Source organism: Halomonas sp. DP8Y7-3 (genome assembly GCF_019801675.1).
GTDB classification, from domain to species: Bacteria; Pseudomonadota; Gammaproteobacteria; order Pseudomonadales; family Halomonadaceae; genus Halomonas; species Halomonas litopenaei_A.
In genome coordinates this window covers 1-112,649 of record NZ_JAHVIO010000011.1, presented here as the reverse complement: position 1 = coordinate 112,649, position 112,649 = coordinate 1, and the positions used below count along the sequence as shown (strand labels likewise).

Sequence of the window (112,649 nt, the reverse complement as noted above, 5' to 3'; positions counted from 1 at the left end):
TCACCGAAGGCAGCACCGGACAGGATCGCCACCGCCAGCATGGACGGGTCGGCTCCCAACATCACCCCCGCCGGGTACAGCACCGGTGACAGCCCAATGACGGTGCCGGTACTCGTCCCCGTACCGAGAGCAAATACCATGGCCATGGCGAAGGCAATCAGGGTAAAGGTGGCCCCCTCTGCACCAATGGACGCGCCTAGCCACATCAAACCATCGATCAAGCCACCCGCGGCCATCAACTTGCCGAATACACCGGCCAGCAGCCACAGCGCGATAATCGCCGTTGCGGTGGAGTTGCCCATTCCCTTGAGCAGACTGTCGCAGTAAGCGGTGCGCTGTCGACAGAGAAACAGACCGACGCCCATGGCCACCCAGGCGCAGGCCCAGAACGGCTTGGTCCCGGCACGCTCGAATACCGACAGATAGACCAGCCCCACCACCAGCAGGATTAGTGGTGCCAGGGCGCCGAGGGTGCCCCCGCGGAAGGATAAGGATGGAGTCGTAGTGGATGTTGTCATTATTAGAATCCTCAGGAAGGGTAGCGCGGTTGTCACGCTCGTGAAGAAAAAGCACTGCAGTAGGGTGAAAACCAGCGGCGCCAACTTCTACGCTGAGCCTCACCACCGCTCATCGCAGACACTCCCATGTCACCGCTTGCTGCGACTCGTTGTTCCGAATGTACCTCCGGACCGAAGATGGCCGGACTCTTCATCGTAAGGAGCCAAGAGCACAACGAAAAAACCACGAGGAGTGTCAAAGTGATGCTCCGAGACACTTTCTCAAGGTGCCCACATCAACTTGCTCGCGATGACATCCCATCACGATTGTCTCGGAGCTTCTGTGCACTCACCGGGCTGGCCAGGGGCAGACCTCAGCCCCTGTAATCTGCAAAGTCGAAGGCATCGGGATAGCCGAACAGCGCGACGGCGCCGCCGGTGTGCAGGAAGACCACGTTCTCGTCTTGCTTGAAGTGGCCCTGGCGGATCAGGTCGATCAGCCCGGCCATGCCCTTGCCGGAGTAAACCGGGTCCAGCAGGATGCCTTCGTGACGGGCCAGCAGGGTGACCGCCTCGATCATGCTGTCGGTGGGCACTCCGTAGCCCTCGCCCACGTAGTTGCAGTTGGCAACCACCTGCTCGCGGCTGACCACGCCGGAAAGGCCCAGCTTGGCCTCGGTTTTCTGGGCCAGGGCGAAGACGTTGGCCTCCTGCTTGTCCTTGGGCGCGCGCACACCGATGCCGAGCACCGGGATACCGGCGTTGCAAGCGGCCAGGCCGGTCACCAGGCCCGCCTGGGTGCCGGCGCTGCCGGTGGCATGCACCAGGTGGTCGATGCGCAGGCCCATGTCGTTGGCCTGGGCCAGCAGCTCCAGGGCGGCATTGACGTAGCCCAGGGCGCCGATCTCGTTGGAGCCGCCGCCAGGGATGATGTAAGGCCTCTTGCCCTCGCTCTTCAGGCGATCGGCCAGGCCTTCCATCTCGGCGGCCATGTCGGCACCGCCCGGGCGCTTCTCGACGCTGGCGCCGTGGAGCTGATCGAGGAAGACGTTGCCGTTGTGGTTGTAGTTGGGGTCTTCGCTGCCGGTGCGGTCTTCCAGCAGGATGTGACAGCCAAGGCCAAGCTTGCAGGCGGCGGCCACGGTCTGTCGGGCGTGGTTGGACTGGGTGGCACCCTGGGTAATGATGGTATCGGCGCCCTTTTCCAGGGCATCGGCCATCAGGAACTCGAGCTTGCGCGTCTTGTTGCCGCCGGAGGACAGGCCGGTGCAGTCGTCACGTTTGATCCAAAGGCGCGGGCCGCCCAACAGCTTACTCAGGTTGTCCATCGGCTCCAGCGGGGTGGGCATATGGCCGAGACGGACACGGGGAAAACGGGACAGGTGCATACGGGCCTCCAGGCGAGTCATTATTGGCATTGGCGTGCTCTCGTTATGACGTTCTTCCATGAAATGACAGACACAAGGCCCGTCAGAGAACGTGTCATCTCACCTTAAAGGCCGCCCACGACCTGCCACCAATGCCAAGTTGCTCGTCAGCTGTTAAATTTTTGCATAGCCACGACTCCTGCCTGGCCGGCAGCTACAACAACAGACAAAAACACCAATGAAGATCGAGTGGATAGAGGATTTTCTCGAGCTTATCGAGGCAGGGACTTTCTCCCAGGCGGCGGAACGACGCCACGTCACCCAACCGGCGTTTTCGCGACGCATCAGACAACTCGAGGAGTGGCTGGGAGTCGCACTGATCGATAGGCGCTCCCCACGGCTGGAGCTGACTGCCCATGCGCGTACCTACGAGCCTCAGCTCAGAGAGTGGCTGGCCCGCCTCTATGCCATGCGCAGTCGTCTTCGAAGCGATGCCCGCCAGGGACCCAGGGCCATCCTGACCACCCAGCACACCCTGACCGTCAGCTATCTGCCGCGGCTGTTGCGTCACTTACGCCATCACGCGCCTGAGGTCGGACTGCAGATCACCTCGTCCGACCGCAGCGTATGCATTCGCGACTTTGAGCAGGGCAAGGCCGACCTGCTGCTGTGTTCCGAGCTCGAGGGGGCGCCCCTGTTCGACGACAGCACCACCATCGAACGTCTCGCGCTGGGTGCTGAGCGGCTGCTGCCGGTGTGCGCCCCGGACCACCATGGTGGCCCACTGCACCCGCTGGAGCAGGGACAACGACTGCCGCTGATCGGCTACGACACCGACAGCTTTCTGGGCCAGGCGCTGGCGACCCCCTACCTGCTGGATGCCCAGCGCCGCTACGAGATCGAGCTGGTGTGCGAGACCGCCTTTACCATCGGTATCCGCCAGCTCGCCCTGGCGGGACTGGGTATCGGCTGGCTTCCCCACGGACTGATCGAAGAAGACCTGGAAAGCGGCAAGCTGGTATCGCTACTGGATACGTTAGGTGGGCCCCGGCTGGTGGTGGCCTGCTATCGGCATCGGGACGAGCAGAGGGCCGCGGCACCGCTGTGGCATCTGCTGGAGGAGCGGCCACCGGCGGTATAGCGTTGTCATCAGGACCTGCGGATGGCCTATCCCCCCTGGGGAGCGGCAGACAGGGTGAGTTCGATGGCGTCGTGACGCCAGTACTCATCGTCGCAGTCGATGGCTCGGCCGTTCTGGTCATGATTGATGCGGGAAATGCGCTGGGCGGGACTGCCTCGCACGGCGTTCAGCGCATCGGCGCCGGCGCTGGACAGCACGCAGGTGCCAAGCTCATAGCTGACCCGGCCAACCCGGATGCCGTACTCGCGCCGGTAAAGCTCGGTCAGCGACTCCCGCGCCAGATCGAACTCGAGAATCTGTGGAAAACAGCTTGGCAGTAGATGATGCTCGACGTAGAGCACCCGACGCTCGTCCACTAGCCGGGCACGACAGATTCGATAGACCGGCGCGTGTTCGGCAATACCCAAACGCCGAGCGACCACTGCGGGGGCCATGACCTCTTCGGCACTCAGCAGCAGGGTGCGGGCACTGCGCTGCTGGGAGCGCACCATCTCGTGAAATGGCAGGCAGGCCAGCAAGTCATAGCGAAGCCGTGGCGGCGACACGAACCAGCCGCGCCGATTCTCGCGATAGACCCGACCTTCTGCCTCCAGTGCATTGAGCGCTTCGCGCAACGTGATACGCGTTGTCCCGAAGCGGGTCATCAACTCGCGCTCGCTGGGAAGCCGGCGCCCCTTCTCACTTCGAGCCTCAGCCAGCACCGGTTTGAGGCGCTCTTGCAGCGATCGATCCATGCACATACCGATGTTTAATAAGAGAAAAAATGACGCTCGCCGATCTACACCTATCCTTCTGGTATAGACCAATTGAGCCATACGCCACAGTCTAGTGACTTCACCATGACATCGTGGTGACACTCTTGCCGTCGTAGTGTCTGCCGAAGGCTTCATCGCCAACCAAGGATTGAGACAAGACTGCCATCACACTGACACGGCGCTGTCATGAAGGCTCCTTAGGGTTAGGCACAACGGAAACTGATCTAGACCAGAAACGCACACCGGTTTCCGTCGCCTTCACGCCCCCTGACCCGGAGACCCTCCCGTGATCGTCACTTCTCTGCGTTACCCGACCCTGACCGCCCTGGCCTGCGTTGGCCTGATGTCCACCGCTGCCCAAGCCAGCTCCGCCGAGCTTGAGTCTCTGATCGAGGCCGCCAAGCAGGAAGGCCGCGTCGACAGCGTCGGCATGCCCGACACCTGGGCCAACTGGAAGGACACCTGGGCTGACCTGGACAGCGTCTACGGCCTGGCACACAGCGACACCGACATGAGTTCCGCCGAGGAAGTCGCCAAGTTCAAGGCTGAGGGTGAGAATGCCACCGCCGACATCGGCGATGTCGGCTTCGCCTTCGGTCCCATCGCCGTGCAGCAGGGCGTGACCCAGCCCTACAAGCCCAGCACCTGGGACCAGATCCCTGACTGGGCCAAGGACGAGGATGGTCACTGGATGCTCGGCTACACCGGCACCATCGCCCTGATGATCAACAAGAACCTGGTCGACGAAGACCAGCGTCCGGGCTCCTTCGCTGATCTACGTGAAGGTGACTACTCAGTGTCGGTGGGCGCGGTAGGCCAGGCCTCCCAGGCCAACAATGCGGTACTGGCCGCCGCCTACGCGGCAGGCGGTGACGAAGGCAACCTGGCGCCGGGACTCGAGCTGTTCGCTGAGCTGGCCGAGCAGGGCCGCCTGTCGCTGGCTGACGTGTCCATCGCCAACCTGGAGAAGGGCGAAGTGGAAGTGGCCCTGCTGTGGGACTTCAACGCCTTGAACTATCGTGACCAGATCGACCGTGACGCCTTCGAGGTGGTGATTCCGTCCGACGCCTCTGTCACTTCAGGCTACGCCACCATCATCAATGTACACGCCCAGCATCCCAATGCGGCCAAGCTGGCCCGTGAATACATCCTGTCCGATGAAGGCCAGTTCAACCTGGCCGAGGGCTACGCTCGCCCGATCCGCGCCGAGCACCTGACCCTGCCCGACGAGATCGCCGCCAAGCTGCTACCCAACGAACAGTACGCCAGCGCCCGCCCGATTCAGGACTTCGCCGCCTGGGAACAGAGCGCCAAGGTGCTGCCGCGCCAGTGGCAGTCGGACGTTTTAATCCACCAGCAGTAATCACGCCAATTACCTCCCCTGGGCATCGGGCGACAGCGCCAACCAGCGCTGCTCTCGGTGCCCGCGGTACGAAAGCGTTGCTTGGGCCACCCTGATGGTGGCCAGGAGTCATCATGCAAAACCCTGTCATTCTGGTCGTGCTGGACGGCCTCAATCACGACGTCGGGCGCCATGCCATGGGCCATCTGAGCGCTCTGGTGGAGGCCGGACGCGGCACTACTACCAGCCTCGACTGCGAGCTTCCCGCCATGTCTCGCCCGCTCTACGAGTGCCTGCTGACGGGAGATCGTCCCGTCGACTCCGGCGTCGTGCATAACGCTATCGTGCGCCGCTCACACGGTGTCAGCCTGTTTGACCTGGCTCACGCCCAGGGGCGCACCACTGCCGCCGCGGCCTATCACTGGGTCAGCGAACTCTACGTCAAGGCGCCCTTCGAGCGGACCCGCGACCGCTATCTCGACGATCCTCACGCGGCCATCCAGCGCGGTATCTTCTATTGGCAGGACCACTACCCGGACGACCACCTGTTCAGCGATGCCGAAGCGCTCAGGCAGAGGCACGCACCTGACTTCCTGCTGGTTCACAGCATGAACATCGATGATAGCGGCCACCGTCACGGCGGCGACTCGCCCCAGTACCGCAATGCCGCGCGTCACGCCGACATTGCCCTGGCCGACTACCTTCCCCGCTGGCTGGCCGATGGTTACCAGGTGATGGTGACCGCCGACCACGGCATGAACGCCGATCGTTCACACTCAGGGTTGCTGGCCGAGGAGCGCCGGGTGCCGCTGTGGCTGTTCGGTGACGCCTTTGCCAACCCCGCAGGTCTGCATATCCAACAGACTCACCTGTGCGGCACCCTGGCCAGCGCCATGGGGCTAACCCACGACAAGCCCTTTCACCCGGAGCTGCTTGCGATGACGGCGCAAGGCACGGCCCCGGCACCGTCCCGAGAGAACCTCTCATGACATTGCGCCTGCCGGCCTGGCTGTGGCTACTGCCCTTCGCCATCGTGTTTTGCGCCTTCCAGCTGGCGCCCATGGTCTGGGTCGCCATCAGCGCCTTCAACGTCAATGGCGACTGGGGGTTGGGCCATTTCCAGGAAATCGCCCAGTCCGCGTTCTTTCGCCAAGCCATCTGGAAGAGCCTGACCATCTCGTTGGTATCAAGCGCCATGGGTCTGATCATCGCCACCGTCACCTGTCACGCGCTCATGCGTTCCGGACCGCGACTGCGCCGCGCGATGATCGCCTTCACCAACATGACCTCCAACTTCGCCGGGGTGCCCCTGGCCTTCGCCTTTATCATCCTGCTGGGGGCCAACGGCGTGCTGACCTTGGCACTTCAACAACTCGGCATCATCGAGGACGTGCGCCTCTACTCCACCGGCGGATTGATCGTCATCTATACCTGGTTCCAGATACCGCTCGGCATCCTGCTGCTGTTCCCGGCCTTTTCAGGCCTCAAGGCCGAGTGGCGTGATGCGGCCCACCTGTTGGGCGCCGGACGCATCGCCTATTGGCAGCGGATCGGCCTGCCGGTGCTATGGCCGGCTCTGGCGGGCACCTTCACGGTGCTGTTCGCCAACGCCATGGGCGCCTATGCCACCGTCTATGCGCTGGTCAACACCAGCTACAACCTGATGACGATACGCATCGCCAACCTGGTCGCGGGAGACCTGTTCCTTGAACCCAACCTGGCCAGTGCCCTGGCGCTGGTACTGGTGGTGCTGCTGGTACTGGTCACCCTGGTGCAACAGTGGCTGTTGAGAAGGAGTGCACAGCATGGCTCACGCTGACACCATGCCCGCTCGCCCGACCGCCGCGTCGCTGTCGGCAACCTTTAATCCCTACTCCTGGGTCGTCGGCGGGGTCTTTGCGGTGCTGGCTCTGCCCTTGGTAGCCACACTGGGCTACGCCCTGGCCACACGCTGGGGCGCGACCCTGACGCCAGACGGCCTGACCCTGGCCTGGTTCATCGAGCTGTGGACCACCCCTCGCTTTCTGGCGGCCTTTGCGCGCTCGCTGTTTATCGCCGTGGCGGCTCTGGCGCTGTCTCTGGCGCTGGTACTGCCGGTCGCCCTGTTGGCCCATACCCGCTATCCGCGACTCGATCGCTGGATGAACACGCTGATCTTGATGCCGTTTGCGGTGCCGCCAGTCGTCTCCTCGGTGGGCTTGCTGCAACTCTACGCCGGTGGGCCGCTGGCGCTGGTGGGAACACCCTGGATCCTGATTCCTACCTATTTCACCATCGTCCTGCCGTTCATGTATCGCGCCATTGCCAACAGCCTGAGGGCGGTGGACGTGCAAAGCCTGATGGACGCCGCGCAGCTACTCGGCGCTGGCCCCGTGAAGGCGTTTTTTCTGGTGGTTCTGCCCAACCTGAGAGGTGGCGTGCAGATCGCCGTCTTCCTGTCGTTCTCCTTCCTGGTGGGCGAATTCGTGTTTGCCAACATGCTGGTGGGCACCCGCTTCGAGACACTGCAGGTCTACCTCAACAACATGCGCGGCGCCAGCGGCCACTTCACCAGCGCTCTGGTGATCACCCTGTTCGTCTTCACCCTGATCCTGACCTGGCTGGGCAATCGCCAGGCGGAACACACTATTACGGAGGCCGCACGATGATGGCTGCCACCACTCGCCCCCCCTCGTCAGCGACCACGCCCAAGGCATCACAGGCGGCCTATCGCCAGCAGCCGGCCATCGCGTCAGGCGCCACGGCCGCGAGCGCCTCCCGCCACACCGACCATGCGTCCAGCGGCAACGCGATTTCGCTCAAGGGGCTGGCCAAGCGTTTTGGCGACACCGATGTCTTTGCCAATATCGATGCCGATATCGCCCACGGTGAATTCATCACCCTGCTGGGCCCATCCGGCTGCGGCAAGTCGACCCTGTTGCGGGCGATCGCCGGCCTCACCTCCCTGAATGCGGGCCAAATCCTGGTGGGCGATATCGACATCACTCACCTCCCCCCTCAGCGCCGTGGCGTCGGCATGGTGTTTCAGCACTACGCCCTGTTTCCCAACATGAAGGTGGCTGACAACGTCGCCTTCGGCCTGCGCATGCAGAAGGTACCCAGCGACGAGCGCGCGCGCCGCGTGGACGAGGTGTTACGCCTGGTCGAGATGCAGGACCAGGCCCACAAGTTCCCTCATCAACTGTCTGGCGGTCAGTGCCAGCGGGTAGCGCTGGCAAGGTCTCTGGTGGTCGAGCCCAGGGTGCTGCTGATGGATGAGCCCCTGTCCGCGCTGGACGCCCGCATTCGCAAGCACCTGCGCGATCAGATCCGGGAAATTCAGACATCGCTGGGCCTGACGACCCTGTTCGTGACCCATGATCAGGAGGAAGCCATGCTGATGTCCGACCGGGTGTTCCTGATGCACCAGGGACGCATCCTGCAACAGGACAGCGCCGAGGCCATCTACACCCGTCCACGGGATGAGAACGCTGCCGGCTTCATGGGCCACTACTGTCTGCTTGATGCCGTCGAGGCCGCTCCGCTGCTCGGCTATCGCAGCAAAGCTGGCCGCGTTGCCCTGCGCCCTGAAGCGCTCTACCTGAGCGTGGCGGGCATGCCCCTGGGCGGCGAGCACCCCGAGCGGGTAGGACCTGGCGTGCACGGGGTAGTGCGTCGACACCGACTGCTCGGTAACATCGTGCGCTACGACATCGACTGTGCCGGCGTCAGCCTGACCGTCGATACCCTCAATCGCTCCGCTCGCACCTTGCTGCCGCAAGGCCAGCAGGTGACGGTCCACGTCGATCTCGACGAGGTTCAGGAGCTGGATACATGAATGACCCGACGAGCCCTTGCCCCATGACCACCGATGCCTCCCGTGTGGCGACATCCGAGACGCCTGACGCGCCCATCACTCTGGCCCTGTTCGACCTGGACGATACGCTGCTCGACGGCGACATCACGCGCCTGTGGAGCCAATGGCTGATCGAGCTTGGCTGGATCGACGACGGAGAGGAATATCATGCCGCCTTTGCCGAGCATATGGCGGCCTACGCCGCTGGCACGCTCGACATGGAAGCCCATCTGGCACTGTTGCTGACGCCCCTGACGGGTCGCCGCGAGGCCGAGGTCAGGGAGCAGGTGGACGCCTTTCTCGCGGCCGAGGTGGTACCGCGACTGTTCGCCCAGGGACACGAACGGCTTGCCTGGCACCGCGACCAGGGCCACCGTGTGGTCATTATCTCTGCCTCACCGATCCATGTGGTTGGCCCTGTAGCCGAACGTCTGGGCGCCCACCATGCCCTGGCCACGCGTCTGGAGATCGACGCCGAGGGTCGATATACCGGCCGCGCCCAAGGCATTCGCACCTTCCGTGAAGGCAAGCTTGCGGCTCTGGAAGCCTGGCTCGACGAGCGTACGCCAGCCCTCAGCTACGGCTACTCGGACTCACGTAACGACTTGCCGCTGCTGGAGTTTGTCGACCGCCCCTTCGCCATCAACCCGGATCCGACGCTTGACGCCGCCGCACAGGTCCGCGGCTGGCCGGTGCAGTGGTGGCGGCAGCAAGGCTAAGCGTGGACAAGGCCAGGCGTGGAGTCAGCGGGTGGAAGAGGCTAGGCTGTCACCTACCTTTTGACGTGAAACGAGCCCCCTGAATGACATCCTCCGCCACCATCGCCCTGCTGGGCACCGGCATCATGGGCCTGCCCATGGGCCGCCACCTGATTCGTGCAGGCTATGACCTGCGCGCCTGGAACCGCAGCATCGACAAGGCCGCCCCGCTGGGCGAGCTTGGCGCCACCCTGGTCGAGACGCCCGCCGAGGCGGTACAGGGTGCTCAGGCGGTGGTGATGATGGTGAGCTCAGGCCCGGTGTGCGAGACGCTGTTGTTCGGCGACGAGGGCATCGCCCGTCAACTTGCTCACGGCAGCCTGATCATCGTGATGTCGACCATCGCTCGCAGCGAAGCGGTCGCCTTGGCAGAGCGCTGTCGCGAGCTTGGCCTCGGCTGGGTGGACGCGCCGGTGTCAGGCGGCGAACGTGGCGCTCAGGAAGGCTCGCTGTCGATCATGGCCGGCGCACTGGACGCCGACTATGAACGGGCGAAGCCGATTCTTCAGGCCATGGGCCACCCTCTTCACATCGGCCCCGTCGGCAGTGGCGCCCTGGCCAAGCTGGTCAACCAGCTGACCGTGGCCAGTACCATCGCCGCCGTCTCCGAGGCACTGGTACTGGCGGAGGCCGGCGGCGCCGACCCGGCCAAGGTCCGCCAGGCCATGCTGGGTGGCTTCGCCTACTCGCGTATCCTCGAGCAGCACGGCCAGCGCATGCTGGATGGCGACTTTGCGCCGGGCGGCCCAGCCAAGCACCAGCTCAAGGATACCCACGCCGCCTGCGATGTTGCCCAGGAGCTCGGCCTCGATCTGCCGCTGCTCGCGTTGACCGATCGCCTGTTCAACGACCTGGTCGACGCCGGCGGCGCCGACCTCGACCACAGCGCGCTGCTGCTCGAGATCAAGCGACGCAACGGTATGGATGCCGGTGAACTCGAGCGTTGATGCCAGACGTCAGCGCCGACACTACCGGAACTACAACCTGAGCCCTGGGGCAATGACATCGAGAAACGCCTGGATACGCGCCGACAGGGCGGTGTTGCGGTAGTAGACGGCCTGCACCTGCTCCCGTGGACCACCATGGCGCATCGCCTCGGGTAGCAGGACCTCAAGCTGCCCGCTGGCGATATCATCACCGACCATGAAGTTGGACAGGCAGGCAATGCCCTCTCCGGCGAGGCACAGACGCCGCATCACTTCGCCACTGGAGGTGGACATCGATGGGCTGATCTCGTCATCCATTCCCTCCACCGGCCACCGATTCAAGCTACTGGGAGCGAGAAACCCGATCAGTTGATGCTGTTCGAGCTCCGTCACCGACGTGGGCCTGCCGGCGCGCGCGAGATAGCCAGGGCTTGCCACCAGGTGCAGGCGCGAGCGCCCCAGCAACCGCGCGTGCAGGGTGGAGTCCGCCAGGGCGCCAATCCGAATGGCCACATCGGCACGCTGTTCCAGCAGGTTGATGATGTCATCGCTGGCAGACAGCTCCAGCTCGATACCGGGATAGCGGCGCCGAAACTCCCCGACCAACGGCACCAGTTGATGCAGCACGAAGGGGCTGGCGGAGTCCACCCGCAGTCGGCCAGCAGGCTCTCCCCGTCGCAGCGCCAGCGACTCCTCTGCCGCGTTCAAGCGCTCTAGTCCTTCGCGTACCTCGGCGACAAAGCGGCTGCCCTCATCCGTCAGCGCCACACTGCGCGTCGTACGGTTCAGCAGGGGCACATCAAGCCGCTGCTCCAGCCGCTGGACCGCTCTCGATATACGTGCCACCGGCACGTCCAGGCGAGTGGAGGCGGCACTGAAACCACCGCTATCCACCACCGCCAGCAATAGCTCCAAGTCCTCCGAGCGAGTCTTCATGAGGCCCCTCCTCGTCCATGGAGGCTCACCCTCCTGTTGCCCGCAGCAAAAGCCGCAGCGACTTTCTCGATAACCACAAAGGTGTTTCTCATATAGGCACGTTTATCGAAAAAGTGTCCTCCGCCAGACTGCACGCCGTCAAGTCGTCCCCCGGCGACGCCATCTCACAGGAGAGATACGATGCCTATTGCTCTGCTGGCGCTAACGCTTAGCGCCTTTGCCATCGGCACCACCGAGTTCGTGATTGTCGGCCTGGTGCCCACCATTGCTCAGGACCTTGCAGTGAGCCTGCCCTCTGCCGGACTGCTGGTCAGTCTGTACGCCGTCGGCGTGGCGGTCGGCGCCCCCGTGCTGACGGCACTGACCGGGCGCTTCAACCGCAAGTGGGTGCTGCTCGGCCTGATGACCCTGTTCATTGCCGGCAATCTGCTGGCCTGGCAGGCGCCCAGCTACGGCTCGTTGATCACCGCACGGGTGCTCACCGGCCTGGCCCACGGGGTGTTCTTCTCGATCGGTTCTACCATCGCCACCAGCCTGGTCGCCAAGGACAAGGAGGCCAGTGCCATTGCCATCATGTTTACCGGCCTCACCGTGGCGCTGGTGACGGGGGTACCGCTGGGCACCTGGATCGGCCAGACCTTTGGCTGGCGAGCCACCTTCCTGGTGGTATCGGGACTGGGCCTGATTGCCCTGTTGGGTAGCGCCCTGCTGATCCCCAGCAACCTCAAGCGGGCGGCGCCGGCGACCCTAGGCCAGCAGTTCAAGGTGCTTACCCATCCGCGTCTGCTGCTGGTCTATGCGATCACCATCCTGGGCTACGGCGGCACCTTTACTGCCTTCACCTTTCTCGCACCGATTCTGGAGCAGGCCACCGGTTTCGCTCCCTCCATGGTCAGCCTGATCATGCTGGTCTACGGTGTCTCGGTGGCGTTCGGCAACATTTACGGTGGCAAGCTGGCAGACCAGATGGGGCCGATCCGGGCCTTGACGCTGATCTTCATCGGTTTGGCCGCGGTGCTGCTGGTGCTCAACGTGACCGCCGTCCACCCGCTAGCCGCCGTGCTGACGATTCTGGTCTGGGGCGCCTTTGCCTTTGGCAACGTGCCAGGCCTGCAGGTCTACGTGGTGCAACTGGCAGAGCGCTACGTGCCGGAAGCGGTCGATGTCGCTTCCGGACTCAACATCGCGGCGTTCAACATCGGCATTGCCCTGGGCTCTGTCGTCGGCGGCCAGGTCGTCGAACACCTGGCACTGACAGACACCGCCTGGATCGGCGCGCTGATCGTGGTGGCTGCCCTGGCACTGACCCACCTGTCCGGCCGACTCGACCAGCGTCGTGCAGCACGCCTGGCCAATGCCTGAGCGCCGGACAAGCATTTCGTCTGCTAATTTTTCTTCCGCCCCCTTGAACTGACGACGTTGCCACCGCATGTCCAAAGATGAACATTGGCACGACGTTGCGACGGCCAAGGCCGCCGCTCAAGGAACTGCATCCCCGGGATCACGACAGTGCCCGGGGCCGCTCTCGACAACCAAGGAGCCAAGATGTCAACGCTTATCCCTAACCCCGGCCTCGGTACCTTCCGCCTGACGGGCGACACCCTGCGCCACGCAGTGACCACCGCCCTGAAGCTCGGTTACCGTCACCTGGATACGGCTCAGTTCTATGGCAACGAGGCCGAAGTCGGCTCGGCCATCGCAGCAAGCTCGGTTCCGCGCAGCGAGATCTTTCTGACCACCAAGGTGTGGTGGGATCGTCTGGAGCCAGTGGCGCTCAAGGCCAGCGTCGAGGAAAGCCTGTCCAAGCTCGGCACAGACTATGTGGATCTCCTGCTGATCCACTGGCCCTCGCCGGACGATGAAGTGCCGATGCGTGATTACCTGACCGCGCTGAAAGACGTCAAGGATGCAGGCAAGGCCCGCCATATCGGCGTCTCCAACTTCACCAAGGCGCAGATCGACCAGGCGGTGGATATTCTCGGCAAGGGTGAAATTCTGACCAATCAGATCGAGGTTCACCCCTTCCTGCAAAACCGCGAGCTGGTTGCCCACTGCGAAAAACACGGCATCACCCCCACCGCCTTCATGCCGTTGGCAGTCGGCAAGGTGCTCGAGGACGACACGCTGAAGGCCATCGCCGAAAAGCACGATGCCAACCCGGCACAGGTGGCCATCGCCTGGCTGCATCAGCTCGGCATTCCGACCTTCCCCTCCTCCACCAAGGAGAAGAACCTGAAGAGCAACCTGGAGGCGCTCAAGCTGGAGCTGTCCGAGGAAGAGATGGACGCCATTGCCAAGCTCGACCGCGGCGAGCGCGTCGCCAACCCGGACTTCGCGCCCAAGTGGGATCAGTAAGGCGCCGCGGCTCCAGTGGCTGAATAACGCACTGGGCCGCTACCCGCCAAGGGTTGCTGGCCCATCGGTCCCGGCACGGCCTGAGGCAGGAGCGTAACGCCCCAGGTGGCGGCGCCACGAGCAGACACCTGCTCGTGGCGCCGTTTTTGCAGGCCTCCGCCTTGCCTCTCCGCCTTTCCTTTCAGCTCACCTTCTCAGCTCACCTTCTCAGCTCACCTTCTCAGCTCGCCTTCTCAGCTCGCCCTCACTGCCCCTTTTTCAGCAGCCTCAAGAAAGCGGATCACGTCGCCCTGAAAGTGGCTCAGATGCCGTTTGATCCGTTCATCCGACCAGTCCCACCACGCCAGACGCTCGAGTCGATCGGCGACGCCAGGGTCGTCGAAGCGTGGGCGCAGCACTCGGGCGGGATTGCCCACCACGATGTGGTAAGCCGGCACGTCCTTGGTCACTACACTGCCCGCGCCCACAATGGCGCCGTTGCCGATGGTGACTCCGGGCAACACGATGGCACCGTGGCCGATCCAGACGTCGTGGCCGATGTTGACGCGGTCCGCTTCGCGCCAGGCGAAGACCTCGGGGTCGACGGCCTCGTCGCTGAAGCCAAACTTGCCGGGACGATAGCTGAAGTGGTGCAGGGTAGGCCGCCACCAAGGGTGATTGCTGGGGTTGATGCGCACGCTGGCCGCGATCGAACTGAACTTGCCCACGCGGGTAAACATGACATCGCCATCCCGCTCGATGTAGCTGTAGTCCCCCAGGCTTACGTGGTTGAACACGCAGCGACTGCCCACCTCGGTGAAACGGCCAAGCTGGCTGGCGTGAAGCCGCGCATCATCGGCCACGTTGGGCGCCTCGCTCAGCCGCGTCGAGGCGGGCTGATCCACGGATCGGGCAGGCGCCGAAGAGGTGTCGGGGGAATGGGATTCAGAGTGCATGTGGTGTTGTCCTCTCAGCAGACCGCATCGAGTCGGTGCCAATCTTCCAGCGTCTCGCCATCTCTGGCAAAACGTACCTTGGGCGGCAACGCTACTGGCTCCGCCAGGCGTTCTGCATCCAGCTCGTGGCTGATGTGGGTGAGATAGGCCCTGGGGGGATCGAGCCGAGTAATGATCTCCAGGGCCTGGGTAATATTGTTGTGGTTGCGCGTCTCGCGCTGGCTCGCCGGGTGGCAGGCATCCAACACCACGATGTCGGGCCCCCATTCCCGCAAGAAGCGCTCGGTGGCACCGGGCAAACCGCAGGTATCGGTCAGGTAGGCCAGCCGCGTGCCGCCGTCATCCAGGCAATACCCCAAGGTGGGCTTGCTGTGATTGAGCGGCACCGGCGTGACCGTCATCCCGTCCAGACCCAGCGCCTTGAACGGCTTGAGCCCTGGCTGAAAATCGAGAATGCCGCTGTTGCGATAGAGATCCGCGCAACCGTTGGGATCCTTGGGCCCATACACCGGTATATCGGCGCCGGTCCCCCAACGCAGATGGAACAGGCCCTGAACGTGGTCGGCGTGATAGTGGGTGATGAAAAACGCCGCCGGGCGCTCCAGTTCACAACTGTGAGCCAGATCCATACGCCCGGCATCGAGCAGATAGCGCCTGCCATCGACCCTGACTTCGGCACAGCAGGGACCGCGCTGATGGCTCGAGAACACACGTGCCCTGGTGCAGGCACGGCAGTCGCAGCCAAAGCGAGGCACCTGGGCACTGTCGCCGGTGCCGGTGAAGCGAAACTCCATGGTGATCTCCTGACATCAGGGGCTCAGGCAAAGCCGGTATGGTCTCGAGCCGTCACGACCAGACCGCGCATCGGGGGCAGCACGCGCAGCGGTCTGCGCTCGCCTCGGTCTGGCAGCCGACAGGCTCAGCGGCACGCCGTATCCACCAGGGCTTCCAGCGCCCCCACGCTGACCGCCAGCGCACCACCGTTATCCAGGCGGGCAACGGTCGGATAGTCACGTTCAAGCTCCGCCTCCACCTCGGCATGGCGAGCCAGACGCGCCTCGATCTGCTCGCGGCACTCGCGCCCGCGCTTGACGAGGCGCTGTCTCAGCACCTCGCCAGGAGCGGTCACCACCACCGGCAGCAGCTGGTCGCCGAAGCGCTCCCGGGCCTGGCACAGCGCTCGACGACTACCGTTGAGCAGCACCGTTGCTCCCGACTCGAGCCAGCACTCGACCTCGATGCCCACGCCGTAGTGCAGCCCATGGGCCTGCCAATCCAGGCAGAACAGGCCTCGCCCGCGCCGGGCCAGGAATTCGGCCTCGGACAGCGCCAACGAATCTTCGCCAAGACCACTGGCCCGAGTGATGTAGCGATGGGCCACCAGCAGGTCCGGGCGCTGCTGGCGGAGGGCAACCAGCAGGCTGTCCTTGCCCACGCCACTGGCCCCGATCAGATACACCAGCATCAGTGCACCTGCCTGCCGGCGCTCCACACCCGAGCGACCAGCGGGTGTCCGTCGATCTCGCGTACTCGCAACAGGTCGGCGCGCAGTCCTTGGGCGATGCGCCCGCGGTCATCAAGCCCCACCGCCTCGGCAGGGTGCCTACAGGCCGTCGCCACCGCTCGCGGTAGGTCGTAACCACCTTCCATCGCAGCGATGCGAAAGACGGCATCGAGCAGGGCTGCCGGATAGTAATCGGAGGACAACACATCCAGCACGCCCATGCGCACCAGCTCAGCGGCGGCAATGTTGCCGGAGTGGGAGCCACCACGCACCACGTTGGGCGCCCCCATCATCACCGCCATCCCATGCCGGTGAGACGCTTCCGCGGCTTCACGGGTGGTGGGGAACTCCGCCACCCGGGTGCCATACTCCAGGCTCTCGGCCACGTGGGCGACGGTGGCATCGTCATGGCTGGCCAGCGCCAGCCCACGCTCACGGCACAGCGATGCGATGGCACGGCGGTGGGAGCTCGAGTAGACGGCACTGTTGGCCAGCTGCTTTTCGATAAAGGCTTCAAGGCTGGCGTCGTCCAGGCCGTACTTGCCCTGGTAGTAGATGCGATAGGCGTCGAGACTGGCGAACTGGCGCTGGCCCGGCGAATGATCCATCAGCGAGACCAGCCCCAGCAGCGGCGAGTCCATGAAGCCTTCAAAGCGCGTCAGGGTGTCCGGGTGACACACCTCACAACGCAGGTGCAGGCGGTGGTCGACCCTTGCCATGCCATTGTCATTGATCGCCGCCAGCGACCCCACCATCTCGTCCAGAGCCTCGTGGCGCATGCTTTGCTCATCGACATCACCGATGGATACCGCGTCGAACACCGTGGTGATGCCGCTGGCGGCCATCTGCGCGTCATGGGCCAGCGCCGCCTGACGACCAGGCCAGCTCACCTTGGGCCGGGGCTGAAAGTACTTTTCCATATTGTCGGTATGCAGCTCGATCATGCCGGGCATCACGATATCCCCGTCACAGTCGATCGCCCCGGGGAGCGATACCGGGCCACGCTCGATGGCCTTGATGATGCCATCCTTGATGACGAGACTGCCGCTGATCACCTCGTCGTCGAGCACCAGGCGCGCATTGGTCAGGATCTGATCTTGGCTCATGCGGAAAACTCCCCATCGTTATCGTCGCGACGCCCAGCGCCACCGACCAGCATGTGACCTTCCAGTTCGAGCAAGCGATCGGCCACCCGCTCGCGGACTTCCTCATCGTGGAAGATGCCCAGCATGGCACTGCCACGGGCCTTGGCCTCCTCGATCAGCGTCACCACCACCTCTCGGTTGGCGGCGTCCAGCGATGCGGTGGGCTCGTCGAGCAGCAGCAACGGATGCTCGGCAATAAAGCCACGGGCAATGTTGACGCGCTGCTGTTCGCCGCCGGAGAAGGTACCTGGCGCCAGGTCCCACAGGCGTTCCGGCAGGTTGAGCCGCGCCAGCATGGCCTCGGCGCGGTGGCGTGCTTCCTGCTCGTCGCAGCCCCGAACCAGCAGCGGCTCCATCACCACTTCCCGCGCCGACACGCGGGGTACCACCCGAAGAAACTGGCTGACATAGCCGATCACATCGCGCCGCAGCAGATGCCACGCATGGGCGGGCAGGCCAGCGAGCTCAAGTTCGCCATCATCGAAGTGCAGGGTCAGGCTGCCGCCACTGATGCGGTAGTTGCCGTTCACCATCTTCAACAGGGTGCTCTTGCCGATACCGCTGCGGCCGGCCAGCACCAGACACTCGCCGGGGGACAGGTCCAGCTCGAGTCCACGCATCACGGGCAGTGCCTGGCCGCCCTGGGCGTGCAGCACAAAGGTCTTGTCGAGCCGTCGGGCAGTAAGAAAAGGGGACGTCATCGTCAACTCCTGAGAAACCATCATGGCGTCAGCACCGAGGACACCAGCAGCTGGGTGTAGGGATGCTGTGGATCATCGAGGATCTGGTCGGTCAGCCCGGCCTCCACCACCCGGCCCCGACGCATCACCATCAACCGGTGGGCCAGCAAGCGCGCCACGGCCAGATCGTGAGTCACCAGGATCACCGACAGGCCGAGCTCTCGGGTCAGGGTACGCAGCATGTCCAGCAAGCGAGCCTGGACCGATACATCGAGCCCTCCTGTGGGCTCGTCCATGAACACCAGGCGCGGCTGGGTCACCAGGGTGCGCGCGATCTGCAGGCGTTGCTGCATCCCCCCGGAAAAGGTCTGGGGGGCATCGTCGATACGCTCGGGGTCGAGTTCGACCCGGCTCATCCAGTCCTGGCCGGCGGCACGCAGCTCGCCATAGTGGCGCTGGCCCATGGCCATCAGGCGCTCGCCAACGTTGGCGCCAGCAGAGACCCCCAGGCGCAGGCCATCACGCGGGTTCTGGTGAACCAGGCCCCACTCCATGCGCAGCAGTGCCCTTCTGCGCGCCTCGCTGATGGCGTACAGGTCGAGCTCGGCATCGCTGCCCATCTCGCCCGCCACTCCTGCGCAGCCCTGTTCAGCCGGGTGATAGATCACCTGCCCCTGGTCCGGCTTTTCCAGGCCGGACAGCACGCGCAGCAACGTCGACTTGCCCGAGCCGGACTCGCCGACGATCCCCAGCACCTCCCCCTGGTGCAGGGTGAAGTCGATCTCTTCGCAGCCCTTGCCAGGGCCGTAGAGGCGCTGAATACCGCGAGCCTTCAGCAGCGCGGGCCGTTCAAGCTGTGGACGCTTCATGCCATGTCCTCGCGGCGAGTGTTGCAATAGTCAGTGTCAGAGCACACGAACATGCGCCCTCCCTGGTCATCGGTGATGACCTCGTCCAGGTAGCTGTCGGTCGCGCCACAGATGGCACAGGGCTGCTCCCAGGCCTGGATCTCGAAGGGATGATCCTCGAAGTCGAGGCTCTCCACCCGGGTATGCGGGGGAATCGCATACAAGCGCTTCTCGCGCCCGGCACCGAATAGCATCAGTGCCTCACTCATGTGCAGCTTGGGGTTGTCGAACTTGGGAATCGGCGAGGGATCCATCACATAGCGGCCATCCACCTTGACCGGATAGGCATAGGTGGTGGCGATATGGCCGTGGTGAGCAATGTCCTCGTACAGCTTGACGTGCATCACCCCGTACTCTTCCAGGGCATGCATGACGCGGGTCTCCTCCTCGCTGGGCTCAATGAAGCGCAGCGGCTCAGGGATAGGCACCTGGAAGATCAGGATCTGGTCCGCCCGCAGGGTCTTCTCGGGAATCCGGTGACGGGTCTGGATGACACTGGCCTCGCCGGTGGCCGTGGTCGTCTCGACGCCGGCTACGCGCTCGAAGAAGGCGCGGATGCTGACCGCATTGGTGGTATCGTCCGCCCCCTGGTCGATCACCTTGAGGGTGTCGTCGGCCCCCAGCACGCTAGCCGTCAGCTGCATGCCACCGGTGCCCCAACCGTAGGGCATCGGCATCTCGCGACCGCCGAAGGGCACCTGGTAACCCGGAATTGCCACGGCCTTGAGCAGTGCACGCCGAATCATGCGCTTGGTCTGCTCATCCAGATAGGCAAAGTTGTAGCCGCTGGCCTCGCCTTGGGCGGCGTCCGCGATACTGCTGTTGGCGATCATTGGGCGCACTCCTTGGAAGCGGTGGGCGCTGTGGCAGTGTCTGCGGCGGTGTCAGCACCGCTCGCCTGCGCGTGCCGGGTGTCGCCTTGGGTGCGCTCTGCGTGTTCGCGGCGCAACCGGCGAATCAGGTCCAGCTCGGATTGGAAGTCGACGTAATGGGGCAGCTTGAGGTGTGACACAAAGCCCGATGCCTCGACGCTGTCGGCGTGGGCCAGCACGAACTCGGCCTGCTGGGCGGGGCTCTGAATCGGCTCACCCAGCTCCTCGGCACGCAGTGCCCGGTCGACCAGTGCCATGGCCATGGTCTTGCGCTCGTTGCGGCCGAAGGCCAGGCCGTAGCCTCGGGTGAACTGCGGGGCGCTGTCGCCATTGCCCGCGAACTGGTTGATCATCTGGCATTCGCTCATGACGATCTCGCCAACGCAGATCGGTGCGTCAAAACCCTCGACCTCGATCTCCACCTCCACCGTCCCCTGGCGAATCTCGCCGGCAAAGGGGTGGTTGCGGCCATACCCCCGCTGAGTGGAGTAGCCCAGCGCCAACAGATACCCTTCGTCGCCGCGAGCCAGCATCTGCAGGCGTGTCGCACGATCCACCGGAAAGTCGGGGGGATCACGGGTGATGTCATAGGGCTCGCTGCCATCATCCTGCTCCCGCTCGATCAGCCCCTCCTGGTTCAAGCAGTCGAGAATCTGAGGGCAGGCCTCAAGGTCTTGATCCGCCTGTTCCGGTTCTGCCACGTCACGGTCACCACCCGCCAGCAGCATGAAATCCAGCAGGCGGTGGGTGTAGTCATAGGTCGGCCCCAGCACCTGACCGCCGGGCACATCCTTGAAGGTGGCGCTGATGCGCCGTTCGATGCACATGTCGCTGGTATTCACCGGGCGGGTCTCGGCCAGTCGCGGCAGCGTGGTGCGGTAGGCACGCAGCAGAAACACGGCTTCCACGGTGTCACCGCTGGCCTGCTTGAAGGCCAGCGCTGCAAGCTCCGGGTCGTACAACGAGGCCTCGGCCATGATGCGATCCACCGCGAGACCCAGCTGGTCTTGAACCTGAGCCACGGCCAGCTCGGCCTGCTGACGGTCACCCCGACGGCGATCTGCCATCCAGCGATGGGCATTGGCGATGGCCTTCTCGCCTCCTTTGACGGCAACGTACATCAGGCAATCTCCTCACGGGCAGATGACAGCCCAGGCTGCTCCAGTCCAGGGCCGCTAAGGCGGGTGCTACGGGCAATGGCGGTAAGTTGCGTGCCACAGGTAATAAAGGCATCCAGGCCTCGCGGGAAACGACCACGATTGGCGTGCAGCACGCGCATCAGTGGGCGTACCTGATCGGGATCCCCCAGTCCCAGGCGACGCTCGCCGGGCACGCCTGGCCCACAAAGCTGCCAGTCACCTTGGCTCTCGATGGTCTCGACCATCACGATCAGCGTAGTGCTGCGATCCGGCCAGGCATCGGAGCCCAAGGCAAATTCCTCGACCTGGGTGAGCGTCGTCGGCGTCACCAGCGCGAAGTCAGCGTTGGCCGGGTCCGGTGTGACCCGGGCGCCGGTATGAAAGGCCAGGGCTGCCGCGAGGCCTGCCCCGGAAAGCGTGGCATCGATCCAGACTCGGGTTTCCAGATCACACAGGGCCAGCAGCGTCCCCCAGGCGGCCGGCGAAATCGCTGCTCCCGGCGGCAGCGACGGCAACGCCATGCTGGTCAAGGTGCCCGGCTCCGACATGCACCCCAGCAAGCGCCGAAAGCGCTGCTGGGCGTCGTGCACAGCATCGGACAGGCCTGGCCAGTCGTGTGGTCTGACGCTTTCCTCGCGTGGTGCTGTCATGTTCATTCGCCCCTTACCATGGTGAAGAAGTCGACGCGCGTGGCAGCAGACTGGCGCGACGCCTGTTCGCGTTGCTGTGATAGTTCTTGCGCCAGCGGCGCCATCAGTTCGCTGTCGATGCGCCGGGCCCAGTGGTCGTGTCGCGCACAGGCATCGACCAGCGCGATCAGTTCAGCGTGGGCCTTGTCTCGGCCGCGGACCCAGCCATGTCCCAGCGAGCCGTCGTCCAGGGCCACGCTGGCTCTGGTCAATGTCATCTCACCCAGGTTGAAGGCGGAGCCACTGCCGCCCATGCGCCCGCGTACCATGGCCATGCCGGTTTCTGGTCCGCGCACACAGCGATGTCTCGCCTGGATGCCCAGTGACTGCCAGCCTTGGGCAAGGCGTTCGAAGGGCGTCAACGCCAGCAGGCGGTGACGTTGCATTGGGGTCATGGTCGACGTCATGAGAGAGCCTCGTCGTCTTGAAACTGCGGACGTTCGTCCGTCGGAAAGTCGAAGTGGTAGGCAACACGATCGGCGCGAGCGCGACTGACGGAGATTTCGACCAGCCGCCCCTCCTCGTCGACGTTGTCACTGGTCAGCACCATCAGTGGAGCCTGCCGCGGGCAGCGCAGCAGCCGACTGTCAGCGTCATCGGCCTGGACAGCTTCCAGCCGCACCCTTGAGCGGCTCAGCCGCAGCCCATAGTGTTGATCCAGCAGTGCCCGGGTAGAGCCACCGCGATAGCGGTCTTGCCAACCGGGCACCCGTCGCGGGTCGAACCAGTGGCGCAAGCGCAGCAGCGGCGCTTCATCCACGTAGCGCACCGTGTCGACACACAGCAGGCTGTCCCCCGGGGCGCAGCCGAAGCGCTGTGCAATGGCTTCCGGGGGCACCACCATCGCCTGGGTCAGGCAGCAGGTCTCGGTCGCCAGGCCCAGCTCAGCCAGGTTGTGCGTCACCTTGCTGGCGGCATTCACCGCATAGTCCAGGCGGCGATCCACCACCTGGGTGCCACGCCCCTGATGGCGTGTCACCATTCCAGCAGCCACCAGTTCGTCCAGCGCCCGACGCACGGTGTGACGGTTGACGCCGAAGCGTCGTGCCAGTGCCGCTTCGCTGGGCAGCAGGTCGCCGGCGCGATAGCTCCCGCGCACTTCCCTGGACAACACATCGGCAAGCATGCGGTAGCGCGGCAGCCCTGCGGCTTCGGCAACTTGTCTAGACATCTTCACTCCAAAAAAAGAAGGCGATGTAGCACAACCGTGTGGAGCTGATAGTGGTCGTGGCGCAAGCTGCCAAGACCGCGATCAGATAAAGCGTTTACGCACCAGCTGTGATGCCATGTCCAGGGAGGTCACGGCGACGATGATGACCAGCATGATGGTGGCGGTTTCGGCATACTGAAATCCGCGCATGGTTTCCCACAGCGCCACGCCAATGCCACCGCCGCCTACCATCCCGAGCACCGTGGCCGAACGAATGTTGGACTCGAAGCGATACAGGCTGACCGAGATCCACAGCGGCAATACCTGCGGGATCAGACCAAAGATGATCTCCTCGATACGCCCGGCACCGGTCACCCGTATGCCCTCCATCGGGCCCGCTTCAGCGGCTTCCACCGCCTCGGAGAACAGCTTGGCGAGAACGCCGGTGGTGTGCACGAACAGCGCCAGGGTGCCGGCAAAGGGCCCCAGCCCTACGGCCACCACAAACAGCATGGCAAATACCAGCTCGTTGATGGCACGGGTGGCATCCATCAGTCGGCGCACCGGCTGGTATACCCACCAGGGCACCAGGTTCTCGGAGCACAAGAGGCTCGCTGGAATCGCCACCAGAATGGCCAGCAGGGTGCCCCATACCGCGATCTGAATCGTCACCAGCATCTGCTCAATGTAGTGATCCAGGTTGCCCAGCGCAGGCGGGAAGAAGTCGCCGGCCAACGTTGCCATGTTGCTGGCATTGGTAAACAGCAAGCTGGGCTGCATCTCGACGCCCTGCCAGGACCAGGCCAATACCGCCAGGCCCAGACCCCATAGCGCCAACGTGGTCCAGCTGCGCTTGGGCGGCATGCTGATACCGGATAATTGGGTTTGAGTGCTCATGCGCTCTCCACAGAGGGCTTAAGTCATGCGCTGTCACGAACGGCGCTGAAACCGAGGCCGGGCCGCCGACAGACGGCCCGGCGAACCATCAACCTGCGTTGGCGGCGGCGTCTTCGGGCATTGCCTCGGCCGCCTGGATGGCCTTCATGCGCGTATCGAGGTCATCGAGTTGGCCATCGATCTCGGCCAGACGGGCCTCGCGGTCCCCTTCACTCAGGCTGTCATCCTTGGCCACTTCAGAACGCTCCTTGAACAGGGCCAACTGACGGATCGGCAGCAGCTGATCATTGCTGGAAGCGACAAATTCGGCCCATTGCAGCGGCTCGAGGATGGCCTGCTCGTCGGCATCGTCGCCATAGCTCATGAAGAACTCACGCAGGGTGTCCTTGGTGGCCTCATCCAGATCGCTACGCCACACCAGCGGATCGGACGGGATCAGCGGCGACTTCCAGATCACCCGCAGCTGCTCGGCCTTGTCGGGCGCCGTCACTTCCAGACGCTGCATGCCTTCGGTGTTGAAGGTGGCCACGTCGACCTGCTTGTTGGCCACGGCCAGTGCGTTGGTCTCATGACTGGAATTGAGCGTGCGCTTGAAGGCGGTAGCGGCGTCGACGCCATTCTTGGCAAAGACGTAGTAGCCCGGTACCAGGAAGCCGGAGGTGGAATTGGGATCACCGTTGCCGAACACCAGATCGGAGGCATTGGACAGCACGTCGTCGACGTCATGCAGGTCGCTATCCTGGTGGGCGATCATCAAGCTCCAGTAGCCGGGGGAGCCGTCAGCGGCCACGGTCTGGGCGAAGATCTCGCCTCCTGCACGGTCCACCGCCTCCATGGCCGCCTTGTTGCCGTACCAGGCCAGGTCAATCTGGCCAAATCGCATGGCCTGGATCACCGCAGCGTAGTCAGTGGCGAAGAACGGCTCGACCTCCATCCCTACCTGCTCGGACATGTCCTCGAGGAAGGGGTCCCACAGCGGTGCCAGGTTCTGGCTCGCTTCGGTGGAGATAATGCCGAACTTGAGGGTATCGGCGGCCGCCAGCTGAGTGACGGCAGCAAGACCAAGACCTGCCATCAGCGGCAGCGACAGGCGGCGAACATTAGCAAAAAGCATGGGTATCTCCTGGGGGGGTGCAGGGGGTGTTCTAGATGAGAGGTGATGCAGTCGTTGTCGGTATCACGTTGGATTGCCGTCAGCCGTCCGAACTAGACATGCGCCGCCACCGCGGGCTGGGCATGGGCCGGCTCTCGGGTCGGCGATGGCAGGTCGGGCTGGGCGCCGGAACGAAGCTCATCGAGCCCGGCGTTTTCGTACAGGGTGCTGAGGCGCGCATCGGTCAGCTCAGTAGTCTTGCCGTCGAAATACAGCCGACCATCCTTGAGCGCGATGGCGCGATGACAGTAACGCCGGGCGATGTCGACTTGATGCAGGGTGATGACGACCGTACGACCGTCCTCGGCATGAATTCGCTGAAGAATCTCCATCACTTCACGGGCACTTCGCGGATCCAGCGATGCAATGGGCTCGTCGGCGAGAATCACGTCGGCGTCCTGCATCAATACCCGCGCGATCGCCACGCGCTGCTGCTGGCCACCGGAGAGCGTATTGGCGCGCTGATAGGCCATGCCCTCCAGGCCGACCCGGGCGAGGCACTCAAGCGCCCGCTGCTTCTCTTCCTGACTGAAGCGCCCGCTGAGCGCGCGCAGGCGAGGCATGCGCCCCAGCTGCCCGATCAGCACATTGGTCAGCACACTCAGGCGATTGACCAGGTTGAACTGCTGGAAGATGTAGCCAACACGGCAGCGCTGGCCACGACTGGCACGCTTGATCCGGCCACTGGCCTGTACCTCACGGCCCAGCAGGCTCACCCGACCGCCGGTATGTCGGTTACAGCAGGTCAATCCGACCAGGTGGCGCATCAATGTCGACTTGCCGGAACCGGAGGGACCGATCAGGGCAACGATGTCGCCTGGGGTGATCTCGAAACTGACGTCCTCGAGCACTTGGCGATGGCCGAACGTCTTGTTGAGTCGCTCGACGACGATGGTGGGGATGGACATGATGCCTCTCCTCTTGGAATGGCATCAGTCTGCAGGCGGCAGGTTAAGGCATGTTGTCTAGACAATGTCATTGATGTGACAAATTCACCCGGACGCATCGACGTCAGCCCAGGCCTTTTCAGACAATTATTTTAAAAAACAGGACATTAAATATTGGCGTCACTGTGCTGTAACGCAAATGCCACCGCACAGCCATATTCCGCTCGAGCGCTGTCCGTGTTCGCTTGAGGCGACGACTCACGGCGGTGCAGCGATGAGCTGGCGTGCTGTTCAGGCGATCGGATACCCGCCGAAGGTGGCCTGACAGGAGCAAGGGATACCCGGGATAGCGCCAGGCCATGGGCATGATTGGCAGGTTCAAAGGGAAAGTTCTGGCAACCGCGACCAGACTGACAGACAGCGCACCTGAAAGAGGCAGCGTCCCTGTGAAAGGTAACGTCCCTGTAAAAGGTAACGTCCCTGTGAAAGGTAACGTCCCTATGCGAGACAGCCTATGCAGCATCTGAGCCTGGAACCCAGCGCGCTGGAAGTCACCGACCTGGCCACCATGCATCGTTTCTTCGAACAGGTGCTGGAACTGCGGCCATTGGTGGTGAGCGCCACAGGCGTCACTCTGGAGCTAGGCGGTGGGGACACGACTCACGTGCTGATGCTGCTTGCCAGCACGACGCCGACCCCACCGCGCACCATTAATCTGGAGGTCAGTGCAGCGGACTTTCCCAGGCTGCGCCAGCGCCTGGAGCAATGCGGAGACGCCTGCGGGTGGGTGAGAAGCTGGGATGCGCCCGACAGCGCCTCGCCCCAATGCGCCTTCCGAGTCGTGCTGTGCCGGCTTCCGGAAGGCCATTGGCTGAGGCTGACCGCCATCGACCCCAGCGCGTGCCGGCATGTCACCTTAGCCCGCACCCAGCGCGATACTCCGCGCCGGTGATCCGTCAGTCGAACCCCTCATCCAGCGCCTCATCATCGTCCTGTAACAGGCGTTTGCGGCGCTCATCACGCTGCTTCTGCACCCGATTGTTGCGATAGCGTCGCGCCACGGCCACAGCCAGCGCCACAACCAGCATGAGCAGCAACGTCAGGCCTTGCCACGGCCGCGGTGACTCCAGGGTCGAGCCGAGCACGAAGATCATGATGAAACCCAGCGCCTGACTACTGATGGCCAGCGCGCGCAGAGGGTCGAAGGTCTTGGGTGAGGGCATCACGCATCCTGATAAATGAGGGACTGGCGGCCTGACGCAAGATGACAGCGCCCGACGAGCGCAGTAGCCTTGCCGAATCGGGTTCGCCCAGTGTACCTGCTCGCTATCGACTTTTCGTGCCCTCGCGTTGATCAACGGAGCCTTCCCCGCCATGGATGCCATCGCCATTGGTCCGGTGCTAGTGAGCCTGCCCCGGCTCTACGCACTCGCCATCACCCTGCTGCTGCTCGCGGCCAGCGCCTTTCTGCTGGGGCTTCCACGCCGCCGTCATGGTCGCTGGTTCAACGGCCTGATGCTGGCCTGGTTGCTCGGTGCTCGTCTCGGCCATGTGGTGATGCATTGGGAGGCGTATCGGGACGACTGGCTCGATATCGTGAGCCTGTGGCTGCCTGGCTATAGTGCCGTGTGGGGGCTGGCTGCCGCGGCCCTCTGGACCCTGTGGGCGCTGCGTGATCGCATGGCCGCCCTGCTGGGCGCTCAAGGCCTGACCCTGCTGGCGACACTTGGCTGGCTGGCGCTGGTCAGCTGGGCCCCGCTGTCCGCCAGCCCTGCTCCGCAGCAGGTGCCAGAGCTGACCCTGGAAGATGTCGACGGAGCGCCTATCGCCTTGCGTACGCTGACGGGCGACGCTGCCGGCAAGCCCATGATTATCAACCTATGGGCGACCTGGTGCCCCCCATGCCGGCGGGAGATGCCGCTGCTGGCCGAGATCGATCAGCGCGATGATGTCACCGTGATCATGGCCAATCAGGGCGAGCCGCTCCTTCAGGTCACCCGCTATCTGGATCAGGCCGACCTCGACTTCCGCTACGCGCTGCTCGACCCGCGTCAACAGCTGCTGGCCGCAAGCCAATCCCCTGGCTTGCCGACGACCCTGCTGTTCAGTGCCGATGGCAAGCTCCTCGAACGCCATGTGGGGGAGCTGACGCTGCCCCTGCTGGATGACTGGCTGAATCGCTGAGCAGCTGCCACGCTCTTCTTATACTGCAGGTGAAACGCACCCGCAGTCTCAGGACCGAGGCGGCCACCCCGCCTCGGCCCGCCCATCTTCTGTCGCCTTCTTCACGTCGCCTGCAACATCGCCGCTTTGCTCCCCCGCGTCGCGGTATCGGCCTGCGACGACTCTGCAAAGTCATCCCCGGCGCGACAATCGCGCTTAAGCCAGACTGAAGATTGCTGTAAGATACCGCGCCCTGTCGGCGGCGGGCCCGGCCCGCGACCACGAACCGTAACGACGCATCTCCCGAGGCATCATGAGCGACTTCTCTCCCGGCCAGCGCTGGATCAGCGACGGCGAGGCCGAACTCGGCCTGGGCACTATCCTGAATTGCGACGCGCGCAGCGTCACCGTGCTCTTCGGCGCCAGCCAGGAAACCCGCACCTACAGTACCCGTCTCGCGCCCTTGACCCGCGTCGCCTTCGGCAGCGGCGACCGCATCCAGTCTGCCGAGGGCTGGCAGATGACGGTGGACGATACCAAGGAAATCGATGGACTGATCGTCTACATCGGCGAGGACGACGCTGGCGAGCTGTGCGAGCTGCCGGAGGCCCGTCTGGCCGACAGCATGCAGTTCGACCAGGCCCGTGACCGCCTGCTGACCGGCCAGGTCGATCGCAACGACTGGTTCGACCTGCGTTTTCGTACCCTGCACCACCACCACCGGGTGGAGCAGAATCCGGCACTCGGCCTGGCCGGGCCGCGCATCGACCTGATTCCGCATCAGCTCTACATTGCCGACGAGATCTCCTCCCGCCAGGCGCCACGCGTGCTGCTGGCCGATGAGGTGGGGCTGGGCAAGACCATCGAGGCTGGGCTGATTCTGCACCGCCTGCTGCTGACTGGCCGGGTCGAGCGCGCGCTGATCCTGGTGCCGGCGAGCCTGACCCATCAGTGGCTGGTGGAGCTGCTGCGCCGCTTCTCGCTATCGGTGACCCTGCTCGACGAACAGCAGAGCCAGGCCCACGGTGACAGCAATCCCTTCGATGCTGGCCAGCTGGTACTGGCAAGCCAGGATTGGCTGTTTGCCAACCCTCACCGCCAGAGCCAGGCGGAAGCCTGCCAGTGGGACCTGTTGATCGTCGACGAAGCACATCACCTTGAGTGGCATGACCAGGACCAACAGGACGAGGGGAGCGAGCCGGAGGTCGGCCCGGGCTACGCCTGCGTCGAGCGTCTGGCCGATGCCACCGAGGGCGTGCTGCTGCTGACCGCTACTCCGGAGCAAATGGGACTGGCCAGCCACTTCGCACGCCTCCGGCTGTTGGACCGTGACCGCTATTCCGATCTCGACGCCTTCCGCGCCGAAGAACAAGGCTATGTCGCCGTGGCCCAAGCCATCGACGCACTTGCCGGCAGCTCGGAGCACGCCCTGGATGCCAGTGCCCGCGACGCGATCGGGGCCGTCGCCGATGACAGCGACAGCCAGGCCCTGCTGGCGACGCTATCCAACCCCGAAAGCAGCAGCGAACAGCGCGAGCTGGCGAGCGCCCAGCTACGTGACCAACTGCTCGACCGGCACGGCACGGGGCGGGTGATGTTCCGCAACAGCCGCCGCCATGTGGGTGGATTCCCCGAGCGCCGCCTGCACGTGGATAAGCTTGAGCTGCCGTCCTCCTACCGTCGCGTGCTGCGCCGCCTTGGCCGCGATGAAGACTATCTGGACGAGCTGCTGATCGAGACCGGGCTCGATCATCCCGAAGTAATGATCTACCTGGATGGCATGTACAGCGCACTGAGCGAGGATCCGCTCAACGCAGAGCCCTGGTGGCAGTTCGACCCACGCGTGACCTGGCTGCTGGAACGCCTGACCGAGATGGGCGATGACAAGGTGCTGGTGATTGCCCATGATCGCGAAACCGCGCAGGGGCTGTCCGATGGCCTGCGAGTGCTCGGCGGTGTCCAGGCTCCGGTGTTTCACGAGGATCTGTCGTTGGTGGAGCGCGACCGCGCCGCCGCCGCCTTTGCCGACGATGAAGACGGCTGCCAGGTGCTGGTCTGCTCTGAAATAGGCTCCGAAGGCCGCAACTTCCAGTTCTGCCGTCACCTGGTGATGTTCGACCTGCCACTGCACCCGGATCAGCTCGAACAGCGCATCGGTCGCCTCGACCGTATTGGCCAGCGCCACGCCATCGAGATTCATGTCCCCGTGTTCGAGGGTAGCCCCGGCGAGAAGCTGCTGCGCTGGTACCAGGAGGGCATGGATGCCTTCAGCGCGCCCCACGGACTTGGCAATGAGCTGTTCGATGCCTTCGGCGATGACCTGGCCGAAAGCCTGCTGGATGACGAGGCTCTGGACGACGTCATCACTGAGACACGCGCGCTGTTCGACGCCAAGCTGGCAGAGCGTGATGCGGGCCGCAACCGCTTGCTGGAGCTCAACGCCTGTCGCCCGGAGCGGGTCGAAGCCGTGCGCGAAGCGATTGTCGAGCTCGATGAAGACCGTGCGTTGCCGCGCTACCTCGATCAGGCGCTGGACATCTTCGGCGTCGACAGCAAGGAACTGGGCAACGATCTGACGCTGCTGACCCCCGGGCCTCATATGCTGGATGGCCTACCTGGGCTGGTGAAGGGGGAAGAAGGCTTTACCGTGACCACTTCCCGCTCGCGGGCTCTGGCCAGGGACGACGTCCAGCGACTGTCGTGGGAGCACCCTCTGGTGCGCGAAATGATGGGGCGCATTCTCGACGGCGCCATGGGCAACACCGCACTGGCACTGCTCAAGCACCCGGCGATTCCGGCGGGCAGGCTGATGGCGGAGCTGGTCTTCCGCACCCACTGCCCGGCCCCCAAGCGACTGCACCTCAACCGCTTCCTGCCCCCCACCGCCGTGCGGGTGCTGCTTGACGAATCAGGCGCCAACCTGACCGACAAGGTGTCCTTCACGGGTCTGTCGAAGAACCTGAAGAAGGTCAAGAAAGCCGTGGCTCGAGACCTGATCAAGAGCCGCCACGACCAGCTGAGAGACCTGCTCGACAGCGCCGAAGCCGAGGCCCAGCGCGAGCTGCCGACGATCGTCGAAGCCGCCCAGGTACGCATGCGTCAGCGTCTGGACAACGAGCTGACGCGACTGGAAGCCCTGGCACGACGCAATCCATCGGTGCGCGAGGATGAAATCACCGCCCTGCGTGAGGAACGTCAGGCGTTGGATCAGGCCATCGAAGGCACCCGGTTAAGGCTCGACGCGGTACGCGTGATTGTGACCATCGACGACGATACCCGCTGACCCGGCGGGCACCACAGCGCTCGAGAATGCACCAGCGCCTCCCTGGCGGCCTGCCAGGGCCGCCGGGCCCCTCACCGCGTGGTCGGGGCCTGGTGGTATCAGGCGAGGATATCCTCCAGCGCTTGATCCAAGGTCGGGTAACGAAAGGTGAAGCCCTCCTCCTCAAAGCGCTGAGGCACCATCCGTGCGCCCGTCAGCAGCAGCCTGGACATCTCTCCGAGTAACGTCTCAAGCACCAGCGCCGGAACCGGAAAGGGCGTTGGGCGCTTGAGATGCCGACCGATGGCCCGGATAAACTCACGATTGGTCACCGGCTGCGGCGCACTGCCATTGAAGGGACCCGACAGATGGGGCTTTTCGATCAACCACAGCAGCATCTCCACCAAGTCCTCGCGGTGGATCCACGGCATGTATTGATCCCCCTTGCCCAGCCGTCCGCCCAGCCCGAGCTTGAAGGGCGGCAGTAGCTTCTTGAGCATGCCCCCACCCTGATCCAGCACCAGGCCAGTTCGCAGGATGGCCAGGCGTACCCCATAGGCCTCTACCCCCCTTGCCGCATCCTCCCAGCGCTGGCACAAGCGATGGACGAATTCATCATGGGGTGTCGTCTGCTCGGTCACTGGCGCAGCGTCATCGCCCCCGCCCTGATCACCGTAGTAGCCCATGGCCGAGCCACTGACCAGTACCTGCGGAGCGCTTGCGGTCTGGGACAGTTGCTCGCACAACATCACCAGCTCCTTGGTGGCGTTCACCCGAGAGTCAATGAGCCGCTCTTTCTGGCTATCGCTCCAGCGCTTGTCCGCAATCGGCTCACCGGCCAGATTGACCAGCGCAGCAGGGGGCTTGTCGACGAAGTCCAAGGCACTGCTGCGCACATCGACGCCCTCTGGCAAGGCCTTGGCCGCCTTGGCTGGCGCGCGCGACACCACCTGCACCCGATGGCCATTGTCGACCAGCCGGCGACATAGACGTTGCCCGACAAAGCCACTGCCACCCGTGATCAATACTCTCATGGACACCTCTCGTTGATCCCTCAAAGATGTGCGATCAGCGCTGACGGCTGCGCACCTGCGCTTCTCATCAGCCTAGACGTTGCGCTCACGGCTGGTCGAGAAGTTTATTTGACTCAAGTTGTACATCATTTGTACGCTTAGGTCATATCACAACACGCCGAGCTTGGGAGTCGGACATGATGCGACGACAAGTTGCCATCATTGGAGCAGGCATCAGCGGGCTAGCCTGTGCCAATCGGCTGACAGCACTGGGTCACCGCGCCGTCCTTTTCGACAAGGGACGCGGTCCAGGTGGCCGTGCAGGTTCCAGGCGACAAGGTGAACAGTCTCTGGACCTAGGCGCTCAGCACTTCACGGCGCGACATCCCGACTTCCAGGCCGCTGTCGACACTTGGCGTGAGGCTGACATCGTGGCCCCTTGGCCCAGCATGCTGTACTGCGTCGACCATGAGCGCCAATGGCGCTCGCATCAGGACGACGAATCACGCTACTGCGGCACCCCACGCATGAGCGCCCTGACTCGACACCTGGCGACGGGGGAAGAGCTGATCCCCTCCATCCGCATCACCCAATTGCACGAACGCTTAGATGGCTGGTGGCTGGAGGATCACCATCAGGATCTCCATGGCCCCTTCGATCACGTGGTCGTGACCGCGCCGGCTCCCCAGGCAACGCCGCTGCTGCGACCTCATGATCCGGCGCTGGCCGCCGCATGCTCGGAGATCGACATGCAGCCCTGCTGGAGTGCCTGGGTCACGTTCGACGCACCGCTAACCCTTCCCGGGGTGGACCCAGGCTGGCCGGTGGCCCGTTTCGACGAAGGCCCCATACGCCTGGCGATTCGCCACAACACCAAACCCGGCAGAGATGAAGCGGCAGAAACCGTGGTACTACTGGCCACCCAGAGCTGGAGCCAACAGCATCTCGAAGATGACGCATCATCGATCGCCCAGCGACTGCTCGACGCCTTCACCGATAGACTGCCAGCGGCAACCACACTGCCCGATAGCACCCTGGGGGGTGCCCATCGCTGGCGCTACGCCAACGCAGTCAATTGCCTCGGTGAGGAAGACCACCGCATCGGCGACAGCGGCCTGGTACTGGCCGGTGATGGCTGCCGAGGCGGGCGCATCGAAGATGCCTGGCTATCCGGCAGCCATGCCGCCGAACGCCTCGTGTCGCTGGTGGGCGCGCCATGAACGTCTGGCGAACCGAAGCGGGATACCGCAACATTTTCGGCACGCTGCTCACCGGCAGATACCACGCGATCATCGCTTTTTAACAGGAATCCGTTCATGTCATACGCCCTGATTCTTCTCGCACACGGATCCAGCGACCCCAAGTGGCGAGCCCCGTTCGAGCAATTCCGCGATGCGCTGGTGCCACGTCTGGGAACGCCCATCCGGCTGGCCTACATGGAGCTGTGCGAGCCATCCCTGGAAGCCACCGTGGCGGAGCTGAGCGAGGGCGGCATTCACCAGATCGAAGTACTGCCGTTGTTCTTCGCCGCTGGCCGCCATCTGCGCAAGGATGTGCCCGCGCAGATCGACGCCCTGAAGGCGGAGCACGACCAGCTGTCGCTGACACTGCTTCCACCGGTTGGCGAACACCCGGCCTTCGTCGAAGCGCTGGCCAGTGCGGTCGCGGATCAGGTCGGGGAATCGCTCGACGCGGACCAGTAACACATGCAAACAGCGTGAGCGAAAAGCAGTAAAGCTGTTGTACACTTTGTACCGTCTGTACAGCTCGGCACTGGCTGTACCGTCGATTTGATCCAGCAGGTTCAAAGGACACGGCGCTTTCGCGCTTTTACTTCGCAACAGGACACGCATCGAGGCCCCCATGAGTCATACGGCGCCCCCCACCGAATCTCCTCTCTACCCCATCCGCGAAGTCTCGCGGTTAACCGGGGTCAATTCGGTGACCCTGCGCGCCTGGGAGCGACGGTATGGGTTGATAGAACCCCGTCGCACGCCCAAGGGGCACCGCTTGTACGCCCGCGAGGACATTGAGCGGGTCGAGCGCATCCTGCAATGGCTGAATCGCGGCGTGCCCGTCAGTCAGGTCAAGGACCTGCTGGCGCAACCCGAGCCGGCCGAACCTGCCCCCACCGCGGCAGGCGACTGGCCAAGTCAACGCCGGCAGGTACTGAGTGCGGTCGACGCGTTGGACATGGACCACCTGGACAGCCTCTATCAGCAGGCACTGGCGCTGTATCCGGTCGGTACCTGCCTGACCGAGCTATGGCAGCCGGTGATCCTGGAACTCGAAGAGCGCTGGGAGGGACAGCTGGGTGCCGCGCTGCAGCGACGCACACTGGAGAGCTTCCTGCGCACCCGTATCGGCATTCGGCTGTTTCACGCCAACCGAATCGCCCGCGGCCCCACCCTGCTGCTGGATACCTTGCCTGACGATGATGGCGCGCTATGGACGCTGATGATGGCGCTGGCCGCCAGCGAGAGGGGCTATCGCATTGTGCTGATGGATGATCCTCTCCCCTTCACCGACTTGCCCCTGGCTCTCGAGCGCCTGCGTCCTGGCGCAGTGGTGCTGTGCAGTGGCAAGGCAGAGCGTGCAGACGTGGTGCGCCGACTGCTGCCGCGCCTGGCCGAGCAGCTCGATACCACGCTGGCATTGTGTGGTCCCGTTGCGCGCATCAGGGCCGCTGAATTGCAGGATAGCGAGATTGAGGTGCTGGGTGACGACATTCCCATGGCGCTTGATCGTCTGAGGCCGCTGATCCGCCAGCACTGATCCAACAGTACTGGTCCATCAACACCGGATCATCCATACCGATCCATCAGAGGGCGCCCCTTTGTAGGCGAGAAGCGCCGCCCAACGCTTCTCGCCAGACCTCCTCGCTAGTGCTCCAACGTCCGGCCAGCCATCGTCTGCCGACGCCCAACCCTCCATGACCGATCCTTCAACACGAGGAGGCCACTCCATGCCTGTCACCCTGGTCTGGTTCCGAACGGACCTGAGAGTCCACGACAATACCGCCCTGTTCCATGCCAGCCAGCGGGGTCCCGTCATCGCGGTATTTCTTCACGCCCAGGAGCAATGGCGCGAACACGGACATGGAGACAACAAGCTCGACTTCATCGCGCGCGGTGTCGAAGCACTGGGAGAATCCCTGGCACAGCGCAATATCCCGCTGATCCAGCTCGACACGCCCACCTTCAAGGAAGCGCCCGAGGCGCTGATGCGCCTGGCCGACGAGCTCGGCGCAGATGCGCTGTACTTCAATCGCGAGTACCCGCTGGACGAATGGCAACGTGACCAGGCGGTACTGGAGGCTGGCGACAACAGCGACCTGGAGGTGCGTGCCTTCCGCGATGCAGTGGCCTTCAGCCCAGGCGAGCTGCTCACCGGCAAGGGCGACTACTATGGCGTGTTTACCCCCTTCTCGAAAGCCTGGCACAAGGCCATCAGCAGCGAACGCCTCGAGGTGCTGGACGCGCCTGCCAAGCAATCACCGGTGGAAGTGTCAGCAACAGCCCGTCAGCGCACTCGCTACGATGACAAGGCGGTCGATGGCCGCCGGTGGCCGGCAGGAGAAGAGGCTGCCGCGGACCGTCTATCGGCCTTCCTGAGCGGATCCATCAGCAGCCCTGGAAAACGCTACAAGGAGGACCGCGACTTCCCGGCCAAGCGAGGCACCAGCGAGCTGTCTCCTTACCTGGCCATGGGCATGATCTCCTGGCGCCAGTGCATGCAGGCCGTCATCTCGATCAATGACGGCAGCCTGAGCGATGGCGACAAGGGCCTGACGACCTGGGTCAGCGAGCTGATCTGGCGCGAGTTCTACCAGCATGTGGCCGTGGGCTTCCCCAGGGTCTGTCGATACCGCGCCTTCCAACGTCATACAGAAGCCCTTGAGTGGCGCGACGCCGACGATGATTTCGCCGCCTGGTGTGAAGGGCGTACCGGCTACCCTCTGGTCGACGCCGCCATGCGCCAGCTGGTCTCGACCGGGTGGATGCACAACCGATTGCGCATGGTGACCGCCATGTTTCTCACCAAGCACCTGCTGATCGACTGGCGCCGCGGCGAGCGCTTCTTCCTCGAACACCTGGTCGACGGGGAGTTTGCGGCCAACAACGGAGGCTGGCAGTGGGCTGCTTCGACGGGCACCGATGCCGCCCCGTACTTCCGCATCTTCAACCCCACGACACAATCCGAACGCTTCGACCCCGACGGCAACTTCATTGCCCACTGGCTGCCGGAGCTGGCTGACCTCCCGGCACGCCAGCGCCACGCCCCATCCTCGGACCTCCTCAGCAGCAACGACTATCCTCGACCGATTGTCGAGCACAAGGCGGCTCGCGAACGAGCGCTCGAGGCCTTCAAGTCATTGTCCAAGGATGACTAGGGCAGACGCGAGCACCGACAGGGAGACCACGATGATCGACGACCCGCAGCTGGCAGCCTTCTGCGACACCTTCAGTAAGCTGGACAAAACCTGTACAGAAAAGCTATACAGTATATATTCTGATGACATCGTGTTCATCGACCCGCTCCACCGGGTCAACGGCATCAACAACCTGAAGGCTGATTTCGATGCCATGTATGCCAACGTGATCACGTGCCAGTTCGACTTCAGGCATGGTGTGCGTGAGAGACAACATGGATTCGTGACCTGGACCATGACACTGCAGCATCGGCGCCTGGCACGGGGGAAACCCATCGCCGTGGAGGGCTGCTCGGCGCTGATCTTTGCCTCCGGCGAAGGCGGCAAGGTGATTCGCCATCAGGACTATTTCGACGCCGGAGCACTGCTGTACGAACGCCTGCCCCTAGTGGGAATGCTGGTTCGCCGAATCAAGCGTATCGCGGCAGGTTGAAACCCTGACCAGCCATCCCACGTAGCTGGCAGTCAGCAGCATCTGGTACCAGCAACAGTGAGGATGACATGGCTCGCGACCCCAACCCACAGCGCATATGGCTCACCGGTGCCACTTCAGGCATCGGCGAAGCGCTGGCACAGCGCCTGCTGGACGATGGCCACCGGGTGGCACTGACCTCCCGCAGCCGCTCAGGCCTTGAAACGTTGGCCGGCCAGCGCGACAACGCACTGCTGGTGCCCGCTGACGTCACCGACCTGCAGGCGATGAAGGACGCAGCAGCCGTCATCGCTGATGCCTTCGATGGCCTCGACATGGTGATCTTCAATGCCGGCACCTGCGTCTACCTGGACGGCGGTCGCGTCGATACCTCGCTGGTAAGAGACAATTTCGATCCCAACTTCTTTGGCACCATTCACGCACTGGAAGCGGCGCTGCCGCTGCTGCATCAGGCCCGCGACCAAGGTTCACGCCCGCTGATCGCCGTCACCTCCAGCGCCTCGGCCTATCTTCCCCTGCCCAGGGCCGAAGCCTACGGCGCCTCCAAGGCGGCGCTCACCTACTTCTGCGAATCATTGCGCCTCGACCTGGCCCATCAGCAGATTGATGTCAGCGTCATTCACCCTGGCTTCGTCAAGACCCCACTGACCGAGCGCAACGACTTCCCCATGCCCATGGCCGTGACCCCGGAAAAGGCCGCGAAGGCCATTCTCGAGGGACTCTCGGCGCGCCGCCGAGACATTCACTTCCCTCGCCGCTTTACCTACCTGGTCAAGCTGCTGGGCGTCATGCCCCTGCGCCTGAGGGTCGCGATCGGCAAGCGGCTGGTGCGACGCGAACACGATACCGAGATGTCTTCACAGCAGGAGAACGACGGATGACCCGACCTGAACCCGGGCCACACGCACAACGTATTGCAGTGATTGGTGGCGGCATCAGCGGGCTATCAGCGGCCCGCTACCTGAGTGCCCGTCACCAGGTCACCCTGTTTGAAGCAGCGGACCGCCTGGGCGGCCACACGGCTACCGTCGATGTCGAGGTGGACGGTCAAGACTACGCCATCGACACCGGGTTCATCGTCTTTAACGACAGGACCTACCCGCACTTCCAGCGCCTGCTCGATCATCTCGACGTTGCCTACCAGCCCACCGAAATGAGCTTTTCGGTGCATCGCACTGACGTCGACTTCGAATACAACGGCCACACCTTGGCCTCGCTTTTCGCCCAGCGCCGAAACCTGCTGCGACCCTCGTTCTACCGGTTGCTGGGACAGATAGTGCGCTTCAACCGCCAGGCGATTCATGACCTTGCCAACCATGACGCAAATGCAGATCCTGACCCGCTGCTGCTGCCGCTAGGCGACTACCTGGACCGCGAAGGCTTTAGTGAAGACTTCCAGCGCCACTACTTGCTGCCCATGGGCGGCGCGATCTGGTCCGCCAGCCTGGCCGACATTCGCGCTTTCTCGACGCGCTTCTTCCTGCGCTTCTTTCATCACCATGGGCTGCTATCGATCAACGACAGGCCTCAGTGGTTCACCATCAAGGGCGGCTCCCGCACCTATATTGACCGCCTGACTGCGCCCTACGCCGACAGCATCCGGCTGGCCACTCCCGTCCGTGGCATTCGCCGGGAAGCCGATGCCGTCGTCATCCGCACGCACAGCGGCGAAGAGCGCTTCGACCAGCTGGTCCTGGCCTGTCATGCGGACCAGGCCCTGGCACTACTGGAGGATCCGAGCCCGGCGGAGCGCGAGATACTTTCCGCCCTGCCCTATGCCGACAACGAGGTCGTGCTGCACACCGACACTCGGCTGCTGCCACGCCGGTCACGCGCCTGGGCCAGCTGGAATTACCGTCTTGATGGCCGCGCCGACAGCGCGAACGTCTCGGTTACCTACGCCATGAACATCCTGCAACGACTTGAGGCGCCGCATACCTTTTGTGTGACCCTCAATGACAGCGACAGCATCGCCGCCGACAAGGTACTTGGACGCTTCACCTACGCACACCCTCAGTTCACCCAGGCAGGTGCACTGGCCCAGAGTCGCCACGCCGAGATTTCCGGCACCAAGGGTCGTACCCACTTCTGCGGAGCTTACTGGCGTCATGGGTTCCATGAAGATGGCGTCTGGAGCGCCTTGCGGGTGGCCCAGGCGCTGGGCTGTGACGAGCTCGACCATGAGCGACTCAGGGAGGCGACGACATGATCACGACGCCGCGCTCGCGCATCTATCGTGGCACCCTGCGTCATCGCCGCTTTCTGCCTCGCCAGCACTCCTTCGACTATCGCGTGTGGATGGCGTTGCTGGACCTGGATGAGCTCCCCGCACTGTTCGATGGTGTGCCCGGTTTCAGTGCCAGGCGGCCCGCACTGGCACGTTTCCGCCGGGAAGACTACCTGCCCGCCCGAGGCCAGCAACTGTCACTGGCAGAGGCAGCCAGAGAAGAGGTGCGCGAGCGTCTTGGAGCCGCCCCAGAGGGACGCGTCACCCTGCTGACGCAACTGTCGTCGCCCTGGGTCAGCTTCAATCCCATATCGCTCTACTACCTCTATCACCCTGCCGACGAGACAGGAGAGGAACGGCTCGGCGCGGTGCTGGGAGAGGTCACCAATACCCCCTGGAGAGAGCGAACCCGATACGCCAGCGCAGTGGATGGCAGCCGCCACACGCATCGCGCGGCGTTCGACAAGGACCTTCACGTTTCGCCCTTCCTGCCCATGGGCATGACCTATCACTGGCGCTTCAACAGTCCCGGAGAGGCGCTGTTCATGCACATGGAAACCTGGCGAGACGAGCAGCGCCATTTTGATGCCACGCTCACCCTGGAGGGCCAGCCTGCTACGCGCGGTGCCCTCATGTCGACGCTGGCACGCCAGCCCTGGATGGCCACCAAGACACTGGCCGCCATCCATTGGGAGGCGCTCAAGCTGTGGCTCAAGGGCGTTCCCTTGCACGATCATCCGCCCCCCGCAGAGGGTGCCACGCCTCAGCCAAGGGAGAGTCAGTCATGACCTTGACCACACGCCAGTCCAGCGCCAGCGACACTGCACCGCCGCCCCCGTCAAGCGGCTCTCGGTTAGCCCAAGGAGTCCAGGACATGACCACCCTGAGAACACAGCACCACGCTATCGCCAGCAGCGAAGAAGGCAGACTATCGCGTTGGCTGAAGCCTCGCGTGCTGGGCCACTTGGCCAAGCTCAAGCACGGCCACATCACGCTCATCGATGGTCACGAACGCCACCTTCTCGGCGAGGACGGCGAGCTGTCCGTTACTCTGGTGGTGCGTCACAGTCGCGCCTGGAAGCGTATGGCCATGGGCGGCTCGGTGGGTGCTGCGGAAGCGTACATGGAAGGCGATTGGGACGTTGACGATCTGGTCGGCTTGATTCGCCTGTTCGCCCTCAACATCGATCAGGTCAATGACGACGTGGAAAGGGGGGTCGCCAGCCTTGGCCGACTCCTGCTGTCGGGGCTGCTGCGACTGCAGCGCAACAGCCGCAAGGGCGCCAAGCGCAACATCGCGGCGCACTACGACATCGGCAACAACCTGTTCGAGACGTTCCTCGACCGCGAGCACTGGATGTATTCCAGCGCCGTCTTCCCAAGCCCGGATGCCAGCCTGGAGGAAGCCTCGACCCACAAGCTGGACGTCATGCTCGACAAGCTGGATGTGCAGCCCCATCACCACCTTCTCGAGATTGGTACCGGCTGGGGCGGGCTGGCCATTCATGCCGCCAAAACCCGCGGCTGCCGCGTCACCACGACCACGATCTCCGAGGAACAGTATCAGCATACGGCGCGTCGACTGGCCGAAGAGGGGTTGGACGACCAGGTCACGCTGTTGAAACAGGACTACCGGGAACTGAGCGGTCGCTATGACCGGATCGTCTCGGTGGAAATGATCGAGGCCGTCGGCGCCGACTACCTGCCGCTGTACCTGAAGACACTCGATACGTTGCTCGCCCCACGCGGGCTGGTGCTATTGCAAGCCATTACCGTGCGGGACCAGCGCTACGAGGCAGCGCGCAAAGAGATGGACTTCATCAAGCGCTATATCTTTCCGGGGGGGTTCCTGCCTTCACCGACCGTGCTGCTCACCCAGCTGACGCGACACACGTCCCTGAACCTGATCGATCTGGATGATATCGGCATGCACTATGCTCGCACCCTGCGCGAGTGGCGCCACCGCTTTGAAGCCAATCTGGATCGTGTCGCACGGCTGGGCTATGACGAGCGCTTCATTCGCATGTGGCGCTACTACCTATGCTACTGCGAAGCCGCCTTCCTGGAGCGCACCATCAGCACCTGTCACCTGCTGCTGGCCAAGCCCGATGCGCGCCCTCCGACCCGGCTCGGAAGGCCGTAATCTTGGCCCGCTCTCGGACAACCTGGCCTTGGCTTGCGCTCAATGCGGCTGGCTTCCAGCTGGGTTGGCTGGCCTGCGTCATCGGCGGTGCGGGCGTGGGCGGCATCGTCGGCGGCGTGGTGCTCGCGGCTCATCTCCTTTGCATGGCGCGCCCTGGGGAGTGGCGCTGGCTGGTTATCTTCGGGCTGATGGGGCTTGCCATCGACGGTAGCCTGGCGCTGCTGGGGGGCTATCGCTTTGCGCCTGAAGACGTCCGGGTGGGACCACTGGCGCTGTGGCTTTTGTGGCTGTGGCCTCTTTTCGCCATGCTGATTCATCACTCGCTCTACTGGCTGTGGGCGCGTCCCTGGCTGGCAGTGCTGGGAGGAGCCATCAGTGCCCCGCTGTCCTATTTCGGCGGCGCCAAGCTGGCAGGGGTAGCGCTAGCCCCGTGGCTACTGCCGAGCCAGGCCGTCATCTGGGCGCTGATCTGCCTGACGGTCAGCCTGGCGGCGGCCCGTGGATACCTCACGCCACCGCCTGGCGAGAACCGCTCTCCAGCGGCTGACTGACGCTCTCGCGCCATAGCGCCTCCAGCTCATGGGCCGGCATGGGTCGCGCGTAGAAGTAGCCCTGGACCTCATCACATCCGACCTGCCGCAGATAGTCACGCTGTTCGGCGGTTTCCACCCCCTCTGCCACCACCTCCAGGCCCAGTCCCCTGGCCATGGCCATCACCGCATCGACGATGGCGGCGTCGGCGGTCTCATGGGGCAGCGCCTTGACGAAGGCTCGGTCCAGCTTGAGCTTGTCCAGCGGCAGCTCCTTGAGATACCCCAGCGACGAATACCCCGTACCGAAGTCATCGATGGCGATACGATGCCCAAGATCCCTCAAGCGCTCCAACCTGGGCGCGATGTCGCCGCCACGATCATCCAGCAGCACTGACTCGGTCAGCTCCAGCCCCAGCCAGTGAGAGTCGACTTCGTGGCGTGCGCGTCCTGTGGCAAGGGTCTTTTCCAGGTCCCCCTGGAACAGCTGCATGGCCGAAATGTTGATCCATACCGGCAACAGCGGCAGTCCACGCGAGCGCCAATGGGCGAGCTGTGTCAGCGCCTGGTGGATCACCCAGTCCCCCAGGGGGGCCATGAGGCCGTGACGCTCGGCCAGGGGAATGAACTCGGCCGGTGACACCAGCCCATCGCGTGGATGGCGCCAGCGAAGCAAGGCTTCCATGCCGACCATGGCCTCATCGGACAGTCGATGCTGGGGCTGATAGTGAAGCTCCAGCTGGCCACCCTGAGCGAGGGCTTCGCGCAGGTCATTGAGCAGCGCCAGGTTGGGGCTGTCGCTGACGTCCAATGCCGGCCGAAACCTCAGGCACAGATTGCCGCCGCGTCGCCGCGCGGAGACCAGCGCGGACTCCAGTCGCTGGAACAGCACACCATCATTGTCACCGTCCTCGGGGGCACGACAGCTGCCAATGGTGATGCCCAGGCGCAGGGTGCTTCCGTCGATCTGAAACGGCTCCCCCAGGTGGGCCTTCAATCCCTCGATCCAGCCTTCGTGGTCATCGTACGTGGTGGTACGCAGGACCATGAATTCATCTCCGCCCAGTCGACCGACCACGCCCCCGGCCACATGACCGGCCAATCTTTTGCCGAAACGCGCAAGCAGGCGATCTCCGGCACTGACGCCCAGGCTCTCGTTGATCTCGCGAAAGCCGTCAATATCGATGAGGGCCAGGTCCAGGCTTTCTCCTGCTCGCAGGTGACGCAGACGAGAAGACAGCAGCTCATGTAGCCGAAAACGGTTGGGCAGGCCGGTCAACGGGTCTTCCCGCCCGATGCGTCGCAGGTCCTGCTCTCGCGCCTTGCGCAGGGATATGTCGGTGAAGGTGGCAATGTGGTGCTCGGGATGGCCGCGGGCATCGGAGATCACCTGAACCTCCAGCCACATCGGATACTCATTGCCATCCTTGCGCCGCTGCCACAGCTCACCTTCCCAATGACCTGTGCTGGTCAAGGCCTGCCAGAAACGTTCAAAGAAGGCGCTGTCATGCCGCGCCGCCGCCAGATTGCTGGCGCTCAGCCCCTGAACCTCTGTCAGCTCATAGCCCGATAGCTCGGTGAAGGCCGGATTGACCGCCTGTATCTGATGCTGGGCGTCGGTGATCATCACCGCTTCGCCGGACTGACGCATCACCTGCTCGGTCAGCCGCGCGCGGCGTTGCTCGAGCTTGATCTGGCGCCAGCCATCCCACAGCGCCACTGCCATCAGTACGACGGCACCGAGCCGCAACGACACGCTGGGCAGCCATAAAATCGCCGACATGGCGCAGAGCCCGAGCCAGATCAGCGGGCGGTTAAAGGAGAGACGAGGCCACATGGTCGATACGGACTCCCGCTGGAGAGAACAGGCGAAATTGCTGTCCTATCGTTATCGGCCGACAGTAGGAAATCTGTAGTGCAAGATTCCTTTTCCGAGCAACCACGACCATGATCGAAGGTCCACGGGGTGCATTCGGCCCCCACGAACAGTAGACTAGGCAGGCCGCGTGGCGGCAGATTGCCGTACGCGGCGTACATCACTTCGACTCTCGGAACGCTCCAGTGACCAAGCAACACTCTTTTGATCGCGATGAACTGCTGGCTTGCAGCCGCGGTGAGCTGTTCGGCCCGGGCAATGCCCAGCTGCCGGCCCCCAACATGCTGATGCTCGACCGCATCACGCGCATTTACGAAGAGGGTGGCGAGTACGGAAAGGGCGAACTGATCGCCGAGCTCGATATCCGCCCCGACCTGTGGTTCTTCGACTGCCATTTCCCGGGTGACCCCGTCATGCCTGGCTGTCTCGGCCTCGATGCCATGTGGCAGCTGGTGGGCTTCTATCTTGGCTGGCTCGGCCATCCCGGACGTGGCCGGGCACTGGGCTGTGGCGAGGTCAAGTTCAGCGGGCAGATCATGCCTGAAGCCCAGAAGGTTACCTATCGCATCAATATCAAGCGCGTCATCACCCGCCGCCTGATTCTGGGCATGGCGGACGGCACTGTCTCCGTCGATGGCCGCGATATCTATCAGGCCAATGACCTGCGCGTCGGCCTGTTCACCTCCACCGCGAATTTCTGATCAGGAGGCTTCCATGCGACGAGTGGTAGTCACCGGCCTGGGTATCGTGTCCTGCCTGGGCAATGACCGGCAGCAGGTACTCGAGGCACTCAAGAACGGCCAATCCGGCATTCGCTTCAAGGAAGAATACGCCGAGCGCGGCTTCCGCAGCCAGGTGGCGGGCGTGGTCGATATCGACCTGGACTCCCTGGTGGACCGCAAGCTGCGCCGCTTCATGGGCGATGCCGCTGCTTACGCCTATGTTTCCATGGCTCAGGCCATCGAAGACTCTGGCCTCAGCCCGGAGCAGGTCTCCAATGAACGTACCGGCCTGATCGCCGGCTCCGGCGGTGCTTCCAGCGCCAACCAGGTGGAAGCCGCCGATGTCATGCGTGAGAAAGGCCTGCGCCGCGTTGGTCCTTACCGTGTCACCCGGACCATGGGCAGCACCGTGTCCGCCTGCCTGGCGACCCCGTTCAAGATCAAGGGCGTCAACTATTCCATCTCTTCCGCCTGTGCGACCTCTGCACACTGCATCGGCTCAGCGATGGAACAGATTCAACTCGGCAAGCAGGACGTGGTCTTTGCCGGTGGCGGCGAAGAAGAGCACTGGACTTTATCGTGCCTGTTCGACGCCATGGGCGCCTTGTCCACCAGCTACAACGACGCTCCGGCAACCGCCTCTCGCCCCTATGACAAGTCTCGCGATGGCTTCGTCATCGCCGGTGGCGGTGGCATGCTGGTACTCGAGGAGCTCGAACACGCCAAGGCCCGTGGCGCCAAGATCTATGCCGAGGTAGTGGGCTACGGCGCCACCTCCGACGGCAAGGACATGGTGGCTCCCTCCGGCGAAGGCGCCGTGCGCTGCATGCGCCAGGCCATGGCCACCGTGGACGGCGATATCGACTACATCAACACCCACGGCACCTCCACGCCGGTAGGGGATGTGGCCGAGTTGAAGGCGGTGCGCGAAGTGTTCGGCGACAGCACTCCGGCGATGAGCTCCACCAAGTCACTGACCGGGCACTCGCTGGGCGCCACCGGGGTGCAGGAAGCGATCTACTCGCTGCTGATGATGGAGAACGATTTCATCGCTGCCTCCGCCAATGTCAGTGATCTGGACGATGAAGCCCAGGGCTTCGACATCGTCACTCAGCGCCGCGATGGCGTGAAGCTTGACCGGGTGCTCTCCAACAGCTTCGGCTTTGGCGGCACCAATGCCTGCCTGGTACTTCAGCGCTACAGCGACTGATACTTCCTCTAAGCCGTCATCACGACGGATAGCAAGAAGCCAAAAAACGGCGCCTTTGGGCGCCGTTTTTTCGCTGGATGGACACACTTTCTCTTATATTTTGCTCGATTAACTACAAACTAGCTCACAGCAAACAGGCATCGCCAGAGTGGTTGAGCGGTCGACTGGGGCCATGTTTACACTTCCTTCCGTCGGCGCCGCCCCAAGGCTTCTGCAGCGCGTCACCAGCGGCGCCATTGGATGCCTCTCTCAAGGAAGATGCTCATGAATCTCCGTCATACCCTGTCTGTGACCGTTGCCACCCTGGGCTGCAGTCTCCTCCTCTCTGGCTGTGAAAACATGTCCACTGACGACATGATCAGCACCGGCCTCGCCGGCTTCGACGCTGCGACCATCAGCGATGAGGAGATCCAGGCCATGTCCGCTCAAGCCTGTGAGCAGATGGATGCCGAATCCGCCATCGCCACTCCCGGCTCCGAGTATGCCCAGCGTCTGCAGCGCATCGCCGACAACCTGGGTCACCAGATCGACGGCATCCCGGTCAGCTACAAGGTCTACATGACCGACGACATCAATGCCTGGGCCATGGCCAACGGCTGTGTGCGCGTCTACAGCGGTCTGATGGACATGATGACCGACAACGAGATCGAGGGGGTATTGGGCCATGAGCTCGGCCATGTGGCGTTAGGCCACAGCAAGAAGGCCATGCAGACCGCCTACGCGACCTCCATCGCCCGCGACGCCATGGCCGCATCCGGCAATGGTGCGGTAGCCGCCCTGTCCAGCTCGCAGCTGGGCGATTTGAGTGAAAAGTTCATCAACGCGCAGTTCTCCCAAAGCCAGGAGAGCGACGCTGACAACTTCTCGTTTGACCTGCTCACTGATCGTGGCATTCCACGCGAAGGCCTGCTGACGGGCTTCGAGAAATTCGCCGACATGGACGGCGGCGAGAGCAGCCTGATGTCGTCACACCCGGGCTCCAAGGATCGCGCCGACAACATCCGCGAGCGTCTGGCCAACGGCTAGGCCGGCGACGCTGACGGCCTCACTGGTACTACTTGCTTAACCGACAAGGCCTCTTCCCACGCCGGGAAGAGGCCTTGTCGTGTCTTCAGACGCACCGTCACCAGGTCTCAAGCGGTCTCGGTACGCGAAGCCGGTTGGTGGGGACGAGGCACGCTGGATATCTCAGCAAGTGTCGCCTCGATCCAGGCCTCGGTGTCTGCCAGCACTTCATCAGGGGTGCGCCCTTGTGTGGCGATCGGCTCACCCACCACCAGTGAGATACGACCAGGACGCTTGACCCAGTCTCGGCCGGGCCAGCATTCCCCCGCATTATGTGCAACGGGCACCACGGGGACTCCTGCACGACAGGCGATCACCGCACCGCTCTTGTTGTAGCGGCGGCGCTTGCCAGGATCGACCCGGGTGCCTTCGGGGAAGATCAGCACGGAAAGCCCCTCCTTGAGACGCTGTCCACCCTGGCTGAGCACCTGCTTCATGGCGCGAGCCGGCTTGGAGCGATCCAGTGCAATAGGGTGCAGCAGGCGCAAGCCCCAGCCAAAGATCGGGAAGTTGAGCAGCTCTTTCTTCAGTACCGTGCAGACCGGAGGCTTGAGCAGCTGAAGGTAGACGGTCTCCCACTCGCACTGATGGTTGGACAGAATCACTACCGGGCCGTCGGGCAGATTTTCATGCCCCTGCATCTCGTAGCGCACGCCACATACCAGGCGGAACCAGGCAATGATGAAGTGGTTGTAGAGATTCAGCAGCCGGTAGCGCGAACGCAGTGGCAGCAGGGGGGCAGGAGGCAGAAACAGCAGGCCGCAGACCAGCATGGCCGCAAAGTAGCCGATGTAGAAGATGACGCTGCGCAGCACGTTCATGGGGTTGCGTCCCCCTTGTCCTGGATGGCGGCGGCATCATCACGCGCCTGGCACCAGGTGTCGAGCATGCGGCCCACCTCCAGTCGCCATGGCTTCTGATGCACGCCAAACACCTCCAGCACCCGACGGCAATTGAGGACGCGGCGTAACGGCTGATCGTGGTGATGACTCAGCGCCTTGACCTCGCCCAACGCAATCTGCTCGCCTTGCCCTTCAAGCCGCGTCCCCAGCTGGGTACGCACCATGCAGACAAAGGTGTAGGCGCTGACCGGCTCGACACCTGCCAGGTGATAGCTGCCCCAGGCATCCGCGCCGCAGGCTTGCTGCTGGAGCATGCCTATCAGTGCCATGGCCACTGCATCGGCGGAGGTGGGACAGAGGGTGACATCCGTCTCGGCACGTACCACGCCACCACTGATCAAGGTATCCAGCAGCTCGCCCAACCAGGCGTGACTGCCTTCCAGGGCGAACATCGGGCCCACGCGCACGATCAGGTGCTGGTGGCACTCTGCCCGGATTCGGTCGCCTGCGGTCACCAGGCGACGCAGGCCTTCATCGCGAGGGGCCGGAATGACATGCTCGTCGATCGGCGAGGCATGACCGTCCTCATACAACTGGTCAGAGACGCACCAGACCAGAGGAATACCGACATCGCGACAGGCCTCCATGCAGGCCTCGACAGCCTCGGCGTGTTCCATCACGGCGGCGGGGGGCACGCTGAAAGGGCGCGACAACGGTGGAATGATCAGTGCATCGGGCGCAATCGCCCGCAGCTTGTCCGCTCCCACCCGGGTGGCAGGATCGATCACCAGCTCCGTATCACCGCGCCGGTTGCTTTCCCGTGCCAGGGCCAGCGACAGGCAATGCCCCGCATCCAGAATCAGCAGCTTCACGACGACTCCTCGTCCATGAGGGCAGCGTGCAGGTCTGCACGATACCCTTGGCGTTACGGCGGATACTCCCTCGACGAGGCAGCACCAAAAGGCCACATTCTACACCAACTGCTGGTGAAACAGCGCCCCTCCCATGGCAGGCGCTGCCGTCCTCGGCGGTGTCTTCCACATCACCTGCGTATGGACGGCTTGCAGACCTGCTCATGAAGCTATCTGGCGGTCAAGCGGCGCTCAGCCGAGGCTGGTGGCAAGCCCCACCAGGCTGACGACCACCAGCACCACGCCAAGCACCCGGAAGAACACCTCGGAACGCGCTCCCAGCAGTGCCTGATGCACTCGCTCGCCCAACACGTGCCCCACCAGAGCACAGGGCAGCAGCCACAGATGGTGCTCCAGCTGCAGGTCGACACCGGCGATGATGAAGGACACCATCTTGATCACCACCAGGATGAACCACAGCACAAACAAGGTATCGCGCAGCTGGTACTTGGCCACGTGGGAGGCGAACACGGCCACGATCAGCGGCGCCCCGATCAGCGACGTGCCGCTCACGTACCCGCCCAGCGCCAGCAGGGCGACATCGACGCCCTTGCTGCGACTTCGAAACGGCCGGTTCAGGGCGTAGCTGGCGCCGTAGATGATGACGATCACGAAGATCACCGCCGTCATCAGCTCTGCCGGCAACGTCAACAATCCGACGACGCCTATCAGTTTGGGGATGATCATGATCGACAGCGCCCGCTTTAAATAGCGCCAGTCGATATTGCTGTGCTCGCCGCCCGCCTCCTGCTTGATCTGGCGACTGCCGCGCCAGGCGATCCAGCTGGAGAAGATCAACAGATGCACCGCCACTATGGGCAGAAAGACCAGCGGCTCATCCAGTACCAGCAACAGAAATGGCAGCGCCAGCACCGCACCGCCAAAGCCAAGGCTGGTGCGCACAAAGCCGCTCCAGCAGAAGATCAGCCCAATCAGGGCATATTGGTACCATTCGAGACCGGCCACGTCGCGGGCACTCCATTGCGTCCAGGGGAGCTATCACTGTACGGAGTTGGTGGGCAAAAATCAGTAGCCCGCTCACTGTATCGACCTTGTGTCCCAATCTCCCGAGGCCCATCGACCAGGGTCATGTCTGGTGACCCGAGTGGTCCATCGGCACCGCTCATGAAAGGCTGACGCTAGCGACCTTTGGCTGCTCGCCATGGAGCAGTCTGCTCTTTTGCACCGGGGGCTCGCTCGCCTAAAGTGACATGGCGTCATGCCCTCCCCACCGCCGACAGCAGATGAGGATGCCTCTTGGATGTTGAACCGCCCGTAACGATCGGCAAGAAGCGGCGAGCGTTCTCGATCATCGTCGTCTTCAGCTTCCTGTTCGTCGGTACCCTGATTGCCCTGGCCATTCTCGTCGGGCCTTACCTTTACGCGCCACTCGAGTCCCTGTTCTTCGGCACCGCCCGGCGCGCTGCAGACGCCAATGAACAGCACTACAGAGATCATGTCTGGGTGATGTACTCCATCCCCAGCGCTCTCATCTCCGCCTGGCTATGCAGAGTCATGTTCCGCCGCAAACCCCATCGCCGGCGGCGACCGCTGAGGCGCAAGCTGGCCCAGCAGAGAGCGAAGAGGCGCCGGATGGGGGCCAGCGACGGCCTGAGCGGAATCAACGATCATCAGGCAGAAGACGAAGGGGGCGAAGACGCATGGGGCGAAGACAACGTGCAGCGAAGGGGGCGCGGGTATCGCCACATCCTGCCAGGCCATCGGCACAGGCATCGGCGCGTTCATCCCAACGACAGACGGTGATGACCGACGGCCCCACACGCAGTGATCCCATCTCCAGCCAGCAACGGGCCAGCTTGCCCAGCAACGAAGAAACCCCGCTTCCGCGGGGTCTCACGACACGACTAGCCAAGACAGCAAGCCAAGACGGGCTGCCTGGCTTAGGGAAACACTGCATACATGCCTGCGCGGACGAATCGCTGCGTTGCGCGCTGCTCGAACGCCTCGCCTTTACCGAATAGGCGGTGGGTTCTGCACTACGGGCGTCTGACGCTTCTTCCGCTCGGCTGACGTATTCTGCGCTTCCTTGGATGCGCCCAGGTCAGAACGACTGTATACACATAAAGAACAATCCGAAAAAATGATAGTCACGCCATTGGCTCTGTTACAATTTTGCACAAACTCGGCCAGTTATTTCAATCTTTACGTATACTTTTTTTGAAAAAACCTCATTCCACGAATTCCTGTGGCGTTTTTTCAACTATACCCTGACAACCTACAACCCTCTAAGATTTTGCTGCCGCCTCTGGCTCTACGTTTAGAGTCATGGTGATATCGGCCATAATGCGGTCGGTTTCGGACAGCACCTTGATGATGCGCTGGTAGTGTTTCACATCGTCGAAGGATAAGGAGCGACCCTTACGATCCTTGAGCCATTTTTGGGCGGGTTGATAGCCGCCGATATAAATGTTCCAAGAGATCTCCGGCACATCGGCGAAGTATTGGTTCTTGTTGATCCAGACTTTGCCGTCACGGAAGGAGGTCTTACCGATAATATCCACCACGTTGTCGCCATTGCCCATAAAGGGGTAAGGCGTATCGCCCACAGATGAAGGCTCTATCAGGTGTAGGCGGCGCAGCTCACTACCCTTGGCCGAGACATGCCAGAACTCATCTGGACTGGATGGCCAAGGGATCCGTGGGAAATCTGATTTAAGAAACTCCGCATAGGTGTCACGATAGACCGGGCAATGCAGCACCCCGTAGATGTAGTCGAACACAACCATCTCATCAGGTTTACCGTGGTCGCGGTGCTCTGCTAACTCTTGCAAGCGGTCGTAGAGCTCAGGGTCGAAATTGACCCGGCGCTCCGTGAGATCGTCCTCGGGATAGAGGTAAAGGGGAAAGTTCATCGCATTCGACCCGGTAGTCGCCGAAAAATGAATAGCTTCCGTTGGTCGATCAGTGATGAACGCATGAGCAAAATGTGCATCCCGATGTGCCTTAGCTGTCAGTAAACCAATATTTTTCCCACGGATGTAATGCCCCATAACCTGCGCCACAGGCCAGCCAATAAGCCCTCTCGCTTTTCCCGAATAAAAGATAAATCGACGGTCGAACAGCCTATAGCCGATCTCCTGAACCGGTTTTCTGCTCGCCTCACTTATGATATCATTTAAGGCCCACTCATACCGCCAGTCTCGGACATCTTTTGGAAGTTTATATTTCTCCCGAACCTCATCCTCACTTAGATTCAGAAAATCATCGATGAGTTGGTTCACACCATCAGGGGTATAGTGGATATTTAATTTATCCCGCTTTGTAACAATACCATTCCCATTAACTGGCATAAACTCATTGATGGCAAATCCTGACTGATAGCCCTCAAAATCAGTCCAGTCCCGTCGAACGAATGGGTATCGAGGAGGCATTACTTCAAGCATTTTAAAAAGCCCATTTGCTAGCCCAGAATTAGCCAGCGCCTTGTATTTTTCTTCCCGACTACCCCACAAGTCGCCCTGCATGACTTCCGCCAAGCCATCGCCGCCATGCTTTGCCTTGACGGCGATGATGATGGACACTCCCTGCATAATATCGAAAACATTCATATCCCTGGAACCGTCCGGCGCCTTCTCCCTCTTCTTCGAATTGCCGTGCAGATCAAGAATCCAGATCTTGTCGAAACTGTGCAACAAGTGCCAGCGCATGCCCCGGAAGGTGGGGTTGTCCAGGTAACCGTGGTTGGTAATGAAGCCCAGCACGCCTTCGCCATTCTTCTCGATCATATGCGAGGACATGCGAAGAAATTTCACATAAAGGTCATTCAGCCATTTGGGGTTACGTTCCTTGAGCTTCTCCTTACCACCGGGTTCCTTCTTGTAGTCATCCATCAGATGACCTATCCAGCCCTCCGAAACGCCTCCTTCGCCTAGATACGGTGGATTGCCAATCACGCACATGATGGGCATGTCACGCTTGATAGTGTTAGCCAGTTTCACTTCATTGGCCAGCCAGCGAGCAAATGGCAAACTGTAGTTGGGTGGGTCGCCTTCTTCCAGTGAGTTAGTCAGATAAACCGACTGGCGTGGCGGGTTGCTGCTAGGTTTATAGCCCAATTCGGTAAGCACCATGTCCAGCTTCATGTGGCACATGGCGTAGGATGCCATCAGAATCTCAAAGCCGTGGATACGCGGAATCAGCTCATTTTCGACGTAGCTCGTCCACATGCCTGGCGCTATACCATTGATTTTTGGTGCTATTTTCTTGACAACCTCAGCCAGAAAGGTGCCTGTTCCGGTAGCGGGGTCAAGTACCTGGACGCGGTGCACCTCTTTTTCGATGACGGCGTTCTTGCCATGCTTCTTCGGCTTTCCAGCCTTAGTCAGTTCTGGCTGGCCAGTATCCCATTCAATCTTGACCTTGGAGGTATCGGCCAGTCCGTCAGACAGCCCAAATTCTGTCTGCAAAACTTCATCTACCGCCCGCACGATGAAGTCTACTACCGGCTCAGGCGTGTACCAGACCCCACGCGATTTACGCTTGTCTGGGTTGTAGGCGGCGAGGAAGGTTTCATAGAAGTGCAAGAACGGATCCTGCCGACCGGTAAGATTACCGAAACCGGCCATTATAGACGTAACATCAGTGGCCCGGAAAATGTCTGCCAGATCGTCGATGATCCACGCAATTCGTTCGTCCAGCCCACCTCCGGCCACATAGCTGAACAGGTTTTTCAGAAACGGGTTGGTTTTTGGCAGCTTGTCCAGTGCTTCATGGCGGCTGAACGTATCCAGTGTGTCGTCGTGTAGCCGAGCTGCGAACATACCGTAGCAGATGGTCTCTGCGTAAATGTCCGCGAAACCTTCTGGCTCGATGTCGTGGATAAGGTTGTCCCTGAAGGTCTCGTACTGGAAGGCTAATTCCGTATCAACTCCAAACTTCAGATCGGCAGCCAAAGCGTTATAGAACACTGGTTTGATAAGCTTGGCCTTACCCGCCATGCGCTCGGCCAACTCTCTCGGGCTAGTGATACTGATAGGTGTCTGGCTAATAAAATCGGCCAGCAGTGACTCCAGCTTGGCAAATTGGTCTACATCGGACTGAATAGCTGCGCCCAACAAACCGATAGTGACCGACTCCAGTAGTTGCCCATCTCGGTAGAAGTCCCAGTCGAGGCCATTGCTGTAGATGAGATTTGGCAGAGCCTCAAGGTAACGCTGCTGCTGCTTCTTGTTCGTCCCCTTAAGGTTGCGGATGTCCACGCCAACATCCTTTGCCTCCAAATGACCAACAACAATATTCCCACGCTGAATAATGAAATCTGGAGCACCGCAGTCAACGCGCTTCGGTTCGTTCAAAGCCGTTATGCCAACTTCCAGGCTGTTGATAAGATCAACAAAAGCAGGTCGGTACGAATGCTCGGTTGCAAGCCCAGTTTTGTGAAGTTTCCTGACTTTCTCGACAAATTCGGAAATTTTACTCATTTATTTTTCCTTTTTCCCCTTAAACCAAGACGACATGTCGGCATTTTTAATTTTGAGAAAAATCACGAGCTCATCATCAAACTTATTTTTCAAAGCCTAATGTGGTTAGCTCGCCATAGTGGATAGGCGGTCTCAAACTGCAAGCGCAGCACTATTGGAGCATCGGGCATCTGGACACTGAATTCTGGAGAACCTCCGCGTATACCTCCAGAGGTGTCCTGGCGCTTAACGTCTCTCTAGGACTGGTATTGAGTGAGTCTGCGATCTCATCAAGTTCTTTCTGGGTGTAGGTCGAGAGGTCTGTTCCCTTAGGCAAATACTGTCGAAGCAGATCATTGGTATTCTCGTTCGACCCGCGTTGCCATGGGCTATGTGGATCGGCGAAGTAAATAGCCGTTCCGGTGCGCTGGGTAATCTCCGTATGCTTGGCCATCTCACTCCCTTGGCCGTAGGTCATCGATAGTCGAAGTGAACGTGGAACACGGTTCAATTTATCGCTGAAACCGATCATGGCATCCGTCGCGGTAGTACCGTCCATTGTTACCAGGATGACGAACCGTGTCGTGCGCTCGACCAAGGTGCCCACGGTAGAGCGGTTGTTGGCCCCCATGATGAGGTTGCCTTCCCAATTCCCCGGCATCAGCCGATCTTCGATCTCAGGCGGCCGGAGATGGATACTGACCAGGTCAGGGATCTGGCGGCGACGGCCCTTCCCACGGCTGCGTGGACGCCGCTTGCCTTTCCTCTGCTGAAGGCAAGCAATGAGCTCTTTCTTCAGCGAGCCGCGCGGCATCACATAGAGCGCGTTGTAGATAGCCTCGTGAGAGGTCTGACGAGTGGGGTCATTTGGATACATGCGCTTCAGTGTGATGGCTATTTGCCGAGGAGACCAGTACTTGCGCAACAGATAGGTCACCAAGTCGAAGAGAGGCGTCCCAAGCCGCAACTTCGATTGTCGTCGCGCTCGATGGCATGTCAGCATGGCTCTAAAAGCGGCCAGACTGGCGTCGTAGCCGACTTGGGTGGGCACCGTATGCCGAGCCAGTTCCCAAGAAATCGTGCTGGCAGCTCTCCCAAGGTGCTTGGCGATGGACCGTATCGAGTGGCCTTCACGCATCAGCATGATGGTGGCGCATTCTTCGGCAATAAGGTGGTGGTAGCAATGAGTCATAGCGATAGCGTACCTGATCGATCAGGTGCTGCGCTTGCTCATTGAGACCGCCCGCCGGGGGCTATAGAGATTTATTTCTATCCTTATATCTGGTTCATCACAGATTAGCGTGAAACGGGAAGGCGCGTGAGGAGAGGCGGGATAGAGAAACGGCGGTAAATCCGAGTAAGCTGGTATTCGCCAAAACGCCAGCCTACGGACACCGCCGTTGCCATGGATACTCCCCCGCTCTACCTGTTCTGGAAAGGCTTCACCATCACCCACCACGAGCTCCCGGATGCTCAAACGCTGCGGCTCCAGCTGGAGCCCGATGACCGAACTTCACCTGTCTGTAGCGGCTGCGGCCACGCTTGCTTTCTGGTGCACGACGTGTATCGCCGACGCGTCCGTGAGGCGCCGCTACTGACCTACCGAATAGAGCTCGACGTCCCTCGTGCGACGCCTACGCTGCCCGGTCTGTGGCCCAACACGCGAGTACATTGACTGGTTATCCTCGCGCTCGCCGGTCACCACCACGCTGCGCCAGTGGGCGGAGCGTCTGGTCGTGTTGCTGCCGATTCGGCATGTCTCGGACCTGGTCGGCTTGCACTGCCATACCGTTAAAACCATCGACAAGCAGCGCCTACAACGCGACCTGCCAGCACCGGACCCGACACGTTTGCGACGCCTGATGATGGACGAGTTCGCCCTGCACAAGGGACACCGCTACGCCACCGTGGTCGCCTGCGTGACACCCAGCAGGTGGTATGGATCGGCGAGCGCCGCTCCCGTGAAGCGATCCGCCCATTTTTCGCGTGGCTGGGCAAGGCGCGAGAACAGATCGAGGCCGTCGCCATGGACATGAACTCGGCCTTCGATCTTGAGGCGAAAGACCAATGTCCCAACTCCGAGGCAGCCACTGGTTGCTGCTGCGCAATGCAAACAACCTCAAGCCTGAGCAGGCGGTGAAGCAGGAAGAGCTGCTGGCGGCCAATGCGTCACTGGCCACTGCGTATCTACTCAAGGACCAGCTCTAGGCTCTCTGGTTTGCCGACGACGAGACCATCGCCCGTAACGCCTGGCAGGAATGGCACGAGATGGCCATCAGCAACGGTATTAAGGCGCTGCAATGCTTCGCCAGGAAATTGGCTCCCCACCGGGAGGGGATTATGTCCAGTGCCCGACGCCGGTTGAACACCAGTGTGCTGGAGGGCATGAACAACCGAATCAAGGTCCTCAAGCAGATGACCTATGGATACCGCGACACGGCCTACTTCTTCCCGAAGATCCGTGCCGCTTTTCCCGGCAAAGCGCGATGAAACTATATTGTAGGGTTTTCTAGAACGGAATTTCGTCGTCGAAGTCGTCGAAGTTGCCCGGATCCGGAGCACCAAAGCCGCCTTTCTGGCCGCCTTGGTTCGGCGCCTGCTGGGGCGGACGGTTCTGCTGACCACCGCCCTGCTGACCGCCGCCAAAGTTACCGCCCTGCTGGGGCTGGCCACCGCCAAAGTTGCCGCCCTGCTGGGGCTGACCGCCACCAAAGTTGCCGCCCTGCTGGGGCTGGCCACCGCCGAAGTTGCCGCCCTGCTGGGGCTGACCACCACCGAAGTTGCCGCCCTGCTGGGGCTGGCCACCGCCGAAGTTGCCGCCCTGCTGGCCGCCGAAGCCGCCACCCTGGCCGCCTTCACCCCGACCGTCCAGCATCTGCATGTCGCTGGCAACGATTTCGGTGGAATAGCGGTCCTGGCCATTCTGGTCCTGCCACTTGCGCGTCTGCAGGCGCCCTTCAATGTACAGCTTGGAGCCTTTCTTCAGGTACTGCTGCGAGATTTCGGCCAGCTTGTTGAACATCACGACCCGATGCCACTCGGTACGCTCCTGGCGCTGGCCGCTCTGGCGGTCCATCCAGGTATCGGTAGTCGCGAGATTGAGATTGGCCACGGCGGTACCCGAGGGGGTGAAGCGTACCTCCGGGTCCTGACCGAGGTTGCCGATGAGGATGACCTTGTTGACGCCACGGGCCATGGTTGACTCCTTGATACAAATAATGATGCCGAGACATGCAGGGTACAACCCTCACGCCTCGAAGAGGTTCTTTCGACACCGAATACCGGGTCGGCGTCACGTAAGACAGGTGTGGCTACTATACGCGAGATCACAACAGTTGGCCGCTACATCGAGCGCCCCGGCATGACCTGACCCCGCCAGGCGTTGATCGCGTACGTCTATCCCGCGGGCACTGGCGCCACCCATGCCTCTTGCCGCCATCTGCCTGGTCAGGGCGTCGACTGGCGCGACGTGCGGGTCAGCCGTTCCAGGGCCTCGGTATCAAGCCGTGTGCGGTCGACCTTCAAGTAAGCCAGCCGTTCTTCCGGCACCACCAATACGTCCTCGACCCCGGCGACGGCGGCGAAGCGTGCCATCAGACTGTCGAGCGTATCGCGTTCGACGTCTTCGGCCAGGGCCACGACCTCGCTGGACAGGTGACGCGGTGCACGCATGCCGAGCATCAGCAGGAACCAGCCAAGCCCCAACAGAGCCGCTCCGAGAAATACCGCCGATAGCCCGAACTGCTGGGCCAGAAAGCCTCCCAATACACCGCCGAGGAAAGCGCCCAGGAACTGGCTGGTGGAATAGACACCCATGGCCGTGCCCTTGGCACCGGCAGGCGCCAGCTTGCTGATCATCGACGGCAGCGTCGCCTCAAGCAGGTTGAAGGCCGTAAAGAAGGCCAACAGCCAGGCGCACAGCGCCGCCAGGCCGGTGCCCGCCAGGCCGAGGCCTAACAGGCTAAGCGTGATGGTGGCGATAGCGCCGAGGCACATCAGCTTCATCTTGCGTTTCTTCTCGGCCACGATGACCAGCGGCACCATGGCCACAAAGGACAGCCCCATCACCAGCAGATAGACCAGCCCATGGTGTGCCTCGACGATCCCGGCATCCACCAGGCGAAACGGCACCGCGGTGAAGATGGCCATCAGGATCAGGTGCAGGCTGAAGATCGAGGCGTCCATGCGCCACAGGTCGAGGCGGCCGAGAATACTGGCCAGCTGACCACGATCCAGGCCCACGTCTCGGTGACCGCGACGCCGCGGCGCCGGAGGCACCAGCTTCCACAGCACGACCAACCCCAGCAGCGCCAGCAGGGCGGTGAAATAGAACACTCCCGCCAGACCAAACCGGCTGGCCACCAGCGGCCCCAGCACCATCGCCACGCCGAAGGCCACCCCGATCGACAGCCCGATGGTCGCCATGGCCGCCGTGCGCACTTGTTCCCGAGTCTGGTCGGCCAGCAATGCCATGATGGCCGCCGCCACCGCACCGCTGCCCTGCAGGCTGCGGCCCACGATCATCATGGCGATGGAGTCTGCCTGAGCAGCAATCACGCTGCCGATGGCAAACAGCCCCAGGCCAGCGGCGATGACCGGCTTGCGGCCAAGGCGATCCGACAGCAGTCCAAACGGGATCTGCAGCACGGCCTGGGTCAGCCCGTAGACGCCGAGCGCCAGTCCCACCAGCAGCGGCGTGGCGCCAGCCAGGTGATCAGCATTCAGGGCAAGCACAGGCAAGACCATGAAGAGTCCCAGCATGCGCGTGGCGTAGAGCCCCGCCAGACCGACGATGGCACGCCGTTCGGAGGCTAACAGAAGTCGGGCCTTGGACATGAAAAAGATACCGGCGTTGAAGACGGGGCCAGGCCCCGGAGATGGACCGCACATTCTAGCGCCTGCGGGCGGTGCAGAAAATGCCGCGCTCAAGGTCATTTCACAGGCGACTTTTCGACCGCGACTTTGCCGGTGGGGAGGCGGGCCACGTATAATCGGCCTTTTGCCGCGTCCTCGAGGTGGGAATGGACAAGATTCTGGTCAGGGGTGCACGCACCCACAACCTCAAGCAGATCGACGTCGAACTACCCCGTGACAAGCTGATCGTGGTCACCGGACTGTCCGGTTCCGGCAAGTCATCGCTGGCCTTCGACACCTTGTACGCCGAAGGTCAGCGACGCTACGTGGAGTCGCTGTCCACCTATGCGCGTCAGTTTCTGTCGATGATGGAAAAGCCTGACGTTGACCACATCGAGGGGCTGTCTCCAGCGATTTCCATCGAGCAGAAATCCACCTCGCACAACCCCCGCTCGACCGTCGGTACGATCACCGAGATCTATGACTACCTGCGCCTGCTGTTCGCACGGGCTGGCACCCCCCGCTGCCCGGAGCATGGGGAGGATCTGGAGGCGCAGACCATTTCGCAGATGGTCGACCAGGTCATGGCGCTGCCGGAGGGCAGCAAGCTGATGCTGCTGGCTCCGGTCGTCAGCGGACGCAAGGGTGAGCACCTGCAGCTGCTGGCCGAGCTGCGCTCACAAGGTTTCGTGCGCGCCATGATCGACGGCCAGGTGGTGGAACTCGATGACGTGCGCCCGCTGGAGAAGAACCGCAAGCACGACATCAGCGTGGTCGTTGACCGCATCAAGGTGCGCGAGGGCCTGGAGCAGCGCCTGGCCGAGTCCTTCGAGACCGCCCTTGGCCTGGCCGACGGCACTGCCATGATTCATTTCATGGACGGTGAGCAGGAGGATATGGCCTTCTCGTCGCGCTTTGCCTGCCCGGTGTGTGGCTACTCCATCGCCGAGCTCGAGCCGCGGATGTTTTCCTTTAACAACCCGGCCGGCGCCTGCCCCACCTGCGACGGACTCGGGGTCCAGCAGTTCTTCGATCCCGACAAGCTGATCAGCCACCCGGAACTGTCGTTGGCCGAGGGCGTGATCAAGGGCTGGGACCGGCGCAGCGTCTACTACTTCAACCAGTTGAAGGCGGTCGCCGACCACTACCGTTTCACGTTGGAAACCCCGTGGAACGAACTGGCGCGCCACGAGCGTGAGGTGATCCTCAACGGCAGCGGCAAGGACGACATTGCCTTCACCTACGTCAATGATCGTGGCAAGAAGGTCACCAGGGAGCACCCTTTCGAAGGGGTGCTGCCCAATATGCAGCGACGCTATCGGGAAACCGAGTCCAGCATGGTGCGCGAAGACCTCGCCCGCTATATCGCCGTGCAGCCCTGCCGTACCTGCGAGGGCTCACGCCTGCGCAAGGAAGCGCGTCACGTGTTCGTCGATGGCACCACGCTACCCCAGGTCGTGCGCTTGCCGATCGGCGATGCCCAGCGCTACTTCAGCGAGCTGAGCCTGCCCGGACGCAAGGGCGAGATCGCCGAAAAAATCCTGGCAGAGATCTCGGCGCGGCTGGAGTTTCTGGTCAATGTCGGCCTGGATTATCTCAACCTCGAGCGCAGCGCAGAGACCCTGTCCGGCGGCGAGGCTCAGCGCATTCGCCTGGCCAGCCAGATTGGCGCGGGTCTGGTGGGCGTCATGTATATCCTCGATGAGCCCTCCATCGGCCTGCACCAGCGCGATAACGATCGCCTGCTGAAAACCCTGGAGCGTCTGCGCGACCTGGGCAACACGGTGATCGTGGTCGAACACGACGAGGACGCCATCCGCGCCGCCGACCATGTGCTCGACATTGGCCCCGGCGCCGGCGTCCACGGCGGCGAAATCGTCGCCGAGGGCACCCCGGAAGAGGTCATGGCCAATGAGGCCTCGCTGACCGGCCAGTACCTGTCCGGCACCCGCGCCATCGAGGTTCCCCCCTGGCGCATTCCCGGTAACCCGGAAAAGACGCTCAAGCTGACCGGCGCGACCGGCAACAACCTGCAGGACGTCACCCTGGAGCTTCCGCTGGGGCTTTTCGTGTGCGTTACCGGGGTCTCTGGCTCGGGCAAGTCGACGCTGATCAACTCGACGTTGATGCCGATCGCCGCCCGCGAGCTGAACAAGGCCACGACCCTGACGCCGTCGCCCTACAAGAGCATTGAGGGGCTCGATCAGCTCGACAAGATCATCGACATTGACCAGAGTCCGATCGGTCGCACGCCGCGCTCCAACCCGGCGACCTACACCGGCATCTTCACCCCCATCCGTGAGCTGTTCGCGGGCACTCAGGAAGCCCGTTCACGGGGCTACAAGCCGGGGCGTTTCTCGTTCAACGTCAAGGGGGGCCGCTGTGAGGCCTGCCAGGGCGAGGGCATGATCAAGGTCGAGATGCACTTCCTTCCGGATATCTATGTGCCCTGCGATGTCTGCAAGGGCAAGCGCTACAACCGCGAGACCCTGGATATCCACTACAAGGGCAAGACCATCGATGAAGTGCTGGAGATGACGGTGGAGGAAGCCCTGGAGTTCTTCAGCCCGGTGCCCGCCATCGCACGCCGTCTGCAGACCCTGGTCGACGTCGGCCTGACCTACATTCGCCTGGGTCAGAGCGCCACCACCCTGTCCGGCGGCGAGGCCCAGCGGGTCAAGCTGGCCCGGGAACTGGCCAAGAGGGATACCGGCAAGACCCTGTATATTCTCGATGAGCCCACGACGGGCCTGCACTTCGAGGATATCCGCCAGCTGCTGACGGTGCTCCACCGCTTGCGCGATCACGGCAATACCGTAGTCGTCATCGAGCACAACCTGGACGTGATCAAGACCGCCGACTGGTTGATCGATCTGGGGCCTGAAGGTGGCTCCGGCGGAGGTCGGATCATCGCCGAAGGCACGCCTGAGCAGCTTGCAACCATGGAGATCTCCCACACCGGGCGTTTCCTAAAGCCACTGCTCGAACGTGCGCCCTCCACCTCACGCAAGGATGACAAGGCCACCGCAACGGCCTGAGGGCTCGCCCAGGAGCCCGCTGCTCACCTGGTGAGCAGCGGATGCTAGACCCAAGGGGAAGGCCACGGCCTTCCCCTTGTCGTATTGGTGCGCGCCCTGGCGGCAGAACACTGGAGGAAGAACATAAGTGCAGCCCATCCCTACTTCAGTGCCCACCTGCTGGATACCAAGCATCAGCGCCAAGCGGTGTCTTCGCAGCGCTCTCAACGGCAATCTCCGCTATCATCACACGGCTGTTTATCGGAATCTCGCTACGAAAAGGCTTGCCATGCAGAACAACTTAAAGAGGCCATCAGTCACAGATGGGCATAGCGCGCTCGAGGTGCTGTTCGACAAAATGGAGCGACTGCCCGCGCCAACGCCGCCAGAGCTCAACCTGTTTTCAAGTGCGGGGCCAGGACACCATGAGAACCGCCTGTCCGATCTGATGGCAATCTTCATGGGTAGCCATGAAGGAGCGCCAACCTGGTTAGCCAAGGCCCTGGTAGCGTGCCTGCTCCATAAGGGCGCCTTCCACGAAGACCTCCAAGATGAACTCCTTGTTCGCACAGACTGGGAGAGTATCTCCGTTGAGCGCGAAGTTCCGTCACCTGACATATGGAATGGCAATGACAAACGGCTCGACTTGGTCATCTTGGGTGAAAGCTTCGTCATAGGCGTCGAGCACAAAGTCTGGGCCTCCGCATCCGACAATCCTTTCCCCTCCTACACCAAATTGATCGACTCCTATCATCAGCTCCACCGGGTCCGTTGCGTGCTGAGCCCACTATCCCAACGGACAGATGTCCCTGACGACTGGATCTGCGTCTCTTACGACGAACTTATTACCGTGGCTCGAGAGCGATTCGGTCAAGAAATTGCCCACCACACCTTTACCAAGTGGCAGGTCTTCTATCAGGAGCTGCTGCAGCACATGCACAACATTGCGCACCAGGAAAAAGCCATGATCATGGACGACAAGGAACTGACATTTGCCCTCAAACACTTTGCTCAACTCAAGCAGGCATCAGAGAAATTCCATTTGCTGGAGGCTGAGCTGCGTCAGCAGTGCATGCGTCAGCTGACTGCGACCCTTGAGGTGGCAGAATCAGACATCATCAAAACAACGAACAGCTGGAGTGATGGCGAAGAAAAGGTCCTGCGGTTCTCCTTGGCGCGCTGGGAGGGACAGAACAACCAGGCCTGTCTCGTTTACTACCCCTGCTCTGAGTCTGACGCTGGCGATAGCGAAAGTATCGGCTTCTACGTTAGGGGCTACATCGACCGCCAAGCGACATCGGCGGACCTAGACAGTCTTGCCGCGGAATTCACGAGCACTATTCCGGACACCAAGAGCGATGCCTGGTCGTTCTACCGCGACAAGAAAACGCCAGGCTTTTGGTTTGAAAGCAACCAGCGCTATCTGGCCCTCGATGCCTGGCCACATCCTTATACCCGAGAAGGCGCCTTGGAGGCTCTAGGTGATCTCGCACTTTGGATCGATCAGCGCATCAGTGACAGCGCCAGCTGACTCAAAGACAGCTCGCCGGTCAACGACAAGCCCTACGCCTACATGTTGCCCTCATGCAGGACACCCTTGAGCGTCAGCGCGCGGCGCGCGGTTTCTTCAAGCACACATGACGCGGCGACCACATTGCGGATGGTGCCGCCCTGGTAGCGGGCGTAGGCATAGCCACACTCGGCGTCGCGAAAGGCGATCCAGGCGCGCTGCACATCCCTGAGCGCTTCCGCGCGAGAGATACCGAGTTCCGGCCACTCCTGATCCTGCTCGCGCATACTATCCCGCAACTCCAGGTACTGCGCGTTCAACAGATCGTCCCAGACCTCGGTCTCGGCCTGAAGGCAAGCGACAATCCCCAGGGTCGTGCTACCGCCGTCGCTCTCCTGGCAAAGGTTTGCAGCCTCTGCGATGCAGTTGCCGGCCCCCTCCTGACCCATCTGCACAAAGCACTCACGCACGCTGGCAGCGTCGACCGAGAGGGATGATGGCCTGAGCTCTTCCTTCTCATCTAACTGTGCTGCCTGTGTCTGTGGCCCGACTATGACCGACAACAGCACGAGGAGCGATATTAGCCTCTGCCACATCTGATTAAACTCCTTCCCCGAAACCTTGTGCCTGACTGACATCATAGGGGAAGCCAGGAGGGCCAGGCATGGCAAGACTCTACCGTCGTCGTCATTGCTCGTTACAGGCATTCATCGTCAGCAGAGTTTTACTTAATAAACAGGCACTTGTGATAGCGAAGTGCAGACAAAAAAAACCGCCACCCTGAACACTCAGGGTGGCGGTTTCGCGTCGTGTTGAAGCGCTGTCGAAAGGATTACTCCTCGCCGACGGCCTCTTCTTCAGCGACGGGACGATCGACCAACTCGACGAAGGCCATGGGGGCGTTGTCGCCGGTGCGGAAGCCGCACTTGAGAATACGGACGTAACCGCCCGGACGCTCGACGTAACGCGGACCCAGCTCATTGAAGAGCTTGCCGACTGCTTCTTTGGAGCGAGTACGGCTGAAGGCCAGACGACGGTTAGCGACGCTGTCTTCCTTCGCCAGGGTAATGAGCGGCTCGATATGACGACGCAGCTCTTTTGCCTTGGGAAGGGTTGTCTTGATCACTTCGTGCTCGACCAGCGACACGCTCATGTTGCGGAACATGGCCTGGCGGTGCGAGCTGGTACGATTGAGGTGACGACCACTCTTACGATGACGCATGGTTGTGATTCCTTACCAAACTGGGACTCGAGCCGACGCTTAGGCGGTGGCCTTGTCGTCCTTCAGGCTAGCCGGCGGCCAATTTTCAAGCCGCATGCCAAGGGACAGACCACGAGCAGCCAACACGTCCTTGATCTCGTTCAAGGATTTCTTGCCGAGGTTCGGGGTCTTCAACAGCTCAACTTCAGTACGCTGAATCAGATCACCGATGTAATAGATATTCTCGGCCTTCAGGCAGTTGGCGCTACGAACGGTCAACTCGAGATCGTCTACGGGGCGCAGCAGGATCGGATCGATGTGATCCTCTTCCTCGACCACTTCCTGTTCCTTGTCGGCTTCCAGATCGACAAACGCTGCCAGCTGCTCTTGCAGGATGGTCGCGCTGCGACGGATGGCCTCTTCCGGATCCAGGGTGCCGTCGGTTTCCAGGTTGATGATCAGCTTATCGAGGTCGGTACGCTGTTCAACACGAGCGGCTTCGACGCTGTAGGAAACGCGGCGCACGGGGCTGAAGGTCGCATCCAGCTGCAGACGGCCGATGGCACGTGTTTCGTCGTCGGCTTCGCTGCGGACATCCGCAGGCTCATAGCCGCGACCACGGGCCACCTTGAGCTGCATCTTGAGCTCGGCGCCTTCATTGACGTGGGCGATGACGTGCTCGGGGTTGACCACTTCGACGTCGTGATCGACGGCGATGTCACCAGCGGTGACGACGGCCGGGCCCTGCTTGTTCAGCGAGAGCATCGCCTCGTCGCGGCTGTGCATCTTGATCGCCACGTCTTTGAGGTTCAGGAGGATTTCGATGACATCTTCCTGGACGCCCTCGATCGCGCTGTACTCATGGTCGACGCCTGCGATCTCGGTTTCCACCACGGCACAGCCGGGCATGGACGAGAGCAGGATACGACGCAGAGCATTGCCCAGCGTGTGGCCGAAGCCACGCTCGAACGGCTCGAGCACGATCTTTGCGTGGTGTGCGCTGATCTCTTCGACCTTGATGTCGCGAGGACGGAGAAACTCTGTCACTGAACGCTGCATATGAACACCTTTCAGGCTGCCAAACGAATACTCGGTAATGATCGCCGCCCTCCCGAGGGAGGGCGGCGCGGACTGGCCGTTTACTTCGAGTACAGCTCGACGATCAGTTGCTCGTTGATGTCGGCAGTCAGGTCACCGCGCTCGGGCAGGGCCTTGAAGGTGCCTTCCATCTTCTTGGCGTCGAGTTCGATCCAGGCCACATCGCCACGGTTGGCAGCGATGGTCAGGGCGTTTTGGATACGCGCCTGCTGCTTGGCCTTTTCACGAACGGATACCACGTCGCCGGGCTTGACCTGGTAGGAGGCCACGTTGACGGTCTTGCCGTTAACGGCAATCGCCTTGTGGCTCACCAGCTGACGAGCCTCGGAGCGAGTGGCGCCAAAGCCCATGCGGTAGACGACGTTGTCCAGTCGGGACTCAAGCAGCTGCAGCAACAACTCACCGGTCGCACCCTTCAGACGGGCGGCTTCCTTGTAGTAGTTGCGGAACTGCTTTTCGAGTACGCCATACATGCGACGTACTTTCTGCTTCTCGCGAAGCTGCAAGCCGTAGTCGGAAAGACGCTGACGGCGCTGGCCGTGCACACCCGGAATCTGCTCGGATTTGCACTTTTTCTCGAAGGGAGTGACACCGCTCTTGAGGAAGAGGTCGGTACCTTCCCGGCGAGACAGTTTGCACTTAGGTCCAATGTAACGAGCCATGAATCTGTCTCCTTAAACGCGGCGTTTCTTCGGCGGACGGCAGCCATTGTGGGGAATGGGCGTCGCGTCGGTGATGCTTTGCACGCGGAAGCCGGCGGCGTTGAGCGCGCGCACGGCGGATTCACGGCCAGGACCGGGGCCCTTGACCAGCACGTCGACGTTTTTCACACCATACTCGGCTGCAGCGGTCGCTGCACGCTCGCTTGCTACTTGAGCAGCGAACGGGGTGCTCTTGCGAGAACCACGAAAACCCGAACCACCGGCTGTCGCCCAGGAAAGAGCGTTGCCCTGGCGGTCTGTGATCGTAATGATCGTGTTGTTAAAAGAGGCGTGGATATGCGCAACCGCATCCACTACCTGCTTTTTAACCTTTTTACGGTTGCTACGCGGGTTAGCCATGTTGATGTCAATTCCTGTCTTTACGCCAGAACGTGCGTGTTATTTGCGGATCGGCTTACGCGGTCCCTTACGGGTACGCGCGTTAGTCTTGGTGCGCTGACCGCGCATCGGAAGACTACGACGATGACGCAGACCACGATAGCAACCCAGGTCCATGAGACGCTTGATGTTCAGCGTCACATCACGACGAAGGTCGCCTTCAACGGTATACTTGCCGACTTCACTACGCAGGTTGTCGATCTCTTCAGATGACAGGTCCTGGATTTTGGTGGTCGGCGCGATGCCGGTCGCTTCACAGATTTCCTGTGCGCGAGTGCGGCCAATCCCGAAGATGTAGGTCAGCGAGATCGCCGCATGCTTGTTGTCCGGGATATTGACGCCTGCAATACGGGCCATCAGCTTACTCCGAAATTTGAGCGGCTTGCTCGGTTAATCAACTACAAAAGGCGCAATAGCATACCCCCTTCCCATCAAAAGGGCAAGGGGTATGCCAGCACCCGGTTCAATTCAGCCCAGGATCAACCCTGGCGCTGCTTGTGCCGCGGCTCGCTGCAGATGACGCGCACGGCGCCATTGCGACGAATGATCTTGCAATTGCGGCACATTTTCTTGACGGAAGCTCGAACTTTCATCGTTCTCTCCAATATCGGCTTGCGGCGTGCCAAATCGGCCTGCGGCGCGTTTAGCGCATGATGCCGCCGCTACCGTAGCCTTTCAGGTTGGACTTCTTCATCACCGACTCATACTGGTGCGACATGAGGTGCGACTGCACCTGGGCCATGAAGTCCATGATGACCACGACCACGATCAGAAGCGAGGTACCGCCAAAGAAGAACGGCACGTTCCACGCTACGATCAGGAACTGGGGCATCAGGGAAACCGCAGTGATGTAGAGAGCGCCGAACAAAGTCAGACGAGTCATGACCTTGTCGACATAACGAGCGGTTTGCTCGCCAGGACGAATCCCCGGCAGGAAAGCACCCGACTTCTTGAGGTTATCGGCTACGTCCTTGGGGTTGAAGACCAGCGCTGTGTAAAAGAAGCAGAAGAATACCACCGCCGCCGCGAAAAGCAAGATATACAGGGGCTGACCAGGGGCCAACGCCTGGGACGCGCGCTGCAACCACTCCATGCCATCACCGGCACCTACCCACTGACCGAGGGAGGCCGGGAACAGCAGGATACTCGAGGCAAAGATGGCCGGGATAACGCCCGCCATGTTGACCTTGAGCGGAAGGTAGCTGCTCTGTCCTGCGTACATCTTGTTGCCGACCTGGCGGCGCGGGTAGTTCACCGTAATCCGGCGCTGACCGCGTTCGATGAACACGACAAACGCCACGGTGGCGATACCCAGAAGGCTCAACGCCAACAGCGGCAACACATTCCACGCGCCCTCGTTGCGGGCAAGCTCGAAGGCTTGCGCCACAGCGCCAGGCAGGCCGGCGACGATACCCGCGAAGATCAGCAACGAGATACCGTTACCAATACCCTTCTCGGTAATCTGCTCACCCAGCCACATCAGGAACACCGCGCCACACACGAAGGTGATGATCGCGGTGAAATAGAAGCTGAGATCGGCCGTGTAGGCAATGCCTTGGCTGGCCAGGCCCACCGACATACCGGTGGCCTGAACCAGGGCCAGCACCACCGTGCCGTAGCGCGTGTACTGGCTGATCTTGCGGCGGCCGCCCTCGCCTTCCTTTTTCAACTGCTCAAGGTGAGGCGAGACGGCAGTCAGGAGCTGCATGATGATCGACGCCGAGATGTACGGCATGATGCCGAGGGCGAGGATACTCATGCGCTCCAGGGCACCGCCCGAGAACATGTTGAACATGCCCAGGATGGTGCCCTGCTGCTCCCTGAACAAGGCAGCAAGCTGGTCAGGATTGATACCGGGAACGGGGATGTGGGCACCGATACGGTAGACCACGATGGCGAGGAGCACGAAGCGCAGACGCGCCCACAGTTCACTCAGACCGCTGCCCATCGCCGGCATGTTTCCTGACTTGGCCATTTAGTCCTCTACCTTGCCACCGGCGGCTTCGATCGCTGCACGGGCACCTTTGGTGACCCGCAGACCGCGAACGGTAACCGCCTTGTTCAGATCGCCGGAAAGGATCACTTTCGCATGCTGCGTAGCGTCCTTCAGCACATTGGCTTCCTTGAGGCTTTCCAGAGTGACTTCGTCACCCGCGACCTTGGCCAGTTCGGCCAGGCGGACTTCCTCGGAAACCAGTGATTTGGCGGAGGTGAAGCCAAACTTCGGCAGACGACGCTGCAGGGGCATCTGACCGCCCTCGAAGCCGGGCTTGACGCTGCCACCGCTGCGCGACTTCTGGCCCTTGTGGCCACGGCCGCCGGTCTTGCCCAGACCGGAGCCGATGCCACGACCGACGCGCTTTTCAGCGTGCTTGGAGCCCGGTGCCGGGCTCAGGCTGTTAAGTTTCATGGATTACTCTCCCTCAACACGCACAAGGTAGTTGACCTTGTGGATCATGCCGCGGACGGCAGGGGTGTCTTCCAGTTCAACCGTGTGACCGATGCGGCGCAGGCCGAGGCCCTTCATGGTGGCCTTGTGCTTGGCCAACGTGCCGATGGTGCTGCGGGTCTGGGTAACCTTGATCGTAGCTGCCATGGTCTATTACCCCGTGATCGCTTCGACTGAGAGACCGCGCTTGGCGGCCACGTCTTCCGGCGACTGCATGGAAGCCAGGCCATTCACGGTCGCGCGGACCACGTTCACCGGATTGGTGGAGCCATAGCACTTGGCCAGGACGTTGTGCACGCCGGCCAGTTCCAGCACGGAGCGCATGGCGCCGCCGGCGATGATACCAGTACCGTCGGAAGCCGGCTGCATGTACACCTTGGAGGCGCCATGACGAGCCTTGACCGGATACTGGAGTGTGCCGCCGACCAGGTTCACCTTGACCATGTTGCGACGCGCCTGGTCCATCGCCTTCTGAATCGCGACCGGCACTTCACGCGCCTTGCCACGACCGAAGCCAACACGACCGTTTCCGTCACCGACGACAGTCAGAGCGGTGAAGCCGAAAATACGGCCACCCTTGACCACCTTGGCGACACGGTTGACCTGCACGAGCTTTTCTTGCAGATCGCCGTTTTGCTGTTCGTTCTTCGCCATCGTAAAACCCTTTAGAATTCCAGGCCGCCTTCACGAGCGGCGTCGGCCAGGGCCTTCACACGACCGTGGTACTTGAAGCCAGCGCGGTCGAAGGCCACCTGGGTGATGCCCGCTTCCTTGGCGCGCTCAGCGATCAGCGCACCAACTTTGGCTGCGGCGTCTGCGTTGCCGGTTGCACCTTCGCGCAGGCTCTTGTCCAGCGTGGAAGCGCTGGCAAGGACCTTGCCACCATCCGGCGAGATAATCTGCGCGTAGATGTGACGCGGGGTACGGTTGACGCACAGGCGAGACACGCCCAGCTCGCGGATCTTGGCGCGAGCGCGGCGGGCACGACGGAGACGAGATTCTTTCTTCGCGTTCATAACCCTGCCTTACTTCTTCTTGGCTTCTTTACGGCGGACCTGCTCATCCGCGTAACGCACACCCTTACCCTTATAGGGCTCGGGCGGACGGAAGGCGCGGATTTCCGCTGCGACCTGGCCGAGCTTCTGCTTGTCCGCGCTCTTCAGCACGATGACGGTGTTCTTCGGCGTTTCCGCAGAGACACCCTCAGGCAGGGCATAATCGACCGGGTGAGAGAAGCCCAGTGTCAGGTTAAGCGTCTGGCCTTTCGCTTGAGCGCGATAACCGACGCCGATGATTTCGAGGGTCTTGGTAAAGCCCTCGGACACGCCGGTGACCAGGTTCTGAACCAGGGCACGGGTGGTGCCGACCATGGCCCAGCTCTTAGCGGATTCGCTCGGCTGGAAGGTCAGCTGGCCGTCTTCCTGCGCGATCACGACATCGCCGTGAACGGGCATGGAGAGGGTGCCCTGACCGCCCTTGGCGGTCAGCGTGGCGTCGTCGATCTTGACCTCGACGCCAGCGGGCACTTTAACCGGATATTTGGCTACGCGGGACATTCCAAACTCCTAGAATACGGTGCAGAGGACTTCGCCGCCGACACCAGCCTGACGCGCGGCACGATCGGTCATCACACCCTTGGAGGTAGTGACGATCGCGACACCCAGGCCATCGGCGACCTTCGGCAGCGCATCCTTGCCCTTGTAACTACGCAGGGACGGCTTGGAAACCCGCTGCAGATGCTCGATGACCGGCTTGCCTTCGAAGTACTTCAGGCTGACGGTCAGCTCGGGCTTGGCTGATTCGCTCACGGCGAAGTCAGTGATGTAACCCTCTTCTTTCAGCACGCGGGCCACTTCAACCTTGATCTTGGAGGACGGCATGGTGACCGTCTCCTTGGTGGCCTGCTGCGCATTGCGGATACGAGTAAACATATCCGCCAGAGTGTCTTGCATGCTCATTTAACTTGCGCTCCTGATGATTCTACGTGGCGTTACCAGCTGGACTTCTTGAGTCCGGGCACGTCGCCACGCATGGCGGCTTCACGCAGCTTGTTACGGCCGAGGCCGAACTTGTTGTAGTAGCCGTGCGGACGGCCAGTCACGCGGCAGCGGTTACGCTGACGCACGGGGCTGGAGTCACGCGGCAGCGACTGCAACTTCAGCTGCGCATCGAAGCGCTCCTCATCGGAGCTGTTCACGTCCTGGATGATCGCCTTGAGCTCGGCACGCTTGGCAGCATACTTCTCAACCAGTTGCGCGCGCTTCTGCTCACGCTCAATCATGCTCTTCTTTGCCATGATCCCACCCTTATTTCTTGAACGGGAAGTTCAATGCGCTCAAGAGCGCACGACCTTCGTCATCGGTGTTGGCAGTGGTGGTGATGGTGACATCCAGACCACGAATCCGGTCGATCTTATCATATTCGATCTCCGGGAAGATGATCTGCTCACGCACCCCCATGCTGTAGTTGCCACGACCGTCGAAGGACTTCGGGTTGAGACCACGGAAGTCACGAACGCGGGGGATCGCGATATTCACCAGGCGATCGAGGAAGTCCCACATACGCTCACTGCGCAGTGTGACCTTCACGCCGATCGGCCAGCCTTCACGCACCTTGAAGCCCGCGATGGACTTGCGTGCCTTGGTGACCATCGGCTTTTGACCGGAGAGCTTCTCCAGGTCGCCGACGGCCGCATCGATCAGCTTTTTATCGCTGGTCGCTTCGCCGATACCCATGTTCAGGGTCACCTTGGTGATCCTGGGTACCTGCATAACGTTGGCGTAGCTAAACTGCTCTTTGAGTTGAGCCACCACCTCGTTTTGATAACGTTCTTTCAAGTTCGCCATTTTGCTACCCGACTCGCGTTAGGCGTCGATCTGCGCTTGCGTCGACTTGTAGATACGTACCTTGGTACCGTCTTCCTTGATCTGGAAGCCGACGCGATCCGCCTTACCGGTCTCCTGATTGAAGATGGCTACGTTGGACGCGTGAATCGGAGCCTCGCGCTCGACGATACCGCCCTGATTGCCGGCCATGGGGTTCGGCTTGGTGTGACGCTTGATCATGTTCACACCCGCTACCACGAAACGGTCGTCCTGGAGGACGCGCTTCACAGTACCGCGCTTACCCTTGTCCTTGCCGGCGATGACGATCACTTCATCATCACGTTTGATCTTTTGCATGTCGCCTCGCTCCCTTACAGCACTTCAGGCGCTAAGGAAATGATCTTCATGAACTTCTCAGTACGAAGTTCACGCGTCACCGGCCCGAAGATACGGGTACCGATCGGCTGTTCGTTGGTGTTGTTCAACAACACAGCCGCATTTCCATCGAAGCGAATCAGCGAACCGTCGCTGCGACGGACGCCACTGCGGGTACGGACAACCACCGCCTTCAGCACTTGGCCTTTCTTGACCTTGCCGCGCGGAATGGCTTCCTTCACCGTGACCTTGATGACATCACCAACGCGAGCGTAGCGGCGGTGTGAACCACCCAGCACCTTGATGCACTGCACCCGGCGCGCTCCGCTGTTGTCGGCGACATCCAGCATTGTCTGAGTCTGAATCATCGGTTTTCTCCAAACCTAAACTGACTGCACGAGGTTAAGGCCGTGGCCTTAACCCTTGGCCTGTTCGACGACCTCGACCAGGGTCCAGGCCTTCTTCTTGGACAGCGGACGGCATTCCTGAATGGATACCGTATCGCCGGCCTTGGCCTGATTCGTCTCGTCGTGGGCGTGCAGCTTGGTGGAGCGCTTAACGTATTTGCCGTAGATCGGGTGGCGCTCACGACGCTCGATCATGACGACGATGGACTTGTCCATCTTGTCGCTCACCACCTTGCCGGTGAGCGTACGGGCTTTTTTCTCTTCGGCCATCTCAGACACCTGCCTTCTCGTTGAGCACAGTCTTCACGCGGGCGATATCCCGACGAACCTGCTTGAGCAGATGAGTCTGGCTCAGTTGGCCGGTGGCCTTCTGCATGCGCAGGTTGAACTGCTCGCGGAGGAGTTCGAGGAGCTGCTCTTGGAGCTGCTCGGCGGACTTTTCACGAATTTCCTGGGCTTTCATCACATCACCGTCCGTTTCACAAAGGTGGTGGAGACCGGGAACTTCTGAGCGGCCAGAGCGAAGGCTTCGCGTGCCAGCTCTTCAGAAACACCTTCGATCTCGTAAAGGACACGACCGGGCTGGATCTGAGCGACCCAGTACTCGACGGAGCCCTTACCTTTACCCATCCGGACTTCCAGAGGCTTCTTGGAAATCGGCTTATCCGGGAAGACGCGGATCCAGATCTTGCCGCCACGCTTGACGTGACGAGTGATCGCACGACGACCAGCTTCGATCTGACGGGCGGTGACGCGGCCGCGGCCGGTGGCCTTCAGGCCGAATTCGCCGAAGCTCACTTTGCTTCCGCGATGCGCCAGGCCACGGTTGCGGCCCTTTTGCACCTTGCGGAATTTTGTACGCTTGGGTTGTAACATCGAATCGCTCTCCCCTTACCTGGAACCTTTCTTCTTGGAGGGCGCTGCCTGGCTTTGCTTAGCCTTGGCGCGGACCTCTTCGATGCCCCCGAGGATTTCACCCTTGAAGACCCAGACCTTGACACCGATGATGCCGTAGGTGGTCTTGGCTTCGTAGGTGGCGTAATCGATGTCCGCACGCAGGGTATGCAGCGGAACACGACCTTCGCGGTACCACTCGGTGCGGGCAATTTCCGCGCCGCCGAGGCGACCGGAGAGCTGCACCTTGATGCCGCCGGCGCCCAGACGCATGGCGTTCTGGACAGCGCGCTTCATGGCGCGACGGAACATGACGCGGCGCTCAAGCTGACCGGCAATGTTCTGCGCGACGAGCTGGGCATCCAGCTCAGGCTTGCGAACTTCCTCGATGTTGACGTGGACGGGCACGCCCATCATCTCGGTGACGTCGCGACGCAGGCGATCGACATCTTCGCCCTTCTTGCCAATCACGATGCCCGGACGGGCAGTGTGAATGGTGATGCGTGCGTTGTTCGCGGGACGCTCGATGGTGATCTTGCTGACAGAGGCGTTCTTCAAACGCTCTTCCAGGAAGCTACGAACCGCGAGGTCGTTGTTCAGCTTGTCGGCATAGGCGCCGCGCTCGGCGTACCAGACAGAGGTATGGTCTTTGACGATACCCAGTCGGATGCCTGTCGGATTGACTTTCTGACCCATCTGGTCGACTCCTACTTCTCGGCTACCTTGACGGTGATGTGGCAAGTGCGCTTCAGAATGCGATCCGCACGGCCCTTGGCGCGCGGACGGATGCGCTTGAGCGTCATGCCCTCATCGACGCAGATGGTCGAGACACGCAGCTCGTCGATGTCCATGCCGTTATTTTCTTCCGCATTCGCGATGGCGGACTGCAGCACCTTCTTGACCAGCTTGGCCGCCTTCTTCGGGGAGAAGGTCAGCAGGTCGAGTGCTTCGGCGACAGGCTTACCGCGCACCTGATCAGCCACCAAACGGGCCTTCTGGGCGGATAAACTGGCGCCACGCAGCTTTGCTGTGACTTCCATCTCTTAATCCTCTCTGGCTTACCGTTTGGCTTTCTTGTCCGCCGCATGGCCGCGATAGGTGCGGGTAGCAGCGAATTCGCCCAGCTTGTGGCCAACCATTTCCTCGGAAACATGCACCGGGACGTGTTGGCGACCGTTATGGACTGCAATGGTGAGCCCGACCATGTTGGGCAGGACCATTGAACGACGCGACCAGGTCTTGATCGGTTTGCGATCGTTCTTTTCCGCTGCAGTCTCAACCTTTTTCAGCAGATGAAGGTCGACGAAAGGACCTTTCTTCAGTGAACGTGGCACAGCCGTTACCTCTTAATGTCTTGGCGTGGGATCTTAACCGCGAGCCTTACGGCGGCGGACGATCAGCTTGTCGGTGCGCTTGTTCTTGCGGGTCTTGTATCCCTTGGTGGGCATACCCCACGGGGACACCGGATGACGACCACCGCTGGTGCGGCCTTCACCACCACCGTGCGGGTGATCCACCGGGTTCATCGCGACACCGCGAACGGTCGGGCGCACACCTCTCCAGCGCTTCGCACCGGCCTTGCCAAGTTGACGCAGGCTGTGCTCGGAATTGCTCACCTCACCCAGGGTCGCGCGGCACTCTGACAGCACCTTGCGCATTTCGCCGGAGCGAAGACGCAGAGTGGCGTAGTTACCTTCACGAGCCACCAGCTGGGCGCTGGTACCGGCGCTGCGTGCAATCTGAGCACCCTTGCCAGGCTTCAGTTCGATGCAGTGCACCGTGGAACCCAGCGGGATGTTGCGCAGCGGCAGTGCGTTACCCTTCTTGATCGGCGCATTGACGCCGGACTCGAGGCGGTCACCAGCACTCACGCCCTTGGGGGCAATGATGTAACGACGCTCACCGTCGAGGTACTTCAGCAGTGCGATGTGGGCGCTGCGGTTCGGGTCATGCTCCAGACGCTCAACAATGGCCGGAACGCCATCCTTGGTGCGCTTGAAGTCAATGATCCGGTAATGGTTGCGATGACCACCGCCAACGTGGCGAGTAGTGATGCGACCATTGTTGTTACGACCACCGGACTTGGACTGCTTTTCGAGCAGCGGCGCGTAGGCGCGGCCCTTGTACAGCTCTTCACCAACAATCTTGACGACGTGGCGACGACCGGCGGATGTGGGTTTTGTCTTGACGATTGCCATGATCCGTACTCCTGCCTTTACTCGGCGCCAGAGAAGTCTTCAAGCGTCTCGCCGGCGGCCAGTGTCACGTACGCCTTGCGATAACCCTTGCGCATACCAACACCATGCGCGGTGCGCTTGGTCTTGCCCTTCACGTTCAGCACAGAAACGCGATCGACTTTCTTGCCGAACAGCTGCTGAACGGCAGCCTTGATCTCGGGCTTGGTTGCGTCACTCGCCACCTTGAACACGTACTGGTTACGCTCGGCGGCCATGGCGGCCTTCTCGGTCACGTGGGGACCAAGCAGAACCTTGAATACACGCTCCTGGTTCATGCCAGCTTCTCCTCAAATTTGCGCAGTGCGGAGACGGTAGCCAGGACCTTGTCGAAGGCGACCAGGCTGACCGGGTCGGCGGCGGCGACGTCCACTACATCCACGTTGGGAATGTTGCGGGCGGCCAGGTACAGGTTCTCGTCAACTTCTTCGGTGACGATCAGCACCTTTTCCAGGCCCAGGTCGGAAAGCTTGGCGACCAGCTGCTTGGTTTTCGGTGACTCGACAGAAAAGGCGTCAACGGCAACAAGGCGTTCCTGACGGACCAGCTCGGACAGAATCGAGCGCATGGCCGCACGGTACATCTTGCGGTTGACCTTCTGGGAGTGGTCCTGCGGACGAGCCGCGAAGGTCACACCACCGGTGCGCCAGATCGGCGAACGGATGGTACCGGCGCGAGCGCGACCGGTGCCCTTCTGGCGCCACGGCTTCTTGCCGCCGCCACGGACGTCGGAACGGTTCTTCTGGGCGCGGGTACCCTGGCGACCACCAGCCAGATAGGCAGTGACGACCTGATGCACGAGCGCTTCGTTGAATTCTTTGCCAAAGGTAGCGTCGGACAGTTCAACAGTCCCAGCGCTTGCACCTGCAAGATTCAGATTCATTGGAAAGTTCCCCTTCAGCCAGCTTTGACGGCGCTGCGCACGATGACATCACTGCCAGTAGCGCCAGGAACGGCACCTTTGATCAGCAGCAAGTTGCGCTCGGCATCGACACGGACGATTTCCAGGCTCTGAACGGTGCAACGTGCGTTGCCCATCTGGCCGGCCATCTTCTTGCCCTTGAATACGCGACCCGGGGTCTGGCACATGCCGATAGAACCGGGGGCACGGTGGGACAGAGAGTTACCGTGGCTGTTGTCCTGGGTACGGAAGTTCCAGCGCTTAACAGCGCCCTGGAAGCCCTTACCCTTGGAAGTGCCGGTCACGTCAACGCTTTGACCAGCTTCGAAGAGGGATACGGTGAGTTCGCCGCCCACTTCAGGAGCGTCTTCGCCTTCAGTCAGACGAAACTCCATCAGAGAACGACCAGCCTCAACACCTGCCTTGGCGTACAGGCCAGCTTGGGCCTTGGACAGATGCTTGGCTTTGCGGGAGCCGGTTGTCACCTGAACCGCAGCGTAGCCGTCGGATTCGACAGACTTCACGCAGGTCACGCGGTTGGGCTCAACCTCGATAACGGTCACGGGCACAGATGCGCCGTCTTCGGTAAAGACACGGGTCATACCGGCCTTTCTACCGACCAAACCGATAGTCATGCTTAGTCTCCTATAGTGTACGGGGCTATCACCCGCTATGGCTGCCCTTTCCAGAGCATTCCACTAGCACGTTGTGTAACGCCATCCCGGCGTGGCGGCTGCTGAACCTCATCTTTCATATCGAGGAACGCTGGGCCGCGAGTGTCTAGTGATATCAGTCGAGCTTGATCTGCACGTCCACGCCAGCGGCGAGGTCGAGCTTCATCAGGGCATCGACAGTCTTCTCGGTCGGCTCAACGATGTCGAGCACACGCTTGTGGGTACGAATCTCGTACTGATCACGGGCGTCCTTGTTCACGTGCGGGGAAACCAGCACAGTGTAACGCTCGCGATTAGTCGGCAGAGGAATCGGACCACGAACCTGGGCGCCGGTACGCTTGGCGGTATCAACGATTTCCGCAGCGGACTGGTCGATCAGGCGATGGTCGAAAGCCTTCAACCGAATGCGAATCTTTTGGTTCTGCATTTGCCCTAACTCCAATGGAACTTGACGGCGCGAGCCGTCAACCCACGCATTCAAAGGATGCGCATTATATGCGCCACGCCACCGAGAGTCAAACCCTCAATGACGATGCGCAGAAAAGGGGGCTCCTTGCGGAGCCCCCTTCGGTGATCACCGGTCTAACTTAGACCAGGATCTTGGCCACGACGCCAGCGCCGACGGTACGGCCGCCTTCGCGGATAGCGAAGCGCAGACCTTCGTCCATGGCGATCGGAGCGATCAGGTTGACAGTCATCTGAACGTTGTCGCCCGGCATAACCATCTCAACGCCTTCCGGCAGTTCACAGGTACCAGTGATGTCAGTGGTACGGAAGTAGAACTGCGGACGGTAGCCTTTGAAGAACGGAGTGTGACGACCACCTTCGTCCTTGCTCAGCACGTACACTTCCGCCTCGAACTGAGTGTGCGGAGTGATGGTGCCCGGCTTGGCCAGAACCTGACCACGCTCGACTTCGTCACGCTTGGTACCACGCAGCAGGGCACCGACGTTCTCGCCTGCACGACCTTCGTCGAGCAGCTTACGGAACATCTCGACACCGGTAACGGTAGTCTTGGTGGTGTCCTTGATACCAACGATCTCGATCTCTTCGCCCGGCTTGACGATGCCGCGCTCAACACGACCGGTCACAACGGTACCGCGACCAGAGATGGAGAACACGTCTTCGATCGGCATCAGGAACGGCTGGTCGACAGCACGCTCCGGCTCAGGGATGTAAGCATCCAGGGCCTTGATCAGGTTGGCAACGGCGGTAGTACCCATGCCGTTGTCGTCCTTGCCTTCCAGAGCCATCAGGGCAGAGCCGGTGATGATCGGAGTGTCGTCGCCCGGGAAGTCGTACTCGGACAGAAGTTCACGAACTTCCATCTCGACCAGCTCGAGCAGCTCTTCGTCGTCGACCATGTCGGCCTTGTTCAGGAACACGACGATGAACGGAACGCCAACCTGGCGAGACAGCAGGATGTGCTCGCGAGTCTGCGGCATGGGGCCGTCAGCGGCGGAACAGACCAGGATAGCGCCGTCCATCTGGGCAGCACCGGTGATCATGTTCTTGACGTAGTCAGCGTGTCCCGGGCAGTCGACGTGAGCGTAGTGACGCTCCTCGGACTGATACTCGACGTGAGAGGTCGCGATGGTGATACCACGCTCACGCTCTTCCGGAGCGTTGTCGATGGTGTCGAACTCGCGCCAGTCACCGCCGAATACCTCGGCAGAAACGCGGGTCAGGGCCGCCGTCAGGGTAGTCTTACCGTGGTCGACGTGACCGATGGTGCCGACGTTGACGTGCGGTTTGGAACGTTCGAATTTTTCCTTAGCCACTGCTATGACCTCTTTCGTTAGCTAACGGTTAACCGTTCTGGTTGATGACGGCTTCAACGACGCTGGACGGCGCCTCTTCGTAGTCCGCAAACTCCATGGTGTAGCTTGCGCGGCCCTGGGTCTGAGAGCGCAGATCGGTTGCGTAACCGAACATCTCAGCCAGCGGCACGGTGGCGCGAATGACCTTACCAGAGGAAGAGTCATCCATACCCTGGACCAGGCCCCGACGGCGGTTCAGGTCGCCCATGACGTCACCCATGAATTCTTCAGGGGTCACGACCTCGACCTTCATCACCGGCTCGAGCAGAACTGCCTTGGCCTTGGGTGCGCCTTGCTTGATCGCCATGGAAGAGGCGACCTTGAACGCGGTCTCGTTGGAGTCCACGTCATGGTAGGAACCGTCGAACAGCGTCACCTTAACGTCGATCATCGGGTAGCCCGCGATGACACCGTTCTGGAGCTGCTCATAGGCCCCTTTCTCGACGGCCGGTACGTATTCCTTGGGAACCACACCGCCGACGATCTCGGAAGCGAACTTGAAGTGCATATCTTCGTCGTCGCCCTTGTCTTCGGCCGTCAACGGCTCGATACGCAGGTGTACGTGACCGTACTGACCGCGACCACCGGACTGACGAACGAACTTGCCTTCCTGCTCGACGCTCTGACGAATCGTCTCGCGATAGGCCACCTGCGGCTTACCGATGTTGGCTTCCACCTTGAACTCGCGACGCATGCGGTCAACGATGATGTCCAGGTGAAGCTCACCCATGCCGGAGATGATGGTCTGGCCAGTCTCTTCGTCGGTCTTGACCTGGAAGGACGGATCTTCCTGGGCCAGCTTGCCCAGTGCAATACCCATCTTTTCCTGGTCAGCCTTGGACTTAGGCTCGACCGCGACAGAGATAACCGGATCCGGGAACTCCATGCGCTCGAGAACGATCTTGTCGTTCAGGTCGCACAGGGTGTCACCGGTGGTCACGTCCTTCAGGCCGATACAGGCGGCGATGTCGCCAGCCAGAACTTCCTTGATCTCCTCGCGAGAGTTGGAGTGCATCTGGACGATACGACCGACGCGCTCCTTCTTCTGCTTGACGGAGTTGTAGACGCTGTCACCGGACTTCAGCACGCCAGAGTAGACGCGAATGAAGGTCAGGGTACCAACGAAGGGGTCGGTCGCGATCTTGAACGCCAGCGCAGCGAACGGAGCGCTGTCGTCGGCTTCACGAGTCGCGATGGTGCCGTCCTTGTCGTCCAGCTCACCTTCGATCGCCTTGACCTCGGTGGGAGACGGCATGTACTCGATGACGCCATCGAGAACGGCCTGAACACCCTTGTTCTTGAACGCAGAACCACAGGTGACCAGCACGATCTCGTTGTCGAGAGTACGACGACGCAGACCAGCCTTGATCTCGTCGATGGTCAGCTCGCCCTCTTCGAGGTACTTCTCCATCAGCTCTTCGGACGCCTCGGCGGCGGCCTCGACCATCTGCTCGCGATACTCTTCAGCGGTCTCCTGGAGCTCCGCCGGGATATCAACGAGGTCGTAGTTCATCCCGAAGTTGTCTTCATCCCACAGGATGGCCTTCATCTGGATGAGGTCGATAACGCCCTTGAACTCGTCCTCGGAGCCCCAGTTGATCTGGATCGGCACGACGTTGGCGCCAAGACGATCCTTCAGCTGGTTGACGACCATGAAGAAGTCAGCGCCGCTACGGTCCATCTTGTTGACGAACACCATGCGCGGAACTTCGTACTTGTTGGCCTGGCGCCAGACGGTCTCGGTCTGCGGCTGCACACCGGAGGAGCCACACAGCACGACGACGGCACCGTCAAGAACACGCAGGGAACGCTCGACTTCGATGGTGAAGTCAACGTGTCCAGGAGTGTCGATGATGTTGATGCGGTGCTCATCGAACTGCTTGTTCATGCCCTGCCAGAAGCAGGTAGTCGCCGCGGAGGTGATAGTGATACCACGCTCCTGCTCCTGCTCCATCCAGTCCATGGTGGCAGCGCCCTCATGGACCTCACCGACCTTGTGGGACAGACCGGTATAGAACAGGACACGCTCGGTAGTAGTCGTCTTACCGGCGTCGACGTGGGCCACGATACCGATATTGCGGTAACGCTTAAGCGGAGTCTTGCGAGCCACGATGTAACTCCCGTTGGTTGGCGATGCGCTTTAGAAGCGGTAGTGAGAGAAGGCCTTGTTGGCTTCTGCCATGCGATGCACGTCTTCACGCTTCTTGACTGCCGAACCCTTGCCTTCGGCTGCATCCAGCATTTCGCCAGCCAGACGCTGCACCATGGTCTTCTCGCCACGACGGCGAGCGGCGTCCACCAGCCAGCGCATGGCAAGCGCCTGGCGGCGGGACGGACGGACTTCGACCGGCACCTGATAGGTCGCACCGCCAACGCGGCGAGACTTCACCTCGACCATCGGCTGGATCGTTTCCAGCGCCTTGTCGAAGATCTCCAGCGGCTCTTCATTGGAACGCTCGGCAACCCTGTCCAGCGCACCATAGACGATACGCTCAGCTACGGACTTCTTGCCGCTGATCATCAGGTGGTTCATGAACTTGGCCAGACGCTCGGATCCGAACTTAGGATCCGGCAGAATCTCGCGCTTGGCCGCAACTCTTCTTCTAGGCATGATAAGCCCTCGGTTGAAGGGTCCTTCAGGTAAACCCGAGACACGCGATAGGCGGCTCGACCTTACTCTTATCAGACCGGGTCAATCTGGTAATGGAAGCGACGTAGCCCTTAGGACTTCGGACGCTTGGTACCGTACTTGGAACGGCCCTGCTTACGGTTCTGGACACCGGAGGTGTCGAGAGCGCCGCGAACGGTGTGATAACGCACACCCGGAAGGTCCTTTACTCGACCGCCACGGATCAGGACCACGGAGTGCTCCTGCAGGTTGTGGCCTTCACCGCCGATGTAAGAGGACACCTCGTAGCCGTTGGTCAGGCGCACACGGCAGACCTTCCGCAGTGCGGAGTTCGGCTTCTTCGGGGTGGTGGTGTAGACGCGGGTACAGACGCCGCGCTTCTGCGGGCAGGCCTGAAGCGCAGGCACGTCGGTCTTCGCGGCCTGGCGCTTGCGCGGCTTGCGCACGAGCTGATTAATCGTTGCCATAGCTGTTAGCTGACTCCAATGGGTTGCCTAAGCCTTTTCACAGTGGCGCGGATACACCCACCCCACTGTTAAAGGCTGCGCATTCTACTGGCTGATGCCAAGGCGCGTCAAGCCCGGAGCCGCAAAGGCTCCAGGCTTATGCCGACATCAGATCTCGTCGTCGTCCGAGTCCAGCGCGGTAAGCTGGGCACCCAGCTCCTGCTCGACATCGTACGCAGACGGCTGAAGCAGTCGCTCGGCGTCTTCACGCTTGCGGCGACGCTCCTCGTGATGGGTCAGACCGGTACCGGCCGGGATCAGACGTCCCACCACCACGTTTTCCTTCAGGCCGCGCAGATAGTCGCGCTTGCCGGTTACCGCCGCCTCGGTCAGCACGCGGGTTGTCTCCTGGAAGGAGGCCGCAGAGATGAACGACTCGGTGGCCAGGCTGGCCTTGGTGATACCCAGCAGCAGGCGCTGGTACTTGGCCTGGAACTTGTCCTTCGTCTGGAGCTCGCCATTTTGCTCCAGCACGCGGACCAGCTCGACCTGATCACCCGGGATGAAGTCGGAATCACCAGCATCAGTGATTTCGACCTTGCGCAGCATCTGACGCACGATCACTTCGATGTGCTTGTCGTTGATGCCAACGCCCTGCAGACGATAGACGTCCTGAACTTCGGCCACGATGTACTTGGCCAGTTCGGCGATGCCGAGCAGGCGCAGGATGTCATGGGGGTTGCTCGGGCCGTCCGAGATCACCTCACCCTTCTCGACCGACTCACCCTCGAAGACGGCAATCTGACGCCACTTGGGAATCAGCATCTCGAAAGGATCGCCTTCGGACGGGGTGATCGTCAGGCGACGCTTACCCTTGGTTTCCTTGCCGAAGCTGATCACACCGCTGATTTCGGCCAGGATCGCCGGCTCTTTCGGCTTACGCGCTTCGAACAGGTCGGCCACGCGCGGCAGACCACCGGTGATGTCCTTGTTACCGGACGCTTCCACCGGGATACGAGCGACGATTTCACCCACGCCGATGGCTGAGCCATTGTCGACGGTGACGATGGCGTTACCGGGCAGCGGATACTGCACGGGCGTATCGCTACCGGTCACGGTCACCGGCTTGCCGCCAGCGTCATTGAGCATGATCATCGGGCGCTTGTCGCGACCTGCCATCGGGCGAGCGGCGGACTCGATGATTTCGATCGAGGACAGGCCGGTCATCTCATCGACGCTGCGGTGCATGGTCAGGCCTTCGTCCATGTCGACGTAGTGCACCTGACCTTCTGCCTCGGCCACGATCGGGTGAGTGTGCGGATCCCACTTGGCCACTGACTGGCCGGCATCCACTGCATCACCGTCACGTACCGACAGCTCAGCACCGTAGGGCAGCTTGTAGTACTCGCGCTCACGACCGTGCTCATCGGCTACCGCCAGGGCACTGGAGCGAGACACCACCACCAGCTTGCCGTCGGCGCGCTCAACATACTTGATGTTGTGCAGGCGGACCTTGCCACCGTGCTTGACCTGAACGCTGTCCACCGCAGAGGCCCGCGAGGCGGCACCACCGATGTGGAAGGTACGCATGGTCAGCTGGGTACCAGGCTCACCGATGGACTGGGCGGCGATAACGCCGACCGACTCACCGATATTGACCTGATGACCGCGGGCCAGGTCACGACCGTAGCAGGAAGAACACACACCGTGACTGGTTTCACAGGTGATGGTGCTGCGCACGATGATCTCGTCGACGCCCATGGTATCGAGCTGGGCACACCAGGCCTCGTCCAACAGGGTGCCGCGCGGGATCAGCACTTCGTCGGTGCTCGGGTCGATGACGTCCTGAGCGACCACGCGGCCGAGTACACGCTGAGCCAGCGAGACGATGATGTCACCGCCTTCGATGACCGGGTGCAGGGTCAGGCCGTGCTCGGTACCACAGTCGGTCTCGGTGATGACCATGTCCTGCGCCACGTCGACCAGACGGCGTGTCAGGTAACCGGAGTTGGCCGTCTTGAGGGCCGTATCCGCCAGACCTTTACGTGCACCGTGGGTCGAGATGAAGTACTGCAGTACGTTCAGGCCTTCACGGAAGTTGGCGACGATCGGGGTCTCGATGATCGAGCCGTCCGGCTTGGCCATCAGGCCACGCATACCCGCCAGCTGGCGGATCTGGGCGGCACTACCACGAGCACCGGAGTCGGCCATGATGAAGACGCTGTTGAAGGAGTCCTGTTCGACTTCCTTGCCTTCACGATCGACCACGGTCTCCTTGGAGATGCCCGCCATCATGGCCTTGGCCACCTGGTCGTTGGCACGCGCCCAGATATCGATGACCTTGTTGTACTTCTCGCCCGCGGTCACCAGACCGGAGGAGAACTGGTCCTCGATTTCCTTGACCTCTTCCTCAGCCGCCTCGACGATCTCGGCCTTGGCGTCCGGGATGACGAAGTCGTTGACGCCGATGGAGGCGCCAGACCAGGTCGCCAGGCGGAAACCGGTGTACATCAGCTGGTCAGCAAAGATGACCGCTGCCTTGAGACCGGCACGGCGATACACTTCGTTGATCAGCTTGGAGATGGCCTTCTTCTTCATGGCCTGATCGACCAGGTCGAAGGGCACCCCTTCCGGCAGAATGCGGAACAGCAGCGCACGACCGACCGTGGTGTCACGCAGGCGACGGTGCTCGCTGCGCTCGCCGGTCTCCTCGTCGACATCCACTTCGTCCAGACGAACCTTGACGCGGGCGTGCAGCGATACACTCTGGGTGCCGAAGGCGCGCTCGACCTCGTTGAGGTCGGAGAACACCATGCCCTCGCCCTTGGCGTTGATGCGCTCGCGGGTCATGTAGTACAGACCCAACACCACGTCCTGGGAAGGCACGATGATCGGCTCGCCGTTGGCCGGCGACAGCACGTTGTTGGTGGCCATCATCAGCGCACGCGCCTCGAGCTGGGCTTCCAGCGTCAGCGGTACGTGAACGGCCATCTGGTCACCGTCAAAGTCGGCGTTGTAGGCAGCACACACCAGCGGGTGGAGCTGGATCGCCTTGCCTTCGATCAGCAGCGGCTCGAAGGCCTGGATGCCGAGACGGTGCAGGGTCGGCGCACGGTTCAGCAGTACCGGGTGCTCGCGAATGACGTCAGCGAGGATGTCCCACACTTCCGGCAGCTCGCGCTCGACCATCTTCTTGGCGGCCTTGATGGTGGACGCCTGGCCGCTTGCCTGCAGCTTGGAGTAGATGAACGGCTTGAACAGCTCCAGCGCCATCTTCTTGGGCAGACCACACTGGTGCAGACGCAGGGTCGGACCCACGGTGATAACGGAACGACCGGAGTAGTCGACACGCTTACCCAGCAGGTTCTGACGGAAACGCCCCTGCTTACCCTTGATCATGTCGGCCAGCGACTTGAGCGGGCGCTTGTTGGAACCGGTGATGGCACGACCGCGACGACCGTTGTCGAGCAGCGCATCCACGGACTCCTGCAGCATGCGCTTCTCGTTGCGCACGATGATGTCCGGCGCGTTGAGATCGAGCAGACGCTTCAGGCGGTTGTTACGGTTGATCACGCGACGGTACAGATCGTTCAGATCCGAGGTCGCGAAGCGACCACCGTCCAGCGGCACCAGCGGACGCAGGTCCGGGGGCAGGACAGGCAGCACTTCCATCACCATCCACGCCGGGTCGTTGCCAGAGCCCTGGAAGGCTTCAAGCAGCTTGAGGCGCTTGGACAGTTTCTTGATCTTGGTCTCGGAGTTGGTCTGCGGAATCTCTTCACGCAGGCGCTCGATCTCTTCCTCGAGATCGATATCCTTGAGCATGGCCTGGACGGCTTCGGCACCCATGCGGGCATCGAAGTCATCGCCGAATTCCTCGAGGGCCTCGAAATACTGCTCGTCGTTGAGCAGCTGGCCACGCTCGAGGGTGGTCATGCCGGGATCGACGACCATGAAGCTCTCGAAATAGAGCACACGCTCGATGTCACGCAGGGTCATGTCCATCAGCATGCCGATACGCGACGGCAGTGACTTCAAGAACCAGATGTGCGCGACAGGGCTTGCCAGCTCGATGTGCCCCATGCGCTCACGACGCACGGCGGCCTTGGTGACTTCAACGCCACACTTTTCGCAGATGATGCCGCGGTGCTTCATGCGCTTGTACTTGCCGCACAGGCACTCGTAGTCCTTCACCGGGCCAAAGATCTTGGCACAGAACAGGCCATCACGCTCGGGCTTGAACGTCCGATAGTTGATAGTCTCCGGCTTCTTGACCTCGCCAAAGGACCAGGAGCGGATCATGTCCGGCGACGCGAGCGTAATCTTGATCGCATCGAACTCGTCGGACTGAGACTGCGATTTGAGGACTTTCACCAAATCTTTCATTAGGTCGGCTCCGTTGCGGAGTTGTCATGGGCGGGGGCTTGCGCCCCCGCGGACCGTCATTCATTGAAGCGCCTTTCGGGCCGCCTCAGCTCTCCAGTTCGATATCGATGCCCAGCGAGCGGATTTCCTTCACGAGTACGTTGAAGGATTCCGGCATGCCCGCCTGCATGGTGTGGTCGCCATCCACGATGCTCTTGTACATCTTGGTACGACCTTCCACGTCATCGGACTTGACCGTGAGCATTTCCTGCAGAGTGTAAGCGGCGCCGTAGGCCTCCAGGGCCCAGACCTCCATCTCACCAAAGCGCTGACCACCGAACTGCGCCTTGCCGCCCAGCGGCTGCTGGGTGACCAGCGAGTAGGAGCCGGTGGAACGCGCGTGCATCTTGTCGTCGACCAGGTGGTTGAGCTTGAGCATGTACATGTAGCCCACGGTCACCGGACGATCGAACGACTCACCGGTACGCCCGTCATACAGCGTCATCTGACCAGAATCCGGCAGGTCGGCCAGCTTCAGCAGGTGCTTGATCTCGTGCTCCTTGGCACCGTCGAACACCGGCGTCGCCATCGGCACGCCCTTCTTCAGGTTCTTGGCCAGCGCGATGACCTCGTCATCGGTCAGCGACTCGATCTCTTCGACGCGGGTGCCCTGGGTGGAGTTGTACACCTGCCCCAGGAACTCGCGCAGCTGGCCGAGCTGTTGCTCGCGAGCGTCACGCAGCATGTGCTCGATCTTCACCCCAAGCCCACGGGCAGCCATACCCAGGTGGGTCTCGAGGATCTGACCAACGTTCATACGCGACGGTACACCCAGCGGGTTCAGCACGACGTCGATGGGCTCACCGTTATCGTCGAACGGCATGTCCTCGATCGGCATGATGGCCGAGATGACACCCTTGTTACCGTGACGGCCGGCCATCTTGTCACCCGGCTGCAGACGACGCTTGATGGCCAGGTAGACCTTGACGATCTTGAGCACGCCCGGCGCCAGGTCATCGCCCTGAGTCAGCTTGCGCTTCTTGTCTTCAAAGCGCTCGTCCATTTCCTTGCGACGGTTCTCGAGCTGCTCGTCGGCCTGGGCCAGCAGTTCATTGAGCTTCTCGTCCTGCATGCGCAGTTTGAACCACTGCTGACGCGGGAGCTCCTCGAGATAGGCGTCGGACAGCACGTCGCCCTTGGACAGGCGCGGACCACCGTTGACCGGCTGGCCAGACAGCGTGCGCTTGAGACGCTCGAAGGTGGCATCTTCCGCGATGCGGTAGGTTTCCTGAAGGTCCTTGCGCACTTCGTCGAGCTGCATCTGCTCGATGGACAGCGCACGGGAGTCCTTCTCGACGCCGTCGCGGGTGAACACCTGAACGTCGATGACGGTACCCTTCATGCCGGTGGGGGCACGCAGGGAGGTGTCCTTAACGTCGGACGCCTTCTCACCAAAGATGGCACGCAGCAGCTTCTCTTCCGGAGTCAGCTGGGTTTCACCCTTGGGGGTGACCTTACCGACCAGGATATCGCCTGCACCCACCTCGGCACCGATGTACACAACGCCGGCTTCATCCAGCTTGCCGAGTGCCGACTCACCGACGTTGGGGATATCGGAAGTAATTTCTTCCGGCCCCAGCTTGGTGTCGCGCGACACACAGGTCAGTTCCTGGATGTGGATGGTGGTGAAACGGTCTTCCTGGACGACCCGCTCGGACAGCAGGATGGAGTCCTCGAAGTTGTAGCCGTTCCAGGGCATGAAGGCGATGCGCATGTTCTGGCCAAGCGCCAGATCACCCATGTCGACAGACGGACCGTCGGCCAGGATGTCACCGCGTGCCACGTTGTCACCAGGACGCACGATCGGGCGCTGGTTCTGACAGGTGTTCTGGTTCGAGCGCAGGTACTTGGTCAGGTTATAGATATCGACGCCGGCTTCACCGCCGATGATCTCATCTTCATTGACCCGCACCACGATGCGCTTGGCGTCGACCGAGTCGATCACGCCGCCACGACGAGCCACGGCACAGACGCCGGAGTCACGGGCGACGAAGCGCTCCATGCCGGTACCGACCAGCGGCTTGTCGGCACGCAGGGTGGGCACCGCCTGACGCTGCATGTTCGCCCCCATCAGGGCGCGGTTAGCATCATCGTGCTCAAGGAACGGGATCAGTGCCGCTGCCACAGAGACGACCTGACGCGGAGACACGTCCATCAGCGTCACTTGCTCTGGACGCATGAAGGTGGTTTCACCGCGGTGACGGACCTGGACCAGGTCGTCGACCAGCTTGTTGTCACCGTTGACGGTGGCAGACGCCTGGGCGATGACGAAGTCACCTTCCTCGATGGCCGACAGGTGGACCACGTCGTCGGTGACCACACCGTCCACGACCTTACGGTACGGGGTCTCGAGGAAACCGTAGCTGTTGGTGTGACTGTAGGTCGCCAGCGAGTTGATCAGACCGATGTTCGGACCTTCAGGGGTCTCGATCGGACACAGACGGCCGTAGTGAGTCGCGTGAACGTCACGCACCTCGAAGCCAGCGCGCTCACGGGTCAGACCACCCGGGCCGAGAGCGGACACACGGCGCTTGTGGGTCACCTCGGACAGCGGGTTGTTCTGGTCCATGAACTGGGACAGCTGGGAGGAGCCAAAGAACTCCTTCACCGCAGCGGCCACCGGCTTGGCATTGATCAGGTCCTGGGGCATCAGGCCTTCGCTTTCGGCCATGGACAGACGCTCCTTGACCGCACGCTCGACGCGCACCAGGCCAACACGGAACTGGTTTTCTGCCATTTCACCGACGCAGCGAATACGACGGTTACCCAGGTGGTCGATATCATCGACGTCGCCGAAGCCGTTACGGATGTTGATCAACTCGCGCAGCACATCCAGGATGTCAGCACGGTCAAGCACACCGGAACCGGTGTCGGACTCACGACGCAGACGACGGTTGAACTTCATGCGACCGACGCCGGACAGGTCGTAACGGTCTTCAGTGAAGAACAGGTTGTTGAACAGCGTCTCGGCGGCTTCCTTGGTGGGCGGCTCGCCAGGACGCATCATGCGGTAGATTTCCACCAACGCCTCGAGCTGCGAGCCGGTGGTATCCAGCTTCAGCGTGTCGGAGACGAAGGGACCGCAGTCCAGATCGTTGGTATAGAGCGTTTCGATGGTAGTGATGCCAGCCTGCCCGAGGCCTTCCAGAATTTCTGGAGTGATTTCGGTGTTGCAGGGGCAGATCAGCTCACCCGTGGCCGGATTGATCTGATCCTTGGCCAGGGTCTTGCCGAACAGGTAATCCATCGGCACTTCAAGACGCTCAAGGCCAGCCTTCTCCAGCTGACGAATGTGCTTCTGAGTAACACGACGACCTTCCTCGACGATGACCTCACCGTCGGCACCCTTGATGTCGAAGGTGGCCGTTTCGCCGCGCAGACGCGACGGCACCAGCTCCACAGAGAAGCCAGACTTCTCGATGTGGAAGGTGCTGGTGTCGAAGAACTCGTCGAGAATCTCTTCGGCACTCATGCCCAGCGCGCGCAGCAGAACAGACGCCGGCAGCTTGCGGCGACGGTCAATACGCACGAAGACGTTGTCCTTCGGATCAAACTCGAAGTCCAGCCAGGAGCCGCGGTAAGGAATCACGCGTGCAGAGTACAGAAGCTTGCCGGAGCTATGGCTCTTGCCCTTGTCATGATCAAAGAACACGCCGGGACTACGGTGCAGCTGGGACACGATGACCCGCTCGGTACCATTCACGACAAAGGTACCGTTCTCGGTCATCAGGGGGATTTCCCCCATGTAGACTTCCTGCTCCTTGATGTCCTTGATGGCCTTGTTCGACGACTCTTTGTCGTAGATGATCAGGCGGACCTTGACACGCAGGGGAGCGGAATAGGTGACACCGCGCAGCTGGCACTCCTTGACGTCGAACGCCGGAGTGCCGAAGCGGTAGCTCACGTACTCGAGCGCGGCGTTGCCGGAGAAGCTCTCGATCGGGAACACGGACTTGAAGGCGGCGTGCAGGCCTACCTCCATGCGCTCCTCAGGGGAGCGGTCCTGCTGGAGAAAGTCGTAGTAGGAATCAAGCTGGATGGCCAGCAGGTAAGGCACATCCATCACTTGGGGCAGTTTGCCGAAATCCTTGCGGATGCGTTTTTTCTCAGTGTATGAGTAAGCCATCTGTATTCCCCAGCTTGTTCACCATGGGTGACCGATGCGTGTCGGCGCCACCCGACGGACGGTCTCCGTCAGGCGCTGACGGCAAGTCCTCGGAATGAGTGACTCGCCGTCGGAATTCTGCAAGCTACATGACCGATGTTGGACAGGCAGCTAGTGACAACAGAAAAAGGCCGGTAGCGGGCGTCCCGCCACCAGCCGTGGAAGCTTACGCAGCGCGTGAAGCCATGGGCACAAGGATTACTTGAGCTCCACGGAAGCGCCGGCTTCTTCCAACTTCTTCTTGGCTTCTTCTGCGTCGTCTTTGCTCATCGCTTCCTTGATGGTCGCCGGAGCACCGTCGACGGCGCCCTTGGCTTCCTTCAGGCCAAGACCAGTGATCTCGCGGACGGCCTTGATGACGTTCACTTTCTTGTCGCCAGCAGAGGTCAGCACCAGGTCGAACTCGGTCTGCTCTTCGGCAGCACCGGCGTCGCCGCCAGCACCCGGGCCAGCCACAACAGCGGCGGCAGCGCTAACGCCGAACTTCTCTTCCATCGCTTCGATCAGCTCGACAACTTCCATCACGGACATGTCGGAGACGGCGTTGATGATATCTTCTTTGGTCAGTGCCATTGTCTAGATTCCTAACTTTGCGGGCGTCCCGGTTTTCCGAGAACGCGTGGATCGTGGTCGGTCGACAGGGAGCCTTAAGCGGCTTCTTCCTGCTTCTGGTCGCGCAGCGCAGCGAGGGTACGAACCAGCTTGCCGGCAGAAGCTTCCTTCATGACGGACATCAGCTTGGCGATCGCCTCATCGTACGTCGGCAGAGTTGCCAGACGGTCGATATCGCTTGCCGGGATCAGCTCACCTTCATAGGCCAGCGCCTTGACTTCGAAGTTCTTCTCATCCTTAGCGAACTCCTTGAACAGACGGGCGGCAGCGCCCGGGTGCTCATTGGAGAAGGCCAGCATGGTCGGACCTACGAAAGACTCTGACAGGCACTCCCAGGGAGTACCGGCCAGGGCGCGGCGTGCCAGGGTGTTACGCACAACGCGCACCTGGACGCCATTCTCGCGAGCCTGCTTGCGCAGTTCGGTCATCTTGTGGACCGCGACGCCGCGAGAGTCGGCAACTACGACGGAGAGTGCATCCTTGGCGACTTCACTGACCTCGGCAACAATTGCCTTCTTGCCTTCGAGTGCTAGTGCCACTGTGATCACTCCTTCGTGCCGGAACCCGAGGGCTCCGGTGGTTACCATCTCCCCTTCTCGATAACTCAAAGAAGAGGGGCTTCTTGGATGGTGCTCACCAGATGCCTGGCGGCAACACCATCTGCGCAGGTGCCCTGAGGGCGATTAAGCCGCGTTCAACCCGAGGGTCAGACGGCGGCGCCTGCGGTCTTTGACGGTGCCCCGCCGGCCGGGTAATTCACCCGGCACGGGGACCGCAAAGTGTCTTGCCTGTTGTGTCGCATCACACCAGCGCGGAGTGATCGACAGTCAGACCCGGGCCCATGGTAGTGGACAGGGTCATCTTCTTGAAGTACACGCCCTTGGAAGTGCTCGGCTTGAGCTTCTTCAGGTCGGCGATCAGCGCATCCAGGTTGCCCTTGATGGCGTCGGCGTCGAAATCGACCTTGCCCAGGGTAGCGTGGATGATGCCGTTCTTGTCGGTACGGAAGCGCACCTGACCGGCCTTGGCGTTCTTGACGGCGGTAGCAACGTCAGGGGTCACGGTACCGACCTTGGGGTTCGGCATCAGGCCGCGCGGACCCAGGATCTGACCCAGCTGACCGACCACACGCATGGCGTCAGGAGAAGCGATGACCACGTCGAAGTCGAGCTGGCCTTTCTTGACCTGCTCGGCCAGGTCGTCCATACCGACGATGTCGGCACCGGCTTCCTTGGCGGCTTCTTCGTTGGCACCCTGGGTAAAGACGGCAACGCGCACGTCCTTGCCAGTACCGTTAGGCATCACGGTTGCACCGCGAACCACCTGGTCAGATTTACGCGGATCAACACCCAGGTTGATAGCGACGTCCAGGGATTCCTTGAACTTGACGGTGGACAGCTCGGAGAGCAGTGCCACGGCCTCGTCGACAGAGTAAGCCTTGTTGGCGTCAACCTTGTCGCGAATCTGCTTTGCGCGCTTGGTAAGCTTAGCCATGATCAGAGACCCTCCACGTTGAGGCCCATGCTACGGGCGCTACCAGCAATGGTACGCACCGCGGCGTCGAGATCGGCAGCCGTCAGATCCGGCTCCTTGGTCTTGGCGATCTCTTCGAGCTGCTCACGGGTCACGGTACCGACCTTCTTCTTGTTCGGCTCGCCAGAGCCGGACTTGATGCCAGCAGCCTTCTTCAGCAGCACCGCAGCGGGCGGAGTCTTGGTGACGAAGGTGAAGCTGCGGTCGGAGTAGACGGTGATGACCACGGGAGTCGGGAGACCCGGCTCGATGTTCTGCGTCTCAGCGTTGAACGCCTTACAGAACTCCATGATGTTGACACCGTGCTGACCCAGCGCGGGGCCCACGGGGGGACTCGGATTGGCTTTACCGGCTGCAACCTGCAGCTTGATGTAAGCCTGTACTTTCTTGGCCATGATGGACTCCAGTTGGGTAATAGCGCCTTGCGGCTCCCCGGACAAAACGGCCGCCTGATTCCAGACGACCCCTACTGACTACAGGCGGACAGCACACCGCGGCGGGCCTGCCTAGACAGACCCACCGCGCGCTATTCGCCTTACTCCTTCTCGACCTGGGAAAATTCCAGCTCGACCGGAGTCGCACGCCCGAAGATCAGCACACTGACCTGCAGACGGCTCTTGTCATAATTGACCTCTTCGACCACGCCATTGAAGTCGGCAAAGGGCCCGTCGATAACGCGGACAGACTGCCCCGGCTCGAACATGGTCTTGGGCCGCGGCTTTTCCGCACCATCTCTCACACGACTAAGGATGGCATCAGCTTCACGCTGAGTGATCGGCGCCGGCTTTTCCTTGGTACCACCAATGAACCCCATGACTCGCGGAGTCTCATTGACCAGGTGCCAGGTCTCGTCAACCATTTCCATCTCGACCAGGACGTAGCCGGGATAGAACTTGCGCTCACTCTTGCGGCGCTTGCCGTCGCGCATCTCGACGACTTCCTCGGTCGGCACCAGAATCTCACCGAAGCGATCTTCCATGCCATGCATCTTCACACGCTCGATCAGCGAGCGCATGACGTGCTTCTCGAAGCCGGAGTAGGCGTGGACGACGTACCAACGCTTGGACATGAAGACTCCTAACCGATGACGCCGGACATCGCCCAGCTGAGCAGCGTGTCGATCAACCAGAGCAGCAGCCCGACTACCAGCACAGCCACCAGCACAATGGCAGTGGTCTGAATGGTCTCAGGGCGCGTCGGCCAGACGACACGTTGAATTTCCTTTCTGGCGCTACGAGCAAGCTCGACCAGCTCACGCCCCTTGGTGGTCATCAGCGCCACCAGAGCGGCAACGACAGACAGGGCGACAACGCCCAGGACACGATACAGAAGCGGCTGGTCGGCAAAATAGGTGTTGCCGACAACGGCCAGCACCAGAAGAACGACGACAACCGCCCACTTGAGCCCGTCGTGGCGCGACTCCTGCACCTCGGCGTTATGCTTCATGAAAACGAGACTCCTCAGGGCGCGGCAATCGAAACACGAAAGTATATAAAAAACTGCCAGCCTGGGGAAGACTGGCAGGCCAGGAGGGAATCGAACCCCCAACCTGCGGTTTTGGAGACCGCTGCTCTGCCAATTGAGCTACTGGCCTGTACTCGATGCAAACCACCCTTTGCGGGCAGCCTCTGCAACAGCGGGCGCCATGATAGCGAAGCAACGCTTGCCTGGCAACCCCTACTCCACCCTGCAGACGCGATGGAGAAAGAAAAAGCGAGCCAAGGCTCGCTTTTCTATATGGAGCTCATGGACGGATTTGAACCGTCGACCTCACCCTTACCAAGGGTGTGCTCTACCCCTGAGCTACATGAGCGCACTCTTTGGCGCAACACACACGGCACACGCCGAAATCTGGAGCGGGCAGCGGGGATCGAACCCGCATCATCAGCTTGGAAGGCTGAGGTTCTACCATTGAACTATGCCCGCATCATGACCCAAGGCCATTCTTGCTGAAACATGCTCATCGAACCCGACCAGCCTGGCAGCGTCCGACCGCCTGCTCCGCTTCGACCACCCAAGGGCAATCGAAAAAAATCTGGTGGAGGGGGAAGGATTCGAACCTTCGAAGCTTTCGCGGCAGATTTACAGTCTGCTCCCTTTGGCCACTCGGGAACCCCTCCAACTGGCGACGTATTTTATCGCCTCACCCCAAGATGTCAAGTGGCTGTTTTAAAAAGAATCCGCTCCTCTAGATTCTTTTTCACCTTCTCGACACAGGACAGCGGCCTCGCCGCCTGCCTTGGAACGCGGCGCATTGTGTCAAAGCCCAACGAATAACGCAAGGCCCTCAACGCTTTTTTCGCTCGGACACCACATCCTTCTCGCCTGTTGGCGTGGGACAAAAGGACTCTCGACTTCCCCGAGCGGCTCCCCGACCTGGGCGACAGCCGCCCCACGCATCGTCGCTGAGCACACCAGGGGCCCGCGGCTCCCGGCCTTGTCACAGCAGCATCGAGAAGGCTAATCCGGCACGAATCTTTTCCAGCGCCACTGGCGCAGGCGGCACTGGGGCGCCAGCCATCTTGCCAGCACGCTCTGCTGCGGTGAGCGGAAAGCACGCCTCGAGTCCCGCATAGACCATATCTGGCCAAATGGCGTGGGGCACCTGGATACCCCTCGAGACGACTCGGGCATCCCCTCCCGTGACCAGCATCGGCAGGGCAACCCCTTCGCGATCGCACACTTCACTGTAAATCCGGTTGACGGCACTCACAGCCGCCATATAAATCCCGTGATTCACGGCCTCCACTGTGCGCCGGCCTGGCGCCAGCAGCTCGTCCGCCTCGCTGTCCGGATCGATGGCCACGTTACGTGTGCCGAGTTTCAGGCTTTCCTTCATGAGACGAAGCCCAGGGAGTATATAGCCCCCAAGATGACGCCCCCCAGGCAGCACGAAATCCACCGTGATGGCACTACCACAGTCCACCGTGCAGCTGGCTCCCGCCAGTTGATAACCGGCCAGGACCCCCATCCAGCGATCCACGCCCAATCGTCCGGGTTCGTGGTAGCCGTTGGTGACCCCAAGGGCTTCACGACAGGAACGTGCCACGTGGACGGAGCGTACCCTGTCCTTCAGCAACGATTCCGTCTGGGCCAGCACCGAACGACGCGCCACGCTGGAAATCCGCACGGTCTCGACCACGTCGAGATCCGGGATGTCCGCTCCAGGCTTCCACTCCTCCCGGGTCCATACCGCACCGCGCGAGCGTATCTCGCTGCTATCAGCATCCTTGAGGCGCCATTTGGACAGAGTATTGCCGATATCCAGGTCAAGAATCATGGGCGCGCTCGCACGCTGATCTCTCCTCCGACAAGGCGCTCATCCTGCTCATCCTTGCGCACCCAGAGATTGCCGTTGTCATCCACTTCTCCCGCCCGGGCGAGTTCCCGGCGCTCGCCCCTGATGATCTCGATATCCCAGCCAGCAAAGGCGTGGCGCGCGTTCCACTCGTCTTTCCAGGCCGCAAACCCGTTCTCCTCAAAGCTTGCCAGCATGGTCAACAAGCCGTCCAGCAGCTCTGCCGCCATGACGTTGCGGGAAAGCCCTGGCGCCTGATCATGTACACAGGCGACCGGCTGATCGATGCGCGCCCGGAAGCTATCAGGCAGATCCACGTTGATTCCCATCCCCAGCACCACCTCACAGGGGCCCGCGGCATCTCCGCTCATTTCCACCAGGATGCCGGCCAACTTGCCAAAGCCACCCTGGCCATCGGGAAGCAGTACGTCATTCGGCCATTTCAAGGCGGGATTCAAGCCGTGGCGCTCCAGCATCTGGGCCAGCACCACGCCGATCGCCAGACTGAGCCCTTCCAGCGCCGCAACGCCGGCGTCAAAGCGCCAGCCCACGGAGCACATCAGGGTACGCCCCCAGGGGGTCGTCCAGATCCGGCCACGTCGTCCGCGGCCCGCAGACTGCTGCTCGACCAGGCAAGCCTCGCCATGCCCAGCCCCCTGACGAAAGCGCTCGCGCAGAAACTCGTTACTGGATGGAAGGGTGTCTTCCACGAACAGGCGAGCGAGGTGCTGACGCGAGTCACGGGACAGCGCCGCCACCACCGCCGGTCCTTCAAGCAGTTCCAACGGCTCTGCCAGGCGATACCCCTGCCCTTTCACCGCTTGCATGGGAATGCCAAGATCCTCGAGCTTGCGCAGCTGCTTCCACACCGCCGCTCGGGACACCCCCAGCTTCTCGCCCAGCTGCTGTCCAGAGTGAAACTCGCCATCACTCAACAGCCGGATCAGCTCACCAATGGTCATTCCTCGCCCCTTACGCGGGAAAAGGGCATAGTCTATCGAAAGACAGCTTGCGCCGGAAATGCGCGCGCATTCCGGCTCACGCTTGAGCAGACGCGGCTCTCGGTCGCCTTCCTAGGATAATCGCCATTCAGAACCCTGCGACGCCGGCCCCGGATGCGTGAATCGCCCCAGGCTGGGAGGTGAATGCCCCAGTGGCCGCGGCGCCGCCGTCACCCCGTCGACGCAGGCTCGACAACCTGTGAGGGCTCAGGCAGAGAGGGCGTCGACGCTTTGGCGGGTTGCCGCGATCAAGTGGGTAAACGCAGCCCGCGCCGCCGGCTCGTCCCGTTGCTGCATGGCCTCCAGCAGGGCTTCATGAAACGGAAAACCGGCATCGAATACCCGGAGTCGATCTTCCGGTGAGTCCCAGGACAGATACAGTTCGTCATGCATCATCTGGATCAATCCCACCAGCACACGATTGCCGCAGGCGTGGTAGATGGCCAGGTGAAAGGCGGCGTCGGCCTCGCTCACTCCCAGAAAGTCCTCCTTTTCCCTGGCGCGACGGTAATCGTCCAGATGGCTGGCCATGGCGTCGAGCTGGTGATCGGCGGCGTGGCGTATCGCCAGCACGATCGCCTGGACCTCAAGCGCCTCGCGGACCTCGAGCATCTCGATCAAGTGGGCCTTGGCGTCCTTGATCCCGAGGCTCGCCAGCAACTGGAAGGTGCGCTGCTCGCTGACAAACAGGCCCTTGCCATTGACGATGTCGATGATGCCTTCCGCCTCCAGCTTCTTGAGTCCCTCTCTCAGGGTCGAGCGACCTACCTCAAGCCGCTCCATCCACTCTCCCATCGAGGGTAGCTGTGTCCCCGGCGCCAGCTCCTTAGCGGCGATGTAGGCGCTGATCTCTCCTGCGACGGTGTCTGACAAATAAAGTCGTTTCATACAGTTGGGGTCCACTATCGGAAGAGGCCGGCGAGTCCTTTCGACGTTAGCCGTAAACCCCTTCTGGATCAATTGTCGCCTGCGGACCCCCGTGCTAGCTTACCTATCAGACAGGCTGATAGCCTTTTCCACTTTACCGAGGATACGCCATGGATCCACTGGATCGACATATCTGCAGTCATGCCTATGAACAGCGCCAGGAGCATCACGGCGCGGTGGCGCCTCCGCTCTACCAGACCAGCATCTTTACCTTCCCCGACCTCGAGAGTTTCAGCCGTGCCCAGCTGGACGAGCGCCAGCACTTCATCTACAGCAGAGGGCTCAACCCGACGGTCAAGCTGCTGGAAGACAAGTTGGCCGCACTGGAGCGGGGCGAGGCGTGCAAGGCCTTTGCTTCCGGCATGGGCGCGATCGCCGCCACCCTGTTCTCGTTGCTCGGCCAGGGCGATCACGTCCTGCGCATTAACCAGACCTATGGCCCCGCGGTGGAGCTGCTCGACCAGATGGCACGCTACGGCGTCAGCCATGACGGCATCAGCGGCGACCAGGACATTGGCGCCCACCTGCGCCCCAAGACGCGCCTGATCTACATAGAGAGCCCTTCATCGCTGCGCATGGAACTGGCTGATCTCGAGGCCATCGCCCGCATCGCCAGACAGCACGGCATTCTGACGCTGATCGACAATACCTGGGCGACTCCGCTGTTCCAGAAGCCGATCACCCATGGAATCGACCTGGTGGTGCACTCGCTATCGAAGTACATCGGCGGCCACAGCGACGTGGTCGGTGGCGCCGTCATCGGCAACGCCGAGGTGATCGACCGGCTCTTCGCTAATGGTCACCAGCTGCTGGGAGCGGCGCTCTCGCCCCACAGCGCGTCGCTGATCCTGCGTGGCCTGCGCACTCTGCCGGTGCGAATGGCAGAACACCTGCGCCACGGCCAGGCGATTGCCGCCTTCCTTGACGCCCATCCACAGGTGGCCGCGGTGTATCACCCAAGCCTTGCCCAGGGTCCGGCGGCTGAGTGGGCGGCACGCCAGCTCAAGGGCCACTCGGGCCTGCTCAGCTTCGCCTTGCACGATCCCAGCTACCCGCGGGTGGAACGCTTCATCAATGCCCTGCAGCTGATGCGCATTGGGGTGAGCTGGGGTGGCTACGAAAGCCTCGCCCTGTCTCCGCTTCGTCCCGACGGTAGCGGCCAGCCACTGATCCGCCTGGCCATCGGGCTGGAAGACATTGACGAGATCATCGCCGACCTGGAGCGGGGGTTCACCGCGCTCGATCACTGATCACCCTGAGGAGGACATCCCATGCCAGCGACACAACGACAACCTGGCCTTGCTCCATCCCTGCTGCTGCTCACCGCCATCGCCTTCGCCATCGTCTACGGCATCGTGGTAGCGGGCCTTCCCACCGAGCTGGTACTGATTACCCTAGGTGCCGCCGCCACCCTGTTCAGCCTTCTTCATGGTGGAACCTGGGAAGGGGTCATGGACATCATGGGCGCCAAGGTCAAAACCGCCCTGTCCGCCCTGCTGGTGCTCTACAGCATCGGCATCATCATCGGCAGCTGGATGATCTCGGGCACCATTCCCTACTTTATCTACCATGGCCTGGAGCTGATCGACCCTCGCTACCTCTACGTCATGGCATTTCTTGGCACCGCCATCGTCTCCACCTTCACCGGCACCTCCTGGGGGTCCGCCGGCACCCTCGGCGTGGCCATCATGGGCATCGCTGCAGCCATGGACATCAACCTGGCGATCACCGCCGGCGCCGTGCTCTCCGGCGCCTACTTCGGCGACAAGCTGTCACCGCTGTCGGACACCACCATCATGGCCTCCATGGTGGTGGGCGAGGACCTCTATCGCCACATTCGCAACCTGATGTACACCTCACTCCCCGCCGCCCTGGTGGCGGCGGTGGTCTACCTGATGCTGGGGCTCAACATGGAACTGGGCGCGGGTATGCCGGCCGCCATCGCTGCCAGTGCCAATACTCTTGATAGCCTCTATCGCCTCAACCCACTGCTGCTGCTGCCGGTGGCTATCGTGCTCTACGGATCGATTCGCAAGAAACCCACTCTGGTGGTGCTGTTTCTGGCTTCGGCCTGCGCCGCCCTGCTGGCCGTGATCGTGCAGGGCGCGAGCCTTGAGGCGGTCGCTCAGGCAGCAGTGTCCGGCTTCAACGTCAGCCTGCTGACCAGCTTCAACCCGGGCCTTGACGTTTCCACCCTGCCAGCGGCACTGATGAGTCTGCTAAATCGCGGCGGCCTCTACAGCATGCACGGTGCGGTGCTGTTCGCTCTGTGTGCCTTCTTCTTTGCCTCGGCCCTTGAGGCCTCCGGCATCCTCAAAGTGGTGCTTGACCGCAGTCTGGCCTACGTGCGCTCGGCACGTGGCACGATCCTGGCGTCACTGGCTGCCAGCTGCACCATCATTCTGGCCACCGGCAACAGCTACGTGACCTTCTTCCTTACCCGAGAACTGTTCGCCGAGCAGTACCAAAAACGCCGCCTGCACCCGCTGGTACTGTCACGCAGCATGGAGGATGGCGGCATGATTCCCGAGCCACTGGCCCCCTGGACCGTCTCTGCCATCTACATGGCCGGCACCTTGGGCGTCGCCACCCTGGATTACGCACCCTGGGCCCTGTTCAACTACCTGGGCATTGTGTTCTCGATCCTGCTGGCGATGATCGGCCCCTGGACGGGCTGGTACGGCGTCCGCCGACTCGCCGCCACCGAGTCCGCCCCATGCGAGCCAGCTGCTTCCACGCGGGAGGCCCCTCGGCCAACCCAGTGACAGCTAAGCACAAGGCCCCCGACGAAGGCATCGTCGGGGGCCTTGAATCAACCGCGTGTGATCTGCCTTAGGCGTGCTGCTTAGCGTGCCGACCCTCGCCGATTTCCTCCACCAGCTTATGGCAGAAGATGTCCAGATCATCGGGCTTGCGGCTGGTCACCAGGCCATTGTCGACCACCACCTGTTGATCCACCCATTCGGCGCCAGCATTGCGTAGATCTTGGGCCACACTGGGGTAGGACGTCAGCTTGCGCCCGCTTACTACATCAGCATTGATCAGGATCCAAGGGGCGTGGCAAATCGCGGCAACGGGCTTGCCCGCCTGGAAGAACGCTCGGACAAACGCCAGGGCCGCTTCATCCAGACGCAAGGCGTCGGGGTTGAACAGGCCACCGGGCAGCACCAGTGCGTGATAATCGTGCTCACTGGCGTCTTCCAGGGCCACGTCCACGCCATAGGTATCGCCCCAGTCGCTTTCCGCCCAGGCTCTGATGCCTTTCGCCTCAGGCGAGACCACGTGCACGACGATGCCCTGCTGCTGCAGTTTGGCCTTTGGCACCGCGAGCTCGGATTCCTCGAATCCGTGAGTGGCCAAGATCGCGACTCGTTTGCCTTCCACTTGCTGCGTCATGACATCCTCCTTGTAGAGATAAGTTGGACATTCTCTTAAGCTCTGTCACGCACATGTACAAGATAGTGATGCAGTCCCCAGACTTCAACCCGTATGCCGTTTCAGCTGCTACCCCTGTCGCGAAGACTCTCCCCAGAACGCGACTCCTGCTCGTGATCAGCCAGCCTTTCCACGACCTGTCGCGCCGCTGGCCACATCACACTGCCATGATCTTCACCGGCAAAGATCATCAGTTCACTCGACAGGGAAACGCAGCGCTGCTGTAGCCGGCGCTGGTAGTCACGCGCTTCATCTACCATGGCTCGCCGAAGGCGCAAGCGATCTCGCTGGGACCCGACATGGCCTTCGCGTGGTGACTGTTCACGCGCACCGACCCCCACCAGCAACGATGTTCCCTCAAGCGCCTCGCACCACTCAGCATCCTGCAGCCGGGCATCCAGCGCTTGGACCAGATAACGCTGACCCCACCACAGCGAGGGGCTGATGGCGAAAAGCCGGCGAAAGCACTCGGGGCAGCGCTGCTGAGCGTAGAGCGCAAACAGCCCTCCCAACGAGTGGCCCAGCAGCGCGCGACGCTCCGGATCCAGCGTCAAGTCCCGCTCGAGCATGGGCAGCAACTGAGCACTCAAGAAGTGAAGAAACTGGTCTGCCCCTCCTTCCTGCACAGATTCCTGCCCCTTCGCTGATGCCCCCTCTTCGCCGGCCTCAGCCGCGTGCGCGGCGATATCCGTTGGCACAGGGGGCGTGAAATCCCAGCGACGTCGCTGGGAATCAAAGCGCTCAGCGCCGGGATAGCCGACACCGACGATGACCAGAGGCAGGGCGCTGCCCTCAGGACCTTTTCGCGTCAGCGTGTCCCGCGCCTCACGCAGCAACGGGAAGCGTGCATTGCCATCCAGCACCACCAGCACGGGGTATCCTTGCGCTGGCCGAGGCGCATCCGGCATCGACACCTCGACCTGATAGGACAGGCCTGTCTGCGCGTCCACCACCACCCGAGACCCATCAAGCTCAGGCATCACGCTGCCGTCATCCATGGCGACAGCGCTGTCGACGAGAGACGCTAACAGTGACACCAGCACCAGCATGCCCAGCGGCCAGCCCGCGATGATCTGCCACGCCCTAGAACGCATAGCGCAAGGTGGCCAGGGCGCTGGCTGGCTGACCCACGAAGTTGAAGGAGCCCTCGCCCCCTGCACGCAGGTAATACTCACGGTCGAACAGGTTGTAGACGTTGAGCTGGCCGCTCAGCTGCGGGGTAAATTCATAGCCAAGCATCGCGTCCACCACTGCATAGCCGGGTGCCTCGACGCCGCTGCTCGAACTGAAGTCGCTCATGGCGGTGATCCCGCCGCCCAGTGACAGGCCATTGAGCATCCCTTGCTGGAAACGATACTGCGACCATAGGTTGACCATGTTCTCGGGCATCAGCAGGAAGATGCCATCATCCCGGGCACTGGATGCCTTTTCGATCTCCGTATCGGTATAGGTATAGCCAAAGATCAGGTCCCACTGGTCGGTGAGGCTTCCGGTGACTTCCAGCTCGGCACCGCGAATACGCACTTCACCGGTGTCCACGGAATAGCTGGCACCGGGATCACTCGACGCGGCTGCACGATGGCTGTCTTCGAGCTGGTAGGCGCTGGCGCGTGCATTCAGTCGCCCTCCCAGGTAACTGCCCTTGATACCGATCTCGTACTGATCGCCCTCACGGGGATCGATCAGATCATTGTCCTCGTTGAACGCCGTCTGGGGCTTGAAGACCCGCGAATAGCTGGCATAGAGGGAGTGCTGAGCATCCAGGTCCAGCACAGCCCCTGCATAGGGCGTAAATTCGCTGTCACTGCGAGAGCTTTCGCTATCACTGGTGCGGTCGTCGTATTCGGTGGAAAAATGACTGAAGCGGCCGCCGGCGATCAGGGCCAGAGGGGCGATCGGTCTGACCGTTACCTTGGCGTAGGCACCGGTCTCTTCCAGCTCGCTGCGGGTGTCGGTAAGACTGAAGCCGGACAGGCCAGCCTGGGCACTGTCCAGGACATTGACGTAGGCCAGATCATTGAGCTGACCGACGCTGAGACTGCTTCCAAGCCCGCGAGCCCGCCCCTGGCGATTGTCCTGGTCGTAGTCCTTATGGTCGAGCCCGACCACAAACTCGTTGTCATTGCCAAAAGCGTCAAACGCCTGGGTGTAGCTGGCGTCCAGCGACAGCGACGTCTCGTCGGTCTTACCCCCGAAACCGGCAGCATTCAGCCTGCCCTGATCATCCACCGCACCGGCACCGAAGGCATAGTTGTAGTTCGCATCTCGGTCGGAGTAGCGGGCCGCAACGCGACCGTAGCCATCGTTGGCAAAGCGATGTGTCAGCTCTGCCAGTACATCCGTGGACTCACTGTCAAAGTCGTTCCAGTCAGCCCCATAGAAGGCGCTACGACGGGTATACAGAAGATCCCCATCGGCATCGGTCGGCTGGCCGTTGTTGACCGTGATGTCCTTGGCATTATGAATGATGCCAAGGGAGAGCTCGGTGGCATCGGTCAGGTCGATATCTACCGCTGCGTAAAGGTCATCCTGCCGGTTATCGTTGTCATCGACCCACTGTGCGTTCTCCGTGGAGCGTGCCACAAACCGCCCTCTTACCCGGCCGGCCTCATCGATGGGCCCCGCCACATCCACTCCCAGCGCACCATCATCCAGCGTGCCCAGGCTGCCGAACACCTCAGCCTGGAAGGTCTCGGTCGGACGCTTGCGCACCAGGTTGACGATGCCGCCCAGTTCGCTGGTGCTGTTGAACAGCCCCGACGGCCCGCGCATGATCTCGACCCGGTCGAACGCGGTCAGGCTCGGCACAGACCCGAGGATACTGCTCATGGGCGCAGGCAGCCCATCAATGCTGTAGGCATCGTACTCATAGCCTCTGGCAAAGATGGAGGAACGACCATAATCGTTGCTGAGTACCCGCACCCCCGGCGTGCGTGCCGCCAACTGATCCAAGGTCACAAACCCCTGGTCCTCGATGGCATCGTGGGTGACCACGCTGACCGACTGCGGAATATCCCGCAGGGCGGCCGGCACCTTGGTACCCACCGTAGCCGCGTCAACGCTATAGCCCTCGGTCTGCTCACTGGCCAACATGTCGTACAGGCGCACACCGATCACCCGGGTAACGTCCAGCTCCTGATCCTCGATTCCCGGATCATCAGCGCCTATCCCCCCAGCCCCCTGGGCCTCTGCTCCCCGACCCTGTGCCCTCTGCTCGGCGATATCCTGCGCCTGGGCAGCGGTGGCCAGCAGCGCACCTCCCGCTCCGGCAAGCACCCACGCCAACAACATGTTGCCCTTCATGCCACCTCCAAAACTTAATGCGAATCTATTGCATTCAAAACCCTGGAGCGACATTCTGTCACTGACGGCACCCCGATACCTTTGCCCTTTGACCAGCGACCTTTGGCATGACGACAACCTTCACCACGACGCAGCCGAAAGCCCCCCAGGCCGGCTGGATTCATCAGCATGACCTGACCTCACTGGCGGGCGTACTGACCAGCCAGTATCAATGCACCGCGGCCGACCACCAGGCCACTGGAGCGCCGCTGCATGGCATCGTGCAGCAGCATGAGGTCCAGCGTGGCATGTACCTGCGCCTCAATCGTCTGCGTGACCGCCACGGTGTAACGCCCCGGGCAAGGCTGCATCCAGGTCTCAAGATTTCGCTGGTCTGGCGCGGAGAGGCCTGCGTGAGCTTCGACGAGCATAGCTTTACACTCGATGCCAACAAGCGAGCCTGTGGCCTGCTGATAGCGGTCGACGAGCCCACCACTTTCGTCCGCCACGGTCGGCGTGGTGCAGTGGAGTTCAGTGCCGTACTGAGCCTGACCTCGGACTGGCTCCAGCGTCGCTTGGGCTCTCCGCTGCCCAGTGTTTGCTGTCACGGCCTCAGGCAGCACCTCGGCCATCTGAGGTGGACACCGTCAAGCGACCTGGTGGCACGCCTGGACAACGTGAGTCAGACCGCCGACATGACGACGGTCCTTAACCTGGAGCGCGAATCGATCGCCCTTGCCATGGTGTCCGAGGCGTTGGCGCACCAGACGACCCCTGCTGTATCCCACGGTGGTAAGGCCTGGCAGCAACGTCTGGCGGGCTGGATCGCCAGCGGCGAGTCGCTGCACCTTTCGCCCGCCGACATGGCAAGTCGATTGGGGATGAGTCTGCGACAACTGCAGCGGCGTTATCACCGGGAATATGGGCTGCCGTTGAGTGCCGGACTGCGACAGCAGCACTTGCTGCGCGCCCGGGCGGCGCTGCAAGACGAGAACGTCAGCGTCGATACCGCGGCCAGTATCGCCGGCTACCGGCACGCCGCCAACTTCGCCACCGCCTTCAAGCAACATTTTGGTGAGGGCCCGGCACAGTGCCGGCGTCACGCTCAGCGCGAACTCAGCACAGACGCCGCCAGCTAAGGCACCGCGTCGGCATTGCCCCCGAGACGCGACAGCGCGACGTTCCAGGAGCAAAAAAAAGGGCCACGGCGATCGCCGTGGCCCTGTCGTCAGACGTCACTCCGCTGTGAGTGACAACACACGACGGTCAGAATGCCCAATCTTCGTCTTCGGTGCTCACCGTCTTGCCGATGACATAGGAAGACCCTGAACCAGAGAAGAAGTCATGGTTCTCATCGGAGCCAGGAGACAGCGCGGCCAGAATGGCCGGGCTCACATCGGTCACGCTGGACGGGAACAGTGCCTCGAAGCCAAGATTCATCAACGCCTTGTTGGCGTTGTAATGCAGGAACTTCTTGACGTCCTCGGTCAGACCAACGTCGTCGTACAGCGCCTCGGTGTACTTCACCTCGTTCTCATAGAGCTCGAACAGCAGCTCAAACGCGTAAGCCTTGATCTCTTCCTGACGCTCCTGCGGCTGCTGGGCCAGCTGACGCTGGAACTTGTAGCCGATGTAATAACCATGGATAGCCTCATCACGAATGATCAGACGAATCAGGTCGGCGGTGTTGGTCAGCTTGGCACGGCTTGACCAGTACATCGGCAGATAAAAGCCAGAGTAGAACAGGAAGGACTCAAGGAAGGTGCTCGCCACCTTGCGCATGAGCGGGTCCTCGGCGCGGTAACGCTCCAGGATCAACTCGGCCTTCTTCTGCAGGAAGGGGTTCTCTTCACTCCAGCGGTAGGCATCATCCACATCACGGGTCGCGCACAGCGTGGAAAAGATCGAGCTGTAAGAACGCGCGTGTACCGACTCCATGAAGCTGACGTTGGTCAGTACGGCTTCTTCATGAGGCGTTACCGCGTCCTCGATCAGCGCAGGAGCCCCCACCGTGCCCTGGATGGTATCGAGCAGGGTGAGACCAGTGAAGACACGAATGGTGAGCTGCTGCTCATGTTCCGTCAGGGTATTCCACGACGGGATATCGTTGGACAAGGGGATCTTTTCCGGCAACCAGAAGTTACCGGTCAAACGGTTCCAGACCTCGAGGTCCTTGTCGTCCTGGAGTCTGTTCCAGTTGATCGCGTCGACCCGGCTCAAACGACGGGCAGCAGAGGTAGCGGGCATATCCATGAGAGGGTTCTCGTTCGGTTGGCGCCGGGCCCTGAGCACGGCGCGTCGCTCGATTGAAGCAAAAAACGGCGACCAAGACGGCCTTCAGTCCCTTTGCCCGTGCGAATTCCACAACAGTAGTCTCGCTGGCAAAGGAGCGGCGAAGACAGGTAGGGCTCACGGCATCGTGCCAGAGATTCCTACCCGTGACTTCGCCTTGGCCTGTCTTTCCGCCTACTCCGTGACGGCTTCGCCATCACGGCTCATCATTACAGGGTGCAGGACACGCAACCTTCCACTTCCGTCCCTTCCAGCGCCGCCTGACGCAGACGGATGTAGTAGATCGTCTTGATGCCCTTGCGCCAGGCGTAGATCTGCGCCTTGTTGACGTCGCGGGTGGTCGCCGTGTCGCGGAAGAACAGCGTCAGCGACAGCCCCTGGTCAACGTGCTGCGTGGCGGCAGCATAGGTGTCGATGATCTTCTCAGGACCCAGCTCATAGGCGTCTTGATAGTAGTCCTGATTCTCGTCCGTCAGGTAGGGGGCCGGATAGTACACACGTCCCAACTTACCCTCTTTACGAATCTCCACCTTGGCCGTGACCGGGTGAATACTCGACGTGGAGTTGTTGATGTAGGAAATGGACCCGGTGGGCGGAATCGCCTGCAGATTGCGATTGAACAACCCATGAGCCATCACCGACGCCTTCAGCTCACGCCAATCCTCCTGAGTCGGAATATGGATCCCGCTCTTGTCGAACAGCGCGCGTACCTTGTCGGTCTTCGGCTCCCACGCCTGCTCGGTGTACTTGTCGAAGTACTCGCCGCTGGCATAGCTCGACTTCTCGAAACCGGCAAAGTGACGGTTGCGCTCAATGGCGATGCGGTTGGACGCACGAATGGCGTGAAACGCTACGGTGTAGAAGTAGATGTTGGTGAAATCCACCCCTTCTTCGCTGCCGTAGTAGATATGCTCGCGAGCCAGGTAACCGTGCAGGTTCATCTGGCCCAGGCCGATGGCGTGAGACTTGGCATTGCCCTCGGCAATCGACGGCACTGAGCTGATGTTGCTCATCTCGGAAACCGCGGTCAATCCACGGATAGCGGTCTCTACCGTCGCACCGAAGTCAGGAGAGTCCATGGCCTTGGCGATGTTGAGCGAACCAAGGTTGCAGGAAATATCCTCACCGATCTTGCGATAGCCCAGGTCATCGTCGTATTCGGTAGGTGTATTGACCTGCAAGATTTCCGAGCAGAGGTTGGACATGTTGATCCGGCCATCGATCGGGTTGGCGCGGTTCACTGTGTCCTCAAACATCAGGTACGGATAGCCAGACTCGAACTGCAGCTCGGCAATGGTCTGAAACAGCTCACGAGCGTTGATCTTCTTCTTGCGAATACGACCGTCAGCGACCATCTCGTCGTACTTCTCGGTCACGCTGATGTCGCCAAAAGGCACACCATAGACGCGCTCGACGTCATAGGGCGAGAACAGATACATGTCCTCGTTACGCTTGGCCAGCTCGAACGTGATATCCGGCATCACGATCCCCAGTGAAAGGGTCTTGATGCGAATCTTCTCGTCGGCGTTCTCGCGCTTGGTGTCGAGGAAGTTCAGGATATCCGGGTGGTGTGCGTTGAGATAGACCGCACCAGCGCCCTGGCGAGCGCCAAGCTGGTTGGCATAGGAGAACGCATCCTCCAGCATCTTCATGATCGGAATGATGCCTGAAGACTGGTTTTCGATACGCTTGATCGGAGCACCGGACTCGCGCACGTTGGAAAGCGAGAAGGCGACACCGCCGCCCCGCTTGGACAGCTGCAGAGCCGAGTTGATGGAGCGCCCGATGGACTCCATGTTGTCCTCGATCCGCAGCAGGAAGCAGGAGACCAACTCGCCCCGCTGCTGCTTGCCGCAGTTGAGGAACGTCGGAGTCGCCGGCTGAAAGCGGCCGTGGATGATCTCATCGACCAGTTGCTTCGCCAACGTCTCGTCGCCACGCGCGAGCGACAGCGCGACCATGCAGACGCGATCCTCGAAGCGCTCGAGATAGCGTTTGCCATCGAACGTCTTGAGGGTATAGCTGGTGTAGTACTTGAACGCTCCCAGGAAGCTCTGGAACCGGAACTTGACCGCATAGGCCTGATCGAACAACGCGGTAACGAAATCAAAGTCGTACTGATCGAGCACCTGGCGCTCGTAGTAGCCTTGCTCCGTCAGGTAATCGAGCTTTTCCTGCAGCGAGTGAAAGAACACGGTGTTCTGGTTCACGTGCTGCAGGAAGTACTGACGCGCGGCCTCGCGATCCTTGTCGAGCTGCAGACGCCCTTCGGCATCATACAGGTTCAACATCGCATTCAGCGCGTGATAGTCGAGTGTCTTGGCGTTGTGATCGGCAGCGGGTCGCGTTGCCGCATCCTTTTCTAGGCTGAGCGTTTCCAAAATTCTTTCACCCCTGCAAGAACACGATGGACATCCTCATCCGTGCCCATCAGTTCAAACCGATAAAGAAGCGGCACCTGACACTTCTGCGCGATCACTCTCCCGGCCAGGCCAAAGGCTGCGCCGAAATTGGTGTTGCCACCCGCGATCACGCCCCGAATCAGGGACCGATTGTGTGCATCGTTGAGAAACCGAATCACCTGTGGCGGTACCGAGCTCATCGGGTCACCGTCGCCGTAGGTCGGCACAACGAGAATATATGGCTGATCGACACGCAGAGGACCGTCGTCACGACTGAGCGGAATACGCTTGGCAGACAGACCCAGCTTTTCTACAAAGCGTCGTGTATTGCCAGACTTTGTCGAGAAATAGACCAGCTCAGCCAAGACGATTCTCCTGCATCCCTGAAGCCTCGGACGTGACGCGGCCATCGCCGCGCACATCCGCTAGATACGAAGAACTTACGTGCGAAGGACGTTATCAGGCGACCAGCGTACTGATCTTGTCCGGGCGAAAGCCGGCCCAATGATCCTCGCCAGCGACGACGACGGGCACCTGGCGGTAGCCCAGCTCCTGGACTCGCTGCATGGCATCGGCGTCCTGGGTCAGATCGACCACGGTATAGTCGATTCCCTGATTGTCCAGGGCGCGGTAGGTGGCGTTGCACTGGACGCAGGCAGGTTTGCTATAGATCGTGATGGTCATGATAATCGTTACCGTCCGTGACGTGATGATACGCCCATCATAGGGGATGGCGTGGACATGGGCGGTCGGTGGAGTCACGGCACCAGGCCGTACTCCCCGCCTTCGGTAGGGCACTATATATGGTAGAGGGAGTTTTTTCCAAGCACAGATATAGTTTTTTTCTGTGTATTCCCTGTGGACAACTTTGGACACCGCTGGAGCCCGCGCCACTGCCCGCTTCCCGTCTTGTCAAGACAGCAATAAAAATCTGTTTCAGCGCTAGGAGATCATCCGTCGCTGGTCAGCGCTCATCGGCACACGCTACCAGATAGTGTTGGCCTCCCCGGCCGGAGCTACCAGGGAGGCTAATACCTGCGCAATGATGCTCAGGATGACTTGATGGCGTGGCCGCCAAACTCATTGCGCATGGCAGCGAGCATCTTATCCGCATAAGAGTCGGATTCACGGGAGCGCAGCCGCTCAAGCAGGGACATCGTGATGACGGGGGCACTAACGTCGAGTTCGATGGCCTCGCTCACCGTCCAACGCCCTTCGCCGGAATCAGAGACATAGGGGGCGATGCCGTCAAAGGTCGGGTTCTTGTCGAGGGCATTGGCGGTCAGGTCGAGCAGCCAGGACCGTACGACGCTACCATGACGCCAGATCTCAGCGACTTGATGCAGGTCCAGCCCGAAGGAGGTCTTCTTCTCCATGATGGCGAAGCCTTCCGCAAACGCCTGCATCATGCCGTACTCGATACCATTGTGGACCATCTTGGTGAAGTGGCCTGCCCCGCTGGGCCCTACGTGTCCCCACCCTTTATCGGCAGCCGGGGCCAGTGTCTCGAACAGCGGCTTGAGCCTCTCGACCACGGCATCATCACCGCCGACCATCATGCTGTAGCCCTCTGCCAGCCCCCACACGCCACCGCTGGTTCCCACATCCACATAGCTCAAGCCATGTTCACGCAGCTCAGCGGCACGTCGCACGCTGTCCTTGTACATGGAGTTGCCACCATCGATGACGATGTCATCAGGGGACAGCAGCGATGTCAGCTCCTTGAGCAGTGCATCAACGGCTTCCCCCGCAGGTACCATCAGCCATACGATACGCGGGGAAGGAAGTTGCTCGACCGCCTCTGCCAGAGTCTGTGCTGGCTCAACTCCTCGCTGCTGCGCGCTGGAGAGTGCCTCAGCGCCAGGGTCTGTACCAATGACACGATGACCGCCGCGAACCAGACGTTCTGCCATGTTGGCGCCCATGCGCCCAAGGCCAATCATTGCAAGATCCATGTATGCTCCTCTAAATGAATGGTGACGTCAGTATCGTCGCGGTGCTCACGATATCTGTCGGTTCAGATGGTGCCAATGCACAGCCGCCTTATGCGGCCTTCAACGTACGGCTGCAGAGAGCCAACGCCCGCCTTCCGCTACGCCAAACTTCGGCTAGACGGAAAACGGCGGACGTCATAAAAGAAGCCCAGCCATCTCTAGATAGCCGGGCCTCTTTTGAATAAATGCCTGATCTCGCATGTAGGTGAGCCACCCTGGCGCTCTTTACAACGGCTGCAGCGAAGCTGCAAGAGGTGGCGAAGGCCACGAGCCCGCCCTTGAGAAGGACCAGGCCGCTCCACGCCGAGGGAGCCATCGACCCGCACTCGTCTATGGAAACGATCTTGACCTTGTGGAAAATCCCGATATCCGCAGAGGTACTAGCAACCAGGCAGCTTGCCTCTCGCATGGGGGTGAGCCGCCCTGGAGCTCTTTACAACGGCTGCAGCGAAGCTGCAAGGGGTGGCGAACGACGCGAGCTTGCCCTTGAGGAGAGCCAGGCCGGACCGCGCCGAGGCGGTTATCGGCGCGGCCCCACACATAAAAAGCGGGGTCGACCCATGCATGCGAAAAACCCCGACCATCTCTCGATAATCGGGGTTCTTCTGAATAAATGCCTGACGATGACCTACTCTCGCATGGGGAGACCCCACACTACCATCGGCGCTGAGCGGTTTCACTTCTGAGTTCGGCAAGGGATCAGGTGGTTCCCACTCGCTATGGTCGTCA

General features: G+C 61.6%; 113 protein-coding genes, 4 tRNA genes, 1 rRNA gene and 1 pseudogene (1 of these 119 running past the window's edge). 34 read left to right on the top strand and 85 right to left on the bottom strand.

Annotated features, from left to right (window positions below; genetic code table 11):
- Nucleotides 1–518 carry the 5' end (the start) of a Na+/H+ antiporter NhaC family protein gene (locus KUV86_RS14300; protein WP_222485230.1) on the bottom strand. Its footprint begins 886 nt before the window's first position, so only the first 518 of its 1,404 coding nucleotides appear in the window; its start codon is at nucleotides 516–518; the stop codon falls past the left edge of the window.
- 353 nt (nucleotides 519–871) lie between these two features.
- A complete protein-coding gene (locus KUV86_RS14295; RefSeq protein ID WP_222485228.1) occupies nucleotides 872–1,885 on the bottom strand; it encodes a D-cysteine desulfhydrase in 1,014 nt (337 codons plus the stop codon).
- A gap of 217 nt (nucleotides 1,886–2,102) precedes the next feature.
- Here KUV86_RS14295 and KUV86_RS14290 point away from each other — a divergent pair, with 217 nt between their 5' ends.
- Nucleotides 2,103–3,005 (top strand): LysR family transcriptional regulator, encoded by a 903-nt coding sequence (locus KUV86_RS14290; protein ID WP_222483816.1) that lies wholly within the window; start codon nucleotides 2,103–2,105, stop codon nucleotides 3,003–3,005.
- Between the two features lie 26 nt (nucleotides 3,006–3,031).
- On the opposite strand, the gene KUV86_RS14285 is transcribed toward KUV86_RS14290, so the two are convergent.
- Nucleotides 3,032–3,739 (bottom strand): UTRA domain-containing protein, encoded by a 708-nt coding sequence (locus tag KUV86_RS14285; RefSeq protein WP_261317537.1) that lies wholly within the window; start codon nucleotides 3,737–3,739, stop codon nucleotides 3,032–3,034.
- Nucleotides 3,740–4,046: 307 nt separating this feature from the next.
- On the opposite strand from KUV86_RS14285, the gene KUV86_RS14280 reads away from it, so the two are divergent.
- From KUV86_RS14280 to KUV86_RS14250, 7 genes are all read left to right on the top strand, one after another.
- Nucleotides 4,047–5,123, top strand: a complete 1,077-nt coding sequence (locus KUV86_RS14280; RefSeq protein WP_224908896.1) for an ABC transporter substrate-binding protein — start codon at nucleotides 4,047–4,049, stop codon at nucleotides 5,121–5,123.
- Between the two features lie 113 nt (nucleotides 5,124–5,236).
- Nucleotides 5,237–6,091, top strand: coding sequence for an alkaline phosphatase family protein (locus KUV86_RS14275; protein WP_222485226.1), 855 nt, complete (start codon nucleotides 5,237–5,239; stop codon nucleotides 6,089–6,091).
- Nucleotides 6,088–6,921 (top strand): ABC transporter permease, encoded by an 834-nt coding sequence (locus KUV86_RS14270; RefSeq protein WP_222485224.1) that lies wholly within the window; start codon nucleotides 6,088–6,090, stop codon nucleotides 6,919–6,921. Before KUV86_RS14275 ends, KUV86_RS14270 begins: the two co-directional genes overlap by 4 nt.
- A complete protein-coding gene (locus KUV86_RS14265) occupies nucleotides 6,908–7,750 on the top strand; it encodes an ABC transporter permease subunit (protein WP_222485222.1) in 843 nt (280 codons plus the stop codon). The genes KUV86_RS14270 and KUV86_RS14265 overlap by 14 nt, the downstream gene beginning before the upstream one ends.
- Nucleotides 7,747–8,919 carry an ABC transporter ATP-binding protein gene (locus tag KUV86_RS14260; RefSeq protein ID WP_261397650.1) on the top strand — a complete coding sequence of 391 codons (1,173 nt, stop codon included), beginning with the start codon at nucleotides 7,747–7,749 and terminating at the stop codon, nucleotides 8,917–8,919. Before KUV86_RS14265 ends, KUV86_RS14260 begins: the two co-directional genes overlap by 4 nt.
- Nucleotides 8,916–9,656 carry an HAD family hydrolase gene (locus KUV86_RS14255; RefSeq protein ID WP_261397649.1) on the top strand — a complete coding sequence of 247 codons (741 nt, stop codon included), beginning with the start codon at nucleotides 8,916–8,918 and terminating at the stop codon, nucleotides 9,654–9,656. The genes KUV86_RS14260 and KUV86_RS14255 overlap by 4 nt, the downstream gene beginning before the upstream one ends.
- Before the next feature lie 83 nt (nucleotides 9,657–9,739).
- Nucleotides 9,740–10,642, top strand: coding sequence for an NAD(P)-dependent oxidoreductase (locus KUV86_RS14250; protein WP_206944084.1), 903 nt, complete (start codon nucleotides 9,740–9,742; stop codon nucleotides 10,640–10,642).
- A 30-nt stretch (nucleotides 10,643–10,672) separates the two neighbouring features.
- On the opposite strand, the gene KUV86_RS14245 is transcribed toward KUV86_RS14250, so the two are convergent.
- Entirely contained in the window at nucleotides 10,673–11,557 is an 885-nt protein-coding gene (locus KUV86_RS14245) for a LysR family transcriptional regulator (RefSeq protein ID WP_206944100.1), read from the bottom strand.
- Nucleotides 11,558–11,737: 180 nt separating this feature from the next.
- Here KUV86_RS14245 and KUV86_RS14240 point away from each other — a divergent pair, with 180 nt between their 5' ends.
- Both KUV86_RS14240 and dkgB read left to right on the top strand, forming a co-directional pair.
- Nucleotides 11,738–12,919 (top strand): MFS transporter, encoded by a 1,182-nt coding sequence (locus KUV86_RS14240; RefSeq protein WP_222485221.1) that lies wholly within the window; start codon nucleotides 11,738–11,740, stop codon nucleotides 12,917–12,919.
- Nucleotides 12,920–13,102: 183 nt separating this feature from the next.
- Nucleotides 13,103–13,912 (top strand): 2,5-didehydrogluconate reductase DkgB, encoded by an 810-nt coding sequence (gene dkgB / locus KUV86_RS14235; RefSeq protein WP_222164114.1) that lies wholly within the window; start codon nucleotides 13,103–13,105, stop codon nucleotides 13,910–13,912.
- 233 nt (nucleotides 13,913–14,145) lie between these two features.
- Here the strand turns inward: dkgB and KUV86_RS14230 are convergent, their stop codons facing one another.
- From KUV86_RS14230 to phnC, 14 genes are all read right to left on the bottom strand, one after another.
- Nucleotides 14,146–14,847 carry a DapH/DapD/GlmU-related protein gene (locus KUV86_RS14230; RefSeq protein WP_222485220.1) on the bottom strand — a complete coding sequence of 234 codons (702 nt, stop codon included), beginning with the start codon at nucleotides 14,845–14,847 and terminating at the stop codon, nucleotides 14,146–14,148.
- 14 nt (nucleotides 14,848–14,861) lie between these two features.
- Entirely contained in the window at nucleotides 14,862–15,641 is a 780-nt protein-coding gene (gene phnP / locus KUV86_RS14225) for a phosphonate metabolism protein PhnP (protein WP_222164116.1), read from the bottom strand.
- A 125-nt stretch (nucleotides 15,642–15,766) separates the two neighbouring features.
- Entirely contained in the window at nucleotides 15,767–16,312 is a 546-nt protein-coding gene (gene phnN, locus KUV86_RS14220; protein ID WP_222164117.1) for a ribose 1,5-bisphosphokinase, read from the bottom strand.
- A complete protein-coding gene (locus KUV86_RS14215; RefSeq protein WP_206944112.1) occupies nucleotides 16,312–17,457 on the bottom strand; it encodes an alpha-D-ribose 1-methylphosphonate 5-triphosphate diphosphatase in 1,146 nt (381 codons plus the stop codon). Before KUV86_RS14215 ends, phnN begins: the two co-directional genes overlap by 1 nt.
- Nucleotides 17,454–18,197 (bottom strand): phosphonate C-P lyase system protein PhnL, encoded by a 744-nt coding sequence (gene phnL, locus KUV86_RS14210; protein WP_222483835.1) that lies wholly within the window; start codon nucleotides 18,195–18,197, stop codon nucleotides 17,454–17,456. Before phnL ends, KUV86_RS14215 begins: the two co-directional genes overlap by 4 nt.
- A gap of 20 nt (nucleotides 18,198–18,217) precedes the next feature.
- A complete protein-coding gene (gene phnK / locus KUV86_RS14205; RefSeq protein WP_222164120.1) occupies nucleotides 18,218–19,045 on the bottom strand; it encodes a phosphonate C-P lyase system protein PhnK in 828 nt (275 codons plus the stop codon).
- Nucleotides 19,042–19,917 (bottom strand): alpha-D-ribose 1-methylphosphonate 5-phosphate C-P-lyase PhnJ, encoded by an 876-nt coding sequence (locus KUV86_RS14200; RefSeq protein ID WP_206944120.1) that lies wholly within the window; start codon nucleotides 19,915–19,917, stop codon nucleotides 19,042–19,044. Before KUV86_RS14200 ends, phnK begins: the two co-directional genes overlap by 4 nt.
- A complete protein-coding gene (locus tag KUV86_RS14195) occupies nucleotides 19,914–21,077 on the bottom strand; it encodes a carbon-phosphorus lyase complex subunit PhnI (RefSeq protein WP_222164122.1) in 1,164 nt (387 codons plus the stop codon). Before KUV86_RS14195 ends, KUV86_RS14200 begins: the two co-directional genes overlap by 4 nt.
- Entirely contained in the window at nucleotides 21,077–21,745 is a 669-nt protein-coding gene (phnH, locus tag KUV86_RS14190) for a phosphonate C-P lyase system protein PhnH (protein WP_222485219.1), read from the bottom strand. The genes KUV86_RS14195 and phnH overlap by 1 nt, the downstream gene beginning before the upstream one ends.
- A 2-nt stretch (nucleotides 21,746–21,747) precedes the next feature.
- Entirely contained in the window at nucleotides 21,748–22,179 is a 432-nt protein-coding gene (gene phnG, locus KUV86_RS14185) for a phosphonate C-P lyase system protein PhnG (protein WP_206944126.1), read from the bottom strand.
- Between the two features lie 8 nt (nucleotides 22,180–22,187).
- A complete protein-coding gene (phnF, locus tag KUV86_RS14180) occupies nucleotides 22,188–22,955 on the bottom strand; it encodes a phosphonate metabolism transcriptional regulator PhnF (RefSeq protein ID WP_206944128.1) in 768 nt (255 codons plus the stop codon).
- 81 nt (nucleotides 22,956–23,036) lie between these two features.
- Nucleotides 23,037–23,831, bottom strand: coding sequence for a phosphonate ABC transporter, permease protein PhnE (gene phnE, locus KUV86_RS14175; protein WP_222485218.1), 795 nt, complete (start codon nucleotides 23,829–23,831; stop codon nucleotides 23,037–23,039).
- Between the two features lie 88 nt (nucleotides 23,832–23,919).
- Nucleotides 23,920–24,945, bottom strand: coding sequence for a phosphonate ABC transporter substrate-binding protein (gene phnD, locus KUV86_RS14170; RefSeq protein WP_206944132.1), 1,026 nt, complete (start codon nucleotides 24,943–24,945; stop codon nucleotides 23,920–23,922).
- A gap of 92 nt (nucleotides 24,946–25,037) precedes the next feature.
- The gene (gene phnC / locus KUV86_RS14165) at nucleotides 25,038–25,892 is read right to left on the bottom strand and encodes a phosphonate ABC transporter ATP-binding protein (protein ID WP_222164125.1); all 855 of its coding nucleotides are present in this window, start codon (nucleotides 25,890–25,892) and stop codon (nucleotides 25,038–25,040) included.
- 493 nt (nucleotides 25,893–26,385) lie between these two features.
- Here phnC and KUV86_RS14160 point away from each other — a divergent pair, with 493 nt between their 5' ends.
- A complete protein-coding gene (locus KUV86_RS14160) occupies nucleotides 26,386–26,823 on the top strand; it encodes a hypothetical protein (RefSeq protein WP_206944135.1) in 438 nt (145 codons plus the stop codon).
- Between the two features lie 4 nt (nucleotides 26,824–26,827).
- Here the strand turns inward: KUV86_RS14160 and KUV86_RS14155 are convergent, their stop codons facing one another.
- Nucleotides 26,828–27,094, bottom strand: a complete 267-nt coding sequence (locus KUV86_RS14155; protein WP_206944136.1) for a hypothetical protein — start codon at nucleotides 27,092–27,094, stop codon at nucleotides 26,828–26,830.
- A gap of 151 nt (nucleotides 27,095–27,245) precedes the next feature.
- On the opposite strand from KUV86_RS14155, the gene KUV86_RS14150 reads away from it, so the two are divergent.
- Both KUV86_RS14150 and rapA read left to right on the top strand, forming a co-directional pair.
- A complete protein-coding gene (locus KUV86_RS14150; protein WP_222239081.1) occupies nucleotides 27,246–28,055 on the top strand; it encodes a TlpA family protein disulfide reductase in 810 nt (269 codons plus the stop codon).
- Between the two features lie 292 nt (nucleotides 28,056–28,347).
- Nucleotides 28,348–31,317 (top strand): RNA polymerase-associated protein RapA, encoded by a 2,970-nt coding sequence (gene rapA, locus KUV86_RS14145; RefSeq protein WP_222164128.1) that lies wholly within the window; start codon nucleotides 28,348–28,350, stop codon nucleotides 31,315–31,317.
- Between the two features lie 98 nt (nucleotides 31,318–31,415).
- On the opposite strand, the gene KUV86_RS14140 is transcribed toward rapA, so the two are convergent.
- A complete protein-coding gene (locus KUV86_RS14140; RefSeq protein ID WP_222485217.1) occupies nucleotides 31,416–32,330 on the bottom strand; it encodes a TIGR01777 family oxidoreductase in 915 nt (304 codons plus the stop codon).
- Between the two features lie 176 nt (nucleotides 32,331–32,506).
- On the opposite strand from KUV86_RS14140, the gene KUV86_RS14135 reads away from it, so the two are divergent.
- The 10 genes from KUV86_RS14135 (at nucleotide 32,507) to KUV86_RS14090 (ending at nucleotide 42,095) form a co-directional block, all read left to right on the top strand.
- Nucleotides 32,507–33,529: an NAD(P)/FAD-dependent oxidoreductase gene (locus tag KUV86_RS14135; protein WP_222485216.1), complete on the top strand. Its 1,023-nt coding sequence runs from the start codon at nucleotides 32,507–32,509 to the stop codon at nucleotides 33,527–33,529.
- Nucleotides 33,530–33,625: 96 nt separating this feature from the next.
- Nucleotides 33,626–34,012 (top strand): sirohydrochlorin chelatase, encoded by a 387-nt coding sequence (locus KUV86_RS14130; protein WP_206944141.1) that lies wholly within the window; start codon nucleotides 33,626–33,628, stop codon nucleotides 34,010–34,012.
- A 160-nt stretch (nucleotides 34,013–34,172) separates the two neighbouring features.
- On the top strand, nucleotides 34,173–35,084 hold the full coding sequence (locus KUV86_RS14125; RefSeq protein WP_206944142.1) for a MerR family transcriptional regulator: 912 nt from the start codon (nucleotides 34,173–34,175) through the stop codon (nucleotides 35,082–35,084).
- 190 nt (nucleotides 35,085–35,274) lie between these two features.
- The gene (gene phrB / locus KUV86_RS14120; RefSeq protein ID WP_206944144.1) at nucleotides 35,275–36,702 is read left to right on the top strand and encodes a deoxyribodipyrimidine photo-lyase; all 1,428 of its coding nucleotides are present in this window, start codon (nucleotides 35,275–35,277) and stop codon (nucleotides 36,700–36,702) included.
- A 31-nt stretch (nucleotides 36,703–36,733) separates the two neighbouring features.
- The gene (locus tag KUV86_RS14115; protein WP_222485215.1) at nucleotides 36,734–37,174 is read left to right on the top strand and encodes a nuclear transport factor 2 family protein; all 441 of its coding nucleotides are present in this window, start codon (nucleotides 36,734–36,736) and stop codon (nucleotides 37,172–37,174) included.
- A 68-nt stretch (nucleotides 37,175–37,242) separates the two neighbouring features.
- Entirely contained in the window at nucleotides 37,243–38,055 is an 813-nt protein-coding gene (locus tag KUV86_RS14110) for an SDR family NAD(P)-dependent oxidoreductase (protein WP_222164134.1), read from the top strand.
- Nucleotides 38,052–39,383, top strand: coding sequence for an NAD(P)/FAD-dependent oxidoreductase (locus tag KUV86_RS14105; protein ID WP_222485214.1), 1,332 nt, complete (start codon nucleotides 38,052–38,054; stop codon nucleotides 39,381–39,383). Before KUV86_RS14110 ends, KUV86_RS14105 begins: the two co-directional genes overlap by 4 nt.
- On the top strand, nucleotides 39,380–40,189 hold the full coding sequence (locus KUV86_RS14100) for a DUF1365 domain-containing protein (protein ID WP_206944152.1): 810 nt from the start codon (nucleotides 39,380–39,382) through the stop codon (nucleotides 40,187–40,189). The genes KUV86_RS14105 and KUV86_RS14100 overlap by 4 nt, the downstream gene beginning before the upstream one ends.
- An 86-nt stretch (nucleotides 40,190–40,275) precedes the next feature.
- Nucleotides 40,276–41,544 carry an SAM-dependent methyltransferase gene (locus KUV86_RS14095; RefSeq protein WP_222485213.1) on the top strand — a complete coding sequence of 423 codons (1,269 nt, stop codon included), beginning with the start codon at nucleotides 40,276–40,278 and terminating at the stop codon, nucleotides 41,542–41,544.
- A 2-nt stretch (nucleotides 41,545–41,546) separates the two neighbouring features.
- Entirely contained in the window at nucleotides 41,547–42,095 is a 549-nt protein-coding gene (locus KUV86_RS14090) for a DUF2878 domain-containing protein (RefSeq protein WP_261397648.1), read from the top strand.
- On the opposite strand, the gene KUV86_RS14085 is transcribed toward KUV86_RS14090, so the two are convergent.
- Nucleotides 42,052–43,911 (bottom strand): putative bifunctional diguanylate cyclase/phosphodiesterase, encoded by a 1,860-nt coding sequence (locus KUV86_RS14085; protein ID WP_206944158.1) that lies wholly within the window; start codon nucleotides 43,909–43,911, stop codon nucleotides 42,052–42,054. The genes KUV86_RS14090 and KUV86_RS14085 overlap by 44 nt on opposite strands.
- A gap of 224 nt (nucleotides 43,912–44,135) precedes the next feature.
- On the opposite strand from KUV86_RS14085, the gene fabA reads away from it, so the two are divergent.
- From fabA to KUV86_RS14070, 3 genes are all read left to right on the top strand, one after another.
- The gene (fabA, locus tag KUV86_RS14080; protein ID WP_206944160.1) at nucleotides 44,136–44,651 is read left to right on the top strand and encodes a 3-hydroxyacyl-[acyl-carrier-protein] dehydratase FabA; all 516 of its coding nucleotides are present in this window, start codon (nucleotides 44,136–44,138) and stop codon (nucleotides 44,649–44,651) included.
- Nucleotides 44,652–44,664: 13 nt separating this feature from the next.
- Entirely contained in the window at nucleotides 44,665–45,882 is a 1,218-nt protein-coding gene (fabB, locus tag KUV86_RS14075; RefSeq protein WP_222485211.1) for a beta-ketoacyl-ACP synthase I, read from the top strand.
- 264 nt (nucleotides 45,883–46,146) lie between these two features.
- A complete protein-coding gene (locus tag KUV86_RS14070; protein ID WP_222239070.1) occupies nucleotides 46,147–46,908 on the top strand; it encodes a M48 family metallopeptidase in 762 nt (253 codons plus the stop codon).
- A 107-nt stretch (nucleotides 46,909–47,015) separates the two neighbouring features.
- Here KUV86_RS14070 and KUV86_RS14065 read toward each other — a convergent pair whose 3' ends face one another.
- The 3 genes from KUV86_RS14065 to KUV86_RS14055 form a co-directional block, all read right to left on the bottom strand.
- A complete protein-coding gene (locus KUV86_RS14065) occupies nucleotides 47,016–47,768 on the bottom strand; it encodes a lysophospholipid acyltransferase family protein (RefSeq protein WP_222239069.1) in 753 nt (250 codons plus the stop codon).
- Nucleotides 47,765–48,661, bottom strand: coding sequence for a sugar nucleotide-binding protein (locus KUV86_RS14060; protein ID WP_206944168.1), 897 nt, complete (start codon nucleotides 48,659–48,661; stop codon nucleotides 47,765–47,767). The genes KUV86_RS14065 and KUV86_RS14060 overlap by 4 nt, the downstream gene beginning before the upstream one ends.
- A 231-nt stretch (nucleotides 48,662–48,892) precedes the next feature.
- Entirely contained in the window at nucleotides 48,893–49,666 is a 774-nt protein-coding gene (locus KUV86_RS14055) for a TSUP family transporter (RefSeq protein WP_206944170.1), read from the bottom strand.
- 291 nt (nucleotides 49,667–49,957) lie between these two features.
- On the opposite strand from KUV86_RS14055, the gene KUV86_RS14050 reads away from it, so the two are divergent.
- A complete protein-coding gene (locus KUV86_RS14050) occupies nucleotides 49,958–50,464 on the top strand; it encodes a hypothetical protein (protein WP_222485210.1) in 507 nt (168 codons plus the stop codon).
- 482 nt (nucleotides 50,465–50,946) lie between these two features.
- Here the strand turns inward: KUV86_RS14050 and KUV86_RS14045 are convergent, their stop codons facing one another.
- Nucleotides 50,947–54,141, bottom strand: a complete 3,195-nt coding sequence (locus KUV86_RS14045; protein ID WP_222485209.1) for a type ISP restriction/modification enzyme — start codon at nucleotides 54,139–54,141, stop codon at nucleotides 50,947–50,949.
- 151 nt (nucleotides 54,142–54,292) lie between these two features.
- Nucleotides 54,293–55,312: an IS30 family transposase gene (locus KUV86_RS14040; RefSeq protein WP_222485208.1), complete on the bottom strand. Its 1,020-nt coding sequence runs from the start codon at nucleotides 55,310–55,312 to the stop codon at nucleotides 54,293–54,295.
- A 213-nt stretch (nucleotides 55,313–55,525) separates the two neighbouring features.
- On the opposite strand from KUV86_RS14040, the gene KUV86_RS20150 reads away from it, so the two are divergent.
- Both KUV86_RS20150 and KUV86_RS20145 read left to right on the top strand, forming a co-directional pair.
- Nucleotides 55,526–55,795, top strand: coding sequence for a hypothetical protein (locus tag KUV86_RS20150; RefSeq protein WP_409996348.1), 270 nt, complete (start codon nucleotides 55,526–55,528; stop codon nucleotides 55,793–55,795).
- Between the two features lie 258 nt (nucleotides 55,796–56,053).
- A pseudogene (locus tag KUV86_RS20145) lies at nucleotides 56,054–56,610 on the top strand (ISL3 family transposase).
- A 19-nt stretch (nucleotides 56,611–56,629) separates the two neighbouring features.
- Here KUV86_RS20145 and KUV86_RS14030 read toward each other — a convergent pair.
- Both KUV86_RS14030 and KUV86_RS14025 read right to left on the bottom strand, forming a co-directional pair.
- Complete coding sequence (locus KUV86_RS14030) at nucleotides 56,630–57,316, bottom strand: single-stranded DNA-binding protein (protein ID WP_206944176.1); 687 nt, start codon at nucleotides 57,314–57,316, stop codon at nucleotides 56,630–56,632.
- A gap of 251 nt (nucleotides 57,317–57,567) precedes the next feature.
- Entirely contained in the window at nucleotides 57,568–58,956 is a 1,389-nt protein-coding gene (locus tag KUV86_RS14025) for an MFS transporter (protein ID WP_206944178.1), read from the bottom strand.
- A gap of 185 nt (nucleotides 58,957–59,141) precedes the next feature.
- Here KUV86_RS14025 and uvrA point away from each other — a divergent pair, with 185 nt between their 5' ends.
- Together uvrA and KUV86_RS14015 are read left to right on the top strand one after the other, a co-directional pair.
- The gene (uvrA, locus tag KUV86_RS14020) at nucleotides 59,142–62,012 is read left to right on the top strand and encodes an excinuclease ABC subunit UvrA (RefSeq protein ID WP_222485206.1); all 2,871 of its coding nucleotides are present in this window, start codon (nucleotides 59,142–59,144) and stop codon (nucleotides 62,010–62,012) included.
- Between the two features lie 268 nt (nucleotides 62,013–62,280).
- Entirely contained in the window at nucleotides 62,281–63,522 is a 1,242-nt protein-coding gene (locus KUV86_RS14015) for a PD-(D/E)XK nuclease family protein (protein ID WP_222485204.1), read from the top strand.
- A 38-nt stretch (nucleotides 63,523–63,560) separates the two neighbouring features.
- On the opposite strand, the gene KUV86_RS14010 is transcribed toward KUV86_RS14015, so the two are convergent.
- The 48 genes from KUV86_RS14010 to KUV86_RS13775 form a co-directional block, all read right to left on the bottom strand.
- Nucleotides 63,561–64,097, bottom strand: a complete 537-nt coding sequence (locus tag KUV86_RS14010) for a lysozyme inhibitor LprI family protein (protein ID WP_206944184.1) — start codon at nucleotides 64,095–64,097, stop codon at nucleotides 63,561–63,563.
- A gap of 236 nt (nucleotides 64,098–64,333) precedes the next feature.
- Complete coding sequence (rplQ, locus tag KUV86_RS14005) at nucleotides 64,334–64,723, bottom strand: 50S ribosomal protein L17 (RefSeq protein ID WP_206944185.1); 390 nt, start codon at nucleotides 64,721–64,723, stop codon at nucleotides 64,334–64,336.
- A 39-nt stretch (nucleotides 64,724–64,762) separates the two neighbouring features.
- Complete coding sequence (locus KUV86_RS14000; RefSeq protein WP_108133880.1) at nucleotides 64,763–65,761, bottom strand: DNA-directed RNA polymerase subunit alpha; 999 nt, start codon at nucleotides 65,759–65,761, stop codon at nucleotides 64,763–64,765.
- An 80-nt stretch (nucleotides 65,762–65,841) separates the two neighbouring features.
- Nucleotides 65,842–66,462, bottom strand: a complete 621-nt coding sequence (rpsD, locus tag KUV86_RS13995; RefSeq protein WP_206944186.1) for a 30S ribosomal protein S4 — start codon at nucleotides 66,460–66,462, stop codon at nucleotides 65,842–65,844.
- Nucleotides 66,463–66,474: 12 nt separating this feature from the next.
- Nucleotides 66,475–66,861 (bottom strand): 30S ribosomal protein S11, encoded by a 387-nt coding sequence (rpsK, locus tag KUV86_RS13990; protein ID WP_013331014.1) that lies wholly within the window; start codon nucleotides 66,859–66,861, stop codon nucleotides 66,475–66,477.
- Between the two features lie 39 nt (nucleotides 66,862–66,900).
- Complete coding sequence (gene rpsM, locus KUV86_RS13985) at nucleotides 66,901–67,257, bottom strand: 30S ribosomal protein S13 (protein ID WP_206944187.1); 357 nt, start codon at nucleotides 67,255–67,257, stop codon at nucleotides 66,901–66,903.
- A gap of 122 nt (nucleotides 67,258–67,379) precedes the next feature.
- Nucleotides 67,380–67,493, bottom strand: coding sequence for a 50S ribosomal protein L36 (rpmJ, locus tag KUV86_RS13980; protein WP_008959154.1), 114 nt, complete (start codon nucleotides 67,491–67,493; stop codon nucleotides 67,380–67,382).
- Between the two features lie 50 nt (nucleotides 67,494–67,543).
- A complete protein-coding gene (gene secY, locus KUV86_RS13975) occupies nucleotides 67,544–68,875 on the bottom strand; it encodes a preprotein translocase subunit SecY (RefSeq protein ID WP_206944188.1) in 1,332 nt (443 codons plus the stop codon).
- Nucleotides 68,876–69,310 (bottom strand): 50S ribosomal protein L15, encoded by a 435-nt coding sequence (gene rplO, locus KUV86_RS13970; RefSeq protein ID WP_206944189.1) that lies wholly within the window; start codon nucleotides 69,308–69,310, stop codon nucleotides 68,876–68,878.
- A 3-nt stretch (nucleotides 69,311–69,313) separates the two neighbouring features.
- Nucleotides 69,314–69,496 carry a 50S ribosomal protein L30 gene (gene rpmD, locus KUV86_RS13965; RefSeq protein ID WP_045990844.1) on the bottom strand — a complete coding sequence of 61 codons (183 nt, stop codon included), beginning with the start codon at nucleotides 69,494–69,496 and terminating at the stop codon, nucleotides 69,314–69,316.
- A 6-nt stretch (nucleotides 69,497–69,502) separates the two neighbouring features.
- Nucleotides 69,503–70,003, bottom strand: coding sequence for a 30S ribosomal protein S5 (gene rpsE, locus KUV86_RS13960; protein ID WP_206944190.1), 501 nt, complete (start codon nucleotides 70,001–70,003; stop codon nucleotides 69,503–69,505).
- An 11-nt stretch (nucleotides 70,004–70,014) separates the two neighbouring features.
- Nucleotides 70,015–70,365: a 50S ribosomal protein L18 gene (rplR, locus tag KUV86_RS13955; RefSeq protein ID WP_206944192.1), complete on the bottom strand. Its 351-nt coding sequence runs from the start codon at nucleotides 70,363–70,365 to the stop codon at nucleotides 70,015–70,017.
- Nucleotides 70,366–70,374: 9 nt separating this feature from the next.
- A complete protein-coding gene (gene rplF, locus KUV86_RS13950) occupies nucleotides 70,375–70,905 on the bottom strand; it encodes a 50S ribosomal protein L6 (protein WP_206944194.1) in 531 nt (176 codons plus the stop codon).
- A gap of 9 nt (nucleotides 70,906–70,914) precedes the next feature.
- A complete protein-coding gene (gene rpsH, locus KUV86_RS13945; protein WP_045990848.1) occupies nucleotides 70,915–71,307 on the bottom strand; it encodes a 30S ribosomal protein S8 in 393 nt (130 codons plus the stop codon).
- A gap of 32 nt (nucleotides 71,308–71,339) precedes the next feature.
- Nucleotides 71,340–71,645: a 30S ribosomal protein S14 gene (rpsN, locus tag KUV86_RS13940; protein WP_206944196.1), complete on the bottom strand. Its 306-nt coding sequence runs from the start codon at nucleotides 71,643–71,645 to the stop codon at nucleotides 71,340–71,342.
- Nucleotides 71,646–71,655: 10 nt separating this feature from the next.
- Nucleotides 71,656–72,195 carry a 50S ribosomal protein L5 gene (rplE, locus tag KUV86_RS13935; protein WP_045990850.1) on the bottom strand — a complete coding sequence of 180 codons (540 nt, stop codon included), beginning with the start codon at nucleotides 72,193–72,195 and terminating at the stop codon, nucleotides 71,656–71,658.
- 18 nt (nucleotides 72,196–72,213) lie between these two features.
- Nucleotides 72,214–72,531, bottom strand: coding sequence for a 50S ribosomal protein L24 (rplX, locus tag KUV86_RS13930; protein ID WP_206944198.1), 318 nt, complete (start codon nucleotides 72,529–72,531; stop codon nucleotides 72,214–72,216).
- 14 nt (nucleotides 72,532–72,545) lie between these two features.
- On the bottom strand, nucleotides 72,546–72,917 hold the full coding sequence (gene rplN / locus KUV86_RS13925; protein ID WP_146803726.1) for a 50S ribosomal protein L14: 372 nt from the start codon (nucleotides 72,915–72,917) through the stop codon (nucleotides 72,546–72,548).
- Between the two features lie 48 nt (nucleotides 72,918–72,965).
- Nucleotides 72,966–73,226: a 30S ribosomal protein S17 gene (gene rpsQ / locus KUV86_RS13920; protein ID WP_045990852.1), complete on the bottom strand. Its 261-nt coding sequence runs from the start codon at nucleotides 73,224–73,226 to the stop codon at nucleotides 72,966–72,968.
- Nucleotide 73,227: 1 nt separating this feature from the next.
- Nucleotides 73,228–73,419 carry a 50S ribosomal protein L29 gene (gene rpmC, locus KUV86_RS13915; RefSeq protein ID WP_035596360.1) on the bottom strand — a complete coding sequence of 64 codons (192 nt, stop codon included), beginning with the start codon at nucleotides 73,417–73,419 and terminating at the stop codon, nucleotides 73,228–73,230.
- Nucleotides 73,419–73,832: a 50S ribosomal protein L16 gene (rplP, locus tag KUV86_RS13910; RefSeq protein WP_045990854.1), complete on the bottom strand. Its 414-nt coding sequence runs from the start codon at nucleotides 73,830–73,832 to the stop codon at nucleotides 73,419–73,421. The genes rpmC and rplP overlap by 1 nt, the downstream gene beginning before the upstream one ends.
- A gap of 15 nt (nucleotides 73,833–73,847) precedes the next feature.
- A complete protein-coding gene (rpsC, locus tag KUV86_RS13905) occupies nucleotides 73,848–74,546 on the bottom strand; it encodes a 30S ribosomal protein S3 (protein ID WP_045990855.1) in 699 nt (232 codons plus the stop codon).
- Between the two features lie 11 nt (nucleotides 74,547–74,557).
- Nucleotides 74,558–74,890 carry a 50S ribosomal protein L22 gene (rplV, locus tag KUV86_RS13900; RefSeq protein ID WP_016856415.1) on the bottom strand — a complete coding sequence of 111 codons (333 nt, stop codon included), beginning with the start codon at nucleotides 74,888–74,890 and terminating at the stop codon, nucleotides 74,558–74,560.
- Nucleotides 74,891–74,908: 18 nt separating this feature from the next.
- Nucleotides 74,909–75,184 carry a 30S ribosomal protein S19 gene (gene rpsS / locus KUV86_RS13895; protein WP_045990857.1) on the bottom strand — a complete coding sequence of 92 codons (276 nt, stop codon included), beginning with the start codon at nucleotides 75,182–75,184 and terminating at the stop codon, nucleotides 74,909–74,911.
- Between the two features lie 33 nt (nucleotides 75,185–75,217).
- A complete protein-coding gene (rplB, locus tag KUV86_RS13890) occupies nucleotides 75,218–76,048 on the bottom strand; it encodes a 50S ribosomal protein L2 (protein ID WP_206944200.1) in 831 nt (276 codons plus the stop codon).
- A gap of 17 nt (nucleotides 76,049–76,065) precedes the next feature.
- Nucleotides 76,066–76,362, bottom strand: coding sequence for a 50S ribosomal protein L23 (rplW, locus tag KUV86_RS13885; RefSeq protein ID WP_206944202.1), 297 nt, complete (start codon nucleotides 76,360–76,362; stop codon nucleotides 76,066–76,068).
- Nucleotides 76,359–76,967, bottom strand: a complete 609-nt coding sequence (rplD, locus tag KUV86_RS13880; RefSeq protein ID WP_206944205.1) for a 50S ribosomal protein L4 — start codon at nucleotides 76,965–76,967, stop codon at nucleotides 76,359–76,361. Before rplD ends, rplW begins: the two co-directional genes overlap by 4 nt.
- A 14-nt stretch (nucleotides 76,968–76,981) precedes the next feature.
- Nucleotides 76,982–77,620 carry a 50S ribosomal protein L3 gene (rplC, locus tag KUV86_RS13875; RefSeq protein WP_206944207.1) on the bottom strand — a complete coding sequence of 213 codons (639 nt, stop codon included), beginning with the start codon at nucleotides 77,618–77,620 and terminating at the stop codon, nucleotides 76,982–76,984.
- 154 nt (nucleotides 77,621–77,774) lie between these two features.
- Nucleotides 77,775–78,086 (bottom strand): 30S ribosomal protein S10, encoded by a 312-nt coding sequence (rpsJ, locus tag KUV86_RS13870; protein ID WP_089848256.1) that lies wholly within the window; start codon nucleotides 78,084–78,086, stop codon nucleotides 77,775–77,777.
- Between the two features lie 160 nt (nucleotides 78,087–78,246).
- On the bottom strand, nucleotides 78,247–79,440 hold the full coding sequence (tuf, locus tag KUV86_RS13865) for an elongation factor Tu (protein ID WP_206944210.1): 1,194 nt from the start codon (nucleotides 79,438–79,440) through the stop codon (nucleotides 78,247–78,249).
- 28 nt (nucleotides 79,441–79,468) lie between these two features.
- Nucleotides 79,469–81,589, bottom strand: a complete 2,121-nt coding sequence (gene fusA / locus KUV86_RS13860; protein ID WP_206944212.1) for an elongation factor G — start codon at nucleotides 81,587–81,589, stop codon at nucleotides 79,469–79,471.
- A 30-nt stretch (nucleotides 81,590–81,619) separates the two neighbouring features.
- Nucleotides 81,620–82,090 carry a 30S ribosomal protein S7 gene (gene rpsG, locus KUV86_RS13855; protein WP_023007554.1) on the bottom strand — a complete coding sequence of 157 codons (471 nt, stop codon included), beginning with the start codon at nucleotides 82,088–82,090 and terminating at the stop codon, nucleotides 81,620–81,622.
- Nucleotides 82,091–82,200: 110 nt separating this feature from the next.
- Nucleotides 82,201–82,575 (bottom strand): 30S ribosomal protein S12, encoded by a 375-nt coding sequence (rpsL, locus tag KUV86_RS13850; protein ID WP_206944213.1) that lies wholly within the window; start codon nucleotides 82,573–82,575, stop codon nucleotides 82,201–82,203.
- A 147-nt stretch (nucleotides 82,576–82,722) separates the two neighbouring features.
- The gene (gene rpoC, locus KUV86_RS13845; protein ID WP_206944214.1) at nucleotides 82,723–86,940 is read right to left on the bottom strand and encodes a DNA-directed RNA polymerase subunit beta'; all 4,218 of its coding nucleotides are present in this window, start codon (nucleotides 86,938–86,940) and stop codon (nucleotides 82,723–82,725) included.
- An 85-nt stretch (nucleotides 86,941–87,025) separates the two neighbouring features.
- Entirely contained in the window at nucleotides 87,026–91,105 is a 4,080-nt protein-coding gene (rpoB, locus tag KUV86_RS13840; protein ID WP_206944215.1) for a DNA-directed RNA polymerase subunit beta, read from the bottom strand.
- A 237-nt stretch (nucleotides 91,106–91,342) separates the two neighbouring features.
- A complete protein-coding gene (rplL, locus tag KUV86_RS13835; RefSeq protein WP_206944216.1) occupies nucleotides 91,343–91,717 on the bottom strand; it encodes a 50S ribosomal protein L7/L12 in 375 nt (124 codons plus the stop codon).
- A gap of 74 nt (nucleotides 91,718–91,791) precedes the next feature.
- Nucleotides 91,792–92,295, bottom strand: coding sequence for a 50S ribosomal protein L10 (gene rplJ / locus KUV86_RS13830; protein WP_206944217.1), 504 nt, complete (start codon nucleotides 92,293–92,295; stop codon nucleotides 91,792–91,794).
- Nucleotides 92,296–92,557: 262 nt separating this feature from the next.
- Entirely contained in the window at nucleotides 92,558–93,250 is a 693-nt protein-coding gene (gene rplA, locus KUV86_RS13825) for a 50S ribosomal protein L1 (RefSeq protein ID WP_206944218.1), read from the bottom strand.
- A gap of 2 nt (nucleotides 93,251–93,252) precedes the next feature.
- Complete coding sequence (gene rplK / locus KUV86_RS13820; RefSeq protein WP_206944219.1) at nucleotides 93,253–93,684, bottom strand: 50S ribosomal protein L11; 432 nt, start codon at nucleotides 93,682–93,684, stop codon at nucleotides 93,253–93,255.
- Nucleotides 93,685–93,824: 140 nt separating this feature from the next.
- Nucleotides 93,825–94,358 (bottom strand): transcription termination/antitermination protein NusG, encoded by a 534-nt coding sequence (gene nusG, locus KUV86_RS13815; RefSeq protein WP_206944220.1) that lies wholly within the window; start codon nucleotides 94,356–94,358, stop codon nucleotides 93,825–93,827.
- Nucleotides 94,359–94,366: 8 nt separating this feature from the next.
- Nucleotides 94,367–94,735 (bottom strand): preprotein translocase subunit SecE, encoded by a 369-nt coding sequence (secE, locus tag KUV86_RS13810; protein ID WP_206944221.1) that lies wholly within the window; start codon nucleotides 94,733–94,735, stop codon nucleotides 94,367–94,369.
- Between the two features lie 72 nt (nucleotides 94,736–94,807).
- Nucleotides 94,808–94,883: transfer RNA gene (locus KUV86_RS13805), tRNA-Trp, on the bottom strand.
- 144 nt (nucleotides 94,884–95,027) lie between these two features.
- Nucleotides 95,028–95,102 (bottom strand) — tRNA-Thr (locus KUV86_RS13800).
- A 39-nt stretch (nucleotides 95,103–95,141) separates the two neighbouring features.
- Nucleotides 95,142–95,215: transfer RNA gene (locus tag KUV86_RS13795), tRNA-Gly, on the bottom strand.
- Between the two features lie 110 nt (nucleotides 95,216–95,325).
- Nucleotides 95,326–95,409, bottom strand: a tRNA-Tyr gene (locus KUV86_RS13790).
- Nucleotides 95,410–95,729: 320 nt separating this feature from the next.
- Nucleotides 95,730–96,569 carry a type III pantothenate kinase gene (locus tag KUV86_RS13785; protein WP_206944222.1) on the bottom strand — a complete coding sequence of 280 codons (840 nt, stop codon included), beginning with the start codon at nucleotides 96,567–96,569 and terminating at the stop codon, nucleotides 95,730–95,732.
- Nucleotides 96,566–97,549 carry a biotin--[acetyl-CoA-carboxylase] ligase gene (locus KUV86_RS13780; RefSeq protein WP_222485202.1) on the bottom strand — a complete coding sequence of 328 codons (984 nt, stop codon included), beginning with the start codon at nucleotides 97,547–97,549 and terminating at the stop codon, nucleotides 96,566–96,568. The genes KUV86_RS13785 and KUV86_RS13780 overlap by 4 nt, the downstream gene beginning before the upstream one ends.
- 246 nt (nucleotides 97,550–97,795) lie before the next feature.
- The gene (locus KUV86_RS13775) at nucleotides 97,796–98,476 is read right to left on the bottom strand and encodes a FadR/GntR family transcriptional regulator (RefSeq protein ID WP_222485201.1); all 681 of its coding nucleotides are present in this window, start codon (nucleotides 98,474–98,476) and stop codon (nucleotides 97,796–97,798) included.
- A 149-nt stretch (nucleotides 98,477–98,625) separates the two neighbouring features.
- Here KUV86_RS13775 and KUV86_RS13770 point away from each other — a divergent pair, with 149 nt between their 5' ends.
- Nucleotides 98,626–99,765, top strand: a complete 1,140-nt coding sequence (locus KUV86_RS13770; protein ID WP_222485200.1) for a trans-sulfuration enzyme family protein — start codon at nucleotides 98,626–98,628, stop codon at nucleotides 99,763–99,765.
- Between the two features lie 21 nt (nucleotides 99,766–99,786).
- Nucleotides 99,787–101,280, top strand: coding sequence for a Na+/H+ antiporter NhaC (nhaC, locus tag KUV86_RS13765; RefSeq protein WP_222485199.1), 1,494 nt, complete (start codon nucleotides 99,787–99,789; stop codon nucleotides 101,278–101,280).
- 67 nt (nucleotides 101,281–101,347) lie between these two features.
- Here nhaC and KUV86_RS13760 read toward each other — a convergent pair whose 3' ends face one another.
- The 3 genes from KUV86_RS13760 to KUV86_RS13750 all read right to left on the bottom strand — a co-directional run bounded on the left by KUV86_RS13760 (nucleotide 101,348) and on the right by KUV86_RS13750 (nucleotide 105,253).
- Complete coding sequence (locus tag KUV86_RS13760; RefSeq protein WP_222164148.1) at nucleotides 101,348–101,911, bottom strand: type 1 glutamine amidotransferase domain-containing protein; 564 nt, start codon at nucleotides 101,909–101,911, stop codon at nucleotides 101,348–101,350.
- 101 nt (nucleotides 101,912–102,012) lie between these two features.
- Nucleotides 102,013–103,044, bottom strand: coding sequence for an alpha/beta hydrolase (locus KUV86_RS13755; RefSeq protein ID WP_222483881.1), 1,032 nt, complete (start codon nucleotides 103,042–103,044; stop codon nucleotides 102,013–102,015).
- The gene (locus KUV86_RS13750) at nucleotides 103,034–105,253 is read right to left on the bottom strand and encodes a TonB-dependent siderophore receptor (protein ID WP_261397647.1); all 2,220 of its coding nucleotides are present in this window, start codon (nucleotides 105,251–105,253) and stop codon (nucleotides 103,034–103,036) included. The genes KUV86_RS13755 and KUV86_RS13750 overlap by 11 nt, the downstream gene beginning before the upstream one ends.
- 107 nt (nucleotides 105,254–105,360) lie before the next feature.
- Here KUV86_RS13750 and KUV86_RS13745 point away from each other — a divergent pair, with 107 nt between their 5' ends.
- The gene (locus KUV86_RS13745) at nucleotides 105,361–106,371 is read left to right on the top strand and encodes a helix-turn-helix transcriptional regulator (RefSeq protein ID WP_222239061.1); all 1,011 of its coding nucleotides are present in this window, start codon (nucleotides 105,361–105,363) and stop codon (nucleotides 106,369–106,371) included.
- 127 nt (nucleotides 106,372–106,498) lie between these two features.
- Here KUV86_RS13745 and nrdF read toward each other — a convergent pair whose 3' ends face one another.
- The 6 genes from nrdF to rrf all read right to left on the bottom strand — a co-directional run.
- The gene (gene nrdF, locus KUV86_RS13740; RefSeq protein ID WP_206944255.1) at nucleotides 106,499–107,479 is read right to left on the bottom strand and encodes a class 1b ribonucleoside-diphosphate reductase subunit beta; all 981 of its coding nucleotides are present in this window, start codon (nucleotides 107,477–107,479) and stop codon (nucleotides 106,499–106,501) included.
- 254 nt (nucleotides 107,480–107,733) lie between these two features.
- Nucleotides 107,734–109,905, bottom strand: coding sequence for a class 1b ribonucleoside-diphosphate reductase subunit alpha (nrdE, locus tag KUV86_RS13735; RefSeq protein WP_206944230.1), 2,172 nt, complete (start codon nucleotides 109,903–109,905; stop codon nucleotides 107,734–107,736).
- A complete protein-coding gene (nrdI, locus tag KUV86_RS13730) occupies nucleotides 109,887–110,291 on the bottom strand; it encodes a class Ib ribonucleoside-diphosphate reductase assembly flavoprotein NrdI (protein ID WP_224908929.1) in 405 nt (134 codons plus the stop codon). The genes nrdE and nrdI overlap by 19 nt, the downstream gene beginning before the upstream one ends.
- A 94-nt stretch (nucleotides 110,292–110,385) precedes the next feature.
- The gene (gene nrdH, locus KUV86_RS13725; RefSeq protein WP_206944232.1) at nucleotides 110,386–110,610 is read right to left on the bottom strand and encodes a glutaredoxin-like protein NrdH; all 225 of its coding nucleotides are present in this window, start codon (nucleotides 110,608–110,610) and stop codon (nucleotides 110,386–110,388) included.
- A gap of 365 nt (nucleotides 110,611–110,975) precedes the next feature.
- The gene (gene gnd, locus KUV86_RS13720; protein WP_222164154.1) at nucleotides 110,976–111,881 is read right to left on the bottom strand and encodes a phosphogluconate dehydrogenase (NAD(+)-dependent, decarboxylating); all 906 of its coding nucleotides are present in this window, start codon (nucleotides 111,879–111,881) and stop codon (nucleotides 110,976–110,978) included.
- Between the two features lie 654 nt (nucleotides 111,882–112,535).
- Nucleotides 112,536–112,649, bottom strand: a 5S ribosomal RNA gene (gene rrf, locus KUV86_RS13715); the annotation flags it as partial.

Bases quoted from the DNA above. Each gene is read 5' to 3' on its own strand.
- KUV86_RS14295 (WP_222485228.1), bottom strand. From the start codon at position 1,885: ATGCACCTGTCCCGTTTTCCCCGTGTCCGTCTCGGCCATATGCCCACC.
- KUV86_RS14290 (WP_222483816.1), top strand. From the start codon at position 2,103: ATGAAGATCGAGTGGATAGAGGATTTTCTCGAGCTTATCGAGGCAGGG.
- KUV86_RS14285 (WP_261317537.1), bottom strand. From the start codon at position 3,739: ATGGATCGATCGCTGCAAGAGCGCCTCAAACCGGTGCTGGCTGAGGCT.
- KUV86_RS14275 (WP_222485226.1), top strand. From the start codon at position 5,237: ATGCAAAACCCTGTCATTCTGGTCGTGCTGGACGGCCTCAATCACGAC.
- KUV86_RS14270 (WP_222485224.1), top strand. From the start codon at position 6,088: ATGACATTGCGCCTGCCGGCCTGGCTGTGGCTACTGCCCTTCGCCATC.
- KUV86_RS14265 (WP_222485222.1), top strand. From the start codon at position 6,908: ATGGCTCACGCTGACACCATGCCCGCTCGCCCGACCGCCGCGTCGCTG.
- KUV86_RS14260 (WP_261397650.1), top strand. From the start codon at position 7,747: ATGATGGCTGCCACCACTCGCCCCCCCTCGTCAGCGACCACGCCCAAG.
- KUV86_RS14255 (WP_261397649.1), top strand. From the start codon at position 8,916: ATGAATGACCCGACGAGCCCTTGCCCCATGACCACCGATGCCTCCCGT.
- KUV86_RS14250 (WP_206944084.1), top strand. From the start codon at position 9,740: ATGACATCCTCCGCCACCATCGCCCTGCTGGGCACCGGCATCATGGGC.
- KUV86_RS14245 (WP_206944100.1), bottom strand. From the start codon at position 11,557: ATGAAGACTCGCTCGGAGGACTTGGAGCTATTGCTGGCGGTGGTGGAT.
- KUV86_RS14240 (WP_222485221.1), top strand. From the start codon at position 11,738: ATGCCTATTGCTCTGCTGGCGCTAACGCTTAGCGCCTTTGCCATCGGC.
- dkgB (WP_222164114.1), top strand. From the start codon at position 13,103: ATGTCAACGCTTATCCCTAACCCCGGCCTCGGTACCTTCCGCCTGACG.
- KUV86_RS14230 (WP_222485220.1), bottom strand. From the start codon at position 14,847: ATGCACTCTGAATCCCATTCCCCCGACACCTCTTCGGCGCCTGCCCGA.
- phnP (WP_222164116.1), bottom strand. From the start codon at position 15,641: ATGGAGTTTCGCTTCACCGGCACCGGCGACAGTGCCCAGGTGCCTCGC.
- phnN (WP_222164117.1), bottom strand. From the start codon at position 16,312: ATGCTGGTGTATCTGATCGGGGCCAGTGGCGTGGGCAAGGACAGCCTG.
- KUV86_RS14215 (WP_206944112.1), bottom strand. From the start codon at position 17,457: ATGAGCCAAGATCAGATCCTGACCAATGCGCGCCTGGTGCTCGACGAC.
- phnL (WP_222483835.1), bottom strand. From the start codon at position 18,197: ATGACGTCCCCTTTTCTTACTGCCCGACGGCTCGACAAGACCTTTGTG.
- phnK (WP_222164120.1), bottom strand. From the start codon at position 19,045: ATGAAGCGTCCACAGCTTGAACGGCCCGCGCTGCTGAAGGCTCGCGGT.
- KUV86_RS14200 (WP_206944120.1), bottom strand. From the start codon at position 19,917: ATGATCGCCAACAGCAGTATCGCGGACGCCGCCCAAGGCGAGGCCAGC.
- KUV86_RS14195 (WP_222164122.1), bottom strand. From the start codon at position 21,077: ATGTACGTTGCCGTCAAAGGAGGCGAGAAGGCCATCGCCAATGCCCAT.
- phnH (WP_222485219.1), bottom strand. From the start codon at position 21,745: ATGACAGCACCACGCGAGGAAAGCGTCAGACCACACGACTGGCCAGGC.
- phnG (WP_206944126.1), bottom strand. From the start codon at position 22,179: ATGACCCCAATGCAACGTCACCGCCTGCTGGCGTTGACGCCCTTCGAA.
- phnF (WP_206944128.1), bottom strand. From the start codon at position 22,955: ATGTCTAGACAAGTTGCCGAAGCCGCAGGGCTGCCGCGCTACCGCATG.
- phnE (WP_222485218.1), bottom strand. From the start codon at position 23,831: ATGAGCACTCAAACCCAATTATCCGGTATCAGCATGCCGCCCAAGCGC.
- phnD (WP_206944132.1), bottom strand. From the start codon at position 24,945: ATGCTTTTTGCTAATGTTCGCCGCCTGTCGCTGCCGCTGATGGCAGGT.
- phnC (WP_222164125.1), bottom strand. From the start codon at position 25,892: ATGTCCATCCCCACCATCGTCGTCGAGCGACTCAACAAGACGTTCGGC.
- KUV86_RS14160 (WP_206944135.1), top strand. From the start codon at position 26,386: ATGCAGCATCTGAGCCTGGAACCCAGCGCGCTGGAAGTCACCGACCTG.
- KUV86_RS14155 (WP_206944136.1), bottom strand. From the start codon at position 27,094: ATGCCCTCACCCAAGACCTTCGACCCTCTGCGCGCGCTGGCCATCAGT.
- KUV86_RS14150 (WP_222239081.1), top strand. From the start codon at position 27,246: ATGGATGCCATCGCCATTGGTCCGGTGCTAGTGAGCCTGCCCCGGCTC.
- rapA (WP_222164128.1), top strand. From the start codon at position 28,348: ATGAGCGACTTCTCTCCCGGCCAGCGCTGGATCAGCGACGGCGAGGCC.
- KUV86_RS14140 (WP_222485217.1), bottom strand. From the start codon at position 32,330: ATGAGAGTATTGATCACGGGTGGCAGTGGCTTTGTCGGGCAACGTCTA.
- KUV86_RS14135 (WP_222485216.1), top strand. From the start codon at position 32,507: ATGATGCGACGACAAGTTGCCATCATTGGAGCAGGCATCAGCGGGCTA.
- KUV86_RS14130 (WP_206944141.1), top strand. From the start codon at position 33,626: ATGTCATACGCCCTGATTCTTCTCGCACACGGATCCAGCGACCCCAAG.
- KUV86_RS14125 (WP_206944142.1), top strand. From the start codon at position 34,173: ATGAGTCATACGGCGCCCCCCACCGAATCTCCTCTCTACCCCATCCGC.
- phrB (WP_206944144.1), top strand. From the start codon at position 35,275: ATGCCTGTCACCCTGGTCTGGTTCCGAACGGACCTGAGAGTCCACGAC.
- KUV86_RS14115 (WP_222485215.1), top strand. From the start codon at position 36,734: ATGATCGACGACCCGCAGCTGGCAGCCTTCTGCGACACCTTCAGTAAG.
- KUV86_RS14110 (WP_222164134.1), top strand. From the start codon at position 37,243: ATGGCTCGCGACCCCAACCCACAGCGCATATGGCTCACCGGTGCCACT.
- KUV86_RS14105 (WP_222485214.1), top strand. From the start codon at position 38,052: ATGACCCGACCTGAACCCGGGCCACACGCACAACGTATTGCAGTGATT.
- KUV86_RS14100 (WP_206944152.1), top strand. From the start codon at position 39,380: ATGATCACGACGCCGCGCTCGCGCATCTATCGTGGCACCCTGCGTCAT.
- KUV86_RS14095 (WP_222485213.1), top strand. From the start codon at position 40,276: ATGACCACCCTGAGAACACAGCACCACGCTATCGCCAGCAGCGAAGAA.
- KUV86_RS14085 (WP_206944158.1), bottom strand. From the start codon at position 43,911: ATGTGGCCTCGTCTCTCCTTTAACCGCCCGCTGATCTGGCTCGGGCTC.
- fabB (WP_222485211.1), top strand. From the start codon at position 44,665: ATGCGACGAGTGGTAGTCACCGGCCTGGGTATCGTGTCCTGCCTGGGC.
- KUV86_RS14070 (WP_222239070.1), top strand. From the start codon at position 46,147: ATGAATCTCCGTCATACCCTGTCTGTGACCGTTGCCACCCTGGGCTGC.
- KUV86_RS14065 (WP_222239069.1), bottom strand. From the start codon at position 47,768: ATGAACGTGCTGCGCAGCGTCATCTTCTACATCGGCTACTTTGCGGCC.
- KUV86_RS14045 (WP_222485209.1), bottom strand. From the start codon at position 54,141: ATGAGTAAAATTTCCGAATTTGTCGAGAAAGTCAGGAAACTTCACAAA.
- KUV86_RS14040 (WP_222485208.1), bottom strand. From the start codon at position 55,312: ATGACTCATTGCTACCACCACCTTATTGCCGAAGAATGCGCCACCATC.
- KUV86_RS20150 (WP_409996348.1), top strand. From the start codon at position 55,526: ATGGATACTCCCCCGCTCTACCTGTTCTGGAAAGGCTTCACCATCACC.
- KUV86_RS14030 (WP_206944176.1), bottom strand. From the start codon at position 57,316: ATGGCCCGTGGCGTCAACAAGGTCATCCTCATCGGCAACCTCGGTCAG.
- KUV86_RS14025 (WP_206944178.1), bottom strand. From the start codon at position 58,956: ATGTCCAAGGCCCGACTTCTGTTAGCCTCCGAACGGCGTGCCATCGTC.
- uvrA (WP_222485206.1), top strand. From the start codon at position 59,142: ATGGACAAGATTCTGGTCAGGGGTGCACGCACCCACAACCTCAAGCAG.
- KUV86_RS14015 (WP_222485204.1), top strand. From the start codon at position 62,281: ATGCAGAACAACTTAAAGAGGCCATCAGTCACAGATGGGCATAGCGCG.
- KUV86_RS14010 (WP_206944184.1), bottom strand. From the start codon at position 64,097: ATGTGGCAGAGGCTAATATCGCTCCTCGTGCTGTTGTCGGTCATAGTC.
- rplQ (WP_206944185.1), bottom strand. From the start codon at position 64,723: ATGCGTCATCGTAAGAGTGGTCGTCACCTCAATCGTACCAGCTCGCAC.
- KUV86_RS14000 (WP_108133880.1), bottom strand. From the start codon at position 65,761: ATGCAGCGTTCAGTGACAGAGTTTCTCCGTCCTCGCGACATCAAGGTC.
- rpsD (WP_206944186.1), bottom strand. From the start codon at position 66,462: ATGGCTCGTTACATTGGACCTAAGTGCAAACTGTCTCGCCGGGAAGGT.
- rpsK (WP_013331014.1), bottom strand. From the start codon at position 66,861: ATGGCTAACCCGCGTAGCAACCGTAAAAAGGTTAAAAAGCAGGTAGTG.
- rpsM (WP_206944187.1), bottom strand. From the start codon at position 67,257: ATGGCCCGTATTGCAGGCGTCAATATCCCGGACAACAAGCATGCGGCG.
- rpmJ (WP_008959154.1), bottom strand. From the start codon at position 67,493: ATGAAAGTTCGAGCTTCCGTCAAGAAAATGTGCCGCAATTGCAAGATC.
- secY (WP_206944188.1), bottom strand. From the start codon at position 68,875: ATGGCCAAGTCAGGAAACATGCCGGCGATGGGCAGCGGTCTGAGTGAA.
- rplO (WP_206944189.1), bottom strand. From the start codon at position 69,310: ATGAAACTTAACAGCCTGAGCCCGGCACCGGGCTCCAAGCACGCTGAA.
- rpmD (WP_045990844.1), bottom strand. From the start codon at position 69,496: ATGGCAGCTACGATCAAGGTTACCCAGACCCGCAGCACCATCGGCACG.
- rpsE (WP_206944190.1), bottom strand. From the start codon at position 70,003: ATGGCGAAGAACGAACAGCAAAACGGCGATCTGCAAGAAAAGCTCGTG.
- rplR (WP_206944192.1), bottom strand. From the start codon at position 70,365: ATGAACGCGAAGAAAGAATCTCGTCTCCGTCGTGCCCGCCGCGCTCGC.
- rplF (WP_206944194.1), bottom strand. From the start codon at position 70,905: ATGTCCCGCGTAGCCAAATATCCGGTTAAAGTGCCCGCTGGCGTCGAG.
- rpsH (WP_045990848.1), bottom strand. From the start codon at position 71,307: ATGAGCATGCAAGACACTCTGGCGGATATGTTTACTCGTATCCGCAAT.
- rpsN (WP_206944196.1), bottom strand. From the start codon at position 71,645: ATGGCAAAGAAGAGCATGATTGAGCGTGAGCAGAAGCGCGCGCAACTG.
- rplE (WP_045990850.1), bottom strand. From the start codon at position 72,195: ATGGCGAACTTGAAAGAACGTTATCAAAACGAGGTGGTGGCTCAACTC.
- rplX (WP_206944198.1), bottom strand. From the start codon at position 72,531: ATGCAAAAGATCAAACGTGATGATGAAGTGATCGTCATCGCCGGCAAG.
- rplN (WP_146803726.1), bottom strand. From the start codon at position 72,917: ATGATTCAGACTCAGACAATGCTGGATGTCGCCGACAACAGCGGAGCG.
- rpsQ (WP_045990852.1), bottom strand. From the start codon at position 73,226: ATGGCCGAAGAGAAAAAAGCCCGTACGCTCACCGGCAAGGTGGTGAGC.
- rpmC (WP_035596360.1), bottom strand. From the start codon at position 73,419: ATGAAAGCCCAGGAAATTCGTGAAAAGTCCGCCGAGCAGCTCCAAGAG.
- rplP (WP_045990854.1), bottom strand. From the start codon at position 73,832: ATGTTACAACCCAAGCGTACAAAATTCCGCAAGGTGCAAAAGGGCCGC.
- rpsC (WP_045990855.1), bottom strand. From the start codon at position 74,546: ATGGGTCAGAAAGTCAATCCGACAGGCATCCGACTGGGTATCGTCAAA.
- rplV (WP_016856415.1), bottom strand. From the start codon at position 74,890: ATGGAAGTCACAGCAAAGCTGCGTGGCGCCAGTTTATCCGCCCAGAAG.
- rplB (WP_206944200.1), bottom strand. From the start codon at position 76,048: ATGGCAATCGTCAAGACAAAACCCACATCCGCCGGTCGTCGCCACGTC.
- rplW (WP_206944202.1), bottom strand. From the start codon at position 76,362: ATGAACCAGGAGCGTGTATTCAAGGTTCTGCTTGGTCCCCACGTGACC.
- rplD (WP_206944205.1), bottom strand. From the start codon at position 76,967: ATGAATCTGAATCTTGCAGGTGCAAGCGCTGGGACTGTTGAACTGTCC.
- rplC (WP_206944207.1), bottom strand. From the start codon at position 77,620: ATGACTATCGGTTTGGTCGGTAGAAAGGCCGGTATGACCCGTGTCTTT.
- rpsJ (WP_089848256.1), bottom strand. From the start codon at position 78,086: ATGCAGAACCAAAAGATTCGCATTCGGTTGAAGGCTTTCGACCATCGC.
- rpsG (WP_023007554.1), bottom strand. From the start codon at position 82,090: ATGCCTAGAAGAAGAGTTGCGGCCAAGCGCGAGATTCTGCCGGATCCT.
- rpsL (WP_206944213.1), bottom strand. From the start codon at position 82,575: ATGGCAACGATTAATCAGCTCGTGCGCAAGCCGCGCAAGCGCCAGGCC.
- rpoC (WP_206944214.1), bottom strand. From the start codon at position 86,940: ATGAAAGATTTGGTGAAAGTCCTCAAATCGCAGTCTCAGTCCGACGAG.
- rpoB (WP_206944215.1), bottom strand. From the start codon at position 91,105: ATGGCTTACTCATACACTGAGAAAAAACGCATCCGCAAGGATTTCGGC.
- rplL (WP_206944216.1), bottom strand. From the start codon at position 91,717: ATGGCACTGACCAAAGAAGATATCATCAACGCCGTCTCCGACATGTCC.
- rplA (WP_206944218.1), bottom strand. From the start codon at position 93,250: ATGGCTAAGCTTACCAAGCGCGCAAAGCAGATTCGCGACAAGGTTGAC.
- rplK (WP_206944219.1), bottom strand. From the start codon at position 93,684: ATGGCCAAGAAAGTACAGGCTTACATCAAGCTGCAGGTTGCAGCCGGT.
- nusG (WP_206944220.1), bottom strand. From the start codon at position 94,358: ATGTCCAAGCGTTGGTACGTCGTCCACGCCTACTCCGGCTTCGAGAAG.
- secE (WP_206944221.1), bottom strand. From the start codon at position 94,735: ATGAAGCATAACGCCGAGGTGCAGGAGTCGCGCCACGACGGGCTCAAG.
- KUV86_RS13785 (WP_206944222.1), bottom strand. From the start codon at position 96,569: ATGATTCTTGACCTGGATATCGGCAATACTCTGTCCAAATGGCGCCTC.
- KUV86_RS13780 (WP_222485202.1), bottom strand. From the start codon at position 97,549: ATGACCATTGGTGAGCTGATCCGGCTGTTGAGTGATGGCGAGTTTCAC.
- KUV86_RS13775 (WP_222485201.1), bottom strand. From the start codon at position 98,476: ATGAAACGACTTTATTTGTCAGACACCGTCGCAGGAGAGATCAGCGCC.
- KUV86_RS13770 (WP_222485200.1), top strand. From the start codon at position 98,626: ATGGATCCACTGGATCGACATATCTGCAGTCATGCCTATGAACAGCGC.
- nhaC (WP_222485199.1), top strand. From the start codon at position 99,787: ATGCCAGCGACACAACGACAACCTGGCCTTGCTCCATCCCTGCTGCTG.
- KUV86_RS13760 (WP_222164148.1), bottom strand. From the start codon at position 101,911: ATGACGCAGCAAGTGGAAGGCAAACGAGTCGCGATCTTGGCCACTCAC.
- KUV86_RS13755 (WP_222483881.1), bottom strand. From the start codon at position 103,044: ATGCGTTCTAGGGCGTGGCAGATCATCGCGGGCTGGCCGCTGGGCATG.
- KUV86_RS13750 (WP_261397647.1), bottom strand. From the start codon at position 105,253: ATGAAGGGCAACATGTTGTTGGCGTGGGTGCTTGCCGGAGCGGGAGGT.
- KUV86_RS13745 (WP_222239061.1), top strand. From the start codon at position 105,361: ATGACGACAACCTTCACCACGACGCAGCCGAAAGCCCCCCAGGCCGGC.
- nrdF (WP_206944255.1), bottom strand. From the start codon at position 107,479: ATGCCCGCTACCTCTGCTGCCCGTCGTTTGAGCCGGGTCGACGCGATC.
- nrdH (WP_206944232.1), bottom strand. From the start codon at position 110,610: ATGACCATCACGATCTATAGCAAACCTGCCTGCGTCCAGTGCAACGCC.
- gnd (WP_222164154.1), bottom strand. From the start codon at position 111,881: ATGGATCTTGCAATGATTGGCCTTGGGCGCATGGGCGCCAACATGGCA.